This window comes from Mycobacterium sp. DL (assembly GCF_039729195.1).
Taxonomy (GTDB): Bacteria; Actinomycetota; Actinomycetes; order Mycobacteriales; family Mycobacteriaceae; genus Mycobacterium; species Mycobacterium hippocampi_A.
In genome coordinates this window covers 2284154-2397323 of the sequence record NZ_CP155796.1, presented here as the reverse complement: position 1 = coordinate 2397323, position 113170 = coordinate 2284154, and the positions used below count along the sequence as shown (strand labels likewise).

The 113170-nt window shown below is 67.6% G+C and carries 117 protein-coding genes and 1 pseudogene (2 of these 118 cut by a window edge); 44 read left to right on the top strand and 74 right to left on the bottom strand.

Annotated features, from left to right (window positions below):
- Both ABDC78_RS11530 and ABDC78_RS11525 read left to right on the top strand, forming a co-directional pair.
- Positions 1–92 carry the 3' end of a hypothetical protein gene (locus ABDC78_RS11530; RefSeq protein WP_347133435.1) on the top strand. The gene continues 280 nt to the left of window position 1, outside the view, so the window shows 92 of its 372 coding nt (coding positions 281–372); the start codon falls outside the window, past its left edge; it ends in the stop codon at positions 90–92.
- 9 nt (positions 93–101) lie between these two features.
- Positions 102–1002: pseudogene (locus tag ABDC78_RS11525) on the top strand (NAD(P)-dependent oxidoreductase).
- Positions 1003–1024: 22 nt separating this feature from the next.
- On the opposite strand, the gene ABDC78_RS11520 reads toward ABDC78_RS11525, so the two are convergent.
- Positions 1025–1540 (bottom strand): Lrp/AsnC family transcriptional regulator, encoded by a 516-nt coding sequence (locus ABDC78_RS11520; protein ID WP_178362341.1) that lies wholly within the window; start codon positions 1538–1540, stop codon positions 1025–1027.
- A gap of 95 nt (positions 1541–1635) precedes the next feature.
- On the opposite strand from ABDC78_RS11520, the gene ald reads away from it, so the two are divergent.
- Complete coding sequence (ald, locus tag ABDC78_RS11515; RefSeq protein ID WP_178362340.1) at positions 1636–2751, top strand: alanine dehydrogenase; 1116 nt, start codon at positions 1636–1638, stop codon at positions 2749–2751.
- Here ald and ABDC78_RS11510 read toward each other — a convergent pair.
- Together ABDC78_RS11510 and ABDC78_RS11505 are read right to left on the bottom strand one after the other, a co-directional pair.
- A complete protein-coding gene (locus tag ABDC78_RS11510) occupies positions 2748–3737 on the bottom strand; it encodes an IS481 family transposase (protein WP_347133434.1) in 990 nt (329 codons plus the stop codon). The genes ald and ABDC78_RS11510 overlap by 4 nt on opposite strands.
- A 107-nt stretch (positions 3738–3844) precedes the next feature.
- Entirely contained in the window at positions 3845–4231 is a 387-nt protein-coding gene (locus tag ABDC78_RS11505; RefSeq protein WP_178362338.1) for a YchJ family metal-binding protein, read from the bottom strand.
- A gap of 46 nt (positions 4232–4277) precedes the next feature.
- On the opposite strand from ABDC78_RS11505, the gene ABDC78_RS11500 reads away from it, so the two are divergent.
- Complete coding sequence (locus ABDC78_RS11500) at positions 4278–4835, top strand: DUF4334 domain-containing protein (RefSeq protein ID WP_178362337.1); 558 nt, start codon at positions 4278–4280, stop codon at positions 4833–4835.
- Here ABDC78_RS11500 and bla read toward each other — a convergent pair.
- From bla to ABDC78_RS11470, 6 genes are all read right to left on the bottom strand, one after another.
- On the bottom strand, positions 4818–5729 hold the full coding sequence (bla, locus tag ABDC78_RS11495) for a class A beta-lactamase (RefSeq protein ID WP_178362336.1): 912 nt from the start codon (positions 5727–5729) through the stop codon (positions 4818–4820). The two genes, ABDC78_RS11500 and bla, sit on opposite strands and share 18 nt — an antisense overlap.
- An 18-nt stretch (positions 5730–5747) precedes the next feature.
- Positions 5748–7094 (bottom strand): pitrilysin family protein, encoded by a 1347-nt coding sequence (locus tag ABDC78_RS11490; protein ID WP_178362335.1) that lies wholly within the window; start codon positions 7092–7094, stop codon positions 5748–5750.
- The gene (locus ABDC78_RS11485; protein WP_178362334.1) at positions 7072–9345 is read right to left on the bottom strand and encodes a polyribonucleotide nucleotidyltransferase; all 2274 of its coding nucleotides are present in this window, start codon (positions 9343–9345) and stop codon (positions 7072–7074) included. Before ABDC78_RS11485 ends, ABDC78_RS11490 begins: the two co-directional genes overlap by 23 nt.
- A gap of 334 nt (positions 9346–9679) precedes the next feature.
- A complete protein-coding gene (locus ABDC78_RS11480) occupies positions 9680–10171 on the bottom strand; it encodes a hypothetical protein (RefSeq protein ID WP_178362333.1) in 492 nt (163 codons plus the stop codon).
- Between the two features lie 10 nt (positions 10172–10181).
- Positions 10182–10451, bottom strand: a complete 270-nt coding sequence (gene rpsO, locus ABDC78_RS11475; RefSeq protein WP_178362332.1) for a 30S ribosomal protein S15 — start codon at positions 10449–10451, stop codon at positions 10182–10184.
- 166 nt (positions 10452–10617) lie between these two features.
- The gene (locus tag ABDC78_RS11470) at positions 10618–11592 is read right to left on the bottom strand and encodes a bifunctional riboflavin kinase/FAD synthetase (protein ID WP_178362331.1); all 975 of its coding nucleotides are present in this window, start codon (positions 11590–11592) and stop codon (positions 10618–10620) included.
- Positions 11593–11672: 80 nt separating this feature from the next.
- On the opposite strand from ABDC78_RS11470, the gene mntR reads away from it, so the two are divergent.
- Positions 11673–12383 carry a manganese-binding transcriptional regulator MntR gene (mntR, locus tag ABDC78_RS11465; RefSeq protein WP_178362330.1) on the top strand — a complete coding sequence of 237 codons (711 nt, stop codon included), beginning with the start codon at positions 11673–11675 and terminating at the stop codon, positions 12381–12383.
- 12 nt (positions 12384–12395) lie between these two features.
- Positions 12396–12827: an SRPBCC family protein gene (locus ABDC78_RS11460; protein WP_178362329.1), complete on the top strand. Its 432-nt coding sequence runs from the start codon at positions 12396–12398 to the stop codon at positions 12825–12827.
- On the opposite strand, the gene ABDC78_RS11455 is transcribed toward ABDC78_RS11460, so the two are convergent.
- From ABDC78_RS11455 to ABDC78_RS11440, 4 genes are all read right to left on the bottom strand, one after another.
- Positions 12824–13261 (bottom strand): hypothetical protein, encoded by a 438-nt coding sequence (locus ABDC78_RS11455; RefSeq protein WP_178362403.1) that lies wholly within the window; start codon positions 13259–13261, stop codon positions 12824–12826. The genes ABDC78_RS11460 and ABDC78_RS11455 overlap by 4 nt on opposite strands.
- A 140-nt stretch (positions 13262–13401) precedes the next feature.
- A complete protein-coding gene (gene truB / locus ABDC78_RS11450; RefSeq protein WP_178362328.1) occupies positions 13402–14298 on the bottom strand; it encodes a tRNA pseudouridine(55) synthase TruB in 897 nt (298 codons plus the stop codon).
- 35 nt (positions 14299–14333) lie between these two features.
- Positions 14334–15011, bottom strand: coding sequence for a 4'-phosphopantetheinyl transferase (locus ABDC78_RS11445; protein WP_178362327.1), 678 nt, complete (start codon positions 15009–15011; stop codon positions 14334–14336).
- A complete protein-coding gene (locus ABDC78_RS11440; RefSeq protein ID WP_178362326.1) occupies positions 15008–15955 on the bottom strand; it encodes a metallophosphoesterase in 948 nt (315 codons plus the stop codon). The genes ABDC78_RS11445 and ABDC78_RS11440 overlap by 4 nt, the downstream gene beginning before the upstream one ends.
- A 153-nt stretch (positions 15956–16108) precedes the next feature.
- Between ABDC78_RS11440 and ABDC78_RS11435 the strand changes: the two genes are divergently transcribed.
- Both ABDC78_RS11435 and ABDC78_RS11430 read left to right on the top strand, forming a co-directional pair.
- Positions 16109–16693, top strand: a complete 585-nt coding sequence (locus ABDC78_RS11435) for a DUF3558 domain-containing protein (protein WP_178362402.1) — start codon at positions 16109–16111, stop codon at positions 16691–16693.
- A 39-nt stretch (positions 16694–16732) separates the two neighbouring features.
- Positions 16733–18379, top strand: a complete 1647-nt coding sequence (locus ABDC78_RS11430) for a CocE/NonD family hydrolase (protein ID WP_347133433.1) — start codon at positions 16733–16735, stop codon at positions 18377–18379.
- On the opposite strand, the gene ABDC78_RS11425 is transcribed toward ABDC78_RS11430, so the two are convergent.
- Together ABDC78_RS11425 and ABDC78_RS11420 are read right to left on the bottom strand one after the other, a co-directional pair.
- Entirely contained in the window at positions 18368–18928 is a 561-nt protein-coding gene (locus tag ABDC78_RS11425) for a DUF1802 family protein (RefSeq protein WP_178362324.1), read from the bottom strand. The genes ABDC78_RS11430 and ABDC78_RS11425 overlap by 12 nt on opposite strands.
- On the bottom strand, positions 18925–19191 hold the full coding sequence (locus ABDC78_RS11420; protein WP_178362323.1) for a DUF2277 domain-containing protein: 267 nt from the start codon (positions 19189–19191) through the stop codon (positions 18925–18927). The genes ABDC78_RS11425 and ABDC78_RS11420 overlap by 4 nt, the downstream gene beginning before the upstream one ends.
- Positions 19192–19236: 45 nt before the next feature.
- Between ABDC78_RS11420 and ABDC78_RS11415 the strand changes: the two genes are divergently transcribed.
- Positions 19237–20013, top strand: a complete 777-nt coding sequence (locus tag ABDC78_RS11415; protein WP_178362322.1) for an enoyl-CoA hydratase — start codon at positions 19237–19239, stop codon at positions 20011–20013.
- Positions 20014–20016: 3 nt separating this feature from the next.
- Here the strand turns inward: ABDC78_RS11415 and ABDC78_RS11410 are convergent, their stop codons facing one another.
- Together ABDC78_RS11410 and ABDC78_RS11405 are read right to left on the bottom strand one after the other, a co-directional pair.
- Complete coding sequence (locus tag ABDC78_RS11410) at positions 20017–20718, bottom strand: GntR family transcriptional regulator (protein ID WP_178362321.1); 702 nt, start codon at positions 20716–20718, stop codon at positions 20017–20019.
- Complete coding sequence (locus ABDC78_RS11405) at positions 20715–21248, bottom strand: HD family phosphohydrolase (RefSeq protein WP_178362320.1); 534 nt, start codon at positions 21246–21248, stop codon at positions 20715–20717. The genes ABDC78_RS11410 and ABDC78_RS11405 overlap by 4 nt, the downstream gene beginning before the upstream one ends.
- A gap of 108 nt (positions 21249–21356) precedes the next feature.
- Between ABDC78_RS11405 and ABDC78_RS11400 the strand changes: the two genes are divergently transcribed.
- From ABDC78_RS11400 to ABDC78_RS11375, 6 genes are all read left to right on the top strand, one after another.
- Positions 21357–22472: a TIGR03364 family FAD-dependent oxidoreductase gene (locus ABDC78_RS11400; protein ID WP_178362319.1), complete on the top strand. Its 1116-nt coding sequence runs from the start codon at positions 21357–21359 to the stop codon at positions 22470–22472.
- A gap of 189 nt (positions 22473–22661) precedes the next feature.
- Positions 22662–23336 (top strand): phosphonatase-like hydrolase, encoded by a 675-nt coding sequence (locus tag ABDC78_RS11395; RefSeq protein WP_178362401.1) that lies wholly within the window; start codon positions 22662–22664, stop codon positions 23334–23336.
- Between the two features lie 40 nt (positions 23337–23376).
- Positions 23377–24354 (top strand): phosphate/phosphite/phosphonate ABC transporter substrate-binding protein, encoded by a 978-nt coding sequence (locus ABDC78_RS11390; protein ID WP_178362318.1) that lies wholly within the window; start codon positions 23377–23379, stop codon positions 24352–24354.
- Positions 24354–25172, top strand: a complete 819-nt coding sequence (phnC, locus tag ABDC78_RS11385; RefSeq protein WP_178362317.1) for a phosphonate ABC transporter ATP-binding protein — start codon at positions 24354–24356, stop codon at positions 25170–25172. Before ABDC78_RS11390 ends, phnC begins: the two co-directional genes overlap by 1 nt.
- Before the next feature lie 71 nt (positions 25173–25243).
- Positions 25244–26767, top strand: a complete 1524-nt coding sequence (phnE, locus tag ABDC78_RS11380; protein ID WP_178362400.1) for a phosphonate ABC transporter, permease protein PhnE — start codon at positions 25244–25246, stop codon at positions 26765–26767.
- Positions 26743–27756 (top strand): alcohol dehydrogenase catalytic domain-containing protein, encoded by a 1014-nt coding sequence (locus tag ABDC78_RS11375; protein ID WP_178362316.1) that lies wholly within the window; start codon positions 26743–26745, stop codon positions 27754–27756. The genes phnE and ABDC78_RS11375 overlap by 25 nt, the downstream gene beginning before the upstream one ends.
- Positions 27757–27771: 15 nt before the next feature.
- On the opposite strand, the gene ABDC78_RS11370 is transcribed toward ABDC78_RS11375, so the two are convergent.
- The 3 genes from ABDC78_RS11370 to ABDC78_RS11360 are packed head-to-tail and all read right to left on the bottom strand — an operon-like array spanning position 27772 to position 30922.
- A complete protein-coding gene (locus ABDC78_RS11370; RefSeq protein ID WP_178362315.1) occupies positions 27772–28608 on the bottom strand; it encodes a sugar phosphate isomerase/epimerase family protein in 837 nt (278 codons plus the stop codon).
- Positions 28608–29768, bottom strand: a complete 1161-nt coding sequence (locus ABDC78_RS11365; protein ID WP_347133496.1) for a dihydrodipicolinate synthase family protein — start codon at positions 29766–29768, stop codon at positions 28608–28610. The genes ABDC78_RS11370 and ABDC78_RS11365 overlap by 1 nt, the downstream gene beginning before the upstream one ends.
- Before the next feature lie 32 nt (positions 29769–29800).
- Positions 29801–30922: a Gfo/Idh/MocA family oxidoreductase gene (locus ABDC78_RS11360; protein ID WP_256736490.1), complete on the bottom strand. Its 1122-nt coding sequence runs from the start codon at positions 30920–30922 to the stop codon at positions 29801–29803.
- A 290-nt stretch (positions 30923–31212) separates the two neighbouring features.
- Between ABDC78_RS11360 and ABDC78_RS11355 the strand changes: the two genes are divergently transcribed.
- From ABDC78_RS11355 to ABDC78_RS11340, 4 genes are all read left to right on the top strand, one after another.
- Positions 31213–32238 carry a LacI family DNA-binding transcriptional regulator gene (locus ABDC78_RS11355; RefSeq protein ID WP_178362312.1) on the top strand — a complete coding sequence of 342 codons (1026 nt, stop codon included), beginning with the start codon at positions 31213–31215 and terminating at the stop codon, positions 32236–32238.
- Positions 32239–32371: 133 nt separating this feature from the next.
- Positions 32372–33250, top strand: coding sequence for an ABC transporter permease (locus tag ABDC78_RS11350; RefSeq protein ID WP_178362311.1), 879 nt, complete (start codon positions 32372–32374; stop codon positions 33248–33250).
- A 58-nt stretch (positions 33251–33308) separates the two neighbouring features.
- Positions 33309–34340 carry an ABC transporter substrate-binding protein gene (locus ABDC78_RS11345; RefSeq protein ID WP_256736489.1) on the top strand — a complete coding sequence of 344 codons (1032 nt, stop codon included), beginning with the start codon at positions 33309–33311 and terminating at the stop codon, positions 34338–34340.
- Positions 34341–34353: 13 nt separating this feature from the next.
- Positions 34354–35166, top strand: a complete 813-nt coding sequence (locus ABDC78_RS11340) for an ABC transporter ATP-binding protein (RefSeq protein WP_178362309.1) — start codon at positions 34354–34356, stop codon at positions 35164–35166.
- A 15-nt stretch (positions 35167–35181) separates the two neighbouring features.
- On the opposite strand, the gene ABDC78_RS11335 is transcribed toward ABDC78_RS11340, so the two are convergent.
- Positions 35182–35613 carry a MerR family transcriptional regulator gene (locus ABDC78_RS11335; protein WP_178362308.1) on the bottom strand — a complete coding sequence of 144 codons (432 nt, stop codon included), beginning with the start codon at positions 35611–35613 and terminating at the stop codon, positions 35182–35184.
- A 46-nt stretch (positions 35614–35659) separates the two neighbouring features.
- On the opposite strand from ABDC78_RS11335, the gene ABDC78_RS11330 reads away from it, so the two are divergent.
- Positions 35660–36280, top strand: coding sequence for a class I SAM-dependent methyltransferase (locus ABDC78_RS11330; protein ID WP_178362307.1), 621 nt, complete (start codon positions 35660–35662; stop codon positions 36278–36280).
- Between the two features lie 9 nt (positions 36281–36289).
- Positions 36290–36532: a hypothetical protein gene (locus ABDC78_RS11325; protein WP_256736488.1), complete on the top strand. Its 243-nt coding sequence runs from the start codon at positions 36290–36292 to the stop codon at positions 36530–36532.
- Between the two features lies 1 nt (position 36533).
- Here ABDC78_RS11325 and ABDC78_RS11320 read toward each other — a convergent pair whose 3' ends face one another.
- The 7 genes from ABDC78_RS11320 to rimP form a co-directional block, all read right to left on the bottom strand.
- The gene (locus ABDC78_RS11320; RefSeq protein WP_178362306.1) at positions 36534–37856 is read right to left on the bottom strand and encodes an MATE family efflux transporter; all 1323 of its coding nucleotides are present in this window, start codon (positions 37854–37856) and stop codon (positions 36534–36536) included.
- Positions 37857–37873: 17 nt separating this feature from the next.
- Positions 37874–38872 carry a bifunctional oligoribonuclease/PAP phosphatase NrnA gene (locus ABDC78_RS11315; protein ID WP_178362305.1) on the bottom strand — a complete coding sequence of 333 codons (999 nt, stop codon included), beginning with the start codon at positions 38870–38872 and terminating at the stop codon, positions 37874–37876.
- Positions 38847–39344 (bottom strand): 30S ribosome-binding factor RbfA, encoded by a 498-nt coding sequence (gene rbfA, locus ABDC78_RS11310; protein ID WP_178362304.1) that lies wholly within the window; start codon positions 39342–39344, stop codon positions 38847–38849. Before rbfA ends, ABDC78_RS11315 begins: the two co-directional genes overlap by 26 nt.
- Before the next feature lie 12 nt (positions 39345–39356).
- Positions 39357–42122 carry a translation initiation factor IF-2 gene (gene infB, locus ABDC78_RS11305; RefSeq protein ID WP_178362303.1) on the bottom strand — a complete coding sequence of 922 codons (2766 nt, stop codon included), beginning with the start codon at positions 42120–42122 and terminating at the stop codon, positions 39357–39359.
- Between the two features lie 67 nt (positions 42123–42189).
- Positions 42190–42573: a YlxR family protein gene (locus ABDC78_RS11300; protein ID WP_178362399.1), complete on the bottom strand. Its 384-nt coding sequence runs from the start codon at positions 42571–42573 to the stop codon at positions 42190–42192.
- Between the two features lie 70 nt (positions 42574–42643).
- Positions 42644–43699: a transcription termination factor NusA gene (nusA, locus tag ABDC78_RS11295; RefSeq protein ID WP_178362302.1), complete on the bottom strand. Its 1056-nt coding sequence runs from the start codon at positions 43697–43699 to the stop codon at positions 42644–42646.
- A gap of 2 nt (positions 43700–43701) precedes the next feature.
- Positions 43702–44229: a ribosome maturation factor RimP gene (gene rimP, locus ABDC78_RS11290; RefSeq protein ID WP_178362398.1), complete on the bottom strand. Its 528-nt coding sequence runs from the start codon at positions 44227–44229 to the stop codon at positions 43702–43704.
- Positions 44230–44419: 190 nt separating this feature from the next.
- Between rimP and ABDC78_RS11285 the strand changes: the two genes are divergently transcribed.
- The gene (locus ABDC78_RS11285) at positions 44420–44944 is read left to right on the top strand and encodes a hypothetical protein (RefSeq protein ID WP_178362301.1); all 525 of its coding nucleotides are present in this window, start codon (positions 44420–44422) and stop codon (positions 44942–44944) included.
- Positions 44941–45414 (top strand): ferritin-like domain-containing protein, encoded by a 474-nt coding sequence (locus tag ABDC78_RS11280; protein WP_178362300.1) that lies wholly within the window; start codon positions 44941–44943, stop codon positions 45412–45414. Before ABDC78_RS11285 ends, ABDC78_RS11280 begins: the two co-directional genes overlap by 4 nt.
- Positions 45415–45422: 8 nt before the next feature.
- On the opposite strand, the gene ABDC78_RS11275 is transcribed toward ABDC78_RS11280, so the two are convergent.
- The 8 genes from ABDC78_RS11275 to mqo all read right to left on the bottom strand — a co-directional run bounded on the left by ABDC78_RS11275 (position 45423) and on the right by mqo (position 56085).
- The gene (locus tag ABDC78_RS11275) at positions 45423–47165 is read right to left on the bottom strand and encodes a proline--tRNA ligase (protein ID WP_178362299.1); all 1743 of its coding nucleotides are present in this window, start codon (positions 47163–47165) and stop codon (positions 45423–45425) included.
- An 82-nt stretch (positions 47166–47247) separates the two neighbouring features.
- Positions 47248–48855, bottom strand: a complete 1608-nt coding sequence (locus ABDC78_RS11270; RefSeq protein ID WP_178362298.1) for an MFS transporter — start codon at positions 48853–48855, stop codon at positions 47248–47250.
- Between the two features lie 33 nt (positions 48856–48888).
- Positions 48889–50085: a uroporphyrinogen-III C-methyltransferase gene (gene cobA / locus ABDC78_RS11265; protein WP_178362297.1), complete on the bottom strand. Its 1197-nt coding sequence runs from the start codon at positions 50083–50085 to the stop codon at positions 48889–48891.
- Positions 50082–51449 carry a cobyrinate a,c-diamide synthase gene (locus ABDC78_RS11260; RefSeq protein WP_178362296.1) on the bottom strand — a complete coding sequence of 456 codons (1368 nt, stop codon included), beginning with the start codon at positions 51447–51449 and terminating at the stop codon, positions 50082–50084. The genes cobA and ABDC78_RS11260 overlap by 4 nt, the downstream gene beginning before the upstream one ends.
- A 16-nt stretch (positions 51450–51465) precedes the next feature.
- On the bottom strand, positions 51466–52080 hold the full coding sequence (gene cobO, locus ABDC78_RS11255; protein WP_178362295.1) for a cob(I)yrinic acid a,c-diamide adenosyltransferase: 615 nt from the start codon (positions 52078–52080) through the stop codon (positions 51466–51468).
- A gap of 12 nt (positions 52081–52092) precedes the next feature.
- Positions 52093–54006, bottom strand: a complete 1914-nt coding sequence (locus tag ABDC78_RS11250; protein WP_178362397.1) for a VWA domain-containing protein — start codon at positions 54004–54006, stop codon at positions 52093–52095.
- A 74-nt stretch (positions 54007–54080) separates the two neighbouring features.
- Positions 54081–54527: a GNAT family N-acetyltransferase gene (locus ABDC78_RS11245; RefSeq protein ID WP_178362294.1), complete on the bottom strand. Its 447-nt coding sequence runs from the start codon at positions 54525–54527 to the stop codon at positions 54081–54083.
- A gap of 13 nt (positions 54528–54540) precedes the next feature.
- The gene (gene mqo / locus ABDC78_RS11240; protein ID WP_178362293.1) at positions 54541–56085 is read right to left on the bottom strand and encodes a malate dehydrogenase (quinone); all 1545 of its coding nucleotides are present in this window, start codon (positions 56083–56085) and stop codon (positions 54541–54543) included.
- A 160-nt stretch (positions 56086–56245) separates the two neighbouring features.
- On the opposite strand from mqo, the gene ABDC78_RS11235 reads away from it, so the two are divergent.
- On the top strand, positions 56246–57250 hold the full coding sequence (locus ABDC78_RS11235; RefSeq protein ID WP_178362292.1) for an alpha/beta hydrolase: 1005 nt from the start codon (positions 56246–56248) through the stop codon (positions 57248–57250).
- Positions 57243–58655: a mycothione reductase gene (gene mtr / locus ABDC78_RS11230; protein ID WP_178362291.1), complete on the top strand. Its 1413-nt coding sequence runs from the start codon at positions 57243–57245 to the stop codon at positions 58653–58655. Before ABDC78_RS11235 ends, mtr begins: the two co-directional genes overlap by 8 nt.
- Positions 58656–58740: 85 nt before the next feature.
- Here mtr and ABDC78_RS11225 read toward each other — a convergent pair whose 3' ends face one another.
- Both ABDC78_RS11225 and ABDC78_RS11220 read right to left on the bottom strand, forming a co-directional pair.
- Positions 58741–59331 (bottom strand): sigma-70 family RNA polymerase sigma factor, encoded by a 591-nt coding sequence (locus tag ABDC78_RS11225; RefSeq protein WP_178362290.1) that lies wholly within the window; start codon positions 59329–59331, stop codon positions 58741–58743.
- 143 nt (positions 59332–59474) lie between these two features.
- A complete protein-coding gene (locus ABDC78_RS11220) occupies positions 59475–59870 on the bottom strand; it encodes a DoxX family protein (RefSeq protein ID WP_178362289.1) in 396 nt (131 codons plus the stop codon).
- Positions 59871–60178: 308 nt separating this feature from the next.
- On the opposite strand from ABDC78_RS11220, the gene ABDC78_RS11215 reads away from it, so the two are divergent.
- Together ABDC78_RS11215 and ABDC78_RS11210 are read left to right on the top strand one after the other, a co-directional pair.
- Positions 60179–60883 carry a response regulator transcription factor gene (locus ABDC78_RS11215; RefSeq protein WP_218621575.1) on the top strand — a complete coding sequence of 235 codons (705 nt, stop codon included), beginning with the start codon at positions 60179–60181 and terminating at the stop codon, positions 60881–60883.
- The gene (locus tag ABDC78_RS11210) at positions 60880–62394 is read left to right on the top strand and encodes a HAMP domain-containing sensor histidine kinase (RefSeq protein WP_178362287.1); all 1515 of its coding nucleotides are present in this window, start codon (positions 60880–60882) and stop codon (positions 62392–62394) included. Before ABDC78_RS11215 ends, ABDC78_RS11210 begins: the two co-directional genes overlap by 4 nt.
- On the opposite strand, the gene ABDC78_RS11205 is transcribed toward ABDC78_RS11210, so the two are convergent.
- From ABDC78_RS11205 to ABDC78_RS11160, 10 genes are all read right to left on the bottom strand, one after another.
- Positions 62386–63126, bottom strand: a complete 741-nt coding sequence (locus ABDC78_RS11205; protein ID WP_178362286.1) for an ABC transporter ATP-binding protein — start codon at positions 63124–63126, stop codon at positions 62386–62388. The genes ABDC78_RS11210 and ABDC78_RS11205 overlap by 9 nt on opposite strands.
- On the bottom strand, positions 63123–63902 hold the full coding sequence (gene cbiQ / locus ABDC78_RS11200) for a cobalt ECF transporter T component CbiQ (protein ID WP_178362285.1): 780 nt from the start codon (positions 63900–63902) through the stop codon (positions 63123–63125). The genes ABDC78_RS11205 and cbiQ overlap by 4 nt, the downstream gene beginning before the upstream one ends.
- 2 nt (positions 63903–63904) lie before the next feature.
- A complete protein-coding gene (locus ABDC78_RS11195) occupies positions 63905–64273 on the bottom strand; it encodes a PDGLE domain-containing protein (RefSeq protein ID WP_178362284.1) in 369 nt (122 codons plus the stop codon).
- Positions 64270–64974: an energy-coupling factor ABC transporter permease gene (locus ABDC78_RS11190; RefSeq protein WP_178362396.1), complete on the bottom strand. Its 705-nt coding sequence runs from the start codon at positions 64972–64974 to the stop codon at positions 64270–64272. The genes ABDC78_RS11195 and ABDC78_RS11190 overlap by 4 nt, the downstream gene beginning before the upstream one ends.
- 59 nt (positions 64975–65033) lie before the next feature.
- Complete coding sequence (locus ABDC78_RS11185; RefSeq protein WP_178362283.1) at positions 65034–65381, bottom strand: metalloregulator ArsR/SmtB family transcription factor; 348 nt, start codon at positions 65379–65381, stop codon at positions 65034–65036.
- A gap of 64 nt (positions 65382–65445) precedes the next feature.
- A complete protein-coding gene (locus ABDC78_RS11180) occupies positions 65446–66195 on the bottom strand; it encodes a GntR family transcriptional regulator (RefSeq protein ID WP_178362282.1) in 750 nt (249 codons plus the stop codon).
- A gap of 15 nt (positions 66196–66210) precedes the next feature.
- Positions 66211–66987 carry a 3-oxoacyl-ACP reductase gene (locus ABDC78_RS11175; protein ID WP_178362395.1) on the bottom strand — a complete coding sequence of 259 codons (777 nt, stop codon included), beginning with the start codon at positions 66985–66987 and terminating at the stop codon, positions 66211–66213.
- Positions 66984–68360: an aldehyde dehydrogenase family protein gene (locus ABDC78_RS11170; RefSeq protein WP_178362281.1), complete on the bottom strand. Its 1377-nt coding sequence runs from the start codon at positions 68358–68360 to the stop codon at positions 66984–66986. The genes ABDC78_RS11175 and ABDC78_RS11170 overlap by 4 nt, the downstream gene beginning before the upstream one ends.
- Positions 68357–69130: a gamma-glutamyl-gamma-aminobutyrate hydrolase family protein gene (locus tag ABDC78_RS11165; protein ID WP_178362280.1), complete on the bottom strand. Its 774-nt coding sequence runs from the start codon at positions 69128–69130 to the stop codon at positions 68357–68359. Before ABDC78_RS11165 ends, ABDC78_RS11170 begins: the two co-directional genes overlap by 4 nt.
- Positions 69117–70481 carry a glutamine synthetase family protein gene (locus ABDC78_RS11160; RefSeq protein WP_178362279.1) on the bottom strand — a complete coding sequence of 455 codons (1365 nt, stop codon included), beginning with the start codon at positions 70479–70481 and terminating at the stop codon, positions 69117–69119. Before ABDC78_RS11160 ends, ABDC78_RS11165 begins: the two co-directional genes overlap by 14 nt.
- 360 nt (positions 70482–70841) lie before the next feature.
- Between ABDC78_RS11160 and ABDC78_RS11155 the strand changes: the two genes are divergently transcribed.
- Both ABDC78_RS11155 and ngg read left to right on the top strand, forming a co-directional pair.
- The gene (locus ABDC78_RS11155; RefSeq protein ID WP_178362278.1) at positions 70842–72647 is read left to right on the top strand and encodes an N-acetylglutaminylglutamine amidotransferase; all 1806 of its coding nucleotides are present in this window, start codon (positions 70842–70844) and stop codon (positions 72645–72647) included.
- A complete protein-coding gene (gene ngg / locus ABDC78_RS11150; protein ID WP_178362277.1) occupies positions 72644–74437 on the top strand; it encodes an N-acetylglutaminylglutamine synthetase in 1794 nt (597 codons plus the stop codon). The genes ABDC78_RS11155 and ngg overlap by 4 nt, the downstream gene beginning before the upstream one ends.
- Before the next feature lie 5 nt (positions 74438–74442).
- On the opposite strand, the gene ABDC78_RS11145 is transcribed toward ngg, so the two are convergent.
- From ABDC78_RS11145 to map, 3 genes are all read right to left on the bottom strand, one after another.
- The gene (locus ABDC78_RS11145) at positions 74443–75015 is read right to left on the bottom strand and encodes an alpha/beta hydrolase (RefSeq protein ID WP_178362276.1); all 573 of its coding nucleotides are present in this window, start codon (positions 75013–75015) and stop codon (positions 74443–74445) included.
- 63 nt (positions 75016–75078) lie between these two features.
- Positions 75079–75750, bottom strand: coding sequence for a hypothetical protein (locus ABDC78_RS11140; protein ID WP_178362275.1), 672 nt, complete (start codon positions 75748–75750; stop codon positions 75079–75081).
- Between the two features lie 20 nt (positions 75751–75770).
- Positions 75771–76628, bottom strand: coding sequence for a type I methionyl aminopeptidase (gene map / locus ABDC78_RS11135; RefSeq protein WP_178362274.1), 858 nt, complete (start codon positions 76626–76628; stop codon positions 75771–75773).
- 61 nt (positions 76629–76689) lie between these two features.
- Between map and ABDC78_RS11130 the strand changes: the two genes are divergently transcribed.
- Positions 76690–77076: a PaaI family thioesterase gene (locus ABDC78_RS11130; RefSeq protein ID WP_178362273.1), complete on the top strand. Its 387-nt coding sequence runs from the start codon at positions 76690–76692 to the stop codon at positions 77074–77076.
- An 11-nt stretch (positions 77077–77087) separates the two neighbouring features.
- On the opposite strand, the gene ABDC78_RS11125 is transcribed toward ABDC78_RS11130, so the two are convergent.
- On the bottom strand, positions 77088–77690 hold the full coding sequence (locus ABDC78_RS11125; protein WP_178362272.1) for a TetR family transcriptional regulator: 603 nt from the start codon (positions 77688–77690) through the stop codon (positions 77088–77090).
- 82 nt (positions 77691–77772) lie between these two features.
- On the opposite strand from ABDC78_RS11125, the gene ABDC78_RS11120 reads away from it, so the two are divergent.
- Both ABDC78_RS11120 and ABDC78_RS11115 read left to right on the top strand, forming a co-directional pair.
- The gene (locus tag ABDC78_RS11120; RefSeq protein WP_178362394.1) at positions 77773–78804 is read left to right on the top strand and encodes a DUF1214 domain-containing protein; all 1032 of its coding nucleotides are present in this window, start codon (positions 77773–77775) and stop codon (positions 78802–78804) included.
- Entirely contained in the window at positions 78801–79973 is a 1173-nt protein-coding gene (locus tag ABDC78_RS11115; RefSeq protein ID WP_178362271.1) for a sulfotransferase, read from the top strand. Before ABDC78_RS11120 ends, ABDC78_RS11115 begins: the two co-directional genes overlap by 4 nt.
- 7 nt (positions 79974–79980) lie before the next feature.
- Here ABDC78_RS11115 and ABDC78_RS11110 read toward each other — a convergent pair whose 3' ends face one another.
- From ABDC78_RS11110 to dxr, 7 genes are all read right to left on the bottom strand, one after another.
- On the bottom strand, positions 79981–80583 hold the full coding sequence (locus ABDC78_RS11110; RefSeq protein WP_178362270.1) for a DUF1707 domain-containing protein: 603 nt from the start codon (positions 80581–80583) through the stop codon (positions 79981–79983).
- 66 nt (positions 80584–80649) lie between these two features.
- Positions 80650–82464 (bottom strand): penicillin-binding transpeptidase domain-containing protein, encoded by a 1815-nt coding sequence (locus tag ABDC78_RS11105; protein ID WP_178362269.1) that lies wholly within the window; start codon positions 82462–82464, stop codon positions 80650–80652.
- A 114-nt stretch (positions 82465–82578) separates the two neighbouring features.
- Positions 82579–83244 (bottom strand): GNAT family N-acetyltransferase, encoded by a 666-nt coding sequence (locus tag ABDC78_RS11100; protein ID WP_178362268.1) that lies wholly within the window; start codon positions 83242–83244, stop codon positions 82579–82581.
- 27 nt (positions 83245–83271) lie between these two features.
- Positions 83272–84126 (bottom strand): GNAT family N-acetyltransferase, encoded by an 855-nt coding sequence (locus tag ABDC78_RS11095; protein WP_178362267.1) that lies wholly within the window; start codon positions 84124–84126, stop codon positions 83272–83274.
- 58 nt (positions 84127–84184) lie between these two features.
- On the bottom strand, positions 84185–85336 hold the full coding sequence (gene ispG / locus ABDC78_RS11090) for a flavodoxin-dependent (E)-4-hydroxy-3-methylbut-2-enyl-diphosphate synthase (protein WP_347133495.1): 1152 nt from the start codon (positions 85334–85336) through the stop codon (positions 84185–84187).
- 14 nt (positions 85337–85350) lie between these two features.
- On the bottom strand, positions 85351–86592 hold the full coding sequence (locus ABDC78_RS11085; RefSeq protein ID WP_178362265.1) for a M50 family metallopeptidase: 1242 nt from the start codon (positions 86590–86592) through the stop codon (positions 85351–85353).
- 21 nt (positions 86593–86613) lie between these two features.
- Positions 86614–87786, bottom strand: a complete 1173-nt coding sequence (gene dxr / locus ABDC78_RS11080) for a 1-deoxy-D-xylulose-5-phosphate reductoisomerase (protein ID WP_178362264.1) — start codon at positions 87784–87786, stop codon at positions 86614–86616.
- A gap of 185 nt (positions 87787–87971) precedes the next feature.
- Here dxr and ABDC78_RS11075 point away from each other — a divergent pair, with 185 nt between their 5' ends.
- Together ABDC78_RS11075 and ABDC78_RS11070 are read left to right on the top strand one after the other, a co-directional pair.
- Positions 87972–88658, top strand: coding sequence for a fasciclin domain-containing protein (locus ABDC78_RS11075; protein ID WP_178362263.1), 687 nt, complete (start codon positions 87972–87974; stop codon positions 88656–88658).
- Between the two features lie 230 nt (positions 88659–88888).
- Positions 88889–89470 carry a fasciclin domain-containing protein gene (locus tag ABDC78_RS11070; RefSeq protein ID WP_178362262.1) on the top strand — a complete coding sequence of 194 codons (582 nt, stop codon included), beginning with the start codon at positions 88889–88891 and terminating at the stop codon, positions 89468–89470.
- A gap of 30 nt (positions 89471–89500) precedes the next feature.
- On the opposite strand, the gene puuE is transcribed toward ABDC78_RS11070, so the two are convergent.
- Complete coding sequence (puuE, locus tag ABDC78_RS11065) at positions 89501–90421, bottom strand: allantoinase PuuE (RefSeq protein ID WP_178362261.1); 921 nt, start codon at positions 90419–90421, stop codon at positions 89501–89503.
- Between the two features lie 104 nt (positions 90422–90525).
- Here puuE and ABDC78_RS11060 point away from each other — a divergent pair, with 104 nt between their 5' ends.
- Positions 90526–91872 carry a deoxyribodipyrimidine photo-lyase gene (locus ABDC78_RS11060; protein ID WP_178362260.1) on the top strand — a complete coding sequence of 449 codons (1347 nt, stop codon included), beginning with the start codon at positions 90526–90528 and terminating at the stop codon, positions 91870–91872.
- 8 nt (positions 91873–91880) lie between these two features.
- Here ABDC78_RS11060 and ABDC78_RS11055 read toward each other — a convergent pair whose 3' ends face one another.
- Positions 91881–92729, bottom strand: coding sequence for a mycofactocin-coupled SDR family oxidoreductase (locus tag ABDC78_RS11055; RefSeq protein ID WP_178362259.1), 849 nt, complete (start codon positions 92727–92729; stop codon positions 91881–91883).
- A gap of 109 nt (positions 92730–92838) precedes the next feature.
- Here ABDC78_RS11055 and ABDC78_RS11050 point away from each other — a divergent pair, with 109 nt between their 5' ends.
- Entirely contained in the window at positions 92839–93093 is a 255-nt protein-coding gene (locus tag ABDC78_RS11050; protein WP_178362258.1) for a DUF2631 domain-containing protein, read from the top strand.
- Positions 93094–93100: 7 nt separating this feature from the next.
- Here the strand turns inward: ABDC78_RS11050 and ABDC78_RS11045 are convergent, their stop codons facing one another.
- Both ABDC78_RS11045 and ABDC78_RS11040 read right to left on the bottom strand, forming a co-directional pair.
- Positions 93101–93682: a hypothetical protein gene (locus ABDC78_RS11045; protein WP_178362257.1), complete on the bottom strand. Its 582-nt coding sequence runs from the start codon at positions 93680–93682 to the stop codon at positions 93101–93103.
- A 170-nt stretch (positions 93683–93852) separates the two neighbouring features.
- Complete coding sequence (locus ABDC78_RS11040; protein WP_178362393.1) at positions 93853–95295, bottom strand: wax ester/triacylglycerol synthase family O-acyltransferase; 1443 nt, start codon at positions 95293–95295, stop codon at positions 93853–93855.
- A 263-nt stretch (positions 95296–95558) separates the two neighbouring features.
- On the opposite strand from ABDC78_RS11040, the gene ABDC78_RS11035 reads away from it, so the two are divergent.
- Complete coding sequence (locus tag ABDC78_RS11035; protein ID WP_178362256.1) at positions 95559–96242, top strand: DUF427 domain-containing protein; 684 nt, start codon at positions 95559–95561, stop codon at positions 96240–96242.
- A 137-nt stretch (positions 96243–96379) separates the two neighbouring features.
- A complete protein-coding gene (locus tag ABDC78_RS11030) occupies positions 96380–97396 on the top strand; it encodes an NADP-dependent oxidoreductase (RefSeq protein WP_178362255.1) in 1017 nt (338 codons plus the stop codon).
- Between the two features lie 9 nt (positions 97397–97405).
- On the opposite strand, the gene ABDC78_RS11025 is transcribed toward ABDC78_RS11030, so the two are convergent.
- Positions 97406–98326, bottom strand: a complete 921-nt coding sequence (locus tag ABDC78_RS11025) for an LLM class F420-dependent oxidoreductase (RefSeq protein WP_178362254.1) — start codon at positions 98324–98326, stop codon at positions 97406–97408.
- A gap of 120 nt (positions 98327–98446) precedes the next feature.
- Here ABDC78_RS11025 and ABDC78_RS11020 point away from each other — a divergent pair, with 120 nt between their 5' ends.
- Positions 98447–99379 (top strand): LLM class flavin-dependent oxidoreductase, encoded by a 933-nt coding sequence (locus tag ABDC78_RS11020; RefSeq protein WP_178362253.1) that lies wholly within the window; start codon positions 98447–98449, stop codon positions 99377–99379.
- On the opposite strand, the gene ABDC78_RS11015 is transcribed toward ABDC78_RS11020, so the two are convergent.
- Positions 99376–100542, bottom strand: a complete 1167-nt coding sequence (locus tag ABDC78_RS11015) for an acyl-CoA dehydrogenase family protein (RefSeq protein ID WP_178362252.1) — start codon at positions 100540–100542, stop codon at positions 99376–99378. The genes ABDC78_RS11020 and ABDC78_RS11015 overlap by 4 nt on opposite strands.
- A 68-nt stretch (positions 100543–100610) precedes the next feature.
- On the opposite strand from ABDC78_RS11015, the gene ABDC78_RS11010 reads away from it, so the two are divergent.
- Positions 100611–101078, top strand: coding sequence for an SRPBCC family protein (locus ABDC78_RS11010; RefSeq protein WP_178362251.1), 468 nt, complete (start codon positions 100611–100613; stop codon positions 101076–101078).
- Here the strand turns inward: ABDC78_RS11010 and ABDC78_RS11005 are convergent.
- Genes ABDC78_RS11005 through ABDC78_RS10975 form a run of 7 tightly spaced genes read right to left on the bottom strand, consistent with a single transcriptional unit; the run spans position 101075 to position 107986 of the window.
- Positions 101075–102022: an alpha/beta hydrolase gene (locus ABDC78_RS11005; RefSeq protein ID WP_178362250.1), complete on the bottom strand. Its 948-nt coding sequence runs from the start codon at positions 102020–102022 to the stop codon at positions 101075–101077. The two genes, ABDC78_RS11010 and ABDC78_RS11005, sit on opposite strands and share 4 nt — an antisense overlap.
- Positions 102019–103542 (bottom strand): NAD(P)/FAD-dependent oxidoreductase, encoded by a 1524-nt coding sequence (locus tag ABDC78_RS11000; protein WP_178362249.1) that lies wholly within the window; start codon positions 103540–103542, stop codon positions 102019–102021. The genes ABDC78_RS11005 and ABDC78_RS11000 overlap by 4 nt, the downstream gene beginning before the upstream one ends.
- Before the next feature lie 7 nt (positions 103543–103549).
- Positions 103550–104281 (bottom strand): glucose 1-dehydrogenase, encoded by a 732-nt coding sequence (locus ABDC78_RS10995; RefSeq protein WP_178362248.1) that lies wholly within the window; start codon positions 104279–104281, stop codon positions 103550–103552.
- The gene (locus ABDC78_RS10990; protein ID WP_256736503.1) at positions 104281–105075 is read right to left on the bottom strand and encodes an aldolase/citrate lyase family protein; all 795 of its coding nucleotides are present in this window, start codon (positions 105073–105075) and stop codon (positions 104281–104283) included. The genes ABDC78_RS10995 and ABDC78_RS10990 overlap by 1 nt, the downstream gene beginning before the upstream one ends.
- 7 nt (positions 105076–105082) lie before the next feature.
- Positions 105083–106051 (bottom strand): zinc-binding dehydrogenase, encoded by a 969-nt coding sequence (locus tag ABDC78_RS10985; protein ID WP_178362246.1) that lies wholly within the window; start codon positions 106049–106051, stop codon positions 105083–105085.
- A 1-nt stretch (position 106052) separates the two neighbouring features.
- Positions 106053–107273, bottom strand: coding sequence for a cytochrome P450 (locus ABDC78_RS10980; protein ID WP_178362245.1), 1221 nt, complete (start codon positions 107271–107273; stop codon positions 106053–106055).
- Between the two features lie 8 nt (positions 107274–107281).
- Positions 107282–107986: an NIPSNAP family protein gene (locus tag ABDC78_RS10975; RefSeq protein ID WP_178362392.1), complete on the bottom strand. Its 705-nt coding sequence runs from the start codon at positions 107984–107986 to the stop codon at positions 107282–107284.
- A 144-nt stretch (positions 107987–108130) separates the two neighbouring features.
- Here ABDC78_RS10975 and ABDC78_RS10970 point away from each other — a divergent pair, with 144 nt between their 5' ends.
- Positions 108131–108970 (top strand): SMP-30/gluconolactonase/LRE family protein, encoded by an 840-nt coding sequence (locus ABDC78_RS10970; protein WP_178362391.1) that lies wholly within the window; start codon positions 108131–108133, stop codon positions 108968–108970.
- A 9-nt stretch (positions 108971–108979) separates the two neighbouring features.
- Positions 108980–109783, top strand: a complete 804-nt coding sequence (locus tag ABDC78_RS10965) for a thioesterase family protein (protein WP_178362244.1) — start codon at positions 108980–108982, stop codon at positions 109781–109783.
- A gap of 86 nt (positions 109784–109869) precedes the next feature.
- Here ABDC78_RS10965 and ABDC78_RS10960 read toward each other — a convergent pair whose 3' ends face one another.
- A complete protein-coding gene (locus ABDC78_RS10960) occupies positions 109870–110061 on the bottom strand; it encodes a ferredoxin (protein WP_178362243.1) in 192 nt (63 codons plus the stop codon).
- A gap of 126 nt (positions 110062–110187) precedes the next feature.
- Between ABDC78_RS10960 and ABDC78_RS10955 the strand changes: the two genes are divergently transcribed.
- Entirely contained in the window at positions 110188–110787 is a 600-nt protein-coding gene (locus tag ABDC78_RS10955; RefSeq protein ID WP_178362242.1) for a TetR/AcrR family transcriptional regulator, read from the top strand.
- Here the strand turns inward: ABDC78_RS10955 and ABDC78_RS10950 are convergent.
- Positions 110742–111950 carry a CoA transferase gene (locus ABDC78_RS10950; protein WP_178362241.1) on the bottom strand — a complete coding sequence of 403 codons (1209 nt, stop codon included), beginning with the start codon at positions 111948–111950 and terminating at the stop codon, positions 110742–110744. The genes ABDC78_RS10955 and ABDC78_RS10950 overlap by 46 nt on opposite strands.
- Before the next feature lie 148 nt (positions 111951–112098).
- Between ABDC78_RS10950 and ABDC78_RS10945 the strand changes: the two genes are divergently transcribed.
- Positions 112099–113170, top strand: partial view of a phosphotransferase gene (locus tag ABDC78_RS10945; protein ID WP_178362390.1) — the 5' portion only. 14 nt of this gene lie beyond the right edge of the window; only the first 1072 of its 1086 coding nucleotides appear in the window; it begins with the start codon at positions 112099–112101; the stop codon falls past the right edge of the window.

The following is a 113170-nucleotide window of genomic DNA, read 5'->3' as shown; positions in this document are numbered from 1 at the left end:
GCGGTGCGCTGCGCGACGCGCCGACGTTTGTCGACATCCTGCCCGACGACGTGGCTGTGAGCCTGTACAACGTCACGCTGACAGCGGCGTAGAACCGACCCGTGCGCGGCTACAAGATCCTGGTCACCGGCCCGACAGGCCAAGTCGCGACTCCGCTGGCCAAAGCACTCGCGGCCGACAACGAAGTGTGGGGCATCGCCCGCTTCAAAGATGCCTCGGCTCGCGCCGATCTGGAGGCGGCAGGGATTCGTTGCACGACAGTCAATCTGGCCTCTGGCGATTTTTCGGGCATTCCCTCCGACTTCGACTATGTGCTCAATCTGGCGGTGGCCAAGAGTGGCCGCTGGGACAAGGATCTCAGTGCCAACGCAGAATCAGTCGGCCTGCTGATGGCGCATTGCCCTGACGCGAAAGCGTTTCTGCAATGCTCCTCAGCCGCCGTGTACGACCCGCCGGACGACGAGCCCCGCACCGAGGCAACTGCCCTCGGCGACAATCACAAGTCGCTGTTCCCCACCTACTCGATCTCCAAGATCGCCGGCGAAGTGGTGGCACGTTCGATGGCGCGCACCCTCGGCACGCCGACCGTCATCGCACGCCTGAACGTGCCGTACGGCAACTACGGCGGCTGGCCGTTCTATCACATAGAGATGTTGCTGAATGGCGTTCCGATCCCGGTTCCACCCGGAGGGCCGGCGCACTACAACCCGATCCACGAGGACGACATCATCGCGACTCTGCCCAAGCTGCTCGACGCCGCGTCAGTACCAGCCACGACGGTCAACTGGTGTGGGGAACAGGAAGTCAGTCTTCAGGAGTGGGCCTCGCACATCGGTTCGCTGGTCGAGCGGGAGCCGGTCTTCGAGGAAAGTCTCCAGGCGTTGCGCGGCGGGCCCACCGATGCCACCCGGATGCGTGAGCTCACCGGCGGCACCACGGTCGACTGGCGTGACGGGAATCCGACGCATGGTCACGACGTTCCATCCCGAACTGGTTCGCTGACCGACGCGACCGCCGCCTTCGCTCACAACGGCGACGCACCCCGGAGATGCTCGAAGATCAGAGAGGTCTGCGTCCCGGCGACATCCTCGTCGGCGTTCAGATTCTCCACCACGAACGAGCGCAGATCGTCGGTGTCGCGCGCGGCGACGTGCAGGATGAAGTCGTCGGCGCCCGCGAGGAAGTAGACATCCATCACCTGGGGCTTCCGGCGGATCTGCTGGATGAAGTTGCGGATCTTGCTGCGCGCGTTGAACTGCAGGTTGACCGAGATCATCGCCTGCAGGTTCAGGCCGATCGCCGCCGGGTCGATGTCGGCGTGGAATCCACGGATCACCCCGATGTCCTGCAACCTGCGCACCCTCCCGTGACACGTCGACGGCGCGATTCCGACGAGGTCGGCCAATGCGCTGTTGGACATGCGGGCGTCGGCATGCAGAGCGGTCAGAATCCGGCGATCGACGTCGTCCACGGGGCTGGGCCGAACATCCTTCGACGGTCGCGCTTCTCGTCGCCCGTACTCCGGCGATTCTTCAGCCATTTCCACATCGTAGCGAATTGTTGTCGTTATTATTGCGTCCAATCGGGCAGTTCTTCACAATTGAACGCAACCCACCACGATTCTGAGGAGCGATCATGCGTGTCGGCATCCCGACCGAGATCAAGAACAACGAGTACCGCGTCGCCATCACCCCGGCAGGCGTGGCCGAGCTGACCCGCCGCGGTCATGACGTTCTGGTGCAGGCCGGCGCCGGCGCCGGCTCGGCGATCTCCGACAGTGACTTCAAGGCCGCCGGCGCGCAGGTCATCAACACCGCCGACGAAGTGTGGGCCGAGGCCGACCTGCTGCTCAAGGTCAAGGAGCCGATCGAGGCCGAGTACAGCCGGATGCGCAAGGGCCAGACGCTTTTCACCTATCTGCACCTGGCGGCGTCCAAACCCTGCACCGATGCGCTGATGGCCTCGGGAACCACGTCGATCGCCTATGAGACCGTGCAGACCGCTGACGGTGCGCTTCCGCTTCTGGCGCCGATGAGCGAGGTCGCCGGACGCCTCGCCGCACAGGTCGGCGCATACCACCTGATGCGCACCCAGGGCGGTCGCGGTGTGCTGATGGGCGGCGTCCCCGGCGTCGCACCGGCCAAGGTCGTCGTCATCGGCGGCGGAATGGCCGGTGACAACGCGGCCGCCGTCGCGTGGGGCATGGGCGCTCATGTCACCGTGTTCGACCTCAACATCAACATCCTGCGCAAGATCGACGCCGAGTACGGCGGCGCGATCGAGACCCGCTACTCGTCGACGCTCGAACTCGAGGACGCGGTCAAGCAAGCCGACCTGGTGATCGGCGCGGTGCTGGTGCCCGGCGCCAAGGCGCCCAAGCTGGTCACCAATTCGACTGTCGCGCAGATGAAATCGGGTGCGGTGTTGGTCGACATCGCCATCGATCAGGGCGGCTGCTTCGAGGACTCCCGGCCCACCACCCATGACGATCCCACCTTCGCCGTCCACGACACCGTGTTCTACTGCGTTGCCAACATGCCCGGTGCGGTACCGCGGACCTCGACGTTCGCGCTGACCAACGCCACCATGCCGTACGTGCTCAAACTCGCCGACAAGGGCCGGAAGGCCGCCTGCGCTGCCGACGACTCGCTGGCGAAGGGCCTGTCGACACACGAGGGCGCGCTGCTGTCCGAACAGGTGGCCGCCGATCTCGACCTCCCGTTCACCGACCCCGCCGACCTGCTGGCCTAACTGTACTGACCTGAGAGGTTAGATACGCGGCTGGCGGGTGCTTGACCCTTGAGTGAGGTGTGGCCGCGGTGGTGATTGTAGTGATGCACCCAGAGCGGGAACTCGGCGCAACGTTCGGCGTCGCTGGTGTAGAGCCGCACGTAGGCCCATTCATCGGCAAGGGTGCGGTGAAATCGCTCCACCTTGCCGTTGGTCTGCGGTCGATAGGGTCGGGTCCTGCGATGCTTGATGTCGCCGAGCGCATCACGGAACGCGTGCGATCTGTAGCAGGAGCCATTGTCGGTCAACACATTTCGCACAGCGATGCCGTTCTCTAGGAACCAGGCGTTGGCCCGGGTCCAGAACTCTGCGGCGGTTTCTTTGCGTTCATCTGTCAGCATTTCCGAGTAGGCCAGCCGGGAGTGGGCATCAAGGGCGGTGTGCAGAAAGTGATAGCCGCGCACCGGGTTGCGGTACTTGCTGAAGACCCCGCTGCTCTTGTCGGCGTTGGAGTTGCGGTTGCCCGCCGTGCGGCCCAGTTTGCGCCAGCCGCCGCCGGCGGGGATCTTGCCGAGTTTCTTGACATCGACATGCACCAGATCGCCGGGAGCAGCGGACTCCATTCGGCGGATGACACGCCCCGTCGGGCGGTCCAGCCATCGCAATCGCGCGACTCGGTAGCGGCGTAAGACCCGATGCACCGTGGACACGTTGAGGCCCAGCAGATAGGCGATTCGGGCCGGGCCCCACCGGCGCAGCACCCGGACTTTGATGATGCGGCGTTCGGTGCGCGTCGGGGTCTGATTGGGGCTGCGATGGGGCCGTGAGCTGCGGTCAGCCATCCCAGCCGGCCCCTCCTGGCGGTAGCGCTGCGCCCACCGCTGGGCGGTGGTGACCGCGACCTGGAACCGTTCGGCGGCTCGGCGCAGCGACCAGCCGTCCTCAACAATGCAACGAGCCAGGCGCAGGCGACCGGTTTCTGACAGCGGGGCGTTACGGTGGACCACGAAGACCTCCAGAGTGAGTGGTGTGTTCCTAGACAGCTCGCACTTCACTCGGAGGTCTTCTTCATGTCACCACGCCACGCCGTCCCTAACGTCCGTGGTCGGTACACCTAACTGAACAACTCCCCGTCGAGGTAGAACCACCGACGGGCTCTCACAGCGAACCGGGACCGCTCATGGAGCGTCCCGGTTCGTTGGCTGTCGAGGTACCGCGCGCGAAACTCGACCTCGCCCGTCTGGTCGCCGGGCCCGCCCGCGACACAGTCGATGATGTGGAGTCCTGTCCAGATCAGTCCGGCGTCGTCGACGCGGTCCGGGCGGGTGCGGGGATGCCAGGTGCGCCAGAGATAGTCGACGTCCCCGGTCGCAAAGGCGGTGTACCGCGACCGCATGAGTTGCTCCGCGGTCTGGGCTTCCCGGTCCCCGGTGTGCAGCGGCAGACAGCAACGGCCGAAGGGATCACCGCTGCCGCAGGGGCATGGACTGTCTGACCGCACATCCAATAGTGTGCCGGATTTGACAGGTGTCAAGTAGAGTCTGGGCATGCTTTCGCTCACCGACGTCCTTCCTGATGCCCCGACCACGACGGCCGAGGCACTGACGCTGTTCGATTCACTGCCGGCTGTGGACTCCGAATTCATGATCGGCACCTGGCACGGCGCAGAGCTGCCGACCAACCATCCGCTCGACGGCATGCTGGCGGCCAGTGGCTGGTGGGGCAAGGCGTTCGTGGACGCCGAGACCGTGCACCCGCTGCTGTTTCCCACCGGTGACCGCACCGCGTTGTGGCCGCTGAACCCGGCGCTGGCGTTCGGTGGACTCGGTCTGGCCACCAAGATCCCGGCACTGAAGAAGCAGAGCTTTGCGGGCACCATCACCAGGCTCAAGCCCGCGCTTCAGGCGCGTGGGCCCAAAGCTCGGCTGCGCACCACCCGCTACCGCGGCGTTGACACCGCGACGATGGTGTACGACCAGTTGCCGATCAACGACGTGTTCCGACTGCTCGACGACCGGACGGTCCTCGGCGCGATGGACCTGCGCGGGATCAAGGCGCCGTACTTCTTCGTTCTGCAGCGCGACGACTCACTGCAGCTTGTATAGATCGGCGACGGCGAGCGCGGCCAGTTCGCCGATCAGCGCACGCTGGTTCGGCGCATCCGGATCGTCTGCGGCCGTCGTCGTCATGATCGACAGAAGTAACCGCTGCCCGTCGGGCGCGTAGGCGACACCGATGTCGTTTGTCGTTCCGTAATCGCCACTGCCCGTCTTGTCCGCGCTCGTCCACCCTGCGGGCAGTCCAGCGCGCATGCTCGACGTCTCATTGGCCCGCATCCAGCCCTCGAGACGACGGCGGTTCTCGTCACCGAGCGCCCCGCCGGTCAGCAGGTTGCGGTAGCCGACGCCCACTGCGACGGGCGTGGTCGTGTCGCGGGGATCGCCGGGAACAGCAGAGTTCAACTCGGTCTCCCACCGGTCCAGGCGGGACTCCTCATCACCGATGCTGCGCGCAAGATCGGTGATCGCGGGCGGTCCGCCGAGCACCCGGAGCAGAAGGTTCGCCGCGGCGTTGTCACTGACCTGCAACGTCGCCTGGCACAGCTCGGCCAGCGTCATCGTCGCTCCCACCCGTGTCCCGGTCACCGGCGAGTGGGAGATGATGTCGGTCGGCTCGACCCGGACCGCATCGGTCAGCGATAGCTCGCCGCGTTCGGCCCTCTGCAGAATCGCGGCGGCGGCGTAGGTCTTGAAGGTCGAGCACAGGGCGAAACGCTCCTTGGCGCGGTGGGCCAGCCACCGACCGCTCGCCACATCGACCGCCCAGAGACCGACAACCACGTTGTACTGCCGCTCGAGTGCTTCGATCCGCTGGTCGGTCGGCGGCACCGGCGGGTTGGGATCGTCCGGCCCGGCCAGCACGGTGGGATCAGCACATGCCGCCAGCGCAGCGAGTGACAGTCCCCCGACAACAAGGCGCCGTCTGGACAGCGAGGTCACGCAGACGAGGCTAGGCGATCAACCCGCGATCGTCTGCAGCGCCTTCGGCAACGACCGCTTCCCGCGCACCGGCCCGAGGACCGCCGCGCCGAACGGGCGGGAGAGCAGCAGTCGCGCCACGGCGTTGACCTCGTCGAGGGTGACGGCGTCGATGTGGGCCAAGGTATCGGCGATGCTGCGGTGTTCTCCGTAGTTCAGCTCGCTGCGCCCGATGCGGTTCATCCGCGACCCCGAGTCCTCGAGGCCCAGCACCAGCCCGCCGCGCATCGACCCCTTGGCGATTCGGCATTCGTCGGCGGTGATCCCGTCGCGGCCCACATCGGCGAGCACGTCGGTCGTCACCCGAACGACCTCGTCGAACCGCTCGGGCAGACAGCCGGCGTAGATCGAGAGTGCGCCGCTGTCGGCGAACGTGTCCACCGTCGAGTACACCGAGTAGGCAAGCCCGCGCGTCTCCCGAATCTGTTGGAACAGACGCGAACTCAGCCCGCCACCGAGTGCGGTGTTGAGCACCGACAGTGCCCAGCGGTGGTCCCAGTGCCGTCCCGGGGTTCGTACCCCCATCGACAGGTGGGTCTGCTCGGCGTCCCGGCTCACCAGCTGCAGGGTCGGATTGCCCGGCACGCGCCCGGTTCCCTTACGCGGCGCCAGCGGAGACCGGCCGCGCACCAACCGCGCACTGAAGTGCTCGCGCACCAGGCCGACGACTTCGTCGTGGTCGACGTTTCCGGCGACGGCGACGACCATCCGGTCAGGGGTGTAGCGGCGGACGTGGAACGAGTGCAGTTGCGCGCGTGTCATCGTCGAGATCGACTCCACGCTGCCGATCACCGGACGGCCGACCGGGTGGTCGCCGAACATCGCCGACAGGAAGAGGTCGCCGAGCGTGTCCTCCGGGTCGTCGTCGCGCATCGCGATCTCCTCGAGCACGACGTCGCGCTCGATGTCCACGTCGTGCTGTGCGCAGCGCCCGTTCAGCACGACGTCGGCGACCAGATCGACGGCCAGCGCCAGATCCGCGTCGAGGACATGCGCGTAGTAACAGGTGTGCTCCCTGGCGGTGAACGCGTTCAGCTCACCGCCGACGGCGTCGACCGCCTGCGCGATCTGCACCGCAGTGCGCGTCGGCGTCGCCTTGAACAACAGGTGCTCGAGGAAGTGCGCGGCGCCGGCCACGCTACGGCCCTCGTCGCGGGAGCCGACACCGACCCACACCCCGACCGAGGCCGAGTGGACGTGCGGGATGTGCTCGGTGACCACACGCAGGCCACCGGGCAGATCGGTGCGGCGCACCGCGAGGGACGTGTCATCGTTGCGACGTCCCTTCCGCAGCGACCCCGAGCTAGCTGCTGGTGGTCGCGGCATCTACCGACGCGGGCTCGGACTCGGGAGATGATTCGGCTGAGTCACCCTCGGCGACGAGGACCAGCGAGATCTTGCCCCGGTTGTCGATGTCGGCGATCTCGACCCGCAGCTTGTCGCCGACCTTGGCGACGTCCTCCACCTTGTTGACCCGCTTGCCGCGGCCCAGCTTGGAGATGTGCACCAGTCCGTCCCGTCCCGGCAGCAGCGACACGAACGCACCGAAGTCGGTGGTCTTGACCACGGTTCCGAGGAACCGCTCGCCCGTCTTGGGCAGCTGGGGGTTGGCGATCGCGTTGATCTTGTCGATCGCGGCCTGCGCTGCTTCCCCGTTGGAGGCGCCGACGAACACGGTGCCGTCGTCCTCGATGGAGATCGACGCACCGGTCTCCTCGGTGATCGAGTTGATCATCTTGCCCTTGGGCCCGATGACCTCGCCGATCTTGTCGATCGGCACCTTGATCGTGGTGATGCGCGGCGCGTAGGGGCTCATCTCGTCGGGCTCGTCGATCGCCTCGCCCATCACCTCGAGGATGGTGATCCGGGCTTCCTTGGCCTGCGCCAGCGCGCCGGCGAGGACCTGAGACGGGATGCCGTCGAGCTTGGTGTCGAGCTGCAGCGCGGTGACGAAGTCCTTGGTGCCTGCGCACTTGAAGTCCATGTCACCGAAGGCATCCTCGGCGCCCAGGATGTCGGTCAGGGTGACGAAGCGACGCTCGGTCTTTCCGTCCACCTCGACGTCGTCGGACACCAGGCCCATCGCGATACCGGCGACCGGAGCCTTCAGCGGCACCCCGGCGTTGAGCAGCGACATGGTCGAGGCGCACACCGATCCCATCGATGTGGAGCCGTTGGAGCTCAACGCCTCCGACACCTGACGGATCGCGTACGGGAACTCCTCGACGCTCGGCAGCACCGGCATCAGCGCCCGCTCGGCGAGCGCGCCGTGGCCGATCTCGCGCCGCTTGGGCGACCCGACCCGACCGGTCTCACCGGTCGAGTACGGCGGGAAGTTGTAGTGGTGCATGTAGCGCTTGGTCTTCTCCGGCCCCAGCGAGTCGATCTGCTGGGCCAGCTTGACCATGTCGAGGGTGGTGACGCCCAGGATCTGGGTTTCGCCGCGCTCGAACAGCGCACTGCCGTGGGCCCGCGGCACGATGGCCACCTCGGCGGACAGCGCGCGGATGTCGGTGACGCCGCGACCGTCGATGCGGAAGTGGTCGGTGAGGATCCGCTGGCGGACCAGCTTCTTGGTCAGCGACCGGTAGGCCGCGCCGATCTCCTTCTCGCGGCCGGCGTAGGTGTCACCCAGACGCTCGAGCACCTCGACCTTGATCTCATCGGTACGGGAGTTGCGCTCGTCCTTGCCCGCGATGGTCAGCGCCTTGGACAGCTCCTCGGTGGCCACCGAGGACACTGCGTAGAACACGTCGTCCTGGTAGTCGGGGAACACCGGGTAGTCGCGGGTCTCCTTACCCGCGGCGCCCGCCAACTCCTGCTGGGCGGTGCACAGCGCGGCGATGAACGGCTTGGCAGCCTCGAGCCCTTCGGCGACGACGGTCTCGGTGGGAGCGGTGGCACCACCGGCCACCAACTCGATGACCTTGGTGGTCGCCTCGGCCTCCACCATCATGATCGCCACGTCGTCTTTGCCGTCGGCATCCTGGACCTTGCGGCCCGCGACGACCATGTCGAACACGGCGTCCTCGAGCTGTTCGACCGTCGGGAACGCAACCCATTGGCCGTTGATCAGCGCGACCCGCACGCCACCGACCGGGCCGGCGAACGGCAGTCCGGATATCTGGGTGGATGCCGACGCGGCGTTGATGGCCAGCACGTCGTACAGATCCTTGGGGTCAAGGCTCATGACGGTGACCACGACCTGGATCTCGTTGCGCAGACCCGAGACGAAGGTCGGGCGCAACGGCCGGTCGATCAGTCGGCAGGTGAGGATGGCGTCGGTGGACGGGCGGCCCTCACGGCGGAAGAAGGAGCCGGGAATCCGCCCGGCGGCGTACATCCGCTCCTCGACGTCGATCGTGAGCGGGAAGAAGTCGAAGTGATCCTTCGGATTCTTGCTGGCGGTGGTCGCCGACAGCAGCATGGTCTCGTCGTCGAGGTAGGCGACGACGGCGCCGGCGGCCTGCTGGGCCAGCCGACCGGTCTCGAAACGGATGGTGCGGGTGCCGAAGCTCCCGTTGTCGATCACGGCGGTGGATTCGAACACGCCGTCCTCAATTTCAACTACAGACATAGACGTCCGTACGGCCTCTCTGGGTCATCATTCAGCTGTTTCGCGTGATCACTGCGCGCTGAAGGCTGTCGGTTACGGACAACCTCAAGTGTCTCGCGACAGGCCCGGATGCGTCGACGGCCGTCAGTCGAAGCGGCCGGAGTACCTCCGGCAGCCACTACCGAAGACCGCACGATCGGGCGGTGTCAGTCGTGTCACGCGGGAACGGCGCACGCGGTTCTGCGCGGACCGCACCCGGTTGCTCGCGCCATACGGCTGGCGAACGCACCCATCGTACATCCCGCTGTGTGCGTAATCCCTAATCCGGGGCACGTGCCGCGTGGGGGCAGAACCGTCACGCCACGTCTTCCACACACACCGTGAAGTCGCGTTCGTCGTAGGCGTAGCCCAGCCCGCTGGCGCACAGGTCGGCGCTTGCGACGTCGTCCAGTATCTGCGTGGCCCGCTGACGACCGGGTACCGCCGTGTCATCGCACTCGGTCCGCACCGGATCCTCGCCGGTCTCCCGGGCGATGCTCATGCACCCGCCGACCACCCAGTCGATGTCCAGGCACACGGTGGTTCGCGAATCGGAGAACGAACTGCCCATCGAGTAGTAGGAGTCGACGTCGGTCGGGCATTCGTCGGTCTCCTCGACCACGGCGACGACCTTGTAGTTCGACTCGGCCGTGCCGCAGGGCACTTTCCTCGCCTCCGGCCGGTCGGGTGGACCACCTGTTTCCAGGCAGTCGCCCACAACCACGTCGGCGGTGGCCGCCGAACGGCAACCGGCCAATCCCCCCGCTGCGATGATCGCGACCGACGTGATCACGAACAGGGTTCGCATGGGGCCAGGGTCAGCGACGCAGGCCGAGGCGCTCGATCAGCGAGCGGTAGCGCTGGACGTCGACCTGAGCGACGTACTTCAGCAGCCGGCGACGACGGCCGACGAGCAGCAGCAGACCCCGTCGCGAGTGGTGGTCGTGCTTGTGGGTCTTCAGGTGCTCGGTGAGGTCCACGATCCGCTTGGTCAGCAGTGCGACCTGGGCCTCCGGAGAACCGGTATCGGTGTCGTGCAGGCCGTACTGGCCGAGAATGTCTTTTTTCTGTTCGGCGGTGAGCGCCACGAAACAACTCCATCACATCGGTCCGCGATCAGGGCGTCGGAAAAGCTCCACTGGAGCATCCAACGGGCGCGGCCACCGCGAACTGCAGCACGCGCCGTGTCGAGGTGGGAGTTTAGCAGCGCGGCCGGCACCCCGGCGAATCCGCTGAGCTGCCACGAGCTAGGGGTCAGCGCGCGGCCAGGATGGTGCGCGCGCGTTCGGTGTCGGCGCCCATCGCCGTCACCAGGTCGGCCACCGAATCGAATCTCTCCTGACCGCGCAGGCGTGCGACGAAGTCGACCGCCACATGCTGGCCGTACAGATCGGCCGCGGTATCCAGGACGAACGCCTCGACGGTGCGGGTGCGCCCGGAGAAGGTCGGGTTGGTGCCGACGGACACCGCGGCCTGGTAGCGCTCGCCCGGCGTGACGGAACCGACGACGGGTCCGTGCCCGAGGACGGTGAACCAGGCGGCGTAGACACCGTCGGCCGGGATGGCCGAGTACATCGGCGGGGCGACGTTCGCCGTGGGATAGCCGAGCACCTTGCCGCGCCCGTCCCCGCGGACCACCACGCCCTCGACCCGGTGCGCGCGGCCCAGCGCTTCCGCGGCCGCGACCATGTCACCGGCGTCGACACAGGACCGGATGTAGGTCGAGGAGAACGTCACGGTCTCGTCCCGGTGGTGTTCGGCGACCAGCGACAGCGAATCCACCGCGAATCCGAACCGCTCCCCCGCCTTGCGGAGGAGCCCGACGTTGCCGGCGGCCTTCTTGCCGAAAGTGAAGTTCTCCCCGACCACGACCTCGACCACGTGGAGTCGCTCGACCAGCAGCTCATGGACGTAGCGGTCCGGGGTGAGCTTCATGAAGTCCGTGGTGAAGGGCACGACGAGGAAGACGTCGATCCCCATCTCCTCGACCAGCTCCGCGCGCCGCGTCAGAGTGGTCAGCTGAGCCGGGTGACTACCGGGAAAGACGACCTCCATCGGGTGCGGGTCGAAGGTCATCAGAACCGTCGGGACACCGCGCGACCGTCCCGCCTTCACCGCACGACTGATCAGCTCCTGGTGACCTCGGTGGACACCGTCGAACACGCCGATCGTGACGACACATCGGCCCCAGTCGGTGGGGATTTCGTCCTGCCCCCGCCAGCGCTGCACGTCGCTAGCCTACGGCCCGAGTGCAACACCGGCCCAGCAGCACCACCAGATCAGGTGATGATTGCCTAAACTTTGTGCTTGTGAGTCCTGACGACACCCCCCGCGACCTGACGACGGTCGCCCAGGACTACCTGAAAGTGATCTGGACCGCCCAGGAGTGGTCGCACGAGAAGGTCAGCACCAAGCTGCTCGCCGACCGCATCGGCGTCTCGGCCAGCACCGCGTCGGAGTCCATCCGCAAGCTCGCCGATCAGGGCCTTGTCGATCACGAGAAGTACGGCGCGGTCACGCTGACCGACGCGGGACGACGGGCGGCGTTGGCGATGGTCCGCCGGCACCGACTGATGGAGACCTTCCTGGTCAACGAACTCGGCTACGGCTGGGACGAGGTGCACGACGAGGCCGAGGTCCTCGAGCACGCGGTATCCGACCGGATGCTGGACCGGATCGATGCCAAGCTCGGGTATCCGACGCGTGATCCGCACGGTGATCCGATTCCGGCCGCCGACGGTCAGGTCCCGACCCCGCCGGCGCGTCAACTGTCGGTGTGCCAGGACGGCGACGCCGGAACCGTTGCGCGGATCTCCGATGCCGACCCGGAGATGCTGCGATACTTCGACACCGTCGGGATCAGCCTGGACTCCCGACTGCGGGTGGTGGCGCGGCGCGACTTCGCCGGAATGATCTCGGTGGCCGTGCAGAACCCGGGCAACCCGCCTGTCGAGGGGGATGCCGAGACCACTGTCGACCTGGGAAGCCCTGCTGCACAAGCAATCTGGGTCATAGCGTAGGAGGATTCGGTCATGGCGAAACTAGAGCTGTCGCGCACGCTGGCGCTCCCCCCGGAGGAGGCGTGGGCGCACGCCTCGGATCTGACCACGCTGGGCGACTGGATGACGATGCATCAGGGTTGGCGTTCGGACCTGCCGGACAAGTTGGAGGTCGGCGAGAAGGTCGTGGGTGTCGCGGGCGCCAAAGGCATGCGTAACCGGGTGACCTGGACGATCCGCAAGTTCGATCCGCCCTCGGAGATGGAGATCAGCGGCGAAGGCGTGGGCGGCACCCGATACAAGCTCGCGATGAAGGTCGCCTCGGCCGCCGACGGCTGCAAGTTCACCGTGCGCATGGATCTCGGCGGGGCGCCGCTGTTCGGCCCGATCGGGTCCGCGGCGGTCCGCGCGGTCAAGGGCGACATCGAGAAGTCGATCGAGAAGTTCGAAGAGCTCTACACCTAGAAGGTCCAGGTGCCTTCGGGCTGGACGACAAAACCGTGCTCGCCATAGTGGCGATCGGGCGGGTCGGGGGTGTCTGCAGCCCAGGAGTCGGGTTTGCGCGCCAGACACGCCAGGGAGGTGTCGCTGATCACGGCACACTCGACGCCGTTGCCCGCAGCGAACTTCGAACCCGTCGGCAGCAGTAGATACGGGTCGGCGTCAGTGCCGGTGTCGTCCGTCGTCATCAACGTGCCCTCGCGGGTCAGCGACACCCCCACCGAATCGACACCCTGCTGGGTTCCGGGAACCGGCCCGAAGCAGACCACCCCGAGATCGGGGATGAGGCTGTTGCGGCACTGCAGACCCGACGGCGTGCTGAATGCCCAGCCCGAACTGCTCGGGTGCGCACCGAACACCTGGTAGGGACCCGGATCGACAGCCGGGTAGCCGTCCAGGTCCGGGAACGCCTCCGGCAGCGCCGCGGCGGTCGGTACGCCGCTCACCGCCGCGAGTACCCCTGCCACCATTACCGCCGCGCCTGTTCGAGTTCTCCGTGAAATCCGCACGGATGTTCATCGTCGACGCCGCCGGCGTGTTACCCCTGGAGCGTCGCGGGCCGGATCACGACAACGCTTCTGGTACGGGCACCTGCGTCCTCCAGCAGGGCCATCACCCGGCCGTCCGGCGCCGCTGCGGCGTACAGCCCGTCGACACCCGCCGACTGCAACGGCCGGCCGTGGCCGACATCGATCGCCTCGTTCTCGGTGAGGTCGCGGCGCGGAAACGCCTGCAGACACGCCTGGTCCAGCGTGCACGACAGCGCCGGATCATCGGCCAACTGCTCCAGGGTGCGGGCCTGCTCGAGCCCGAACGCCCCGACACGGGTGCGCCGCAGCGCGGTCAGGTGCCCGCCGACACCGAGTGCGGCGCCGACATCCCGGGCGAGGGCGCGGATGTAGGTGCCACTGGTGCAGTCCACGTCGACATCGACGTCGACGACACCGGGAAGGCCGACCTCCCGCCGCACCTCACGCACCTCGAATCGGTCGATCCTGACCCGACGCGGCTTCAATTCGACGGTCTGGCCGTCGCGCACCAGTTGGTAGGCACGCTTGCCGTCGACCTTGATCGCGCTGACCGCCGACGGGATCTGGTCGATCCCGCCACGCAACGGCGCGATCGCCGATTCGAGCTGGCTCTCGGTCACCGCGGCGGCCGAAACCGATTGCAGGACTTCGCCTTCAGCGTCTTCGGTGGACGTCGTCTGCCCCAAACGGATCGTCGCGAAGTAGGACTTGTCGGTGGCCGTCAGCAGCCCGAGGATCTTGGTCGCACGCTCTATCCCGATGACGAGGACACCGGTGGCCATCGGGTCCAGCGTCCCCGCATGCCCGACCTTGCGGGTGCCGAAGAGTCGCCGGCATCGGCCAACCACATCGTGGCTGGTGAGCCCGCCCGGCTTGTCGACGACGACGAGTCCCGGCTCGGTCACCCCTTCCCGGGTCGCTGCGCTCCTGCCCTCCGGGGTCACAGCACGATCGCCGTCAGGGCAATCCCGTTCTGCACCGACCAACGACCCGACAGGGCCGTCAGCGGCGGCCCGGATTCGGCGGAAGGGTCGATCAGGATCTCCGAGGTGAAGGTTCCCCTCTGACCCGAGTCGTCCACGTCGAACACGATGTGGGCGTCCTCGAAGCCCAGCCACCGGTGCGTCAACGGAAACCACGCCTTGTAGGTCGCCTCCTTGGCGCAGAACAACACCCGGTCCCAGTGCACCCCCGAGGGCATGGCCCGCAGTTCGTGCCGTTCGATGGGCAGACTGATCGCGTCGAGCACTCCGTCGGGCAGCACGCCGTGAGGTTCGGCGTCGATGCCGACCGAGCGGACCTCCTCGCGACGACCGACAGCGGCCCCGCGGAAGCCCTCACAATGGGTCAGACTGCCGACGACCCCGGCCGGCCAGCACGGTTCGCCCTTGTCCCCCTTGAGGATCGGCACCGGCTCCAAGCCGAGGTCGACAAGTGCCTGACGCGCGCAGTACCGCACGGTGATGAACTCGTTGCGCCGCTTGGCCACTGACCGGGCGATCAGCGGTTCCTCTTCGGGCAGCGGTGCGAGTTCCTTGGGATCGGAGTACATCTCGGCGGCGGCCAACGCGTTCACCGAGCCGGGCAGCACCCCGGCGAGCAGCGTCGCTGCGATCATGCACGGTCCTTGATCCGCTGCTGCATCGTCTCGGCGTGCTCGCGCATCTCCTGGGTGATCTGGAAATGCCCGCCGAACTCGTTGAGATAGCCCGGCGCGTACTTCGGGTCCGGCAGGATCTGGCGAAGCCATCGATACGGCCTGCGGCGCCGCCATTCCCGCGGATAGCCGACCGACACTTCCTCGAAGCGCACCCCGTCGTACCAGGTGGTGCGTGGGATGTGCAGGTGTCCGTAGACCGAGCAGACGGCGTTGTAGCGGGTGTGCCAGTCCGCGGTGGCGGTGGTCCCGCACCACAGCGCGAACTCCGGATAGAACATCGCGTCGCACGGTTCGCGCACCATCGGGAAGTGGTTCACCTGGACGGTCGGCATCATCCAGTCCAGATCCTCGAGTCGTTTGCGGGTGTAGGCGACCCGGTCGCGGCACCAGGCGTCGCGCGTGGCGTAGGGCTCCGAGGACAGCAGGTACTCGTCGGTGCCGACGATGTTGCGCTCTCGTGCGATCGCCAGGCCCTCAGCCTTGGTGCCCGCCCCCTGCGGCAGGAACGAGTAGTCGTACAGCAGGAACATCGGGACGATGGTCGCCGGACCACCCTCCTCGGTCCAGACCGGGTACGGGTGCTCGGGGGTCACGATGCCCATCTCGTCGCACATGTTGACGAGATAGTCGTAGCGGGCCTTCCCGTGGATCTGCATCGGGTCGCGCTGGGTGGTCCACAGCTCGTGATTGCCCGGGATCCAGATCACTTTCGCGAAACGTTTGCGCAGCACGTCGAGGGCCCACCGGATCTCGTCGGTGCGCTCGGCCACGTCGCCGGCCACGATCAGCCAGTCATCGGGTGAGGCGGGGTGCAGCGACTCGGTCACCGGCTTGTTCCCGGTGTGTCCGGTATGGAGGTCACTGACGGCCCACAACGTCGGACGTCGGTCGTCACTGGTCACAACCCGTCAGCCTACCGGCGCGCCGCGGCACCGCCGTCCCGGCAACTAGAACAGGTTCTAAGTTCCGTCCCGACGGCGCGGCCCGGCCCGCTACACTCCCGGGCAGGGTCGGACCATTCGGCGGTGCCCGCCGCCACGAGATCAGGGGGTGCGATGGTCGCCAAGCTGCGACTGCTCTCAGCGCTGTGTGCGCTGGTCGCCGCAGTTGTGGTGGTCTGGCAAGCAAACCCCGCCGGCCCACTGAACGCCGACCGCATCGAGCTCAGAGCGACCGGCGCCCCACTGCCCGCCGTGTCGACGACCATCAAGTATCCGGTCATCGATCTGGTGGATCCCGATCCGTTCGACCCGTGCCGGGACATCCCGCTCGACGTCGTACAGCGCATCGGGCTGGCAGTCACCCCACCGACGCCGGAGGACAGCCTGCGCTGCAAGTACGACGCGGGCAACTACCAGATGACCGTCGAGGCGTTCGTGTGGCGAACCTACGAGCAGACCCTGCCCGCAGATGCGGTCGAACTCGACATCAACGGTCACCGGGCCGCTCAGTACTGGATCATGAAGCCGACCGACTGGAACAACCGCTGGTGGATCACCTGCATGGTGACGTTCAAGACCAGTTACGGCGTCATCCAGCAGTCGCTGTTCTACTCCCCCATCTACTCCGAGCCCGACCCGGACTGCATGCAGACGAACTTGCAGAAGGCGCACGAGCTGAGCCCGTTCTACGTCTACTGACCTCCGGTCCCCGTCGGCCGGATGCGTAGCCTCGTCAGCGTGACGCTCCAGCAATCCGTCCTGCGCAAGCTCAGCAGTGTGCTCGAGCTGCCACCGTCGACCACCGATTTTGTCGTCGACCGTGGACAGCTGGTGCCGATGCGCGACGGTGTCGACCTGGTCGCCGACCACTACGCGCCCCGGACAACGACGCCGGTGGGCACGCTGCTGGTCCGCGGGCCGTACGGGCGTGGCTGGCCGTTCGCCGCGCTGTTCGGCTCGGTGTACGCCGCGCGCGGCTACCACGTGCTCATCCAGAGCGTGCGCGGCACGTACGGCTCCGGCGGCGAATTCAGCCCGATGGTCCACGAGATCGACGACGGCGCCGACACCGTCGCCTGGCTGCGCGACCAGCCGTGGTTCACCGGCACCTTCGGCACCGTGGGACTGTCGTATCTGGGGTTCACCCAGTGGGCGCTGCTGGCCGATCCCCCGCCGGAGATGAAGGCCGCGGTGATCACCGTCGGACTTCACGACGCCAGCGGGCCACGTTGGGGTGCGGGGTCTTTCGGCCTCAATGACTTCCTGGGCTGGAGTGATCTGGTCGCCAACCAGGAAGACCCGCGGCGGTTGCGGGTGCTGATGCGCCAGGCCCGCGCCCAACGACGGGTCACCGAGGCATCGCTGGGACTACCGCTCGGCGAGTCCAGTCGGACACTGCTCGGGAACGGTGCAGGCTGGTTCGAGTCGTGGCTCGAGCACCCGCAGGCCGACGATCCGTTCTGGGCCAAGGTCAATCTGCGCGACGCGCTGGACCGGGCAGAGATCCCGGTGCTGCTGCTGACCGGCTGGCAGGACCTGTTCGTCGACCAGACCCTCCATCAGTACCACCGGCTGCGCGACCGTGGGGTGACCACCGGCCTCACAGTCGGTCCGTGGACACACAGCCACATGATGACCAAGGCCGCCGCCACCGTGATCCGCGAATCGCTGGACTGGCTCAACACCCATCTGGGCGGCGCGCCCGAGCAGCGATCGGCGCCGGTGCGCATCCACCTCGACGGCCAGGGGTGGCTCGACCTCGCCGACTGGCCGCCCGCGATGCCCGAGCGAGAGCTCTACCTGCAGCCGTCGGGCGGGCTGTCGGACACCGTTCCCTCGTCCGGCAGCGCGACCTCGTCTGACACAGCGACCTTCGTCTACAACCCCGCCGACCCGACACCCACCGTCGGGGGCCGACTGCTGTCCCCGGTGGGCGGCTACCGCGACGACACGTCTCTGGCCCGTCGCGCCGATGTGTTGACGTTCACCGGCGACCCGCTGCCCGCCGACCTCTACGTCGTCGGGACGCCGGCGCTCGAGCTGGAACACTCCTGCGCCAACCCTCACAACGACCTGTTCGTGCGGATCAGTCAGGTCGACGAGCACGGCCGCTCACGCAACGTCAGCGACGGGTACCTCGCCTCGGCGCCTGATTCCGGGACCGTGCGGCTTCACCTCGACGCAGTCGCCCATACGTTTCCGGCGGGTTCCCGCATCCGGGTGGTCATCGCCGGCGGCTCGCACCCCCGGTTCCTGCGCAACCTCGGCACCGGCGAGTCCGCCGCCACCGGGACCAGGCTCGCCACCGCCCGGCACACCGTCCACCTGGGAGCCGCTACCCGGCTGATCCTGCCCGCCGGCGAGCGCCCGCCGTCAACCGACTGATCGGCGTACCTCGGCGGCGACGCCCTCGAGAGTCGCCTGGTCGTGCACCGGTGCGGCCCACTGCGGGTCGACCGGCAGCTGCACCCAACTCGAGCAGCCGCGGTAGTCAGGCGTGCGCGCCAGCCGCACAGGCTCGACCAGCGGAGCCGCCGAGACGACCAGCACCGTCAGCCGATGTCTGGGCCGGAAGTCGAGCCGGTCGGCACGCACCGAGTCCGACGTCCAGATGTGATGCAGCGCAATCGCATCCAGCTGCTCAGGCCTGGTGACCTCGACCGCGGCCACCACCCGCGCACCGGCACGCAGCACGACGTCGTCGGCGGTGCTGTCCCCCGATGCCGAGTCGAGGATGTCGTGATGCTCGGGGCGCACCCGATCGGCGTGGCTGTGGGCGACCGTCGGGAAGAGCAGGAAACGCGATGCGGTCACCTCGAACCGCTTCTCGTGGATACCACCTTTGCGCAGCAGTACGGTCTGCCTGCCGTCGAGCAACGCATGCACGACCGCACCCCACTCCTTGAGCGCAGGCTGGGTCAGCGTCGCGGTCATCGGAGGTTGAGCCGGGCTCGGACCTCCGGGCGACGCAGCGGCGGAACCGTTTTCGGCGGCTGCCGGCGTGGCTGCAGACCGGCGAGCAGCCGCTCGGTGGACGCGGTGACCTCGGCGACCGCGGCTTCGAAGACGTCGACGTTGGCGCCCGAGGGCCTGGTGATCCCGCTGACTTTGCGGACGTACTGACGCGCTGCGGCCTCGATCTCCTCGGATGTGGCCGACGGTTCCAGACCCCGCAGCTCGGTGATGTTTCGGCACATGGTCTCCACGATAGGCCGGAAAACCCGTGCCGATACGGTGAGCGGGTGCCCAACCCTGCCGCCTCTGCGCCCACCGACGTCCTGCTGATCGACACCCGCGACCGGATCCGGACGCTGACCCTGAACCGCCCCGCAGCACGTAACGCGTTGTCGTCGGCGCTGCGCACGCAGTTCTACGCGGCGCTGCGGGAGGCACAGGCCGACGACAGCGTCGACGTCGTCATCGTCACCGGAACCGATCCGGTGTTCTGCGCGGGGCTCGACCTCAAGGAACTGGGTGACACCACCGACCTTCCCGACATCTCCCCCAAGTGGCCGCCGATGACCAAGCCGGTGATCGGGGCCATCAACGGGGCAGCAGTGACCGGCGGACTCGAGATCGCCCTCTACTGCGACATCCTGATCGCCTCCGAGCAGGCCCGCTTCGCCGACACCCACGCCCGCGTCGGGTTGCTGCCCACCTGGGGTCTGTCGGTGCGCCTGCCGCAGAAGGTCGGTGTCGGGATGGCACGCCGGATGAGCATGACCGGTGACTACCTGTCCGCCGAGGACGCACTGCGCACCGGTCTGGTCACCGAAGTGGTTCCGCACGGTGATCTGCTCGGCGTCGCCCGCCGCATCGCCACGTCGATCGTCGGCAACAACCAACGATCGGTGCAGGCGCTGTTGGCCTCCTATCACCGCATCGACGACGCACAGAACAGCGGCGCCCTCTGGCTCGAGGCCGACGCGGCCCGGGAGTGGATGAAGAGCGCCTCCGGTGACGACATCGCCGCCAGCCGCAGTGCGGTCATCGAACGCGGTCGCACCCAGGTGCGCTGATCCTCAGTCCGTCAGCTTGGCTTCGAACGCGACGCGGTCACCGCGATACAGCGCGCGGACCAGTTCAATGGGTTCGTCGTCGGTATCCACGGATCGTCGGTTCAGCAGCAGCATCGGCATCGCGGTGGTCGACTCGAGCAGATCGGCTTCACGCGGCGACGGCAACACGGTTTCGATCCGCTCGGTGGCCGAGCCGAACTGGACACCGGCAGCGCGGATGGCGGCGTACAGCGACGTCTCCGGGTCGAAGGTCTTCCTGAAGTCACCGAAGCGGTGCAAGGGCAGATAGGTGCTCTCCAGGCCGATGCGCTCGCCGTCGGCGAGCAACACGCGCTCCAGATGCATGACCGAACGCTTGGGCGAAATGGCCAGTGCGGCAGCCATTTCCGGGGTAGCCGCAATGTTCTCCCACGTGACCAGGAATCGCCCGGGCTTCCGCCCCATCACAATCGCACCCTCGGTGTAGGACTTCAGCGACAGTGGTTGCGTGAGTTTGGGCCGCGACACGACGGTGCCCCGGCCACGCCGTTCGATACGGCCTTCGACCAGGAGTTCGTGCAGCGCCTGGCGCACGGTCTCGCGGGCCACCCCGAATCGCAGTGCAAGCTCCCGTTCAGGGGGCACGGAGTCGCCCTCGACGAGGCTGGAGAGAATTTCGTCGAGGGCCGTCCGCACCACGTACGGCTTCGGTAACCGGGCTGTCATCGTGGCTGCCGAACATCCCTCGCGAGCACGCGTTCGGCGATGGTGAGCACGTCCCCGATTGTGGCACCCGTCGCCGAGGGATCCTTCGCGGCGTCATCGTAGCGTCGCAACCGAAGTGCGTCCGGCCACCACGGATGCCGGACGAACTCGTCATCGACCCCGGCGCCGCCCTGCCGCACCAACGACAGCACCGACGTCTGCGACAAGCCGTCGCCGTAGCCCGGTTCCGTAGCGACCAGATAGCGCTTTGCCGCCACGTGCGCGCCCGCCAACCACCCCACCCGAATCCCGAACCGGGGTGTCAGCCATTCGCGCGCGATGTGGTCGTGACCCACGACCGCAGATCCATCGACCAGGGGACTGCGCGCGAGGTCGTGCAAGGCAGCGGCAAGCACCAACTCGTCGTCGGCATGGTCGTCGAGCGCGTGGGCGGCGGACTGCAGTGCATGGTCCAGTTCGTCGACGGCCTCTTCATCCCATTGCCCGCGAAGCGATCCCAGTAACGCCGCGGTTTCCTCGATCACAGACATGCGATACAGTATATCCCAATTGGTCTATACCATTTGTTCATCTGCCGTTCGTGTCGACGACACCGGGCGGCACCGTGTCGTCGCAATCGACGAGGAAGGGTGGGCTCGATGCGGGTCATCGTCATCGGAGGCGGAATCCTCGGCACTGCACACGCTTTCGAAGCAGTCAAGCGTGGACATCAGGTCACCCACCTCGAACGCGAGGTCGAGGCACGCGGCGCAACGGTGCGAAACTTCGGATTGGTCTGGGTCTCGGGGCGCGCCGAGCACGAACTGGAAACGAGTCTGCGCTCGCGTGAACTCTGGGAAGATCTCGGCCGGAGGATTCCCGGCATCGGCTTCCGGCCGGCAGGATCGCTGACGTTGCTGCGCACACCCCGCGAGGTCGCGGTCGCCGAGGACGTCGCTGCGCGACCGGATGCCGGGGCCCGGGGTTTCGAACTACTGGAACCCGATCGGGTGCAGGCGCTGAATCCGGCTCTGCGTGGCAAATTCCTCGGGGGGCTTCACTGTTCGCGTGACGCCGCCGTCGAGTCCCGGCAGGCGCTGCCCGCGATACGCACCTACCTCGAGGCGACCGGCCGTTACCGGTTCCTCCCCTCCACCGAAGCCACGTCGATCACCGATCGCACCGTTCGCGACGACCGCGGCAATCGCCACGAGGGAGATGCGATTCTGGTGTGCCCCGGCGCGGCACACGGCGGGCTGACCCGCGAGATCGCCGGCGACCTGCCAGTGCGCAGGGTGCGGCTGCAGATGATGCAGACAGCACCGCTCGACGAACAGCTGACCACCGCGATCGCCGACGGTGACAGCTTCCGCTACTACCCCGCGTTCCAGGGATCGGCGTTGGATGAACTGCGGCACAACGAGCCTCAGCACCTCGTTGCCGGTGAGAACCATATGCAGCTGTTGTGCATGCAGCGGTTGCACGGCGGACTCACCATCGGCGACACCCACGCGTACGAAGAACCGTTCGATTTCGACGTCCACGAGGCGCCGTACGCCTACCTCACCGAGGTCGTCGAAGAATTCCTCGGCCGGCCGCTCCCGCCGGTCGTGCAGCGCTGGGCCGGGGTCTACAGCCAGTGCACCGCCCCGAACCAACTGGTCTGCCGGACGGCGGCGGACGACGGCGTATGGGTGATCACCGGTCCCGGCGGCCGCGGAATGACGCTGGGTCCGGCCCTCGGAGAGCAGACCGCCGACCTCGTCGGACTGTAGCCCCCACACAACCTTCGGCCCCTCAAGGCCGACGTTCGGGTGCACTCATAAATTTGGTATAGACCAAAAGCGCCATCACTTGTTCACTCGCCGTTACCGTCGGGTGCACGCATTGGTCTATACCAAGGCTCAGGGTATTCACATGCCAAGAACCCGAAGCCTCGCCGACGTTCTCAGGACCGGGGCGTGATGACCGCGATCTCGTTGGCCGTCATGGATATGGCCGGCACCACAGTCGCCGACGGCGGCCTGGTCATCCGAGCGTTCGACGAGGCGGCGACTGCGGTCGGCGTGCCCGCCGAAGGCACCGAACGCGAGACGGCCCGTCAGTACGTGCTCGACACCATGGGGCAATCGAAGATCGAGGTGTTCCGCGCACTGTTCTCCGACGAGAATCGCGCCCAGCAGGCCAACACCACGTTCGAGAAGGCCTACGACCAGTACATCGACGGCGGTGTGAAACCGATCCCCGGTGCGGCAGAGGCAATTTCGCAGCTCCAGTCGGCCGGCGTCAAGGTTGCGCTGACGACCGGTTTCAGCCCCGCCACCCAACAGCGAATCCTCGCCGCGCTCGGCTGGGAAACCCTGGCCGATCTGACGCTGGCACCAGGAGACGGCGGCCGCGGTCGACCCTATCCGGACCTGGTTCTCAACGCGTTGATGCGACTCGAGGTCGACGACGTCGCGACTGTGGCCGTTCTCGGCGACACCGGGAGCGACATCCTGTCGGGCCGGCGGGCCGGCGCTTCGCTGGTCGTGGGCTGCCTGACCGGGGCACACGACGAGCCGACCCTGCGCGCCGCAGGTGCCACCCACGTGCTCGACTCCGTCGCCGACTTCCCCCAACTCATCCTGTCCGCCTGACCCGAAAAAGCCGCCGAGCCAACCGAAAAGGACCTGACACATGACCACTCGCCTCCATCGACACGGCCGCACCGCAGCTGCTGCAGTTGCCGGCCTGGCACTCGCGCTGTCCGGATGTTCCGGATCCGACTCCGGCGGAGACTCCGTCAACGAGCAGGGTTTCCCGGCGACCATGACGTTGGCCGCCGTACCCGCAGAAAATTCTGCCGACCTCCAGGCCAGCTACGAGCCGCTCATCAAGCTGTTGGAGAAGGAAACCGGGTCCACCATCGAGTTCGTGCAGGCCTCCGACTACGCCGGTGTGGTCGAAGGCATGATCGCCGATAACGTCGATCTCGCGTTCTTCGGTCCATTCGCCTACGTCGTCGCCGGCCTCAACGGCGCCAAGCTCACCCCGCTGGGCGCGGTCATCGGCGAGAAGGGCGCGGAGCCCGGCTATCAGTCCTACGGCCTGGCCCGCTCGGAGGAAAGCAATATCAACGGCCTGGCCGACTTCGCGGGCAAGAAGGTGTGTTTCGTCGACCCCAGCTCGACATCTGGCTTCCTCTACCCGACCGCCGGACTGATCGAGGCCGGCGTGGTCGAGTCAGGTTCGGAAGCCGACATCTCTGCAGCCATGACGCCGATCTACGCCGGCGGCCACGATGCCTCCGCGTTGTCCATCGCCTCCGGAGACTGCGACGCGGGCTTCGCGTTCGACAGCATGGTGGACAGCACGATGATCGAGAAGGGCGACCTTCAGCCCGGTCAGCTCAAGACGGTGTGGAAGTCGGAGATGATCGCCGGTTCGGTGTTCGCGGCCAACGACTCTCTCGGACCCGAGGCCGTCGAGAAGCTGACCACGCTGTTCACCACCAAGGTCAATGCCGAGGCCCTGGAGGCCGAGGGGTTCTGCGAGAAAGACGGCTGCCTGATCACCGACGAGCGGGCCTGGGGCGTGGTCCCCGCAGCAGACGGCGACTACGACGGCGTCCGCAAGGTGTGTGAGGTCACCGGCTCGGAAAAGTGCAAGGGCTGATGAGCAATCTGCTGCATCCCGAGGTGGCCGGGGATGACGTCGTCATCTCCGCGAGAAACGTCACCAAGAAATTCGGCGACGCCACCGCGCTCGACGATGTGTCTTTGGACGTCCACCGCAGCGAAATGGTCGTGCTGCTCGGCCTTTCGGGGTCCGGCAAGTCCACTTTGCTGAGGTGCCTCAACGGCCTGCACCCGGTGACGTCCGGCACCGTCGAGGTCGGTGGGACGCATGTGCACAACGCCTCGCAAGCGCAACTGAGGGCGTTGCGCCGCAACGTCGGATTCGTGTTCCAGCACTTCAACCTCGTCGGTCGACTCAGCTGCCTGGAGAACGTCCTGATCGGGGGTCTCGGCAAGTTGCGGGTGCCCCGCTACGGCGCGCTGACATACCCGAAGAGCATGCGAGCCCAGGCCTTGGGTCATCTCGATCGCGTCGGGCTGGCCGACTTCGCCGAGCGCCGCGCGGACACGCTCTCCGGCGGACAACAGCAGCGGATCGCGATCGCCCGAACCTTGATGCAGAAGCCCGGCCTGCTGCTCGCCGACGAGCCGGTGGCGTCCCTCGATCCCGAGAATGCCGGTGTCGTCATGGATCTGCTGTTCCGGGTCTGCATCGAGGAGAAACTCACGGTGGTGTGCACGCTGCACCAGGTCGACCTCGCACTGGGGTGGGCGCACCGCCTGGTCGGCCTCCGCGGCGGCCAGAAGGTGCTCGACCGGCCGGCGGTGGGAATGACGCGCGACGACGTCATGGAGATCTACCAGCGCGTCGATCCAGCACTCTCGGAGTCGTCGTCGACTGCCCGCAAGTTGTGAGCACCACGATTGCCGACCGCCCGGTCGAGCCGGAGGAACGGCGGCGCCGCGTCAGGCTCCCCAGCAAGGGCATGCTGCCCGCCCTGACCCTGGCTGCCTTGATCGCCACACTGGTGTCGGCGTGGTACATCGACTTCGCGCCCACCACGCTGATCGACGGTCTCGACGAGGTCGGGCGGCTGCTCGACCGCATGTTCCCGCCGCGCCTGGACGACCCCGGCCGGATCGGAGGACTGGCGGTCGAGACCCTGCTGATGGCGCTACTGGGCACGGTGCTGGCCGCAGTGGCCTCGGTGCCACTGGCTTTCATGGCTGCCCGCAACACCACCCCGCATCCTGCCGTGTATGCGGTCGCGCGGGCGTTCATCACATTCTGTCGCGCAATGCCCGATCTGTTGTTCGCGGTGCTCTTCGTCCGCGCGCTCGGTATCGGCGTGCTCCCAGGCATTCTCGCGCTCGCGCTGCACTCGATCGGAATGCTCGGCAAGTTGTTCGCCGACGCCATCGAGCAGACCGACGCGGGTCCGCGCGAAGCGGTGCGCAGTACCGGGGTGGGGTACTTCCGCGAGATGATCAATGCGGTCATCCCGCAGGTCATTCCGTCATGGATCGGCACATTCATCTACCGCATCGACATCAATCTCCGAATGTCGGTCGTACTCGGGTTCGTCGGCGCCGGCGGTATCGGATTCGCGCTGCAGGATGCGCTTCGCGGGCTGATATATCCACGCGCGCTCGGCATCGTCCTCGTCATCCTCGCACTCATCGTGGCGATGGAGCTGGTCGCCATCGGCGTCAGGAGAACGCTGCTCGTTCCCGCGCAGTCCAACCCGCGCCGTGACCGTGCGGTCCGCTTCATATCCTCCGGCGTGCTCGCCGGTCTCACCGTGGCCGCGTTCATCGTGTTGCAGCTGAACCCGCTGTCGTTGCTGACGTGGGTCGGGCCGTCGGTCGAGGTGTTCACCCGGATGGTCCCGCCGAACTTCGACGCGGTGGGCACTGCGCTGTGGAGCGCGGCAGCCCAAACCGTCGCGATCGGCGTGGTGTCCACCGCGATCGGCATCGTGCTGTCGATCCCGGTCGGCATCCTGGCTGCGCGCAACGTCACCCCCAACGGCACGCTGTACTGGCTGGCGCGCGGATGGATCCTGGCGGTACGCGCGGTACCTGAATTGATCCTGGCCGTGATCTTCGTAGCCGCGCTCGGACTCGGGCCGGTCGCCGGCACGTGTGCGCTCGCGATCGGCTCGGTGGGATTCCTCGCCAAACTGGTCGCCGACTCCGTCGAGGAGATCGATTCCGGACCCATGGAGGCGGTGCGCTCGGTGGGCGGTGGATGGTGGAAGACGTTGTTCTCCGCGGTCATACCGCAGGCCATGCCCGCCATGGTCGGCTCGAGCCTGTACATGTTCGACGTCAACATCCGCACCTCGACGATTCTGGGCATCGTCGGCGCAGGAGGCATCGGCTACCTGCTGTTCGAGTCCATCAGGACCTTGAACTTCGACGTCGCCGGAGCGATCGTGCTCGTGATCTTCGTCGTGGTCTACGCCATCGAGAGGTTGTCAGGGTGGATTCGGTCGCGCCTCGTGTGACCCGGGCAGCGGTGTGGACCGGTGCCGGCATCGACGTCCGGGAGGTCGACATCCCGGAGCTGCTCGACGGAGAACTGCTGGTCCGGATACGACTGGCCACCGTCTGCGGCAGCGATCTGCACACCGTGAGCGGCCGACGAAAAGCACCGTGTCCCTCGGTGCTCGGCCACGAGGCGGTCGGCGACGTCGTCGCGGTCGGGGCCGGCGCCGCGGCGCGGGTGGGTCAGCGCATCGTCTGGTCAGTCACCGTCGGATGCGGACAGTGCGCGCGCTGCCGTTCCGGTCGCACCGCCAAATGCCTGTTCGTGCGCAAGACCGGCCACGAGGGGTTCGACGGTGACTGGCCCCTCTCGGGGGGATACGCCGAGCACATCGTGCTGCCGAAGGGCATCGCGGTGGCCGAGGTGCCCCATGAGTTGACCGATGCCGTTGCCGCACAGGCGGCGTGCGCGACGGCCACGGTGATGGCCACGCTCGACCCGGCGGGAACCCTGGTAGGTCGCCGCGTGCTGATCTGCGGCGCGGGTCTACTCGGCGTCACGGCTGCGGCAGCCTGTGCCGATGCCGGCGCCGAGGTGTCGATCACCGACATCGATCCGCACCGACTCGAGTTGGCACGTCGATTCGGCGGCGTCCCCGACGACGGTGGTCCGGTCGACGTTGCCATCGACTACACCGGCGCCACGTCGGCGGTCGGCAACGCCCTGGCCCGACTCGACGTCGGCGGCGTGCTGATCCTGGCCGGATCCGTCTTGCCGGGCCCCTCACTGGCAGTAGACCCCGAGGCGGTGGTCCGCGGTTGGCTGACCATCACCGGCGTGCACAACTACGAACCACACCACCTCTTCGCCGCGGTTCGGTTCCTGGCACGGACCCGCGACGTCTACCCGTGGGCCTCGATCGTTTCTGAACCGGTCGGCTTGGACGCGATCTCCGATGCGCTCGGTCCGACTCCGTCGGGGGTACTGCGGTCCGCTGTCCGGCCATGACCGCAGTGCGGCTCCTCAGCCCGCCAGCGTCGGCCACACCAGATCGTGGTACCGCTGCTTCATCGTCTCCAGCACGGTGCTGCCGTCGGTGGCCCACACGGCCTCGTTGAAGATCTCCACCTCGACATCGCCGACGTAGCCGGCATCGCGGACCAGCGCGCCGATCGCGGCGAAGTCGATGACGCCGTCGCCCATCATGCCGCGTGACACCAGAGGGTCTGCGGCCATCGGCACGAGCCAGTCGCAGATCTGGAAACTGCTGATCCGGCCCTGAGCGCCTGCAGCGGCGATCGCGCCGGCCAGCGCGGGATCCCACCACACGTGAAAGGTGTCGACGACGACGCCGACGGACCGCGCCGGATGCGGCGCCGCCAGCTCGAGAGCTTGTGTGAGCGTGCAGATCACCGCCCGATCGGCGCAGAACACCGGGTGCAGCGGCTCCAAAGCCAACCGCACGTCACGTTCGGCGGCGTAGGGCACGAGGTCGGCCAGCCGCTGCGCCATCCGGGCACGCGCGCCCACGAGGTCGCGATCGGGGATGCCGCCCATCACCATGACCAGCTCGGGGGCGCCGAGGGTGGCGGCCTCGTCGATGGCCCGTCGGTTGTCATCGACGGCAGCCGGACCATCGTCGACCCCGGTGAGGAATCCGCCCCGACACAACGACGACACCCGCAATCCGTTGTCGCGCAGAATCTTTGCCGACAGCTCGACTCCGGATTCGGCGACGCGGTCACGCCACACACCGATCGCGGGCAGGCCGGCCGCCGCGGTGGCCTCCGCGGCCTGACGCAGGGTCCAGTTCTTCGTGGTCATCGTGTTGAGCGACAACCTGGCGAACGGATTCGACATCAGCCGACTCCGTTGACCGACAGGAACTCTCGCATCCGATGCGCCGCCAGATCCGGATCGGCGAGCAGTCCGGCACGGTCGGCCAGCACAAAGACCTCGCACAGGTGGCTCACGGAGCGTCCCGTGGCCAGTCCGCTGACCATCGTGAAGCCACGCTGGTGGTCGTTGAGCCACGCCAGGAACGCGATGCCGGTCTTGTAGTAGAACGTGGGTGCGGCGAAGATGTGACGGCCCAGCGCCCGGGTGGACTCGAGAATGTTCTGCGCGATGTCCCGGTTGCCGGCATCGAGTTCCTGCAGCGCCGTCGACGCAGCAGGATAGATCGCGGCGAAGATTCCGAGCAGGGCATCGGAGTGACCCTGGTCGTCACCGATGATCAGCTCGGGGTAGTTGAAGTCGTCACCGGTGTACATACGGACGCCGGCGGGCAGCGCCCGTCTCAGTTCGACCTCGTGCCGGGCATCGAGCAGCGACACCTTGACACCGTCCACCTTGTCGGCGTGCTGCTCGATGAGTTTCAGCAATACCCCTGTGGCGCTCTTGATGTCGGTACTCCCCCAATAGCCGCGCAACGCAGGATCGAACATCTCGCCGAGCCAGTGCAGTATCACGGGAGCGTCGGCCTCGGCGAGCAGGCTGCCGTAGACCGACAGATAGTCCGCGGGTGAGGACGCCGCGCCTGCGAGCGCTCTCGATGCCATCAGGATCACCCGGGCACCCGCTGCACGCACCACGTCGATCTGCTCGCGGTAGGCGTCGGTGATGACAGCCAGCCCGCGGGCCCCACCGGGCACGTCGCCGCTTGCGAGCTGATCGGTGCCTGCACCGCAGGCCAGCAGACCGCCCACGGCAGCGGCCTCGCGCCCACTGCGTTCGATCAGCTCACGCGTGGCGGCCCAGTCCAGGCCCATGCCGCGCTGGGCGGTGTCCATCGCGTCGGCCACTCCGAGCCCGTAGGACCAGAGCTCATGGCGGTATGCCATCGTCGTGTCCCAGTCCAGGTCGGCAGGTGCACCGGGAGTGTTGTCCGCCAGGGTCTTCGGCACCACGTGTGCCGCGGCGTAGACGACCCGGGAGGTGATCGGGGCGACGGGCCGACGCCACTGCCCCGGCTCGCCCAGGTGATACCGATCCAGCCCGACACCCGACGGCAACAGCACCGACGCGGTGGTCGCGGGGTCGGTGGTGGCCGTCACAGCACGATCTCCGGGACCTCGAGGCGACGCCCCTGCGCCGAACTCTGCAGGCCGAGTTCGGCCAGTTGCACACCGCGGGCAGCCGACAGCAATCCGAACCGGTGGGGCCGCCCGGCGACGGCGTCGCGCAGGAACTCCTCCCACTGCAGCTTGAAGCCATTGTCGAGGTCCGCGTTCGCCGGCACCTCGAGCCATTGGTCACGGAACGGCTCGGTCACCGGAAGGTCGGGATTCCAGACGGGTTTGGGGGTGTGCGCCCGTTGCTGGGCCACACAGCGCCTCAGTCCGGCGACCGCGGACCCGTGCGTGCCGTCGATCTGGAATTCCACGAGTTCGTCCCGGTATACCCGTACCGCCCAGGAGGAGTTGATCTGAGCGACGATGCCGCCGTCGATCTCGAAGATCCCGTACGCGGCGTCGTCGGCGGTCGCACTGTAGGGTCGGCGGTCCTCGTCCCACCGCGTCGGGATGTGGGTGACAGCACGCGCGGTCACCGCCTGCACCGGCCCCAGGAGACTCTCCATGACGTAGTTCCAGTGGCAGAACATGTCGACGGTGATGCCGCCGCCGTCCTCGGACCGGTAGTTCCAACTCGGCCGCTGGGCGGGTTGGCCGTCGCCTTCGAACACCCAGTAGCCGAACTCGCCACGCATCGACAGGATGCGTCCGAAGAATCCCTCGTCGACCAGCCGCCGAAGCTTGACCAGGCCCGGCAGGTACAGCTTGTCATGCACCACGCCGGCCACCACCCCGGCGTTCTCCGCCATCCGGGCCAGTTCTATTGCCTCCGTGAGGGTTTCTGCGGTCGGCTTCTCGGTGTACACGTGCTTTCCGGCCTTGATCGCCGACGTCAGGGCCTCGACCCGCCGGGACGTCACCTGGGCGTCGAAGTACACATCGATCGTGGGGTCGGCGATCACCGACGCGGCATCGGTGGTCCACTCCGTGACGCCGTGCTGCGCGGCCAGGGCGGCGATCTTGTCGGCGTTGCGGCCGATCAGGATCGGCTCGACGTCGATGCGGGTGCCGTCCTCGAGCAGCAGACCGTCGTCGCGCAGAGGAAGGATCGAGCGCACCAGGTGCTGGCGGTAGCCCATCCGCCCGGTGACGCCGTTCATGGCGATGCGGAGTGTTCTCCGACCGTTTCCAGGGGGCGTCGACGATGATGTCGGTGAAGTCATCAGGAAGCTTCCTTGTCCGTGCACCTCGGCGGATCTCGGCCGCCACCGGCGCGTGCTGTCGATTGACCTGCACCAGTCGCACCTCAGGGGAGAGGAAACGTGGTGTCAGCACTTCGGAATGCGCTTTCCAGCGTAAGCTGTACAGGCGTCACGGTCAACCCGGGCCGCGTCGGCCACCGGTGCGGCCCGCGGCGACAACACGGCGCTCGAGAGCGGGAGCAGCGAACATGGCGGCGGTGACACTCCAGGATGTGGCGGTGCGGGCCGGCGTCTCGCAGGCCACCGCGTCGCGGGTGCTCAACGGATCCAGCAGGATTCCGGGAGAAGGGGTGGCAGACCGCGTCCGCACCGCCGCCAGGGAACTCGGCTACGTGCCGAACGCGCAGGCACAGGCCCTGGCACGAGCATCCACCGGACTCCTCGGCCTGATCGTGCACGACATCGCCGACCCGTACTTCTCGTCGATCGCCCGAGGCGTCCAGGCGGCCGCGAGGACCGCCCGCAAGCAGGTGCTCCTGGCCAGCACCGAACGTGACTACGACATCGAACGGGAGTCGGTGAGCACCTTCATCGCCCACCGCGCCGATGCGATCGTCCTTGCCGGATCCCGCCAGAGTGGGCACCTCGACCGCGATCTGGAAGCCGAGTTCGGCCGCTACCAGGACAACGGCGGGCGGGTCGTGGTCATCGGCCAGCCACTGGCGTTCGGCAGTGCGGTCGAGCCCGAAAACCATTCGGCCTCAGGTGAGTTGGCGAACGCCCTGGTGGCTGCGGGACACACCCAGTTCGCGATCATCGGCGGCCCCGGCAGCATTCGGACGGCAGTGGACCGGCGCAACGGATTCGTTGAGGCGCTGGGACGCTGCGGACTCACCCCGCTGGTCGAGGTGTCGGGTGACTTCACCCGCGACGGCGGGTTCTCCGCCGCGCGACGACTCGCGGCCGCCCTGCAGCTCCATCCCGACGCCGGCGGCCCGCCGACCTGCGTGTTCGCCGTCACCGACGTGATGGCGATCGGCGCCATCGCGGCCTGGCGTGGACTGGGACTCCAGGTGCCCCGGGATGTGTGCATCGCGGGCTTCGACGACATCCCCACGCTGCGTGACCACACCCCGAGCCTGTCCACGGTGGCCCTACCCTTGGAGCAGATCGGCGCCCGGGCGATCGAACTGGCGCTGTGCTCGGACATCGACGGTCTGCGGGAGCGCGTCGCGGGGCAGGTTGTGCTCCGCGACAGCACCAAACTTCCCTGACCAGCCGGTTTGCGGCTCAGGCCGGGAATCGATTGACAGTGTGCGCTGGGTCACGTTATCGTCGGAACCGCTTCGGAAAGCGCATTCCCACTCGGGTCCCATACTCGAGCACTGCAACCAAGGGACATTCCACATGGCGATAACCGCATCGGCGGGCTTGCGCCCCTCCGGGTCGGCCTCCCCGCCGACCACCACCCGACGACGCTCCTGGCGGCCGAGTTTCCCGGTGCGCCGAACCGCGGCCAACCTGTGGCGACCGCTGGCGTTGGTACTCGCGCTCCTCGCCGGATGGTGGGCGGTCACCGAGGCCGAACTGGTGGCGCCCTACATCCTGCCGTCCCCCGCGGACACCTGGCGCGTCACCCAGGAGAACGCCGCCTACCTGGCGCAGAACACCTGGGTGACCGCCTGGGAGACGGTGATCGGGTTCGTCATCGCCGCCATCGTCGGGGTGCTCGTCGCCGTGGTGATGGTCTACTCGGCGAGTCTGGAGAAAACCGTCTACCCACTGATCCTGTTCGCCCAGGTGATCCCGAAGATCGCCATCGCGCCACTGTTCGTCGTGTGGCTGGGGTTCGGACCGTCCCCGAAGATCCTGGTGGCTGTCCTGATGGCCTTCTTCCCGATCGTCATCTCGGGGCTTGCCGGGTTGCGCTCGGTTGACCCCGAAATCCTCGAGCTCACCTCGACGATGGGCGCGAGCAGGTTCAAGACGTTCATGAAGATCCGCTTTCCCGCTTCACTGCCCCAGCTGATGTCGGGGCTGAAGGTGGCAGCCACCCTGGCGGTCACCGGCGCCGTGGTCGGCGAATTCGTCGGCGCCAACGAAGGTCTCGGATACGTCATCCTGCAGGCCAACGGCAACCTCGACACCGCGATGCTGTTCTCCGCGCTGATCATCATGTCGATCCTCGGCATCGTGCTGTTCGCGATCATCGAGATCGCCGAAAGGCTGCTGATCCCGTGGCACGCCTCGCGCCGCACCGTGAATTCCGCTTCCACCGCCGCCTGACCGCGACGCCAACACCGAATCAGGAGTAATAACAATGACTTTGACTCGAGGACGTACCATGGCGGCCATCGCCGCCGCAGCCGCCGCGATGCTGACCATCACCGCCTGCGGGGGCACCAGCACCCCATCGGAGACCACCCCCGCCGCAGACGGCGGAGCCGAAGGTTCGACGACACCGGCGACGCTGATGCTGAACTGGTATCCCTACGGTGAGCACGCCCCGCTGTACTACGGCGTGCAGGAAGGCATCTTCGCCGACCACGGCATCGACTTGACCATCGAACCCGGCCAGGGGTCCACGAGGACCGCTCAGGCGGTCGGCGGTCAGCAGGTCGACTTCGGCTGGTCCGACACCGCGGCGGTGTTGAGCAACATCGACCAGGGCGTCGACATCAAGAGCATCGGGGTCTTCCTGCAGACCACTCCGTCGGCGGTTCAGGTGTTCGCCGACTCCGGGATCGAGGAACCGGCCGATCTGGCGGGCCGCACCATCGCGGTATCCGCCGGAGATGCACCCACCACCACGTTCCCGCTGTTCCTGGCCGACGTCGGCCTGAACCCTGATGAGGTCGGCCAACAGAACCTGGACTCGGCCGGAAAGATGGCGGCCCTGTTGGCCGGCCGGGTGGACGGGCTGATCGGGTTCGCCCACGATCAGGGACCCAACCTCGCCGACAAGAGTGGCCGCGAGATGCGCTACTTCCGCTACTCCGATGCCGGCTTGAACTTCTTCAGCAACGGACTGATCGCGCACAACTCGACGATCGCCGACAACCCGGAACTGGCACAGGCGATGCTGGATGCCACCAGTGAGTCCTACGCCGCGGCCATCGAGAATCCTGAAGCCGCGGTCGCGGCCATGGTCGGCGTCGACCCCCAGACGCCCCCGGAGCATGTGCTGCTCCAGCAGTGGCAGGAGACCATTCCGCTGCTGAGCACTCCGGCCACCACCGGGCAGGCCCCCGGCACGAACGCCGAGGAGGACTGGACTTCCACCATCGCCACGCTCAGCGACGCCGGACTGCTGCAGAGCGCCAAAGACCCTGGCGAGTACTGGGCGTCGTCCTTCGCCCCCAATGCCGGGCAGTAGGGAGAGCCACGATATGACCACCGCATCCATCACCGCGCCGAGGACCACCATGACCTCTGACGCCATCACCATCGAGAACCTGAACGTGACGTTCTCGTCGAAACGTGCCACCGTCACCGCGATCGAGGATGTCGATCTGCGGGTCGCCGACGGCGAGTTCGTGTCGATCGCCGGCCCTTCGGGCTGCGGTAAATCGACGCTGCTCAAGGTCGTCGCCGGCCTGACCGAGTCCACGTCGGGCACGGTTCGGCTGCGCGGCAACAGCGTTGACGGTCCGCAGCGCGAAATCGGCTACGTGTTCCAGCGCGCTGCGCTTCTGGAATGGCGCTCGGTCCGCAAGAACATCCTGCTGCAGGCGGAGATGCGCGGCATGCCGCGTCAGGTCGCCCAGCGCCGATGCGACCAGCTGATCGACATGACCGGCCTCACCGGGTTCGAGAACGCGCTGCCCTATGAGCTTTCCGGCGGTATGCAGCAACGTGTTTCGTTGTGCCGGGCGCTGCTGCACGAACCGAGCGTGCTGCTGATGGACGAGCCGTTCGGGGCTCTCGACGCCTTGACCCGCGAAAAGATGAACGTCGAGTTGCACCGTATCTGGCGCGAAACCGGCACGACGGTGGTTCTGGTGACCCATTCGGTCGCCGAGGCGGTATACCTCGCCAACCGGGTGGTCGTGATGAGTCCGCGGCCGGGTCGAGTCGTCGAGACACTCGACGTCGACCTGCCTGCCGAGCGGGATTACGCCGAGAGCATGGAGCGCCCGGAATTCATCCGGGTCGCCAACCGGGTGCGTGATCTGCTCGGCAGCACGACGGCCGCGGACTGATCGCGCCAGCCCGCGTCATTCGGCCGGAGGGTGCTCGGCGGCAAGCTGTTCCACACTCATCCCATTGAGCAGTCCGTCCAAGGCACCTCTCATGGTGGCGCACTCGCGGGCGGGGTGCTCAGTCGGACAGTGCAACGCGTGTGTGAGGAACTGCTGCGCTGCCCGCGCCTGCGCGATCACCCGGTCCAGTTCGTCGATCTGGTGACGGACTGTGTCGCGCCATTGCTCACTCGGGGCGTCGAGCACGGCAGCCGCGGTGTCCAGTGGCAGCCCCAGCCGATGCACGATCTTGAGAAATGCCAAGCGGCGTAGCTCCTCGATGCCATACATCCGGCGGCCTGACCGCCTCGACCGCGGGCGCACCAACCCACGCTCGTCGTAGTACCGCAACGCCGACGGCGTCATCTGCAGCCGCGATGCGGCTTCGCTGATCGGTATCACGTCCATACCGCCATTTGACTTCAACCCGGCTTGAACGGGCAAGGTCTACTCCATGAGCGATGAATCGTCCCCTATGCCGGTGAACCACCACGGTGACCACCCCGGCTTCGCCGGGATCACCGGCACTCTCTTCGGGCTGGTGTTCCTGCTCACGGGCCGTCGAAATGCCCGACTGGCAGCCGACCTCGCGCAGGTCTCGGCGGCCGACCATGTGGTCGACATCGGCTGCGGCCCCGGCACTGCCGCCAGGGTCGCCGCCCGTCGCGGCGCGCACGTCACCGGCATCGACCCGTCGGCTCCCCTGCTGCGTCTGGCCCGGGCAGTCACGCGCCGACGTACCGCCGTCACGTGGGCCGAGGGCAGTGCCGAGGACCTTCCCCTTGCCGACGGTTCGGCCTCGGTCATCTGGGCGCTGTCGACCGTGCACCACTGGCGCGATGTCGGTACGGGTTTGGCACAGGTTCACCGGGTGCTGGCGCCCGGCGGCCGGTTGCTTGCCGTCGAGCGTCGATCACCGCCGGACGCCACAGGGTTCGCCAGTCACGGCTGGACCGCACAGCAAGCGGAATCCTTTGCAGCGCTGTGCCGTACGGCAGGGCTGGTGGATCTACGGGTCCGCTGCCACGGAGCCGGCCGCGCAGAGGTATGGACGGTGAGTGGCGTCCGACCCTAGGCTCCGACCGTGAACGAGGCGCATCAGTGCTGCGGCGGCGACGAGTGGCGTGCGATGATCCGCGACGTCATCCTGCCGTGGGCCATCGGTGATCATCAACTGGGCGACGACGTCCTCGAGGTGGGCCCCGGGTACGGGGCGACCACGGACGTTCTGAGCAGGACCGTCGCGCAGCTCACGTCGGTGGAGATCAGCGACGTGGAGGTGCGCACCAACCCGTTCGGCTGGGCCGCGGTCGCCCGGAGGAGCTGAGCTACACCGTTCCCGGGACCAGCCAGCGCCCTGAGAGCACCCGCCAACCGACGAACACCAGCCGCAGCACCATGAACATGCTCAGGCCCATCCAGATCCCCAGCAGCCCCCATCCGAACGCCAACGACAACCAGATCATCGGCAGAAATCCGACCAGGGCGCTGACGAGCGTCGCATTGCGCATGAACTTGGCGTCACCGGCACCGAGCAACACCCCGTCGATGGCGAAGACGATTCCGGCTACCGGCAATTGGGCCACCAGGAACCACCAGGGCACACTCATCTCGTCGAGCACCGAACGGTCATCGGTGAAGATTCCGGGCACCACCGAGGCCCCCAACGCGAACAACGCAGCCAGCACGGTGCCGGCCACTGTCGAGAAGATCGTCACCCGCCACGCCACCGATTTCGCGTGCGCCAGCTGGCTCGCTCCGAGCGCGGCGCCGACCAATGATTGTGCCGCGATGGCCAGTGAATCGAGCACCAGCGCAAGGAAACTCCACAGCTGCAGCACGACTTGGTGTGCGGCGACAGCGGCCGCCCCGAACCGGGCCGCGACCGCACCCGCGGAGACGAAGCACGCCTGGAACGCCAGGGTCCGCAGCACCAGGTCGCGGCCCATCACCACCTGCGCGCGCAGGATCGAGGGCTGCAGCCCCAGCGGGACCCTCTCGACGAACAGCGCGCGGAAGAACAACACCGCGGCCAGCCACTGACCGATCATATTGGCGACCGCCGAGCCGGGCAGGCCCAGCCGCGGGGCCCCCAACCAGCCGTAGACCAGCACTGGACACAGCACCGCGGACACTGCGAAACCGACGATGACATAACGGAGCGGCCGCATGGTGTCCTGGACGCCACGCATCCAGCCGTTGCCCGCCGCGGCGACGAGGATCGCCGGTACCGCCAGGCTGGCGATGCGCACCCACGGCAGTGCCGCCTCGGCGATCTCACCGCCGGCGGCGAGGGCGGACACCAGTGGGTCCGCGGTCAGTTGCACAGCGATCACGATGCTGACGCCGATGCCCAACGCCAGCCAGGTGGCTTGCACCCCCTCCCCGACCGCCGCAGCCCGGCGGCCGACCCCGTAGAACCGTGCGGCACGGGCCGTGGTGCCGTAGGACAAGAAGGTCAGCTGAGAGCTCAGCACACCCATGATCAACGCGCCGATCGCCAGACCGGCCAGGCTCAGAGCGCCGAGACGGCCGATGACGGCGAGGTCGAAGAGCAGGTAGAGAGGCTCGGCGGCCAAGACTCCCAGCGCGGGGAACGCCAGCGCGGCGATTCGGCGACTGGTCGCCGGCTGGAGTGTCCCGTCAGCCAAGGCGTTCGTCGACGGAGTCAGCCCAGCGCATCGGCGAGCGCCTGCACCACGTCGTCTGCGTTGCCGACCGCCGAATAGCCGGCGGCGAGGCGGTGGCCGCCGCCGCCGAACTCACTGGCGACCGCCGCGATGTCCAGCGACTTCGAGCGCATCGACACCGACCATTTCCGCGGCTCGATTTCCTTGAACACCGCTGCCACCTCGGCCTGCTGCGTGGTGCGGACGATATCGACGATGCTCTCCACCTCCTCCGGCCGTGCGCCGGACCACTCCTCGTGGTTGACCACGGCGTACACCAGGCCGCGGCCGGCGGCGACGTCGGCGAGCAGCCGAGCCGATCCCAGGACCCGCGACAGCATGGGAAGCCATGCGAACGGGTGGGTGTCCAGCAGGGTGCGGCTGATCGCCGCGTTGTCGACGCCGAGATCGACCAGACGCGCCGCAAGTCGGTGCGCGCGGGCACTCGCCCAACGGAACGAACCGGTGTCGGTGGTCAGACCCGCGTACAGACAGTGCGCGACGTCCGCGTCGATCGGCTTGTCCCAGGCATCCAGGAGGTCGGCGACCAGCATCGTCGTCGAATCCGCGGACGAGTCAACATAGTTCGCGGTGCCGAACAGATTGTTGGAGGCATGGTGGTCGATGACCAACACCGGCCGGCCGGGCGCAGCGCAATCGCCCAACGCGCCCAACCGGTTCATGCTCGGAATGTCCACTGTGACCACCAGGTCGGCGTCACGACGAAGATCCTGCGAGGCCACCAGCAGGTGACCGCCGGGCAGCGACTGCAGTGATTCCGGTAGCTGCGCCGGCTCGGCGAAGCTGACCTCGACGGATTTGCCCGCGCGGTCGAGAACCAACGCCAACGCCAGCCCTGCACCGATGGTGTCGGCATCGGGGAAGACATGACAGACGACGCTGACGGAGTCGGCGTCCGAAAGGAGTGCAGCAGCGGCACGCGCATCGACGCGCGCACCGGTCACCAGTGCGTCAGTCGTCGTCTCTGTTGCGGTCACCAGTGTCCTCAGCGTCCGGCCCCACGTCTGCTGTGTCCTCCGCCCCGGTTACACGGTACGGGTCGGCGTCACCGGCATGCTTGGCGCCTTGGCGAACCCTAGCCAAATCCTCATCTGCCGCCCGCGCACGGGCCAGCAGTTCTTCCATGTGGGCCGAGGTCTCCGGCACCTTGTCGAGGACAAAAGCCAGCGTCGGGGTGAAACGCACACCGGTGGCCGCACCGACCTTGCTCCGCAGCGTGCCCTTGGCCCGCTCCAGCGCCGCCGCGGCCGCCGCGTAGTCGGGTTCCTCCTGCAACGTCTCGCCGCGCACCGTGTAGTACACCGTGGCGTCGTGCAGATCTCCCGTGACCTTCGTGTCCGTGATGGTCACGAAGGCCAGCGGGGGATCCTTGATCTCGAACTCGATCGCCGACGCCACCACCGTGCCGATGCGTTTGGACAGCCTGCGCGCCCGACCGACATCAACCATGGCTGCTGGTCATCACGTGCGTGCTTTTTCGACGAGCTCGTACGCCTCGATGACGTCGCCTTCCTTGATGTCGTTGTAGGTCAGAGTCAGACCGCACTCATACCCTTCGCGGACCTCGGTGGCATCGTCCTTCTCCCGCTTGAGCGACGAGATCGTGACCGTCTCGGCCACCACCACGTTGTCGCGCAACAGGCGGGCCTTGGCGTTTCGCCGCATGATGCCCGAGGTGACGAGGCAACCGGCGATATTGCCGACCTTCGACGACCGGAAGATCGCCCGGATCTCGGCGCGGCCGAGTTCCTTCTCCTCGTAGACCGGCTTGAGCATGCCCTTGAGCGCACTCTGGATCTCGTCGATCGCCTGATAGATCACCGAGTAGTACCGGATGTCGACGCCCTCGCGGTTGGCCAGCTCGGTGGCCTTGCCTTCCGCACGGACGTTGAACCCGATGATGATCGCGTCCGATGCCGACGCCAGGTTGACGTTGGTCTCGGTGACACCGCCGACACCGCGGTCGATGACGCGCAGTTCCACCTCGTCGTCGATCTCGATCCCGTACAGGGCCTCTTCCAGCGCCTCGACGGTGCCGGAGTTGTCGCCCTTGAGGATCAGGTTCAGCTGCGACGTTTCCTTCAGCGCGGCGTCCAGATCGTCCAGGCTGATGCGCTTGCGTGTCTTGGCGGCCAGCGCGTTGCGCTTGCGCGCGCTGCGCCGGTCGGCGATCTGCCGGGCGATGCGGTCCTCGTCGACGACCAGCAGGTTGTCGCCTGCTCCTGGCACCGACGTGAAGCCGATGACCTGCACCGGCCGCGACGGCAGCGCCTCGGTGACGTCCTCGCCGTGCTCGTCGACCATGCGGCGGACACGGCCGTAGGCGTCGCCGGCCACGATCGAGTCGCCGACGCGCAACGTTCCGCGCTGGATCAGCACGGTGGCCACAGGGCCCCGACCGCGGTCCAGATGTGCCTCGATGGCCACACCCTGGGCCTCCATGTCCGGGTTGGCACGCAGGTCCAACGCGGCATCGGCGGTCAGGATCACCGCTTCGAGCAGGGCGTCGATATTGGTGCCCTGCTTGGCGGAGATGTCGACGAACATGGTGTCGCCACCGAAGTCCTCGGCGACGAGGCCGTACTCGGTGAGCTGAGCGCGGATCTTGGACGGATCAGCGCCTTCCTTGTCGATCTTGTTGACCGCCACCACGATCGGCACATCAGCGGCCTGCGCGTGGTTGATGGCCTCGACCGTCTGCGGCATGACACCGTCGTCGGCCGCGACCACGAGGATCGCGATGTCGGTGGCCTTCGCGCCACGGGCACGCATGGCGGTGAACGCCTCGTGACCCGGGGTGTCGATGAAGGTGACAAGCCGCTCGTTGCCGTCCAGCTCGGTGAGAACCTGGTAGGCGCCGATGTGCTGGGTGATGCCACCGGCCTCGCCCTCGCGGACGTTCGCCTGACGAATCGAGTCCAGCAGTCGGGTCTTGCCGTGGTCGACGTGACCCATGACCGTGACGACCGGCGGACGGAACTCCAGATCGTCCTCGCCACCCTCGTCCTCGCCGTAGGTGAGGTCGAAGGACTGCAGCAGTTCGCGGTCCTCGTCTTCGGGCGAGACGACCTGCACGACGTAGTTCATCTCGCCGCCGAGCAGTTCGAGCGTCGAATCGTCGACCGACTGCGTCGCGGTCACCATCTCGCCGAGGTTGAACAACGCCTGCACCAGTGCGGCCGGGTTGGCGTCGATCTTCTCGGCGAAGTCGACCAGCGACGCGCCGCGGGCGAGCCGGATGGTCTCACCGTTGCCGTGTGGCAGCCGCACGCCACCGACGACCGGCGCCTGCATGTTCTCGTACTCGGCGCGTTTGGCGCGCTTCGACTTGCGACCGCGACGGACTGCACCGCCGGGACGACCGAAGGCACCAGCAGCACCGCCGCGCTGGCCGGGACGGCCACCGCCGCCACCGGGACGACCGCGGAAACCGCCGCCGCCTCCGGGCGCACCGCCACCGCCGGGACCACCGGCGCCACCGCCGCGGTAGTTACCGCCACCGCCGCCGCCACCGGGACCACCGGGACGACCACCTGTGCTTGCGCCGGGACGGGCACCGGGACCGGGACGCGGCCCGCCACCGGGGCGCGGCCCGCCGCCGGGACGAGCTCCCTGCGGACGGGGCGGCATGTTGCCGGGTGTGGCGCCGGGACGGGGACCGCCACCGGGCCGTGGACCGCCGGGACCCGCGGGGCTACCGGGGCCGCCACCGGGACGCGGGGCCTGGGGCCGTGGCGCAGGCCGTTCGACGGGCTGTTGGGAAGAGAACGGGTTGTTGCCGACACGCGGGGTCCGCGCGCTCGGACGGGGAGCGCCACCTGGCACCGGACCGGGACGGGGGCCCGGAGTGGGCGCCGGGCCGGGGGTGGCCGGTGGGGCCGGCGACGCAGCGGCGGCAGGCGCCGCAGGCGGCGCCGCGGGAGCGGGCGGAGCTGCAGGTGCGGGCGGAGCAACGGGCTCCTGCGCTGCCGGCGGCGCAGCCGGCTTGGGAGCTGCCGGCTTGGGGGCGGCGGGCTTGGCGGGTGAGCCGTTTCCGCTGCTGGGGACCTTCTCGCCGGTGGACTTGGGTCCCCCGAACGACTCACGAAGACGGCGGGCGACGGGCGCCTCGACCGTTGACGACGCGGATTTGACGAATTCGCCCTGATCATTCAGTCGGGCGAGAACTTCCTTGCTGGTGACACCGAGTTCTTTAGCCAACTCGTGCACGCGGGCCTTACCTGCCACTACATCTCCTGTCTGGGAGGCGACAGCGGTGGTGGGCGCCGCGCCTCGGTTTAGCTATGACGCATGGTCATCGAGACTTCACGGTGTGCTCATGTTCTTCGCTACCTGTCCTGTTGCCGGGCGGGTCGAACGCGTCCACTACCTGGAAACGCTCTTCCACCGCGGTGATGTCCGGGTTACCGGTGATCCGTAACGCTCGGCCGAAGGCCCGCCGGCGAATCGCCGCCCGGAGACACTCGGGGTCGTGATGCAACCAGGCACCCCGCCCCGGGAGCTTTTTCGCTACATCGACGGTCACGGCACTCTGGCCGTTCCCGCCGTCGACAGCGACAACCCGAAGCAATTCGACGGCCAGCTCTCGTTGTCGACATCCGATGCAGGTCCGCACTGGCTCACCCGGGGGTTTGACGGTGCTTCTCTGCGTCCGAGCCGACATCTCGCGCTGGATCACAGCTGAGTCTACCGTCACCGCAGTACCGAAAAGAAAATCGGTGCCGAAAGCGAACGGACTCGGCCGCGGGTCAGCGTTCCCCCACCGCGCCGTGGGCCGCATCCGGTCGGGGCGGTGTGCGCTCCGCGGGCCTGTCGGCTGCCGCATCGTCGCTGCGGATGTCGATGCGCCAGCCCGTCAACCGTGCCGCCAGCCGGGCGTTCTGACCTTCTTTGCCGATGGCCAGGGACAGCTGGAAGTCCGGGACGATCACCCGTGCCGCCCGGGTGCCCTCGTCGATCACCGACACCGACACCACCTTGGCCGGCGACAGTGCGTTGGCCACGAACCGGGCAGGGTCCTCGTCGTAGTCGATGATGTCGATCTTCTCGCCGGACAGCTCGCTCATCACATTGCGCACCCGCTGGCCCATCGGACCGATGCAGGCACCTTTGGCGTTCAGACCCGGCATGCGCGACGTGACGGCGATCTTGGACCGGTGACCGGCCTCCCGGGCCACCGCAACGATGTCGACCGACCCGTCGGCGATCTCGGGGACCTCCAGGGAGAACAATTTGCGCACCAGATTGGGGTGTGTCCGTGACAGCGTGATGAGCGGTTCCCTGGCGCCACGGGACACACCGACGACGTAGCAGCGCAACCGATCTCCGTGCTCGTAGCTTTCGCCGGGCACCTGTTCGGCGGACGGGATGACGCCCTCGGACCCCTTCGTCTCGCTGCCCATGCGGACCACCACCAGACCGCGGGCGTTCGCGCGCGCGTCCCGCTGGATGACACCGGCGACGATGTCTCCCTCCCGGGCCGCGAACTCACCGTAGTTCTTCTCGTTCTCGGCGTCGCGGAGCCGTTGCAGGATCACCTGGCGCGCGGTGGTCGCCGCGATCCGGCCGAAACCCTCAGGGGTGTCGTCCCATTCGTGCAACACATTGCCGTCGGCGTCGGTTTCGCGGGCCATCACCTTCACGACACCGGTTTTGCGGTCGATGTCGATATACGCCTCGGCCTCGTGGCCCTCGGTGTGTCGATACGCCGTCAGCAGTGCCGATTTGATGGTGTCGACGACGACGTCGACGGTGATTCCCTTGTCGGCCTCGATCGCGTGCAGTGCCGCCATGTCGATGTTCACGCTCAGGCCTCCTTTCCTGCTTGGCCGGCCAACTCCAACTCGCGTGGATCTGGCGGCGAGAACTCCACCTGTACAACAGTTTTGACGACGGTGTCGAGGTCGATGTCGCGGACTGCGAACTCGCCGCGGGCACCGGCGCGCAGCACCAGGCGGACCGTGGATCCCGTCGCCTCCCCCAGCCGTCCGGTCAGGGTCTCACCATCGGCGAGCGTCATCTCGACCTTGCGGCCACGGGCCCGGCGGAAGTGTTTGTCGGTCGTCAGCGGGCGCTCGACCCCCGGTGAGGTCACCTCGAGGAGGTAGGCCGCGCTGTCGAGGCCGTCGAGCAGTTCTGAGGCCACCCGGGACAGCCGCGCAACCGAATCGAGGTCCAACCCGTTGTCTCCGTCGGTGACCACCGCGATCCGGGGGGGCCGCGCCGAGGCGTCGATCACCACGTCCTCGATGTCGAATCCGGCACGCGCGAACTCGCCTTCGAGCAGTTCGATCACCTGTCGTTGCGACGGTAATTCCGTAGACCGCTCCGCCACGGCGAGCTCCTCGTCTTGAGTTGTCCGGACCACGGGTCGTGGCGACATCACGCAGAACGTAAGTCGCGGACCCGACACACCACGATACGCCAGCGTCGGCAAGCCAAATAACGAAAACCGGTCCCTGGCGGGGGTCCGACACCGATCTCCACCTCCGCGGCGCCGGCGGCGGCAATGGCAGGATGTTGGCGTGCCGAGCCCTTCGCCGACCCTCAGCCGCCGCCGCATACTCGTCGGGGCGGCAACGTTGGTGATGGTCGGGGCGACGGCGGCGACATCGGTGGCATGTGGCACCGCGGCTCCCCCGCCCGACCTCGACGACCTGACGACCGCGCTGGATCGCGCCCGCGCCGACAGCCGCCTGGCCACCGACGCCGTCGTGGCCGCCCGTGGATCGGCCGCCGATGCACTGACCGACGTCGCCGCCGAGCGCGCGGCGCACGCCGAGGCGCTTTCCGAGGAGATCGTGCGGATGACCGGCCACGCCGCCCCGACCGCTTCCGTGACCACGACCACGACCACGACGACCGAGTCGGCGGCCACAACCGTGCCCACCGTCGACGACGTGATCGGCTCCCTGCGGGCGTCGGCCGACAGCGCCGCGCAGGCCGCGGCCGAGTTGTCCGGCTATCGCGCCGGGCTGCTCGGGTCGATCGCCGCAGCCTGTACGACCGCCTACAGCGTGGCGCTGACCCCGGCCGGTGGTGCCCGGTGACATCCCCCGATCCCGCACCGGAACCGACCCGTCCGAGCGACGCGGCCGACGGCGCATTGTTCGATGCGATCGCCACCGAGCACGCCACCATCTACGGGTACGGCGTCGTCTCCGCGCACTCGGTCCCCGAGGTCAACTACCTCGTGGCCCAGGCGATGGCCGAGCACCGGGCCCGGCGGGAGGCAGCGATCGTGCTGCTCAACGACAGTGGAGCCGCAGAGCCGATACCCGCAGCCGGGTATTCGCTGCCGATGGAGGTCGACACTCCCGCCGATGCGGCCAACCTGGCGGTGACGATGGAGCAGGACGCGGCCACGGCGTGGCGCGCCGTCATCGAGCAGGCGACCGAACCGGGCGTGCGGACATTCGGGGTCACCGCGCTGACCGAATGCGCGATCACCGCAGCGCTCTGGCGCCGCGTCCGCGAGGACACCACGATCACCGTGGCGTTTCCCGGCGGCACCGAATGACCGGCCCGCTAGCGGATAGCCGCGGCGATGTCGGCCGCTGCGGCCTCGATCGGCACATCGCGCTTCTCGCCACTGAACCGATCGCGTAGCTCGACCACACCGTCGGCCCACCCCCGGCCGACCACGACGATCCACGGCACACCGAGCAGTTCGGCGTCCTTGAACTTGATCCCGGGCGAAGACTTCCGGTCGTCGAGCAGTACCTCGAAGCCCTGCACGTCGAGTTGACCGGCGAGCTCGGTGGCCCCGGTGCGCGCGTCGGCGTCCTTGTTGGCGATGACGATGTGCACGTCGAACGGCGACACCGACGACGGCCAGCGCAGCCCGAGCTCGTCGTGATGCTGCTCGGCGATCACCGCCACGAGTCGCGATACGCCGACGCCGTAGGACCCCATCGTCAACCGCACGGGCTTGCCGTCCTCGCCGAGCACGTCGGCGGTGAACGCGTCGGTGTACTTGCGGCCCAGCTGGAAGACGTGGCCGATCTCGATACCACGCGCAGCGACCAGCGGTCCCGAGCCGTCGGGTGAGGGGTCGCCCTCGCGGACTTCGGCGGCCTCGATGGTGCCGTCGGCGGTGAAGTCGCGACCGGCCACCAGCCCGACCACGTGGCGACCCTGCGCGTCAGCTCCGGTGATCCACGACGTGCCGTCGACGATGCGGGGGTCGACCAGATATCGAACCCCGTTGGCGAGCAGGCCCTTCGGGCCGATATAGCCCTTCACCAGGAAGGGATGCTTGGCGAAGTCGGCGTCGTCGAGCATCGCGTACTCCGCCGGCTCGAGGGCGGCACCGAGTCGTTTGTCGTCGACCTCACGGTCGCCCGGAACACCGATCGCGAGCAGTTCCCAGTCGCCACCGGGCAACCGGGTCTTGAGCAACACGTTCTTCAGCGTGTCCGCTGCGGTGACCTGCCTGCCGAGTCCGGCGCCGTTGGCCCATTCGACCAGCGTGGCGATCGTCGGGGTGTTGCCGGTGTCGTACTCGACGGCTTCGGGCAGCCCGTCGAAAGCGATGGATTCCGGCCGCGCTGTGACCACAGCCTCGACGTTGGCCGCGTATCCGGATTCCAGGCAGCGCACGTAGGTGTCCTCGCCGATGTCGCTCTCGGCGAGGAACTCCTCAGACGCGCTGCCGCCCATGGCCCCCGACACCGCGGACACGATGACGTAGCGCACGGCCAGCCGTTCGAAGATCTTCTGATAGGCGTCACGGTGCGCGTAGTAGGCGTTCTTGAGCCCCTCGTCGTCGACGTCGAACGAGTACGAGTCCTTCATCACGAACTCGCGACCCCGCAGGATGCCCGCCCGTGGGCGGGCCTCGTCCCGGTACTTCGTCTGGATCTGGTAGAGCCGCAACGGGAAATCCTTGTACGAGGAGTACTCACCCTTGACCGTCAGGGTGAAGAACTCCTCGTGCGTCGGCCCCAGCATGTAGTCGCTGCCGCGACGGTCCTTGAGCCGGAACACGCCGTCGCCGTATTCGGTCCACCGGTTCGACGTCTCGTAGGGGCCACGCGGCAGCAGCGCGGGGAACAGGATCTCTTGGCCGCCGATGGCGTTCATCTCACTGCGGACGACCGCCTCGACCTTGCGGAGCACCTTCAGGCCCAGCGGCAGCCAGCTGTAGAGACCGGGGCCGATGGGCCGCACGTATCCGGCCCTGATCAACAGTTTGTGGCTGGGCACCTCGGCATCGGCGGGGTCGTCGCGCAGGGTACGCAGGAACAGCTCGGACATACGGGTGATCACAGCCGACAACCTTACTTCTGCGGGTGAATCGGGCGCGCCAGCGCACCGTCACGATCGCCCGACGCGCCGAATCCGAGAGGAGCTAAAGCTCCCCGGCGTCGATGGCGTCCTTGACTTCCTGCGCGTGCGCCACCTGCTCGGCGGTGTAGCCGATGAACAGTGCGGCGCCGCCGACGATGATCGCCACCGCGGCCACCCACAACAGGCCATACGAGTACGCCTGGTCCAGCGCGTGCAACTGTGCTGCGTTCATGTCCTTCACCGGGCCGGTGGTGCCGCCCAGATACAGGGTGCGCGAGGTGATGACGGCCTGGATGACGGCCAGCACGACCGGCCCGCCGAGGCTCTGCAACATCAGGGCGATGGCCGACACGGGCCCGATCTGATCGAACCCGACACCGGCGATCGCCGACACCGTCAGCGGCACCACGATCATTCCGATACCGAAGCCACCGATGGTGATCGGCAGAACGAGGTTCGGGAAGTACGGGATGCCGGCGTCCAGCGTCGAGCCGTAGAGCATCGCCGCGAGTACCAGCACACCACCGGCGATCACCAGGATCCGCGGCGGGAACTTCGACACCAGCGCCGAGGACAGGCCCAGGCCGATTCCGAGCGCGATGACGAACGGGATGAACCCGATACCGGCGCGCAACGCGCTGTACCCGAGGATGTCCTGCACGTACAGGCCGATCGTCACGGTCAGCGTGAACATCACACCGCCGGCGAGGAAGATCGCGGCGAAGGTGGCCACCCGGTTGCGGTCGTGGAACAACTCGAACGGAACAACCGGGTTCTCGGCCGTGCGCTCGACGAAGAGGAACGCCGCAAAGGCGGCCAGCGCCACCACACCGGAGGCGATCGTGACCGTCGACAACCAGCCCTGTTCGGGCCCCATCGAGAAGGCGAACACCGCGGCCGTGCAGCCCAGCGTCGCCAGCAGCGCACCTGCCGCGTCGAGCTTCAGCCGCTCCTTGTTGGTCTCCCGAAGCGTCTTGCGGGCCAGGTAGATCACGAGCAGGCCGATGGGCACGTTCACCAGGAAGGCCAACCGCCACGACACCTCGGTCAGCGCACCACCGGCGACCAGGCCCAGCACCGAGCCGACGCCCGTCATCGCCGCGAAGACAGCTGTGGCCGCGTTGCGGGCCGGCCCCTTCGGGAATGTCGTCGCGATCAGCGCCAGACCCGTGGGTGAGGCGATGGCGGCGCCGACACCCTGCAGGAGCCGGGCGATCACCAGGGTGGCTTCGTCCCAGGCGATGCCGCACAGGATCGAGGCGATGGTGAACAGCGCGACGCCGACGATGAAGGTGCGCTTGCGGCCGATGGTGTCGCCGAGGCGCCCACCCAGCAGCATCAGCCCGCCGAACGTCAGGACATAGGCGGTGATGACCCAGCTGCGGCCGGCGTCGGACAGGTTGAGTTCGTCCTGGATCTTCGGCAGCGCGACGATGGCGATGGTGCTGTCCATCGTCGCCAGCAGCTGCATGCCACCGATGGCGATGACCGCGGCGAAGAAGCGCCGCGAGGGAAGCCAGGCAGGGGTCTTGCCGGATCGCGGCGCAGCAGCACCGGCGGCGGCCGTTCCGGAGGCAGTGGCGGGTTGCGCTCGCTTGGAGCCCCACTTTTTTCTGCCTTCGGCATCACGTTGGATGGCGGCGCGCTCTGCGTCATTGAGAGCCGTCATACCGAGTTACCTTACAGTACTCTTAAGATTCCTTTACCCAGCGAAGCCCGCGACAGCACCGATCACGATGATCGCGGGAGGCCGGATGCCGTCCGACCGGATTCGCTCCGGCGCGTCGGCGAGCGTGGCCCGCAGCGTGCGCTGCGACGACATGGTGCCGTGCTGCACCACCAGAACCGGCGTATCGGCTGGTCGGCCGCCTTTCATCAGAACCTCGGCAAAAAGCTCGATCCGTTCGACCGCCATCAGCAGCACGATCGTGCCGGTCATCGCGGCCAGCGCATCCCAATTCACTAACGATTCCGGATGGTCGGGCGCCACATGGCCGCTGACCACCACGAACTCATGGTTGACCGCCCGATGCGTGACCGGGACACCGGCAAGTGCAGGAACCGCTATGGCACTGGTCACACCGGGCACCACGGTGACCGGAATGCCCGCATCGGCGCACGCGATGATCTCCTCGTAGCCCCGCGCGAACACGAACGGGTCGCCGCCTTTGAGCCGCACCACGAACTTGCCGGCTCGGGCCCTGTCGATGAGCACCTCGTTGATCGCGTCCTGGGCCATCGCGCGGCCGTACGGGATCTTCGCCGCGTCGATCACCTCGACATCCGGCGACAGCTCGGCGAGGAGTTCCTGCGGGGCGAGGCGGTCGGCGACGACGACGTCGGCATGTGCCAGCAGTCGCCGACCGCGCACCGTGATCAGTTCAGCGTCTCCGGGCCCGCCGCCCACCAACGCCACGCCGCCGTGCACCACTCCAGGGGCCTCGGCCGCGATCAGACCCTGCTGCAGGGCCTCGTGGATCGCCGAGCGGATGGCCGCCGACCGGCGGTGCTCGCCGCCTGCCAGCACCCCCACCGCGAGCCCCTCGTACTCGAAGGACGCCGGCGTCACGGCGGTACCTTCGCGCGCCACGTCGGCACGCACGCAGAAGATGTGCCGACGTTCCGCTTCCGCGACGATGGCGGCGTTGACCTCGGGGTCGTCGGTGGCGGCGATCACATACCAGGCGCCTTCGAGATCACCCTCACGAAACTCCCGCATCGTCAACGTGATTCCGTCGATGCCCTCGACAGCAGGGGTGGCAGCGACGGTGATGACGTGCACATCGGCGCCACTGGCGACCAGCAGCGGCAGTCGGCGCTGCGCGACGGTGCCCCCACCCACGACGACGACCTTCTTGCCCGTCAGCTGCAGGCCGACCAGATAGGCGTTCTCGATCACCCGGCGAGCCTAGATGTTGCGGCCGCAGCGACGAAGCGGGCGATCGCCTGCGGGTGCGCGGCCGGATGGGTGTGCAGATATCCGGCGTGGACGCCACCCTGCACGGCGCCGTCGTCGACGATCCCGCCGCCCCAACCCTTGAAGCGCCACGCCGGTTGCGGGTTGTCGGCGAACTGCACCTTGGTGCGGTGGAACTCGTGGCCGACGGACCGGTCACCCAGGGCGTGCAGTGAGGAATCGACAACCGCCACGGCGTCGCGGTAGCCGAGGGTCAGGGAGTCGGAGAACGCCGCCGATCCGGCCAGTACGCCACACATCGGGTGTCCGTCGAGGTCGTCGACCAGATAGATCAGCCCCGCGCACTCGGCGTGCACCGGTGCACCGCTCGCGGCCAGCGCGCCGATCTGTTGGCGCACCAACGCGTTGGCCGACAGGTCGGTACTGAACTGTTCGGGAAACCCTCCCGGCAGCACCAGCGCCGCCGACCCCGGCGGCAACGGATCGTGCAGCGGGTCGAAGTCCACGACGTGCGCGCCGGCGGCCCGCAACAGCTCGCCGTGTTCGGTGTAGCCGAAACTGAACGCCTTGCCCGCGGCCAACGCGACGGTCACCGGTTCGGCGAGTGGTTCGGACTGCCGCGGTGTCCACGGCTCGTCGGCGACATGGCTCGCCGCAGCGGCGACAAGCGCGTCGAGATCGACGTGGCGGGCCACCAACCCGATCATCGCCTCGACCGCGGCGCCGGCCCGGCGGCCGTGCTCCACGGCCGTCACGAGCCCGAGATGCCGCGACGGAACGCTCAACTCGTCGGCGCGGGGTATGGACCCCAGCACCGCCACCCCCGCCTGCGCACACGCCTGACGCAGCACCGCATCGTGGCGTGCGGACCCGACGCGGTTGAGGATCACCCCGGCCAGACGCACGCTGTGGTCGAACGTCGCAAAACCGTGCAGAAGTGCGGCGACGCTGTGGCTCTGACCGCGCGCGTCGACGACCAGCACCACGGGAGCACCCAGCAGCGCGGCGACGTGTGCGGTGGAACCCCGCGCAGCTGCCGAGCCACCCTCTGCGATGCGGCCGTCGAACAGACCCATGACGCCCTCGACGACCGCTATGTCGGCGTCGTCGCTGCCGTGCCGGTACAGCGGACCGATCAGGTCCTCCCCGACGAGCACCGCGTCGAGGTTGCGCCCGGGACGCCCGGCGGCCAACGCGTGGTATCCCGGATCGATGAAGTCCGGTCCGACCTTGAACGGCGCCACCCGGTGGCCGGCACGGCGCAGGGCACCCATCAGACCCGTTGCGACGGTGGTCTTTCCGCTGCCCGACGCCGGCGCGGCGATCACGACGGCCGGGGTGCTCACGACCCGCTCCGCAAGGTCACCACTCGATGCCCTTCTGACCTTTACGGCCGGCGTCCATCGGATGCTTGACCTTCGTCATCTCGGTGACCAGATCGGCGGCCTCCAACAGCGCCGCAGGGGCGTCGCGGCCGGTGATCACCACGTGCTGATTGCCCGGCCGCGAACGCAGCACCTCCACCACCTCGTCGGTGTCCACCCAGCCCCATTTGAGTGGGTAGGTGAACTCGTCGAGCACGTAGAAGTCGTGGCGCTGCTCGGCCAACCGGCGCGTGATCTCGGCCCAGCCGTCGGCCGCCGCGACGGCGTGGTCGACCTCGGTTCCGGCCTTACGCGACCAGGACCAACCCGAGCCCATCTTGTGCCATTCCACAGGTCCGCCGACGCCGCGCTCGTCGTGGACGCGGCCGAGTTCGCTCAACGCGCTCTCCTCCCCGACCCGCCACTTGGCGCTCTTGACGAACTGGAACACCCCGATGTCGAAGCCCTGATTCCAAGCCCGCAGCGCCATCCCGAACGCGGCGGTGGACTTGCCCTTGCCCGGCCCGGTGTGCACGGCCAGCAGCGGGGCGTTACGCCGCGCCCGAGTCGTCAACCCGTCGCGGGGAACTGTCAGCGGTTGTCCCTGAGGCATCGGCCCACCCTCCTACGCCGCGCCGCGGTCGGTCTGCACCTTGACAAGATCGGTCAGGCTGTCGGCTCGCAACTGATCCAGCCGCACCGCCGGCGCGTTCAGGTGCCGGGCCAGATCACTCGCCAGATCCAGTCGGATGTAGGACGTTTCGCAGTCGACGACGACGGCGGCGGCACCTTCGGCGACGAGGCGGGCCGCAGCGATGCGGGTCCGGCCGAGCGGGTCGGGACCACCGGTCGCGCGGCCGTCGGTGAGCACCACCACGAGGCTGCGGCGTGCGCGGTCACGGGCACGCTCCCGCACCACCATGTCGCGGGCGGCCAACAATCCCTGCGCCAGCGGCGTCCTGCCACCGGTGTCGAAGCGGGCCAACCGACTGCTCGCGATGTATACCGACGACGTCGGCGGCAGCAGAACCTGCGCGGCGTCCCGGCGGAAGGTGATCACCGCGACCTTGTCCCTGCGCTGATAGGCGTCGCGCAGCAGCGACAGAGTGGCGCCTCCGACCGCCGACATCCGGTCGCGCGCCGCCATCGAACCCGAGGCGTCCACGACGAAGATCACCAGATTGCCTTCGCGTCCTTCCCGGACTGCGCGCCGGACATCACCGGGACCCGGTCGCACCCTGCCCGCCGCCGCCTGCCGTCCCGCCGCGGCCAGCAGCGTCGCGAACACGTGAACTCCGTGTCCCGCATCGGGTTCGGTGGCTGCGGCGACGACGGTGCCGGTGCGGTTGCGGGCGCGTGATCGCCGGCCCGGCGCACCCTCGCCCACCCCGGGAACGACGAGCGCCTTGGTGCGGAACGCCAACGACGGCGGGGCACTGGACAGCGTCGGAGCAGGCGGGGCGTTCGAGACCGACTTCGCCGGAGACCCGTCAGATCGCGGCGAGCTCGCCGCCTCCGCTGAATCCTGCTGGGGTGCTTGCCCGTTCGCAGACTCCTCGGGGGCCGCTTCGCCACCCCCCGGCGGATCCGGCTCGGGGTCCGGCTCGGGCGGCTCCTCGGCGTCCTGACCCGCCTGGTCCATCGCGTCGTCGAGGCGGTCCGGATCCAGACCGGGATCGTCGAACGGGTCGCGGCGGCGGCGGTGCGGTAGCGCGAGTTCGGCGGCCACCCGGATGTCGTCCTCGTCGACGGTGATCCTTGCTTCCGTCGCTTCGCCCGCCCCGGTTGTTTCGCCCGCCCCGCGCCACGCCGCGTGAGCCACCGCGGTCCTGGCGACCACCAGATCGGCGCGCATCCCGTCGACGTCGAAGGCCGCGCACAGCGCGGCGATACGCCGTAATTCCTTGTCGGGCAACACCACATCGGGCAACAGCGCGCGGGCCCGCGAGATACGTTCAGCCAGTTCGGAATCGGCTGCGGCATACCGCTCTGCGAACTCCTGCGGCGCGGCTTCGTAGGCGAGGCGCGCCCGGATCACCGCCACCCGTACGTCGACGTCCCGCGATGCGGCCACGTCGACGGTCAGCCCGAACCGGTCGAGCAGCTGCGGACGCAGCTCCCCCTCTTCGGGATTCATGGTGCCGATCAGCACGAACCGGGAATCGTGGCTGTGCGAGACACCGTCGCGCTCGATGTGCACCCGGCCCATCGCGGCCGCGTCCAGCAGCACGTCGACCAGGTGGTCGTGCAGCAGATTGACCTCGTCGACGTACAGCACGCCGCGGTGCGCGCGGGCCAGCAGGCCCGGCGAGAACGCGTGTTCACCGTCGCGCAGCACCTTCTGCAGATCGAGCGATCCGACCACACGGTCCTCGGTGGCGCCGATCGGCAGTTCGACCAGCTGGCCGCCGTGGTCACCGGACGCCTCGAACGCCTGGGTCAGCACCTTGGCCAGAGCGCGCACCGCCGTCGACTTCGCGGTGCCCTTCTCGCCGCGGATCAGCACACCCCCGATGTCGGGTCGCACCGCGCACAGCATCAGCGCCAGCCGCAACCGATCGTGGCCCACCACCGCGCTGAACGGGTAGTTCGCGGCGGTGCCGTCGGGGCCGGTCACGGTTTCACCATCGGCACGTGCGGGATTCCGTCATCGAGGAATTCGTCACCGTCGCGCACAAAACCCTGCCTGCCGTACATCTCCTCGAGGTAGGTCTGCGCGTTGATGTGGCACGGGTAGTCACCCACCTCCGCCAGCGCAGCCTGCAGCAGGCGGGCGGTGTGGCCATGGCCGCGGTCGCTGCGTTTGGTGCAGACCCGCCCGATCCGGAAGGCCTTCTGGCCCGCGGGATGCTCCTCCATCAGCCGCAGCGTGGAGATGACGACGCCCTCGGGACTCTCCAGCCAGAAGTGGCGTGTCTCGGCAAGCAGGTCACGGCCGTCCAGTTCGGGGTACGGGGTGGCCTGCTCCACGACAAAGACCTCGACGCGCAACTTGAGCAGTTCGTAGAGCGTCCCGGCATCAAGATCCTTGGCCCAACTGCGCCGCAGCGCCACTGTCATACGGCGGCCGCCGTCACGCGGTTGCCGCGGTCGGTGAGTGTTCGGTGCCGGCCTTCGCAACGTCAGGGACGCCACTGGCCGGGCTGTCGAGCTTGAGCACCTTGGTGCCGTGCGCCCACACCTCCTCGAAAAGACCAGGTTCGTCGGACAGTTTGGTGCCCAGCGACGGCACCATCTCCTTGAGCTTGGGAACCCAACCCTCGTACCGGTCGGCGAAGCACCGCTGCATCACGTCGAACATCGCCGGCACCGCGGTCGACGCCCCGGGGGACGCCCCGAGCAGGCCGGCGATGCTGCCGTCGGCGGCCGACAGCACCGTGGTGCCGAACTCCAGCACCCCTCCCTTGCCCTTGGCCTTCTTGATCACCTGGACACGCTGACCTGCGATGTCGAGCTCCCAGTCGGAATCGACTGCGCTGGGGGCGAATTCACGAAGTGTCTCGACCCGCGCCGCTTCGCTGAGCAACAGTTGGCCGATCAGGTACTTCAGCAGACCGCCTTCTGTCAGACCCACACCCAGCATCGGAATCAGGTTGTCCGGCTTGACCGAGAACGGCAGATCGGTGGCCTTGCCCTGCTTGAGGAACTTCGGCGACCAACCGGCGAACGGGCCGAACAGTAACCAGGACTTCCCGTTGATCACCCGGGTGTCCAGGTGCGGCACCGACATCGGCGGCGCGCCCAGAGGCGGCAGGCCGTACACCTTGGCCTGATGCGCCGCAGTGAGTTCCGGCTTGCCGGTGATCAGCCATTCGCCGCCCACCGGGAAGCCGCCGAAGCCCTTGGCCTCCTTGATGCCCGCCTTCTGCAGCAGCGGAAGCGCGTAGCCGCCCGCGCCGACGAAGACGAACTTGGCGTTGATCTTGCGGGTACCGCCGGTGCGCCGGTTGACGACCTTCGCCGTCCACGTGCTGTCGGAGTTCTGTTTCAGGTCGCGCACCTCGTGGCCGAACAGCGTCGACATCCCGCGCTGCGCGCCGTAACCGATCAACTGTCGCGACAGCGACCCGAAATCGACGTCGGTGCCGTCCTGCGTCCAGTTCAGGGCGACCGGGTCGGAGAAGTCCCGCTTCTGCGCCATCAGCGGCAACCGCCGGGTGAACTCGTCGCGGTCGTCGATGAACTCCATCGTGGCGAACAGCGGATTGCCGACAAGCGCCTCGTAGCGTCTCTTCAGATAGTCGGCGTGGTCCGCGCCGTGGACGAAGCTGACATGCGGGATCGGGTTGAGGAAGTTGCGCACATCGGGCAGCACGCCGTTCTCGACGGCGTACGACCAGAATTGCCGCGACACCTGGAACTGCTCGTTGATGTGCACTGCCTTGGTGATGTCGATCGAGCCGTCCGGCCGCGCCGGGGTGTAGTTCAACTCACACAGTGCCGAGTGTCCGGTGCCCGCGTTGTTCCACGGATCGCTGCTCTCGGCGGCCGCGCCGTCGAGGCGCTCGACCAATGTCATCGACCAACCCGGCTCCACCAGGCGCAGCAGCACACTGAGCGTGGCGCTCATGATGCCTGCGCCTACCAGCAGGACGTCGGTTTTCTCTGGTTCAGACACCTTGTTATTGGTCCTTCGTGGTCGCTGCCCGTGGATCACGGCTTACCAGCGTTCAGGTTATCCCGCCGCGGTGGGTCCCAACCTGCCGACCACTACCCACGTCCTCCTGAACGTACCCACGTCCTCCTGAACGCCGGCGTTCGGCATTAGGGTGGCTGTCGTGTCCGGATGGGAGCCCGATGTGCTGCCTGGCTACTGGCAGCAGACGTTCGCCCTCGGCACCGATCCGGACGGTGAGGGTGAGCTCGTGGCGACCCTGGTCCGACGCGGTTCGCCGGATCCGGAGGCGGACCGCGCGGTGCTGCTGGTGCACGGATTCACCGACTACTTCTTCAACACCGAACTCGCAGATCATCTCGCCGAGCGCGGCTTCCTGGTCTACGCGCTCGACCTGCACAAATGCGGACGGTCCCATCGCGACGGCCAGACTCCGCACTTCACTACAGACCTGGCCCGCTATGACGTCGAACTGGAGCGGGCGATCGATGTCATCGCAGCCGAGTGTGACGCGCGGGTGCTGGTCTACGGTCACTCGGCCGGCGGACTCGTGGTCTCGCTGTGGCTCGACCGGCTGCGGCGTCGTGCCGAGACGGCGCGCAAGGGTGTGTCGGGGCTGATCCTGAACAGCCCGTGGCTGGATCTGCAGGGGCATCCGATTCTGCGGACACCACCCACCTCGGCGGCGCTGTCCGCCCTCGGCCGGCTCCGCAAACTCTCGGTGGTGCGCCGCCCCACCGAAGGCGGCTACGGCAGCACCCTGCACCGCGACTACCACGGCGAGTTCGACTACGACCTGACCTGGAAGCCCGTCGGGGGCTTCCCGGTCACGTTCGGCTGGATCCATGCGATCAGGCGCGGGCAGGCGAGGCTTCACCGCGGACTCGACGTCGGTGTGCCGAACCTGATCCTGCGCTCGGACCGCAGTGTTCGCGAAGTCAGCGACGCCTCCCGGATCGAGGAGATCCACCGCGGTGACGCCGTACTCGACGTCGCGCAGATCGCACGCTGGGCGGGCTGCATCGGCAACCGGACCACGATCGTGCCGATCACCGACGCCAAACACGATGTGTTCCTGTCGGTGCCCGAGTCGCGGGCGGACGCCTACGCCGAGATGGACCGCTGGCTGGACTGGTACTCAACCGACGGAAGCGGGACTCATGGCTGACTTCGACATCGCGATCATCGGCACCGGATCGGGCAACTCGATCCTCGACGAGCGCTACGCCGACAAGCGGGTGGCGATCTGCGAGCAGGGGGTGTTCGGCGGTACCTGCCTCAACGTCGGTTGCCTGCCGACGAAGATGTTCGTCTACGCCGCCGGGGTGGCCCAACAAGTGCGCGAATCAAGCCGTTACGGTGTCGACGCGCACCTCGACGGGGTGCGCTGGACCGACATCGTCTCGAGGGTGTTCGGGCGCATCGATCCGCTCGCGAGCGGCGGGGAACACTACCGACGGTCCTCGCCGAACGTCGAGGTGTTCGCCAGCCACACCCGCTTCGCCGAACCCTCCGCGGGAGGCGGACATCGCCTGCGCACCGACGACGGCGACGAGTTCAGCGCCGATCAGGTTGTCATCGCCGCCGGAGCGAGGGCAACCGTTCCGCCCGCCATCCTCGACTGCGGAGTGGCCTATCACACCAGCGACACGATCATGCGGATCTCGGATCTGCCCGAGCACATCGTGATCGTGGGCGGGGGGTTCGTGGCGGCCGAGTTCGCGCACGTCTTCTCGTCTCTGGGGTCCCGGGTGACGATCGTGCTGCGCGGTTCGACGATGCTGTCCCACTGCGACGACACCATCTGCGAACGCTTCACCGACATCGCTTCCAGGAAGTGGGAGATCCGCAGCAGACGCAACATCGTGCACGGCAGCACAGACGACTCCGGCGTCACCCTCACCCTCGATGACGGTTCGACGGTGCACGCCGACACGCTGCTGGTCGCCACCGGGCGGATTCCCAACGGCGATCTCCTCGACGCACATCACGCCGGCGTCCGGGTCGACGACGGAATGGTCGTCGTCGACGAATTCCAGCGCACCACCGCACACAACGTGTTCGCGCTCGGCGACGTCTGCTCGCCGTACCAACTCAAGCACGTCGCCAACCACGAAGCGCGGGTGGTCAAGCACAACCTTCTCCAGGACTGGGACGACAGTGCCAACCTGATGCCGTCCGATCACCGCCACGTGCCGTGGGCGGTGTTCACCGAACCGCAGATCGCCTGCGTCGGAATGACCGAGAACGAAGCGCGGGCCGCCGGCCACCGCCTCCGCGCCAAGGTGCAGGACTACAGCGACGTCGGGTACGGCTGGGCGATGGAGGACTCCACCGGGTTCGCCAAGCTGATCGTCGACGACGACAGCGGGTTGCTGTTGGGTGCGCACATCATGGGCCACCAGGCGTCGTCGCTCATCCAGCCGATCATCCAGGCGATGGCGTTCGATCTGCCTGCCCAGGACATGGCGCGTGGGCAGTACTGGATCCATCCCGCCCTGCCCGAGGTGATCGAGAACGCGCTGCTGGCGCTGTGCGGCGAACCGCCCTGGCCGCCGCCGCGGCGGCACTGACCCCCGCCGCCGAGACTGTATTCCACGCGGCGAAACTCACGAAAAGCCCTCGCGGAATACAGTTTCGGCGAAGAAACGCTCACGCTCACGCGGCGCGGTCGCGGTCACGCAGATAGCCCCGGTCGGACGCCACGTCCACCAGCAGTAACCGCAGGGCGCGCCGCCCACGGTGCAAGCGGGACATCACGGTTCCCACCGGGATGTCGAGGATGAGCGCAATCTCCCTGTACCGCAACTCTTCCACGTCCGCGTAGTACACCACCAGGCGCTGATCCTCGCGCAGTTGATCGAGTGCGTTCCGGACCTCGTCGTCGCCGAGAGCCTGCAGCGCCGCCAGTTCGGCGGATTGCAGTCCGCTCGACGAATGACCGGCGTGCGCCGCCAGTTGCGCATCGGTGATGTCCTCGGAGAGCGCCTCCGCGGGCCGGCACTGCCTCTTGCGATAGGAGTTGATCCAGGTGTTGGTCATGATCCGCAGCATCCAGGCGCGGATGTTCGTCCCGTCTTCGAACCCTCCGAACGACCGGTAGGCCTTCAACATCGTCTCCTGCACCAGATCCTCGGCATCGAAGGGGTTGCCGACGTAACGCCATGCGACACGGTAGAGCTGATCGAGCATCGGCAGCGCGTCGCGCTCAAAGCGTTGCGCTACCTCATCTTCCATCACGATATTCATCCCAGGAACCTCCAAATCTATTCTCTGACTGATGATTCCACGGTATCGACAGATCGCGCTCCGGCCAGATCTGCATAGGAAACCCAAACATTTGCAGGCGATATGAAAAAGTTGCTCGCACAGCGCTGTTCGGGACCCACCGCTCAGCGCCGCGACACGGTGAGCGCGCCGGGGCCGGTGAAAACGATGAGCAGGAAGACGAAGCAGTACAGCACTGCGGTCTCACCACCGTTGACGATCGGCCAGAAGCCGTCGGGGAAGTGCCGCCAGAAGTAGGCGACCGCCATCATGCCGGACGCGACGAATGCCGCGGGACGGGTGAACAGTCCGACAGCGATGAGGCCGCCGAGCACCACTTCGAGCGCGCCCGCCCACCACATCGGCCAAGCGCCGAGCGCGGCGGGTGAGCCCTGCGGCCATCCGAACAGCTTCGCCGTTCCGTGCATGATGAACAGCAGCGCGACGGCGATCCGGAAGATGCCGAGCGCCATGGACGACTGTGCGTTCAGGCGTGTCTCGAGCACGGTCTCTGTTGACATGTCGTGGTGTGCCTTCCCTGGATTTGAACGTGGCACGGCGCCGCAGCGACTGCGCCACTGCGTGATCGCACATGCATGAACTGGGTGCCGGACCACGGCGGCCGACTCCGACTGCCCATCCTCGCGGATTCAGCGGCCGATTTGGGGCCTCTCATAGACGATTCACATGCGCTCGAGGCGCCGCAGTCCTATGAGATTCGTATGAGCGTGGCGACCGAGCGTGCAGTGGACGTCACAATGGTCTGGTGACGTCTGCACCGGTCGAGGACCAAGGCCCCCGTCGCGCGATTCTGGGCCAACTGCCCCGCATGTACCGCGCCGACGGGTCGCCGATCCGGGTGCTGCTCGTCGACGACGAACGGGCGCTGACCAACCTGGTCCGGATGGCCCTGAAGTACGAGGGCTGGGACATCGACGTCGCCCACGATGCCGCGGAGGCCGTCGCCAAGTACGAGGCCGACCCTCCCGATCTGCTCGTGCTCGACATCATGCTGCCCGACATGGACGGGCTCGGCGTACTGAGGCGGCTCCGGGAGTCGGGCACGTACACGCCGACGCTGTTCCTGACCGCCCGCGATTCGGTAGCGGATCGGGTCACCGGCCTGACCACAGGCGGCGACGACTACATGACCAAACCGTTCTCGCTGGAAGAGCTCGTCGCCCGGCTGCGCGGGCTACTCCGGAGGTCGGCCTATCTGACTCCCGCCGGAGACGAGTCGCTGGTGGTGGGCGACCTCACCCTCGACGCTGCGAGCCACGAGGTGGCACGCGCGGGCGAGCCGATCTCGTTGACGTCCACCGAATTCGAGCTTCTGCGACTGCTGATGCGTAATCAGCGAAAAGCGCTCGAACGCACCGAGATTCTGCGACAGGTGTGGAACTACGACTTCGGTGGACGCTCCAGCATCGTCGATCTGTACGTGTCCTATCTGCGCAAGAAGGTCGACGCGGGCCGCGAACCGATGATCCACACCGTCCGCGGGGTCGGATACATGTTGCGACCGGCGCAATGAAGCGCACCTGGCAGAGCTGGACCCTGCTGCGGCAACTTGTTGTCGGAGTCTCCGCGGTGGTGATGATCGCCCTGGTGACCGTCGGTGTGATGTCGGTGGTGACGCTGCGGGCGTCGGTGCTGGGCATCATCGACTCGCAGCTGTCGGGGGCCGCCGACGGGACCACCAACTCGGTGGCCAAGTACCGTGCCACGCCCGGTCCCGACGGGATGCTGCCTGCGCCGGACGCGATGAAGCCGCTGACCCAGCTCATCGGGCAGGCGCCGGGAAATGTCGTCGCGCTGATCCAGAACGGTGAGGTGGTGGACTCGGCGATCTTCGGCGACGGCGATGCCCGCCCCGCCCCACCGGCGGCGATTGCGGCGATCGCCGAGCGGTCTTGGACCGACCCGCAGCCCCACACCGTGGAACTGCCCGACCTGGGCTGGTACCGGATGGTGGGCCGGCCCGGCGACGGCGACGAGATCCTCGTGACGGCCGTGTCGCGGACGCCCGCGTGGGAGGCGATGATCCGCGAGACGGCGATCGTGTCCGGGATGTCGGCGCTGGCCCTGGTGATCACGGCATTGAGCACCGTGGCCATCGTCCGGTTCGCCCTCCGGCCGCTGCGCCGTGTCGCCGCGACCGCAGCCGAGGTGGCCGCACTTCCGCTGGACCGCGACAACCACGCGATCACCCCGCGGGTGCCCGCCGGTGACAACGATCCCCGGACCGAGGTGGGGCTCGTCGGCGATACCCTCAACCGGTTACTCGACCACGTCGAAGGCGCCCTGGCCGACGTCGCCGCCTCGGACCGGCGGATGCGGCAGTTCATCACCGACGCCAGCCACGAACTGCGCACGCCGTTGGCCGCCATCTCCGGTTATGCAGAGCTGACCCGGCAGGACAGTTCGGTGTTGCCCGAGACCACCGAGTATTCGCTGGCGCGGATCGAGGCCGAAGCACAGCGGATGAGCTCACTGGTCGCCGATCTGCTCCTGCTCGCCCGACTCGACGAAGGACAGGACCTCCAGGCCACCGAGATCGATCTCACCGACCTCGTGGTCGACGCCGTCAACGACGCAGCGGTCTCCGCTCCGTCACACCGCTGGCTGACCGCGGTCCCCGACGGCCCGGTCTGGGTGCGCGGGGACCGGGCGCAGCTGCACCAGACCGTAGCCAACCTGCTGTCCAACGCACGCCTGCACACCCCTGCGGGGACGACGGTGACGGCCGGCATCTCGACCGGAACCGACGACGGCGGTGGCGATTACGTCGAGATGACCGTGGCCGACGACGGACCGGGTATCACGGCGGATCTGCTGCCACACCTGTTCGAGCGTTTCGTGCGCGCCGACAAGTCACGCTCCCGGCAGACCGGCAGTTTCGGACTCGGTCTGTCGATCGCCGCATCGATCGTCGAATCCCACGGCGGCACGATCTCGGCCCGATCCGATTCGGGCAGAACCGCTTTCACCGTCCGCCTGGCCACGATGCGCACCGCCGTCACGGCCGCGCCGACGTCAGCGTGAGCCGACGACAAAGCCCCACGGCAACTCGAGGCGGTGCGCGGCGAGAAGTTCGGTGTTCGACAGCACGTCGCCGATCGGACCGTCGGCGACGATGAGGCCGCCATCCATGACGATCGCGCGGTCACACAGCTGAGCTGCGTACGGCAGGTCGTGGGTGACGATCAGCATCGTCGCGTCGAGCCCCGCCAGGGTCTCGGCCAGTTCCCTGCGGGCGACGGGGTCGAGGTTGGCCGACGGCTCGTCGAGAACGAGCACTTCGGGTTCACACGCCAGAACGGTGGCCAGTGCCGCGCGCCGGCGCTGACCACCCGACATGTGGGCGGGACTGCGCGCGGCCAGGTCGGTCATCGACACGACCTCGAGGGCACGCGCGACACGCGCTTCGAGCTCGGCGCCGCGGACCCCGAAGTTGGCGGGTCCGAAGGCGACGTCCTGGGCGAGGGTCGGCATGAACAGCTGGTCGTCGGGATCCTGGAAGACGACTCCGACCTTGCGCCGGATATCACGAAGGGTCTTGCGCGACAACGCCGTCCCGGTGATCTCGACAGTGCCCTGCGACGCGGTCAGCACACCGTTGAGGTGGAGCATGAGGGTCGTCTTTCCGGCTCCATTGGGGCCGAGCAACGCGACACGCTCCCCTGCGGCGACCTCGAGATCGATACCGCCGAGCGCCGGAAGCCCACCCGGGTAGGAGTAGCTCAGGTTCCGGACACGGATCGCCGGCCGGTTCACCTCAGCACCCACGCGGCGGCTGCGACCATCACCGCGGCCGCCGCAGGCAGCAACACGACCGTCCACTGTCGCGGCGTCGCGGCGGCGACACATCCGGACCCCACCGCCAGCGCGGGAACCCGGCCGTCGAAGCCCCGCGACAGCATCGCCATATACACCCGCTCACCGCGTTCATAGGACCGAAGGAACAGCGCGCCGACACTCTTCGCCGTCGCACCGACCTGATGCAGCATCCGGGGCGAATCACCGCGCGAAACCCGCGCCATCCGCATCCGGCGGGCTTCGGCGGTCAGCACGTCGACATAACGGATCATCAGCGTCAGGACCGAGACGATCATCGCGGGAACCCGGAGCCTGCTCAGCGCGACAGGGAGTTCGCGTGCGGTGGTGGTGGAGGCCAGGGTCAAAGACGCGGCCACACCGAGGGTGCCCTTGATGACGATGCCCCACGCCGCGTACAGGCCTGCCACCGACAACTCCATGCCCGCGACAGTGACCCGCTCACCGCCCTCGGCGAACGGCAGGAGTACCGCGAGCACGATGAACGGCGCCTCGATGAGCATGCGGGGCAGGATCCAGCGCAGCGGGATACGCGCCACCTGCCACAGCACGAGGATGATCAGCGCGTAGAGACCGAAGGGCCAGAACAACTCCCGCGGCGTGGCCACCACGGCGAGGACGAACAGAACCAGGCACACGATCTTGGCCTCCGCGGGTGCCCGATGCAGCGGCGAGTCACCGTCGCGGTACAGCGGATGCGAGTGACCTGCGCCCACCGTCAATCTCTCGTCGGCGACGTGGGTTTCGTGCGGGACCGGGCGATCAGCCAGAAGGCACCGCCGGCGACCACGACCGTGACGACGACGCCGACGATGCCCGCGAGCCCGCCGGTCCCGTCCTGGCCGCCGATCGCGTAGTCGGCTAGCGGCGAGGCCGCGAGGGAATGTTCGTCGGCGTGCTGTGCAATGCATTCACCCCGGAGTTCTTCGCCGGCCGGGGTCTCGATCACCTCGCAGCCCTGCAGCGTCGCCGAGTCCAGACCGTCCGGACTCGAGCTCGCGAAATACGACACACCCCCGGCGATCAGCAGGGTGACCATGGCGAATCCGATCCAGAACCACCATCGGCGTGGCGTCGGCGCCGTCATACCGTGACCTCGGCGCGTGTGTTGGTGCGCAGCAGATACACGAGATCGGGCCGGGCCCGCACCACCGCCATCACGGTCAGTGCGGTGATGATTCCTTCGCCGATCCCGATCAGGACGTGGGTGCCGAACATGTAGGCCGCGACCGTGCCCAGCGACGTCGTCGCCGCTCCCCCGAGCGCATACTCCAGTACGAAACCCATTGCGGCACAAACAGTGCCGATCACCGCGGAGATGAAAGCGATCGTCCCGACAACGGGTACGGGGACATCGGCCCGGCGGCGCCGCGCGAGGCGGTACAAGACCGCCGCGGTCCCGTAGCCGGCGACGACACCGATCACGGACATGTTGGTGATGTTGGTGCCCAACGCCGTCACCCCACCGTCGGCGAACAGAAGTGCCTGGACGATGAGGACGATCGACACACAGAGCGCCCCGGTGTACGGGCCGACGAGGATCGCGGCGAGCGCGCCGCCGAGCAGGTGGCCGCTGACACCGGGAAGGATCGGGAAGTTCACCATCTGCACGGCGAAGACGAAGGCGGCCACGAGTCCGGCGAGTGGCACGGTGCGTTCGTCGAGCTCGGTCCGTGCCTTCGCCACGCACACAGCCATTGCCACCACTGCGATACCGCCGAACAGGAGCGAGATCGGTGCGTTGACGATGCCGTCGCTCATGTGCATCGCGACGTGGTCGACGTTCATCCGCCGAGCGTATTCCGCCATCTGTTCACCTGTCCAGCTGATCAGATGACGGAAGGCGGTCAGTGATGCCCGTGGCGCCCCGCCGGCTCCGAGTGCCGGGCGCCGATCCAGTGCAGCAGGTCGTGCACGATCTCGTCGTCCAACCGGTAGCTGACCGAACGGCCGGTCCGCGTGCTGGTCACCCACCCTTGCGCGCGGAGCACCCGCAGCGCCTGGGACACGGCGTTCTCCGATCGGCCGAGCGCAGCCGCCAGGTCACTGACACAGATTCCGGGCGCGCGGTGCAGGCTCAGCAGGATCTCCAGCCGGTGCGGATCGGACACCAGGTCGAATCGCTGCGCCCATCCCGCCGTATCGACGTCGGACAGCGCCGACGACGCCAACTCGACCACCGACCGATCGTCCACACCGCCAAATGTAGTCCTCAGAGCACTCTGGAGGTCGTACTCGACACGATGGACGATGCCCGGTTCAGTCCAGGAATCCGTGCAGCAGCGAGGCCGAACCCCACACGTGCGCGGTCATCGTCTGTGCCGCGTTGTCCGCGTCGCCGGCCAGGATCGCCATCACGATGGCCTCGTGCTGTTCGTCGGAGTGGGCGATGTTGCGCGCGAGCAGTGGGATCCGATCCAGCAGTTCGTTGAGGCGCATCCGGTTCTGCGCGACCAGCGGCACCAGCGACGGCACTCCGGCGGCCTCGGCGATCGCCAGATGCAACCGCGAGTCCAGGCGCCGGTAGTCCTCGGTGGCGGCGTCGCGCACATCGGCCAGCCGGCTCCACAACGCCTCACGCTCGGTAGCGGTGAGTGTCCGCGCCGCCGCCATCCGCGCGGCACCCACCTCGAGGATCTCCCGCAGGCTCAGCGCGTCGTCGATGTCCGCGCGGGTGAACCTGACCTCGTCGGCACTGGGCGTGGGCAGCGCGTCGGCCAGGAACGTGCCGCCGTAGCGGCCACGGCGCGACACCAGATAGCCCGCGTCGGCCAGCGACTTGATCGCCTCGCGCACCGTGTCCCGGCTGACCCCGAGCCGCGCCGCGAGTTCCCGTTCGGGGGGCAGGGATTCGCCCGGATGCAGCATTCCCAGTCGGATGGTCTGCAGGAGCCGCTCGACGGTGTCCTCGAACGCGTTGAGTGGCCGAACCGGACGCAGCAGGGCGTCGCTGACGTCAGCGCCCTCGGGAAATCTGGCCTTGTCACTGGGGTCCGGTGGGGCTGCCATCTGCGTGGTGGCCCGCTAGAGCGGTGTGACGTAAGCGGAGCTGATCCCGCCGTCGACGAGGAACGACGATCCCGTGATGAACGATGCGTCATCGCTGGCCAGGAATGCCACCGCGGCGGCGAGTTCCTCCGGTTCGGCGAACCGGCCGACAGGCACGTGCACCAACCTGCGGGCGGCCCGCTCGGGATCCTTCGCGAACAACTCCTTGAGCAGAGGCGTGTTGACCGGTCCCGGGCACAGCGCGTTGACGCGGATGCCCTGACGTGCGTACTGCACACCCAGTTCGCGCGACATCGCCAGCACGCCGCCCTTGGAGGCGGTGTAGGAGATCTGCGACGTCGCCGAACCCATCACGGCGACGAACGACGCGGTGTTGACGATCGACCCCTTCTGCTGCGGCACCATGTGCCGCAGTGCGGCCTTGCAGCAGAAGAACACCGACTTCAGGTTGATGTCCTGCACCCGGTCCCATGCGTCGACGCTGGTGTTCTCGATCAGGTCGTCCTCCGGCGGACTGATGCCCGCGTTGTTGAAGGCGATGTCGACACCACCGTGGACCTCGACTGCAGTGTCGAACAGGTGGTCCACCGCAACCTGGTCCGAGACATCGACCTGTACGAAGGTCACGTTGAGGTCGTTCGCGACGCTCTGGCCGGTGGCCGGGTCGACATCCCCGATGACAACGATCGCGCCCTCGGACTGCATCCGCTTCGCGGTCGCCAGACCGATGCCGCTGGCGCCACCGGTGATCACGGCGACCTTGTCCTTCAGTCGCTCGGTCAGATCCATCAGGCACCTTCCTCGTCGGGTTGAACAGCGATGAACACGTTCTTCGTCTCGGTGAACGACAGGGGGGCGTCCGGTCCGAGTTCGCGGCCCAGCCCGGACTGCTTGAAGCCGCCGAACGGCGTGCTGTAACGCACCGACGAGTGCGAGTTCACCGACAGATTGCCGGCTTCCACGGCGCGCGACACCCGCAGCGCCCGAGACACATTGTCGGTCCAGATCGAACCGGACAGTCCGTACACGGTGTCGTTGGCGAGCGCGATGGCATCGGCTTCGTCCTCGAAGGGCAGCACTGTGACCACCGGCCCGAAGATCTCCTCGGTGACGGTGCGGTCGCCGCGCTGCGGAGTCAGCACCGTCGGGGGGAACCAGTATCCGGGACCCGACGGAGCCGAACCCCGGAAGGCGACGGGCGCATCGTCGGGAACGAACTCCGCCACCGAGTCCCAGTGCTTCCGGGACACCAACGGGCCCATTTCGGTCTCACCGGCACGGGGGTCTCCCACCACGACACCCTTGACCGCGGGCTCGAAGAGCTCCATGAATCGGTCATAAACATTGCGCTGCACCAGAATTCGGCTGCGGGCACAGCAGTCCTGCCCGGCGTTGTCGAACACGCCGTACGGCGCGGCGGCAGCGGCGCGCGCCAGGTCGCAGTCGTCGAAGACGATGTTGGCGCTCTTGCCTCCGAGCTCGAGGGTGACCCGTTTGACCTGTGCCGCAGCACCTGCCATCACCCGGGTGCCGACCTCGGTGGATCCGGTGAACACGATCTTGCGGACGTCGGGATGGCTGACGAACCGCTCCCCGACCACCGAACCCCGGCCGGGTAACACGCAGAACAGGTCGGCGGGCAGTCCCGCCTCGACGGCGAGTTCGCCGAGACGGATCGTTGTCAGCGGTGTCCACTCCGCGGGCTTGACCAGCACTGCGTTGCCCGCGGCGAGCGCGGGGGCGAAGCCCCAGGAGGCGATCGTCATCGGGAAGTTCCACGGTGTGATCACCCCGACCACCCCGAGCGGCTCGTTGAAGGTGACGTTCCACCCGCCGGCGACCGGAATCTGTTTGCCGGACAGACGTTCCGGCGTGGCCGAGTAGTACTGGAGGACATCGCGCACGTGGCCGGCCTCCCACCGCGCATTCCCGATCGGATGACCGGAGTTCGCCACTTCCAGTTCCGCCAGTTCTTCTGTGTGCGCATCCACCACGGCCGCGAACGAGCGCAGCGCGGCCGCGCGGTCCGCGGGAGCCTGCCGCGCCCAGCGCCGTTGGGCGACCTTGGCGCGCGCCACCGCGTCGTCGACGCCGGCCTCGTCGGTCTGCTCGACGGTGCGCAGCACCTGCTCGGTCGCCGGATTGATCACTTCACTGACGGTCACAGGCTCACTCTCTCGGTCGCGTAGGCCGTCGCGGCGCCGACCAGCCCCGCAAACAGTCGAAGGTCGTCCAGCCGTTCCTCGGGATGCCACTGCACCGCGATCGCCCAGCTGTGGGGGTACTTCGCGGGATCGATCTCCACCGCTTCGATCACCCCGTCGGCGTCCGACGCGCTGACGATCAGACCGTCGCCGAGGCGGTCGATGGCCTGGTGGTGGTAACACTGGGCGTCGGTGGTCGGCCCGATCAGGCCGGCGACCTTGGTGCCGGACACGGTGCTGATCGACGACGTGGAGAACACCGCGTTGCCCTGCTGGTGGCGGGTGTGCCCGACGACGTCGGGCAGGTGCTGGTGCAGCGTCCCGCCGAGCGCCACGTTGAGCACCTGAGCGCCGCGGCAGATGCCCAGCACCGGGATGCCTCTGCGCAGCGCCCCGCGCAGCAGCATGAACTCGAAGGCGTCTCTGGTGCGGGTGTCCGCGGACGGCTCGTCGGTCGCCGGGTGGCGCCGGCTGCGGTAGGCCGCCGGGTCGACGTCGCGGCCGCCGGTGATGATCAGGCCGTCGAGCCTGTCGAGCACCCGGTCGGCGATGGCCTCGTCTGCGGGCTGCGGGGGCAGCAGCACCGAGATGCCGCCTGCCAGCCCGACGCCCTCGAAGTAGATGGCCGGCAGGAAGCTGGCCCGCACGTCCCACACCCCGGTCTGCGCCTGCTGCAGATACGTGGTCAAACCGACCACGGGACGGACACCCGCGTCGTCACAGCCGCTCAAAACCGCGCACCCTCTCCCAGTCGGTCACCGCCGAGTTGAACGCCTTGAGTTCCACCCGCGCGTAGTTCAGGTAGTGGTCCACGACATCGTCGCCGAACGCCTCGCGCGCGATCTGTGAGTTGTCGAGCAACTCCACCGCTTCGGCCATCGTCGTCGGGAGCCGCTCGGCACCACTGGTGTAGGCGTTGCCCTGCAAGGCATCCGGCAGCTCGAGTCCCTGATCGATACCGTGCAGACCGCCGGCGATCAGAGCCGACACCGCGAGGTACTGGTTGACGTCGCCTCCCGGGGAGCGGCACTCCATCCGCATGCCGTGGCCGTGGCCGACCACCCGCAGTGCACAGGTCCGGTTGTCGATCCCCCATGCGACCGCGGTCGGCGCGAAACTGCCGTCCACATAGCGCTTGTAGGAGTTGATGTTCGGCGCATAGAACAGCGTCATCTCCCGCAGCGTGGCCAGTTGTCCGGCGACGAAACTGCGGAACATCGCCGACATGCCCAGCTCGTCGTCCTCATCGGCGAACACCGCTGAACCGTCATCACCCCGGAACGAGATGTGGATGTGGCAGCTGTTGCCCTCGCGCTCATCGAACTTCGCCATGAACGTCAGGCTCTTGCCGTGCTGGTCGGCGATCTCCTTGGCGCCGTTCTTGTAGATGGTGTGGTTGTCGCAGACGACCAGCGCGTCGTCATAGCGGAAGCCGATCTCCTGCTGGCCGAGGTTGCACTCCCCCTTGACGCCCTCGCAGTACAGCCCCGCACCTTCCATCCCGACCCGGATGTCGCGCAGCAGCGGCTCCATCCGGGTCGAGGCCAGCATGGCGTAGTCGATGTTGTAGTCGGTGGCGGGTTTCAGGCTGCGATAGCCCGCCTTCCAGGCGTCGCGGTAGCTGTCGTCGAACACCATGAACTCGAGCTCGGTTGCCGCGATCGCACCCATGCCGCGCTCGGCGAGCCGGTCGAGCTGAGACCGCAGGATGCTGCGGGGCGCTTGGATCACCGGCTTGCCGTCGGTCCACGACAGATCCGCCATCACCAGCGCGGTGCCGGGCTGCCACGGCAGCAGCCGCAGCGTGGTGAAGTCCGGTGTCATCACCATGTCGCCATAGCCGGTTTCCCAACTGGAGATCTCATAGCCGTCGACGGTGTTCATGTCGACGTCGACCGCCAGCAGGTAGTTGCAGCACTCGGCGCCGTGGTCGGCGACGTCCTCGACGAACAGCCGCGCCGAGATCCGCTTACCGGTCAGCCTGCCCTGCATATCGCAGAACGCGACGATCACGGTGTCGATGTCGCCCGCGGCGACCAGTTGCTCGAGATCGGCTTTTGTCAGCATGCCCCGTGTGCCCATCAGTACCGCCCTGACCTTCCTTGGTGTGCGGCAGCGCCGCGACACCTGTTGCGATCTCGTCGACCTCCGACCATTGGCGTCTGCGTCGCCAGCGGACTTTCTCCCACGCCTATACAAACTGCCATGTTCAAAGGTAGGACACCAGACCATTAGACGATCTGGTGTGTGTCCGCACCACCGGGGCGTCGGTCGGATCGAACCCCGCGACATTCCGGCCGACGGTGTGTGACGAGCCTCTCGCCGCCGACTCCCGACGCGGGTTTGACCTGCTCTGCGTCGGGTATCTGACCCCAGCCGGGTCCCGACGCAGGGCACTCGGTCGGATCGAGGAACCGCCGACACTGGAGTAGGGTCGAACAGGTGTGTGGAGCCACCGGCGAGGTACGCCTCGACGGAAAAACCCCAGATATCAGCGCCGTCGCTGCGATGGCGGAGGTCATGGTCCCGCGTGGACCCGATGCCGCGGGAGTGTGGTCGCAAGGCAGGGTCGCTCTCGGGCACCGGCGCCTGAAGATCATCGATCTGTCAGAGGCCGGAGCACAGCCGATGGTCGACTCCGACCTCGGCTTGTCGATCGCCTGGAACGGCTGCATCTACAACTATCAGCAGCTGCGCGACGAACTCCACGGTCACGGCTATCGCTTCTTCTCCACCAGCGACACCGAGGTGCTGCTCAAGGGCTACCACCACTGGGGTGACCGCTTCGTCGACCACCTCCATGGAATGTTCGCCTTCGCCATCGTCGAACGGGACAGTGGCCGGGTGCTGCTCGGCCGGGACCGGCTGGGCATCAAGCCGCTCTACCTCGCCGAGGATCCAAACCGGATCCGGTTCGCATCCTCGCTGCCCGCACTGTTGGCCGGCGGTGGCATCGACACCCGGATCGATCAGGTGGCGCTGCACCACTACATGACCTTCCATTCGGTGGTACCGCCCCCCCGCACGATCCTGCGCGGCGTCAGCAAGGTGCCACCCGCCTCTCTGGTTGCCATCGAGCCCGACGGGACCCGCACCACCACGACATACTGGGAGCCGGACTTCACCCGTCGCGACGACCGTGCCGACTGGTCGGAAAAGGACTGGGAGGACGCCGTTCTGGAGTCGCTTCGGGTCGCCGTGAAACGGCGGCTGGTGGCCGACGTGCCGGTGGGCTGTCTGCTCTCGGGTGGTGTGGACTCCAGCCTGATCGTCGGTCTGCTCGCAGAAGCAGGACAGCACGGTCTCAAGACCTTCTCGATCGGCTTCGAGTCCGTCGGCGGTGTGAAGGGCGACGAATTCCACTACTCCGACATCATCGCCAAACGCTTCGACACCGACCACCACCAGATCCGCATCGACACCGCCCGGATGTTGCCCGCGCTCGACGGCGCGATCGCCGCGATGAGCGAGCCGATGGTCAGCCACGACTGCGTGGCTTTCTACCTGTTGAGTCAGGAAGTGTCCAAGCACGTCAAGGTCGTGCAATCCGGACAGGGCGCCGACGAGGTGTTCGCCGGCTATCACTGGTACCCGCCGATGGGCGAGCCGGCTGCCGCGTCGGTGGCGGGTTCGCTGGCCAGCTACCGAGCGGCGTTCTTCGATCGGGACCAGTCGGCCTACTCGTCGCTGGTGTCGCCTGCCGTCGCCACCGCTGACGACCCCAGCGAGTTGTTCGTCGCCGAAAACTTCGCCCGTTCCGGCGCGCAGACCGGCGTCGACCGGGCGCTGCGCCTGGACAGCACCGTGATGCTGGTCGACGACCCGGTCAAGCGCGTGGACAACATGACGATGGCGTGGGGACTGGAGGGCCGAGTGCCCTTCCTCGACCACGAGCTGGTTGAACTGGCAGCCACCTGCCCACCGCACCTGAAGACCGCCCACGAAGGCAAGGGTGTGCTCAAACAGGCTGCTCGCCAAGTGGTTCCCGCCGATGTGATCGACCGGCCCAAGGGCTACTTCCCGGTGCCCGCGCTCACCCACCTCGAGGGTCCGTACCTCGATCTGGTCCGCGATGCGCTCTACGCGCCCGAGGCCAAGGAGCGCGGACTGTTCCGGCCCGAGGCCGTGGAGAGGCTGCTCGCCGACCCCAACGGCAAGCTCACGCCACTGCGCGGCAACGAGCTGTGGCAGATCGCGCTCCTCGAACTGTGGCTGCAGCGGCACGGCATCAACGGGCCCGCCGCATGACCGACCCCGTTCCCCGACCGGATCCCGATCAGGATCACCCGGAGGGCATCACCCTCGCCCTCCACGACGCCTCGCCGCCGCACATGGTGGACGCCATGGCCGACGACGTGGTTCTCGAACTCGGTTGGGGCCGACTCATTTTCGGCCAGACCTTCGCCGACCCGGAAAAGCTGGCGGAGGTGCTCCGCCAGGAGGGGCACGGCCGCCGCGACATCTGCATCTACGCGCGCGAACCCCACGTTCTGGTGTCGAAAGCCCCAGCCGAGCTGTTCATCGACCCGAGCCACACCTACCGGCTGCGGTTCGCCGACAGTGACAGCAGCGGACCGGCGCTCAGCGGGTTCAGCGTGCGCACGCTGCAGAGTCGCGAGGACGCCGACGAGATGAACCGCGTATACGTACGCTGCGGCATGGTGCCCGCACCTCTGGATGTCATCTGGGACAACCACTCCCGCCAGCCGTCGGTGGACTACCTCGTCGCCGTGCGAGACGGTGACGGCGCGATCCTGGGCACGGTGACCGGTGTCGACCACGAGGCGCTGTTCTCCGATCCCGAGAACGGCTCGAGTCTGTGGACGCTGGCGGTGGATCCGACGGCGAGCGTCCCGGGGGTGGGCGCGGCACTGACGCGCAAACTCGGCGACATCTACCGGGACCGCGGCCGCGCCTACATGGATCTGTCGGTGGCACACGACAACAACGCCGCGATCGCGCTCTACGAGAAGCTCGGGTTCACCCGGGTGCCGGTGATGGCCGTCAAACGCAAGAACGCGATCAACGAGCCGCTGTTCACCCATCCGCCGGAGACGGTCGACGATCTCAATCCGTATGCGCGGATCATCGCCGACGAGGCCATCCGTCGCGGGATCTGGGTCGAGGTGCTCGACGCCGAAGCCGGTGAGATCCGTCTGTCGCACGGCGGGCGCAGTGTCGTGACCCGGGAATCGTTGTCCGAGTACACTTCTGCGGTCGCGATGAGTCGGTGCGACGACAAGCGCCTGACGCGCCGTCTGGTCTCCGACGCCGGAATCACCGTGCCCAAGGGACGCCTTGCGACATTCGACGACGCCGACCACGAGTTCCTCGCCGAGGTGGGCGACGTCGTCGTCAAACCCACCCGTGGCGAACAGGGCAAAGGGATCACGGTGGGGATCAACACCGCCGAGGAGCTCGACGCAGCGCTGGCCCGGGCGCGTGAGCAACATCCCGAGGTGCTCATCGAGCAGCGAGCCGAGGGGGACGACCTGCGGCTGGTGGTGATCGACGGCAAGGTGGTGGCCGCCGCACTGCGCAGGCCCGCCGAGGTCACCGGCACAGGGCGCCACACGATTCGGGAGCTGATCGACGCGCAGAGCCGCAGGCGCGCCGCCGTCACCGGCGGAGAGTCGCGGATTCCGGTCGATGCGGTCACCGAGGCCACGGTGCGGGAGGCGGGCTGGTCGTTCGACGACGTCCTGCCCGAAGGCGAGCGACTACGCGTACGCCGGACAGCGAACCTGCACCAGGGCGGAACCATCCACGACGTCACCGCCACGGTGCATCCGGACCTGAGGTCGGTGGCCATCGCCGCGGCCACCGCGATCGGCATTCCGGTGACGGGCATCGACCTGCTCGTCCCCGACGTCACCCAGCCGGCATATGCGTTCATCGAAGCCAACGAACGGCCCGGTCTGGCCAATCACGAGCCACAGCCCACCGCGCAGGCGTTCGTGGATTTTCTCTTCCCCGGCCAGCCCGGTCTGCCGCAGGCCTGGACGCCGGACGAGATCGACCGCCCCGAGACGGCCTGACGCCGTCACCAGGTGCTGGTGCGCATCACGATCTCGGCGGCCAGTTGCGCTGTCGAATCAGCCGCGTTCCGTCGGCCCAGAAGCTCGACTACCCGGTAGTCGCCGTAAACGAATCGCTGGCTGGCCCTGGCGACCGCCCGCGCGGCGTTGGTGCTGACCAGCGCTGTGGTATTCAGCTCGACCGGCGGGCAGTTCTCGTCACGGATCACCCCGGCAAGATCGGCGACCTTCGGGTGGCCACGATCGATGACCACCAGCCCGATGAACCGGTCGAGCCGCGTCGCGGCCAACTCCCACGCCAATTCCGCGCCCAGCCGGTCTCCGACCAGCAACGCCCATCGCACGTCGAGTTCGTCGAGAATCCCCACCACCGACTTGGCCGTCAGCCGCGGATCCGCGCCGACGACAATGGTCTTCAGCGAGGCCGTGTGCAGGCGCTCGCACACGGCCGCATACGCGGCGGGCGCCTGGTGCGCCGCGGCCAGCAGCACCACGGCCGATCCCTTGTCGGGTCCGGTCACCTCGACGGGCACGGCGACACCGTCGACGGTGATCGTGGCAGTAGGCGGAGAGGGCACGGGCGTCACGCTACAGGCAGCAGCGGATCCTTCGGGCAGGTTTTCCCGCTCTGGACACGCGGGTCAGACCGCTTCCATACGTTCGGCCTGTTTTCCGGTGATTTCCAAAAAAGTCTGCGGGAGCGTGCCTTTGACGGGTATCGACGGATCCTCGGTGGGGAACGCGATGGCGAAGACCGCCATCGATCCGACGTTCTCGAACGAGAAGTACACACTGTTCTGCTGGCCGCCCAGCGACATCGTCTGCCGATAGACAAGAGCATCCTGGCGCGGAGTCTGCAGCCGCTCGGTGGTCACGGGGATGCCGGGATCCGTTGGCTCGAAGAACGTCTTGTATTCGGCGCAGCGCTCGGCGGTGGCAGCCAACCGCTCGAGATTCAGCGGCCAGGTCAACACCGTGAGAACCATCCGCGCACCGTCGTAGGCGGCCATGTACTCCGCAGCGCTGCCCGCGCCACGCTCAGCGGTGGACGCGATGTCGCGGGTCAACCCGTCGGTGCAGCCCTGAGGCGAGGAGAGCATCGGCGGGGGGCCGCCTGCGCCGTCCTCCTCGCCGGCGTCCCTGACGATGCGCTCGTACCGGACGCCCGGCGGGAAATCGGCGGCGGTGAGCATCGCCCGCTCCAACTTGGCGCCGGGCCACACCGCGGCACCGCTGACCAGGTGTGAACAACCCGCGAGTAGCACCGTGATCAACGTCGCCGCGGCAGCCGTCGTCACCTGCCGCCCGGTCATCTCTTCAGGCTACTCACGCGTCACAACTGGGTGAGGATCTCCGCGCCGGAATCAGTCACCACCAGGGTGTGCTCGAACTGCGCCGTCCACTTCTTGTCCTTGGTGGCCACTGTCCAGTCGTCGTCCCACATCTCGTAGTCCAGGGTCCCCAGGTTGATCATCGGCTCGATGGTGAACGTCATTCCCGGTTCGAGCACGGTCTCGACCGCCGGCTGGTCGTAGTGCAGCACCACCAGCCCGTTGTGGAACGTGGTGCCGATGCCGTGGCCGGTGAAGTCCCGAACCACGTTGTAGCCGAACCGATTTGCGTACGCCTCGATGACCCGGCCGACGATGGAGAGCGCCCTGCCCGGTTTGACCGCCTTGATCGCGCGCATGGTGGCCTCATGGGTGCGTTCGACGAGGAGGCGGTGTTCCTCGGAGACATCGCCGGCCAGGAAGGTCGCGTTGGTGTCGCCGTGGACGCCGTCGATGTAGGCGGTCACATCGATGTTGACGATGTCGCCGTCCTCCACCACCGTCGAGTCAGGAATTCCGTGGCAGATGATCTCGTTCAGCGACGTGCAGCACGACTTCGGAAAGCCCCTGTAGCCCAGGGTCGATGGATACGCACCGTGGTCCACCATGTAGTCGTGGGCGACCCGGTCGAGTGCGTCGGTGGTCACCCCCGGGCGGACGGCCCTGCCTGCTTCGGCGAGAGCGCCGGCAGCGATCCGCCCCGCCACCCGCATCTTCTCGATCACTTCCGGCGTCTGCACCCACGGTTCGGAACCCTCTCGCGCGGTCGGCCGTCCCACATATTCGGGACGAGCGATCGACTTGGGCACCGGCAGCGTCGGTGACACCACACCGGGACGAAGGGCGGTCCGTACTGACATGACGCCAGACTATCGGGAGAATGGAACTCTCGTATGTGGAGAATGGTGCTAGCGTTCCGGCATGCAGGTCACCCCGGGACGTTTGTTCAGCCAACTGGACTTCCGAGATGTCGAGGAGTCCGACGAGCGCCTGGTCCTCGAGCTGGACAACCGCCCCGACCTGGTCAACAGACGCGGCGCGCTGCAGGGCGGGTTGGTGGCGACGCTCATCGACATCGCTGCGGGCCGGCTGGCCGACCGGCACGTCGGCCCCGGCCAGGATGTCACGACCGCCGACATGACGATCCACTTCCTCGCGCCGATCCTCGAAGGGCCGGCGCGCGCCGAGGCCACCGTCGTCCGTGCGGGTCGGCGGCTGTCGGTGATCGCGGTGGACGTCACCGACGCGGCTCGCGGCAGGCTTGCCGCCCGAGCCACGCTCAGCTTCGCCGTCCTCGAGCCGCGCTGAGCCTATGGGCGTCAGTCGACACTGAGGGCTGCGAGCGCACTGCGCACCCGCGCCGGCAGCGATCCCCCGTGCCTCAGCCAGTCGTCGAGGGCGATCCGGATCGAGGCCATCGTCAGCGCCCCGAGCAGTCGCGGCCGCGGATCGTCGGGCACCAGATCAGCGAACCGGGGTGTGACCAGATCGGCGATCACGGCCTCGTACCTGAGGTAGATCTGCAGCGTCCAGGCGCTGAACACCGGTGACGAGCGCGTCAACATCGCCAGGTCGCGAACCTGCCCGCTGATCGCATCGAATCCGTCGCCGAGATCCTCGAATGCCATGACCACCGCCTGGGCGGCCGGTAGCCCCGGCGGCTGTGCGGCGATCGCCGCCGTGATCCGATCCAGCCAGTGGGCGGTCATCCCGTCGGCGACCGCGTCCTCCTTGGCACTGAAGTAGCGGAAGAACGTGGCACGACCGACTTCGGCGGCGGCGGCGATCTGCTCGACGGTCACACCGGCCAGACCGTGGTCGGAGACGGTCTGCGCGGCGGCGGCCGCGATCCGCGCCCGGGTCGCACGTTGCCTGCGGACGGTCCAGCTCTCCGTCGATTTTCCACCTGAGACGCCGTCCATGATGAGACTATGTCTCATTGTGGACGCGAAGAGCAATCAATACGCACCGGCGGCGCTGGAGTCCTGGAGGTTCGTCCAGCAGATGCTCGCGGACCTCACCACCGCGGTCGCCGAGGAGGCGACCAGCGAACGCGAGTTGCTCGAGGGTCTTCGCGTGCTGTCGAAGGTGAGCGCGCTGTGCACCGAACTCTCGGTCGAGGCGGACCCGCACCGCCCGCACTTCTTCGACATGAGCACAGACACCAGGATGATCGGCGGCCCCAATCCCGACGGCCGCTATCTGCTCGCCATGATTCGTGGTGACCGTACCTACCGCATCACCGGGACGCGCGGCAGCAGCGCATATCTCGGGTTCCAGGTGCTCGCGGGCACCGGCCTGACACCGCGGCGGATGGCCGGCTACCTCAGCGACACCGAACTCGACTGTGAAGCCGGCGCATTCGAGATCGTGCTGTCACCGTCCGAACCACCGCCCGATGTCCTGGGTGACGCGCAATGGGTACGGATCCCGACCGACGCCTCGGCGATCGTGGTGCGCGAGTACATCGGCGACAGCCGCGACGAAGAACCCGCGTCGATGGCCGTCGAATGCCTGGACGGCGCAGAGCTGCAACCGATCTCCGACGCGGCGGCGGCCGAGGCGTTCACCGCGATGGCGTGGACCATCGTCAAGCTCGCCACCCTGCACCGCACCGTGAAGCCCGAACTGCTGACCCAGCCCAACACCCTGGTGACGGCCGCGGCTGCCGAACTCGGGGCCGCGGACACCACCCCCGACAACCTGTACATGATGGGCACCTTCTCGCTGGCCGACGACGAATCACTAATACTCGAATTCGCCCCGCCCGAGACGCGTTACTGGAACATCACCCTGGAGAACATCTGGCACGAGTGCCTCGAACCACGCCACCGGCACAGCTCGGTCACCAACAGGGGGGTCGAGCCGGACGACGACGGGAATGTCCGGATCGCCATCGGCGCCAACGATTTCGGTCACGGGCATTGGCTGGACACCGGTGGCCGGCAGCGTGGGTTCGTCATCCTGCGGTGGCTCGACAAACCCGATGCTCCGACGGTGCGCGCCGCGGTGCGACGCGGCGGAGCGACCGCGTGATCACCGGACGACTCGATCCCGACCGACTCGTCGAGCAGGCGTGCCAGACCGCGGGCAGTGACGACTTCGGCGACGACGACACCTGGCGCGAGGGGTTGAACCGGTTGTGCGACGGTCTGGTTCACGAGGCGAGACTCAACGACCTCGGGGTCGAGATCGCCGCCATGGACGTCGTCCGGGCGTTGACCGGCCGACTCCAGATCGTCCGGTGGCGCACGCAGAATCCCGATGTCGGCACCCGACCCGTGTGCCGGCCCATCTTCATCGTGGGTCAGCCGCGGACCGGCACCACGATCCTGTTCGACCTGCTGTCCCAGGATCCCGCCCTGCGCCCACCGCTGACGTGGGAGGTCGACAACCCCCACCCGTTACCGCGGCCCGAAACCTACGGCACCGACCCGCGGATCGCCGAGACGCAAGCCGCACTGGAGGTGTCGGAGCAGATCGTGCCGGGCCTGCTGGCCCACCACCCGATGGGCGCTCTGGTCGGGCAGGAGTGTGTGCGCATCACCGCGGCGCAGTTCTGCAGCATGATCTTCTCGGTGCAGTACCGGCTGCCCGGTTACTACCGGTGGCTGCTGTACGAGGCCGACCATGGACCGGCCTACCGATATCACCGAATGTTCCTGCAGCACTTGCAGTCCGCAGTCGCAGGCCAATGGCTGCTCAAGTCCCCCGCGCATCTGTGGCAGCTCGACAAGCTGGTGGCCGAATACCCCGACGCGCTGATCGTGCAGACCCATCGTGACCCGCTCAACGTCATCTCGTCGGTCAGCGCCCTGACCCATCACCTGCGCAGGCTTGCCTCCGACGACTCCTCGATCACCGACTGTGCAGCGCAGTCCTGCGAGGAGATCATCGTCGGGCTGGAACGGGGCATGACGCTGCGCGACTCGGGCGCCCTGGCGGGACAGAAGGTGATCGACGTGCAGTTCGCCGACTTCATGCGCGATCCGCTGGCGACTGTCGCCGGCCTGTACCGCGAACTCGGCCGCGACCTCGAACCCGGTGCCGAGATGCGGATGCGGCAGTACCTGGAGGACCATCCCGGCGATCGCGGTGGCAACAGATACCGATGGGCCGACACCGGCCTGGATGCCGACAAGGTGCGTGAACAGGTGCGCGGGTACCAGCAGCGCTACGGCGTGCCCGACGAGCCGATCAGGTAGAAGGCCGCTACGTCGAGCGAAGCGGGCGGCCCAACCGCCACGATTTGCGGGGACCGCGGATGTCCACCGAGCCGCCCACCACCTTGCCGGTGAGGATGACGTGCGGGTTGCCCTCGGCGGGGGCGTCTCTGCGGTGGTCGTGTGCGCTGCCCACATTGACCTCGACGTCGTCGATGGAGGCACTGGCACCATCGGGCAGCCGCAGCTCCAGGCCACCGAATTTCATGTCGAGTTCGATGACGATGATCGGTCCCGCGAACCGCGCGCGGGTCAGGTCGAGGTCGACCGACCCCATGCGTCGGTGCAGCGCCAGCCGGCTGGGCACCACCCACTCGCCTTGCCGCTTCAAGGATCCGAACACTCCCCGCAACTCGACGCGGTCCGCCGCCGACGTCACGATCGCACCCGGGCCGGGCAGGTCGCCCACAAGCGTGTCGAGGTCGGAGCGCAGCCGCGCCCTCGACACCATCGCCGAACGTTCCTCGAACTCCCCGATGTCGATCAGCCCGAGTGCGACGGCGTTGTGCAGCCGCCGCAGCGTGCCGTTGCGGTCGGCATCGGAGATCCTCATCTCGACCGCGTCGGAGTGGGCATGGTTGATATCGGTCATGGCGCCCTCCACGGTACCGCCGTCAACTGCAACAACCGGAAGAACCCGGTGTGATTCCGACGATTCTCAGCCGAGGTAGTCCGGCGGCAATTCGTCGAGCATCCCCTTGAGCATCCGCACGGCGTACTCCGAACTGCCGCCGCCGACGATCAGTGCCGAAAAGGCCATGTCGCCACGGTATCCGGTGAACCACGAGTGCGACCCGCCCACGAATTCGGCCTCACCGGTCTTACCGCGCACATCCCCCGCGCCCTGCAGGTCCTCGGCGGTGCCGTTGGTGACGACCAGCCGCATCATCGGCCGCAGACTGTCCACCACCTCGGGCGAGATGGGCGCGCCCTCACCGGTGATCTCGGTGTCGCGACCCTCGATCAAGTGCGGAACCGGGGTCCGGCCGGCAGCGACGGTCGCGGCGGCCATCGCCATGCCGAAGGGGCTGACCAGGACCTTGCCCTGGCCGAACCCGTCCTCGGTGCGTTCGGTCAGATTCACCGTCGGCGGCACCGATCCGCTGACGGTGTCGATGCCCTCGATGTTGTAGTCCGGGCCGATCCCGTACTGCGCAGCGGCCTGGGTGAGGCCACGGGGCGGCATCCTGCTGGCGAGCTCGGCGAAGGTGGTATTGCACGAGCTGGCGAACGCCCGCGACATCGGCACGGTCCCGAGATCGAAACCGCCGTAGTTGGGCACCGTCCGGTGGCCGATGTCCATCCGCCCCGGGCATCCGAGAAGCGTGTTGGGCGTGGCCATGTCACGTTCGATGGCCGCACCGGCGGTCACGATCTTGAACGTCGACCCGGGCGGGAACAGGCCCATCGTGGCGATCGGCCCCTCCCGGTCGGCAGACGCGTTCTGCGCGACGGCCATGATCTCACCGGTGGAGGGTTTGATGACCACGATCATGGCCTGCTTGCCGGTCGTGTCGACGGCATTCTGGGCGGCGTTCTGCACCGAGCGGTCCAGGCTGATGGTCACCGACGGCGCGGGGTCACCGGCCACCTCATGCAGCACATCGACGTCGACGCCGTTCTGGTTGACGGTCACCACGCGCCACCCCGCGGTGCCGTCGAGTTCGTCGGAGACGGCCGTCTTGACCTGGTTGACCAGAGCGGGCGCGAACGTGTCGTCGGTGGGCACCATCTCGGGCTGGGGCGTGATCACCACACCCGGCAGCGCTCCGATGGCCCCTGCCACCGCGTCGTGGTCGACCTGCCGCAACGTGATCAGGCTCAACGGGCTCTTCTTCGAGCTGGCCAGTTCGGCGAGCCGTTGCGGATCCAGCGTGTTGTCGAAACGGTGCAGGGCACCGACGACCGCCCGCGCGGTGGGCATCAGTTCGACTCCGGCAGCCCGGGCATCCAGGGCGAAGTGGTACCGGTATCCGGGCACCAGAACATCAGTGCCGCCGCGTTCGTTGACCGAGGCCCGGCGGGGCGCCTCGGCGCGAAGGGCGAGCGTCTGGTTCTCCCCCAGCCTGGGGTGCACACCGGTGGCGCTCCACCGGACCTCCCAGTTCCCCTCGTCTCGGACCATGTTGAGCTGTCCGTCGTAGGTCCATGTGCGGTCCTTGGGCAGATGCCAGGTGTAGCGGTAGGTGACGCTTCCGGTGTCCTCGGCGAACTTGGTGCTCAGGATCTGCGCGTCCAGTCGGGTCGCCTGCAGCCCTGCCCACACCTCGTTGAGCGCCGCCCTCGCGGCCTCCGGTCGGTCGCTCAGTTCGGCGGCCGTCGACGTGTCACCGACCGCCAGCGCGGCGAAGAACTCCTCGGCCGCGGGTTCGGGGCCGTTGGGCCGGGGTGTGCAGGCCGCGAGCGCGACGACCAACGCCGCCACCATCGCCAGGCCCGTTGCGCGTGATACTGATGAGAACAGAGTTGCCATTGAGGCTGATGTTACGAACTCGAGACCTCATTGCCGCGGAGGCGCACCGTCGGACGCGCCGAGATCCGACTCATGCGGTCGACGTTGCTCAACGCGGCCTGCCAAATTCGGCCCTCAGCCGTCGGCGGCGGGCGCACGCACCACCAGTGGCACCGCCGGGAAGTACGCGGCCATCTCCGAACGGGACGTGCGTAGCGCCGCGGTGCCGTAGCCGTGCTTGCGATGCTCGGGGTGGATCCAGATTCGGACGTCGACCTCGCCGTCGCACAGTTCGCCGAACACCATGCCGACTTTGGCCGTGCCGACCTCGGCCACCAGCCACACTGCTTCCTCGGCCGCGACCCGGGCGATGGCATCACGGATCTCGTCGCCGAGATCCCCCGCCGGCGTTGGGGTTCCGTCACCCGCCGAGCGCACATCGTGGGTACGCGCGGCGAAGATGTCCCGGTCGACATCGCCGGCGAAGGGTCGCAACATCAACCTGCGCGCGGACCGACCGGCCTGTTCGGTGGACGTGAAGGACAGGTCCCGACTGCTGAGGTTCTCCAATTCGGCGGCGATCCGGCGCCGCGACACCTTGGTGAGCCGGTCGAACGACAACCTCAGAACGGCTTCGGCCGCCGCAGGCGAGGTGTCGAGCAGATCGCCGAGGGCTTCGATCGCCGCGTCGTAGTCATCGGACGCGACCACCACGTCGAGCACCTCGTGCCGACGTTCGAGTGCCCGGACGAGCGCGCCGGCGATCGCCCGGCGTTCCACCGTGATGTCCTGCTCGGTCATGGAGTGAAGAGTATTCGGCCCCGGAGTTCAGTCCAGCAATACGGTGGCGAACGACCCGACCTCACTGAACCCGATCCGGGCGTAGGTCGCCCGCGCGACGGCGTTGAAGCTGTTGACATACAGGCTCGCGATGCGACCGCTGCCCACGATTGCGGCCGACAAGGCTGCGGTCCCGGCGGTCCCGATGCCGCGCCCCCGCCAGTCCGGATGCACCCACACGCCCTGGATCTGGCCCACGGCAGGTGACTGCGAGCCGACCTCCGCCTTGAACACGACCTGCCCGCGTTCGAACCGGGCCCATGCCCGGCCGGCGGCGATCAGCCCGGCGACTCGGCGCCGGTAGCCCCGGCCGCCGTCCCCGGTGCGCGGGTCGATGCCGACCTCGCCGATGAACATGTCGATGGCCGCCACGAGATAGGCGTCGAGTTCCTCGATCCGGACCGGCCGGACCGCCGGGTCGATCGCAGACACCGGTGGACCGTTCAGCGCCATCAGCGGCTGGTGTGCGCGGACATCGCGGGCCGGACCCCAGACGTGTTCGAGGCGCTGCCACATCGGCAGAACCAACTCGGCACGGCCGACGAGCGACGAGCATCGGCGCGCCTGACTCATGGCCTTGTCGGCGAACGCATTCAGATCGCTCAGCCCGCCCCGCAACGGGATCAGGTTCGCCCCGGCGTAACACAGTGATTCGCTGGCGCGGCGTCGCGTCCACAGTTCGCCACCGATCCCCGACGGCTCGATGCCGTGCTCGGCGACGCGGGAGGCAACCATGCACGACGCGACAGGATCGTCGTCGAGCACCCGGCGAACCGCGACGATGTCGCGCACCACCGACACCCTTCGCTCGTCAACGAGGCGAAAAAGCGGAGGAGCCGACATCTGGACTCTTTCTGCGACATACCTTGAGCAGCAAGCCCCGCGACGACGGGGCCGGACCTCAGCTTACGGTCACAACGGGTGAACCGCTGCCATCATCTGCGCCGCGTTCTTCGGCGATTCGCAGAGCCTCCTCGATCAAGGTCTCGACGATGAGCGCTTCGGGCACGGTCTTGATGACCTCACCCTTGACGAAGATCTGCCCCTTGCCGTTACCCGAGGCGACGCCGAGGTCGGCTTCGCGGGCTTCACCCGGCCCGTTGACGACGCAGCCCATCACCGCGACCCGCAGTGGGATCTCCATCCCCTCGAGCCCGGCGCTCACCTCGTTGGCCAGCGTGTAGACGTCGACCTGGGCACGTCCGCACGACGGACACGACACGATCTCCAGCCCGCGCGGCCTCAGATTCAGCGACTCGAGGATCTGGTTGCCGACCTTGATCTCCTCGACCGGCGGGGCCGACAGCGAGACCCGGATCGTGTCACCGATGCCCTTGGACAGCAGTGCCCCGAACGCGACGGCGGACTTGATGGTGCCCTGGAAGGCCGGCCCGGCCTCGGTGACCCCGAGGTGCAGCGGGTAGTCGCACTGCGCGGCGAGTTGCTCGTAGGCAGCCACCATGATGACCGGGTCGTTGTGCTTGACGCTGATCTTGATGTCGCCGAAGCCGTGTTCCTCGAACAGCGAGGCCTCCCACAGCGCCGACTCGACAAGCGCCTCCGGGGTGGCCTTGCCGTACTTCTTCATCAACCGAGGGTCCAACGAACCGGCATTGACACCGATGCGGATCGGGATTCCGGCTGCTCCGGCGGCCTTCGCGACCTCCTTGACCCGGCCGTCGAACTCCTTGATGTTGCCCGGGTTGACGCGGACCGCGGCACAGCCGGCGTCGATCGCGGCAAAAATGTACTTGGGCTGGAAGTGGATATCGGCGATGACCGGGATGTTGGCCTTCTTGGCGATCGCCGGCAGCGCGTCGGCGTCCTCCTGACGCGGGCAGGCCACGCGCACGATGTCGCAGCCCGACGCAGTCAGTTCCGCGATCTGCTGCAGGGTTGCGTTGATGTCGTGGGTCTTGGTGGTGCACATCGACTGCACCGCGATCGGATGGTCGCTGCCGACCCCGACATCCTTGACCATGAGCTGGCGGGTCTTGCGGCGCGGGGAAAGCGTGGGCGCCGGTGGTGCGGGCATCCCCAGCCCGATGGACATCGTCATGGATTCTCCTACTGGAAGAGTCTGATGGGGTTGACCAGGTCCGCGGTGACGGTCAACAACATGTAGCCGGCCACCAACACCAGCACGACGTAGGTCGCGGGCATCAGCTTGAGGTAGTCGACCGGGGCGGCGGCGACCCTGCCGCGCGCCGACCGGATCAGGTTGCGCAGCTTTTCGTACACGGCGATCGCGATGTGACCGCCGTCGAACGGCAGCAGCGGAAGCAGGTTGATGGCGCCGAGCACGAAGTTCAGCTGTGCGAGGAAGAACCAGAACGCCACCCACAAGCCGGCGTCGACGGTGTCGCCACCGATGATGCTGGCGCCGACGACGCTGATCGGGGTCTCGGGGTCGCGCTCGCCACCACCGATGGAGTTCACCAGCGCGCCGATCTTGGTGGGTATCTTGGCCAGCGCCTTGCCCAGCTCCACTGCGAGGTCGCCGGTGAAGGCGATGGTCCCCGGTACTGCGGAGAGAGGGTTGTACTGGGTCGGCCCGAAGTAGGCGCCGGTCACGCCGATGGTGCCGACAGCGGTGGAGACCGGCTCGGCCGCCCCGTCGTCACCGGCGACAAAGCGCTGACTCGGGGTGACGTCGACCAGCGTGGTGAACTCACGGGTCTGACCGGCCTCGTCACGCTGCACCGTGAACGTCGTCGGCCCGTCCAGCGGGCGCACGGCCGTGACCATCTCGTCGAAGGACGACACCGGGGTGTCACCGACCTTGACGACGACGTCGCCGGCCTGGATGCCGGCCGCCGCCGCCGGGCTGGAGGCGATGCAGTCACCCAGATTGCCCTGTGTGACTTCGGATTTCACGCACGACGTCTCGCCCACCATCGCGTTGGTGGGCGGGTGCAGGTTGGGCAGACCCCAGATGACCGCGATCCCGTAGATCAACACCAGACCGATGACGAAGTTCATGGCAGGTCCTGCGGCGAGCACGGCAACCCGCTTCCAGGTCTTCTGCCGGTACATGGCGTACGGACGCTCGTCCGGCGTGAGTTCCTCGACCGAGGTCATACCGGCGATGTCGCAGAAACCACCCAGCGGGACCGCCTTGACGCCGTACTCGGTCTCCCCCAGCTTGTTGGGCCTGCGCGTGGACCACAGCGTCGGGCCGAAACCCACGAAGTATCGGCGGACCTTCATGCCGGTCGCCCTCGCGACCCACATGTGGCCGCACTCGTGCAGCGCAACCGACAGCAAAATGGCGAGTGCGAAGAGCACGATGCCGATCGTGAACATCATGTTGTGGCGGATCCCTGTCTGCTACCGGTTACTACCTGCGGGTTCGCGCTCGACCGCACGCCGGGCCCGGTCACGGGCCCAATCCTGCGCGTCGAGCACGTCCTCCACGGTAGCTGGTTCCGACGACCACTGGTCGGCAGCGCGCAGCACGTCGGAAATGGTTCTCACGATCGCAGGGAACGGGATGCGTCCTCGGAGGAAGGCTTCTGCCGCCTCTTCGTTGGCGGCGTTGTAGACCGCTGTGAGGCATCCGCCGCCGCGACCGGCTTCGCGGGCCAGGTCGACCGCCGGGAAGACCGCGCTGTCCAGCGGTTCGAACTCCCAGGTCGAGGCCGTCGTGAAATCGCATGCCGACGCGGCGCCGGCGACCCGGGAGGGCCAGCCCAGCGCCAGCGCGATCGGCAGTTTCATGTCGGGCGGGCTGGCCTGGGCAAGCGTCGAGCCATCGGTGAAGGTCACCATCGAGTGCACGATCGACTGCGGGTGCACCACCACCTCGATCCGGTCGTAATCGATCCCGAACAGCAGGTGGGTCTCGATCAGCTCGAGGCCCTTGTTGACCAGCGACGCCGAGTTCAAGGTGTTCATCGGCCCCATCGACCAGGTGGGATGCGCGCCCGCCTGCTCGGGGGTGACGTCCTCGAGCTGCGCCGAGGTCCAGCCCCGGAACGGCCCTCCCGAGGCGGTCAGAACCAACGCGGCCACTTCATCGGCGGCACCACCCCGCAGGCACTGCGCGAGCGCCGAGTGCTCGGAGTCGACGGGCACGATCTGACCGGGCGCCGCCGCCTTGAGCACCAGCGGACCACCCGCGACCAGGGACTCCTTGTTGGCCAGCGCCAGCCGCGCACCGCTGGTCAGGGCAGCCAGTGTCGGCTTGAGGCCCAGCGCGCCGACGAGGGCGTTGAGCACGACGTCCGCCTCGGTGTCCTCGACGAGCCGGGTGACAGCCTCGGGCCCCGAGTGGGCGACGTCGCCGATCGCCGCGGCGGCGACGGGATCGGCGACGGCGATGTTGGTCACCCCGGTCTGCTGGCGCTGTCGCGCGAGCAGATCGGGATTGCCCCCGCCGGCCGCGAGCCCGACCACCTCGAAACGGTCCGGGTTCTCGGCGATCACCTCGAGCGCCTGGGTACCGATGGATCCCGTACTACCCAGGATGAGGACACGAAGCCGTCCGTCGGATGCGGTCACCGGACCATTGTGCCGCTCGCAGCAGGCGTCCTGCGGGTAAGCCCGAACACCGGTGGGACGGCCCTCGTTTTATTACGTGAATGTGACGTAGCACTCTCAGACCGATCCTTTGTGGCCACAGCTGGGAATCACCTGTGTCAGCTCAGGACGGGCGACCATGTCCGTTCATGAAGGGATAGGAAAACATGAAGGTAATTCACCGGAAGTCAGCTGCGGTTGCGGGTCTTGCCGCATTCGCCATCTTCGGCGCGGCGGCATGTTCGAGCGAGGAAGCCGAGAGCAACGTGTCCTCGGCCACCTCTGCGGCCGAGTCGGCCGTCGACTCCGCGACCGGCACCGAGGAGACCCCCACGACCACCGCGATGGCCGATCCCGCCGCCAATCTGGTCGGCTCCGGATGCGCGGCCTATGCCGAGCAGGTTCCGGAAGGCCCCGGTTCGGTGGCAGGTATGGCCATGGATCCGGTGACCGTCGCGGCGTCGAACAACCCGATGCTCGCCACGCTGACCCAGGCGCTCTCGGGCCAGCTCAACCCGGACGTGAACCTCGTCGACACGCTCAACGGCAGCGAGTTCACCGTCTTCGCACCGACCGATGATGCGTTCGCCAAGATCGACCCGGCGACTCTCGAGACCCTGAAGACCGACTCGGAGCTGCTGACCAGCATCCTGACCTACCACGTGGTCCCCGGTCAGGCTGCACCCGACGCCGTCGCCGGTGAGCATGCCACGGTGCAGGGCGCGAACCTGAACGTCACAGGTGCGGGCAATGACCTCATGGTCAACGACGCCGGACTGGTGTGCGGTGGCGTGCAGACTGCCAACGCAACCGTGTACATGATCGACACGGTGCTGATGCCCCCGGCCGCATAAGCACGCCGACCAACCAGCACAGCTAACCAGAATCCCCCGGTACGCCTTCGGCGTTCGGGGGATTCTGTGTGTCCAAATGCTTTGCAATCAACGTGATCCCGCAAAAGTGCCGACAAATTTCAGGCCGGCCACCCATCCGTTCCGCAACCCGCGTCGAATACCGGAGGTAACGATTCGGTACAACACAGTGGCCGCCTTGACGGTCGATGGAACGAAGGGAACTCGAGGACATGACGGTAAACGGAAAAGCATTGGCGGGAACTGGATTCGCAGTGGCTGCGGCGATCGGCCTGTCGTTGGGATCGGCGCCGATGGCCGGTGCTCAGCCGGCCGGCCCGGGTTGTGCGGCCTACGTGCAGCAGGTCCCGATGGGTCCGGGTTCGGTGGAGTCCATGGCGATGGAACCGGTTGCGGTTGCCGCGTCCAACAACCCGCTGTTGACCACCCTGACCGCAGCCGTCTCCGGACAGCTCAACCCAGAGGTGAACCTGGTCGACACCCTCAACGGCGCCGAGTTCACGGTGTTCGCGCCGACCGACGAGGCGTTCGCCAAGATCGACCCCGCAACCATCGAGACGCTCAAGACCGACTCCGAGTTGCTGACCAACATCCTGACCTACCATGTGGTTCCGGGACAGGCCGATCCGATGCAGGTCATCGGGACCCATCCGACGGTGCAGGGCGCCGAGCTGACCGTCACCGGTGAGCCCAACCACCTCATGGTCAACAACGCCTCCGTGGTCTGCGGTGGCGTGCAGACCGCCAACGCCAAGGTCTACCTCATCGACACGGTGCTGATGCCTCCGGCGTAACGCCGAAGCACGAACGTCGAGGGGCGCGGGTCACGGCGCTGGGAAGTGCTCGATCCAGTGACGTGCGATGTCGATACGGCGGGTGATCCAGACCCGTTCGTGAGACTGCACGTGGTCGAGAAACCTCTCCAGCGCCGCGATGCGGGCGGGCCGACCCACCAGTCGGCAGTGCAGCCCGATCGAGAGCATCTTGGGCGCTCCGGCCGCCCCCTCGGCGTACAGCACGTCGAAAGCGTCGCGCAGATGGGCGAAGAACTGTTCGCCGGTGGGAAAACCGCCCGCGATCGCGAAGCGCATGTCGTTGGTGTCCAAGGTGTACGGGACGACCAGGTGGTTCGTCCCGTCCACCGCGGTCCAGTACGGCAGATCGTCGGCGTAGGAGTCCGAGTCGTAGACGAAGCCGCCGTGTTCGACCACGAGCCGACGTGTCTGCGGCGAATCGCGCCCGGTGTACCAGCCGAGCGGGGCTTCGCCCGTCACCTCGGTCATCATTTCCACGGCCTCGAGCAGGTGTGCGCGCTCGACCTCGGGTTCGACGAGTTGATAGCTGATCCAGCGCAGGCCGTGGCAGGCGATCTCGTCGCCGCGCTCCCGGAATGCCGACACGGCCTCGGGATTGCGCGCCAGCGCCAGCGCCACCCCGAAGACCGTCAGCGGCAACCCGCGTCGGTCGAAGGCCCGAAGCACCCTCCACAACCCGGCCCGCGAGCCGTATTCGTACAGCGACTCCATGCTCAGGTGGCGGTTCGGAAATGGTTGAGCGGCAACAATTTCGGACAGGAACGTCTCTGACGCCGAGTCCCCGTGCAGCACGTTGCTCTCCGCACCCTCCTCGTAGTTCAGCACGAACTGGACCGCGATCACGGCGTCGTCGGGCCACTGCGGGTGGGGCGGGTGAGGGCCGTAGCCGATCATGTCCCGCGGATAGCTGCCGGCCGGCCCCAGAGTCATCCAGGCATTCTGGCAGGCGCGCAGCGCCTCCGTCGGCCCGCGTGTTGATCCGATTTCCCCGGTCCTTGGTTTCTTTATCGGAAATTGCGGGCAGCATCAATGCCATGCCTGCACTCCTGTGGTTCCGTCGCGATCTGCGATTGTCCGACCTGCCCGCCCTGCTCGCCGCCGCCGACGTCGATGGAGACGTGCTGGCCTGCTACGTGCTGGACCCCCGCTTGAAGGCCTCGGCCGGACCCCGCAGATTGCAGTACCTCTACGACGCGCTCCGCGACCTGCACGACGCTCTCGACGGGCGACTGCTGATCACCGGCGGCGACCCGAAGAGCCGGATCCCGTTGCTGGCCAACGCCGTCGACGCCACGTCGGTGCACGTGTCCGAGGACTTCACCCCGTTCGGACAGCGCCGGGATCAGCAGGTGCGCGACGCACTCGGCGACATCGAGATGGTGGCGACCGGGTCGCCGTACCTGGTGTCGCCGGGCCGGGTCACCAAGGACGACGGCACGCCCTACAAGGTGTTCACCCCGTACTTCGCGTCCTGGCGCAAACACGGCTGGCGTGCCCCCGCCGAGTCCGGGGCCCGCTCCGCGACCTGGATGGAGCCGGCGGAGGTTTCCGGAAAGACCCACATCGTCGACATCCCCGATCCCGGGGTCGAGCTGGAACTGCCGGCCGGTGAGCAGGCCGCCCGGCGGCAGTGGGAGGAGTTCACCGGCTCCGGACTCGCGGGGTACTCCGACGATCGCAACCGCCCGGATCTCGACGGCACCAGCAGGATGTCGGCGCACCTGAAGTTCGGCACCATCCACCCGCGCACCATGGCCGCCGATCTGGGCCAGGGCAAGGGTGCGCAGGCGTACCTGCGGGAGTTGGCGTTCCGCGACTTCTACGCCTCGGTGGTCAACGAGTGGCCTGACAGCGTGTGGTGGAACTGGAACAAGTCCTTCGATCGCATCGAGGTCGACGAGGGCAGCGACGCGGAGCAGGCGTTCGAGGCGTGGAAGGCCGGCAGAACGGGCTTTCCGATCGTCGACGCCGGCATGCGTCAGCTGGCCGAGACCGGGTTCATGCACAACCGGGTCCGGATGATCGTGGCGTCGTTCCTGGTCAAGGACCTGCACCTGCCGTGGCAGTGGGGCGCCCGCTGGTTCCTGGAGCAACTGGTCGACGGCGACATGGCCAACAACCAGCACGGGTGGCAGTGGGCCGCGGGATGCGGCACCGACGCGGCGCCGTACTTCCGTGTGTTCAACCCGACCACCCAGGGTTCGAAGTTCGATCCCTCAGGCGACTACGTGCGTCGCTACGTCTCCGAGCTGGCCGATCTGGATGCCGCGGTGGACGTGCACAAGCTCAATGGCAACCGGCCGGACGGCTACCCCGAACCCATCGTCGACCATGCCCAGGAACGGCAGGAGGCCCTTCGCCGGTACGGCGCCCTGAGCTGAGCGTCGGACTACTTGAGCATCAGCCCGGCGTCCACCGGCAGCGCCACCCCGGTCAGGTGCCGGCCGGCCGGTCCGCAGAGGTAGACCATCGTCTCGCTGACGTCACCGGGCTCCATCATCGGGATCGTCAGCAGTGGTCGCTGCGACTCACCGAACGACGGGTGCTCGGCGACGAAACCGGCCATGGCCTCATTGAGGACCATGGGCGTGGCGACGCCGCCGGGGTGTACCGAGTTGACCCGGATGTTCCTGCTCGCCAGCGACGTCGCGAAGTGCCGCATCAGGCCGACGACGCCGTGCTTGGCGGCGGTGTAGCCGGCCGCCCCGTGGCTCATGCTGTCGAAATCGGTGCTGACGGACTTGAACCCGGCCGCCGAGCTGGTGATGACGATGGCTCCGCCCTCGGGATTGTGCAGCATCGCCGGAAGGGCGGCGTCGATGGTGAAGTAGACGCCGTTGAGCATCACGCCGATGGCGTCGGTGAACGCGGTGATGTCGCGGCCCTGCGCACCGGCTGCGGGCAGAATGCCCGCGTTGGCGAGCACAAAATCGAGACGCCCGAACTCCTCGACCCCACGGGCGACCACTTCGGCCAACCGGTCACGATCGCGGACGTCGCCGCGCTCGGCCAGGATCCGCCGACCGGTCTTCTCCACCAGGCGCACCGTCTCCTCGAGGTCCTCCGGTGTCGCCATGGGGTACGCGACACTGTCGAGTTGATCGCACAGATCGAAGGCGATGACGTCGGCGCCTTCCTCGGCGAACCGAATGGCATGTGCGCGCCCCTGCCCGCGGGCGGCTCCGGTGACGAAGACGACCTTGTCCGTGAAGATCCCGGGCGCGTGTTGTGATGCCATGATCGGCGAGCCTACTGCGCCTTCACTGCGCAACCCGCGACTCTACGTCCGGCGGTAGTAGACCTGTGTCAGAATTACCCGACAAGCCGCCCGATCATGAGGAGCAGCCGTGGCAAACACCGAGGTGGAACGTCATACCGGCGTCGACGTCGAGGACGTGCCGTCCGCAGAGTGGGGCTGGTCCAAGGAGAATCCCCGCATCATTCAGATCGGTGGCCTGATGGGGGCCGCGTTTCTGCTGCTGATGCTGCACGGCAATCACACGGGCCGCGTCGAGGACTGGTTCCTCATCGGCTTCGCGGCACTGGTCCTGGGCGTGGTCGCCCGTAGCTGGTACGTGGGCCGCAACAGCGCCACCAGGTAGCTCCGGCTCAGACCGAATGCAGCCGGCGGCCGCCCCGTTCGTGTAGCCGGAACAGCACCTCATCGGGTGCCACTCCACCGGCGCTGACCTCGTTGCGGCCGGTCGCAACGAGTGCGTGCCGCTTGAATGCCCTCGCCGCCACGCTCAGCGGGTGGGCAGCAGGTTCGAGACGGTCTCCGAAGCCCCCGGATGCTAGGCGTCCCCAGACGATGACCTCGGTCAACCCTTCGGCCACCACGCGCGCCACGTCGTCTCGGACCAGCACGTCATCGGTCAGCATGTCGGCACCGACCGCGATCGCTGCCGCCCCCGAAAGCCCGCGAAGCACCGCTGTGACGTCGGTGTCGAGTTCCTGCGCGGCGACTCCGAGCACCGCCAGCGGACGCATATCGCAGGGGCGGGCCAGCAGCACGCTGACATCCCAGCCCGCGCGGGCCCGGTCGCAGAGGAATCCGCCGACGGATTCGACGACATCGCTCACGCCGGTCCCGAGCACGACGAGCCGATAACGATGCAGGCCACCCTCGGCAGCGGAGTCACCGTCGGAGCGCCACCGCGGCGCGGCCACGCCCGACCCATCGCGATTCATCAACGCATCAAGCCACCCTTCGGCGCCGCCGGTGTCGCGCCTCAGACAGCGTGACACTTCTTCGGAGATCTGTAAAGAGCGCGCATCGCCGGGGCCGAGCGGCCGCCGCCGCGGGATGCACCGAATGCGCCTCCGAAGCAACGGTTTCCGCAGGATGTCACGGGCAACTCTCAGTGGCGGAGATGATTCGCAGGGGCCAACGGCAACGCTGTCGTGATGGGAGTGAGCGCCTCGGACAGACCCGCCGCCCCGCGGATCGTGACGAAAGACTCGATCATCGCGTCGGTGACCTCGTGCGGATCGTCGAGCGTGCGATCGTCGGTGAGCACCGAGATGGAGAGTTGATCGACGTAACTCCACACGGTGATGTTCATTCCGCTGCCGGCGACGATCGGCCCGACCGAGTAGATCTCGTCGACCGTCGCACCCTCGATGACGCCCCGCTGCCGGGGTCCCGGCACATTCGAGATCGTCAGGTTCATCACGCTGGCTGATTCGACGCGCCGTGCCTGCGTCCGGAAGATCCCCGGCGTCACCGCCGGCGGCAGGTACGACAACCAGGACGGGATCAGGGTCGGCCCGAGGAGCTGATGGTTCTCCTTCGCGATCGACGTTGCCATCGCCGTGAGCCTGACCCGTTCGAGTGGGTCGTCGACATGGACGGGCAATGACGGTGTCATGTAGGTGAATTCGTTGCCGGTCAGCCGCTGCGGCGAGGTGTTGACGCTCACCGGCACGCCGGCGATCAACGGGAAGTCGGCCTTGTTGTCGTAGCGCAACAGAAGCTGTCGCAGGGCACCCGCGGCAGTCGCGAGCACGATGTCGTTGAGGGTGACGCCGAGATGCTTGGCTGTCTCCTTGACGTCGGCCAGCGCCAACGGCGCGGTCGCAAAACGCCGTCCGGGGGTGACGACGTGGTTGATGAACGTCGCGGGCGGGGCGAAATTACGCGCCAGGTCGGGGTTTCGCCCGCGCTCCCTGGCCTTCCTGCGGACCCGTGCGACGCCGGTGGCGGTCTCGTTCATCAGCCGCGGCAGCCGCCGAATCAAGCGCACGTGATCGCGCCCGGCGGCCTTGAGGAGACTGGCAGGCGTTCGCGTTGCGGCATCGGGGGCAGCGAGCGCACCGCTCACCTGGGGCTCGTGCGGCTGGAGCGCCATGGCCAGCTGATTGGCCGAGGCGACTCCATCGGCCAGCACGTGGTGCACCTTGTGGATGATCGCGATGCGGTTGTCCGCCAAGCCTTCCGCGATGTACATCTCCCACAGCGGATAGCGCCTGTCCAACGGCGTACCGGCGATCTCGCCGATCAGCTGGTCGAGTTCTCGGCGCCCGCCGGGAGCGGCGACCCGCGCTCTGCGGAGGTGGTAGTCGAGATCGATCTCGGCGTTCTGCACCCACATCGGATGGTGGAACTTCAGCGGGATGTCGATGAGTTGATAACGCAGCGGCGCCAGCGCGTGCAACCGCGCTCCGGCAACCGCACGGAAGAGGTCGAAGTCGTAGCCCTCGACCTCGGAGACGTCGAGCACACCGATCTTGAGGGTGTGCATGTGGATCTCCGGCGTCTCGCTGTACAGCATCATCGCGTCCACGCCGTTGAGCCGCTTCACCTTCACCCCGTTCGCTTCGACCCACCGTCGCACCCCCAGGCGGAGGCCGTGATCCTGGTACCCATTCCACAGGGGTTTGGCGCCGCAGAGGGTGTCTTCGCCCAAACTGACACCGCGTGTTGCCACAATCGCGACCGCCATCGTCGGACGCCCGCCGCAGGGCGCATGACATCTGGGTCAGAGTTTGTAACGTCGTGCATTCAGAGTTTGTAAAGTCACGGTATGAGGATGGACAGCACCGGCGTCACCGCCGGGAGTTCCCGATGAGCCTGGTCGCCGGAAGCGGTCCGCTCAGCCGCGACCGCGCGGGCCGGCTCACCCCGCCGATCGGTGACGACCTGGTCTACATCGAGCCGCATCCGCGGCGCATACAGGCGATCCGGGACGGCCACGCGGTGATCGACACCGAACGCGCGCTGCTCGTGCATCGCCGGGGCCACCCGTTGAGCTTTGCGTTCGCCGCTGACGAGATCGGTGGTCTGTCGGCGACGCCGGTGCCCGAAGCTCCCGGTTACGTGGTGGTGCCGTGGACGGATGCCGACGTCTGGCTCGAAGAGGGTCGGCGACTGGTGCACTACCCACCCAACCCCTACCACCGGGTGGACTGTCGTCCGACGACCCGGAATCTGCGCGTCGACGTGGCGGACACCACGCTGGTCGACACCGTCGACACGGTGATCCTGTTCGAGACTGCGCTGCCGCCCCGGCTCTACGTCGACCCGGCCCTGGTGCGGACCGCTCTGCTACGGCGGTCGCCGACAACCAGCTACTGCAACTACAAGGGGTATGCGACCTATTGGAGCGTGATCGTGCCCGACGCCGTCGTCGAGGACGCGGCGTGGAGTTACGACGAGCCGCTGCCCGAGAGCCTGCCGATCAGGGGCATGCTGAGCTTCGACGAGACCAAGCTCGACGTGCGCGCCGAGCTGCCGCAGCCCCGCCCCTGACCCGACCTTGCGCCGGAATTGCGTTCCAGCAGCGGAAATGTGGGTCGAGGCCTGCCGGAATGCAATTCCGGCCGCGACCGACCGGGAGTTGCCCGAAGCGGGTCCGGTGGCGCCTCGCCTTCGGTAGGTTCACCCGGGTGCCGACGACGAACCGCCAGATCCTGTTGCGCCGCCGCCCAAAGGGTTTGGTTGCGCCCGGGGACACCGAGTTGGTGACAGGCACCGCCCCCGAGCCCGCCGAGGGTGAAGCCCTGGTGCGCACCACCTATGTGGGGCTGGACGCCGCGGTCAGGACGTGGTTGGACGACCAGCCGAGCTACCTGCCACCGGTGCAGCTGGGCGAGTGCATCCGGGCGGCAGGTATCGGTGAGGTCGTGGCGTCGCGATGTGACGCCTACGCCGTCGGTGATGTCGTGACCACCTTGACGGGATTCCAGGAGTACACGATCGTGCGCGACGACCTGTTCACCACGCCGGTGCCGGGCCCCGGCGACCAAGTGGATCAGCGTGCCGTCATGTCGGTGTACGGACCCACCGGCGCCACCGCGTACTTCGGCATGAGCGGGGTCGGCCGACCGCAGCCGGGCGAGACCGTGGTGGTGTCGGCCGCCGCGGGCGCCACGGGGTCGATCGCCGGGCAGATCGCCAAGATCGCGGGCGCCCGCGTGGTGGGCATCGCCGGTGGGCCGCACAAGTGCCGAGCGGTGGTGCAGGACTTCGGGTTCGATGCGTGCATCGACTACCGACAGGACGGGCTGCCGGCGGCTCTGAAAAAGGAATGTCCGCGCGGGATCGACGTCTACTTCGACAATGTCGGGGGCCCCATTCTCGATGCCGTGCTCGGTCGACTGGCCCACAAGGCGCGGGTGGTGCTCTGCGGTGTCATCTCCAGCTACCTCACCGGCGAGCATCCCGGGCCGGCGAACTACGTGAACCTGCTGGCCAAGACCGCGACGATGCAGGGTTTCAACGCCCTGGACGAATGGGGCCGCTTCGACGAGGCCTTCGCCGCCCTGCGGCAGTGGGACGACGAGGGGCTGCTGGTGCACCGCGAGCACATCTTCGAGGGCATCGAGTCGTGTGTCGACGCGCTCAACGGTCTGTTCACCGGGGCCAACATCGGCAAGACGCTGGTCCGGGTCGGTGGCGCCTGACCCCGCTACCTATCGCTGCGAGATGACCGCGGTGCCGAACTCCTCGATCGCGTCGAGCGTGTGCGCCAGGCTGTCGCCGGGCACCGATACCTGTACCCACGTCACCCCGACCTTCTCGAGATCGGCTACCCCGGCGAGGAACGCGTCGGCGTCGAAGTCGTCGTCGCCCGGACTGCCACCGGCCTCGTTGGTGAAGGTGACGTCGACACCTGCGGGGTCACGACCGACGGCCTCGAGGCGGCGGTGCAGATCGTCGATTCCGGCGGCGAGGCGCTCGACCGAGTCGAGAGTTGCGGTGCGGGCCGTCTGCGCGAGTGCCGCAGGCGCCCGGAACGGACACCAACCCTGGCCGTGGGTCGCCACCCGCGCACGGGCCGCCGACGTGTTGCCGCCGATCCAGATCGGCGGGTGGGGGGTGCTGATCGGCTTCGGGTGGGCGGTGATGCCCTTGGCGCTGAAGTGCTGCCCCTCGAAAGACACGTCCTCGGTGGTCCAGATCTTTCTGATGGTCTGAAGGGACTCCTCGAACAGCGAGGCCCGGTCGTCAAAATCCACACCGAGCGCGGCGAACTCGCGCTTGAGGTACCCCACACCGACCGCCAGCGTGAACCGGCCGCCCGACACCAGGTCCAGCGTCGCGCCTGCCTTCGCCACCACAAAAGGGTTGCGGTACGGCAGCACCACGATGTTCGGGATGAGCCGCATCGTCGTGGTGTGAGCTGCTGCGAATCCCATTGCGACGAAAGGGTCGAGCGCATCGTGCCCGCCGGCCTCCAGCCACCGCTGCGAGGGCGCGGGGTGGTCGGTGAACCCGAAACCGCCGAAACCCGCAGCCTCGGCGGCGGCGGCCACCCGCGCGATGCCAGACCCGGTCACGAGTTCCGGGTTGTAGGGGTGGCTGTGCATCGGATGGGTGATGGCGAACTGCATGCTCAGCTCTCCTCGACTCGGCGCGGACCAGAACTTTCTTCTCCAATACTGAGAATGTCGTTACCATGCAGGCGAGACAAAGTACAGCGATACCCGCGCCAGGAAAGTGAAGCGACCGCCATGAGCAGGCCCGAGATCGGCGTGTATCTGCCCCAGATGGGCTTCTCGTTCGACGACATGCTGCACCGCACCCGGCGCTGTGAGGACCTCGGGATCGACTCGCTGTGGCTCTACGACCACCTCTACGGACCGGGAATGCCGGACTACCCGTCCATGGAGGCATGGACACTGGCCACTGCCCTGCTTGCCCGCACCGAGCGGATCCGGATCGGACACATGGTGCTGTGCAACCAGTTTCGCCATCCGGTCACGCTGGCCAAGATGGCGACCACGCTGGACCAGATATCGCGGGGTCGCCTCGCGCTGGGGATCGGAAGCGGTTCGATCGACGACGAGCACCACCGTGCCGGATTGGAATGGGGCACCTTCGCCGAGCGGTCGGCACGTCTGGGCGAGACGCTGGAGATCCTGCACCAGGCCTTCTCAGGTGAGCGGATCAATTTCTCCGGCAAGCACTTCACCGTCTCGGACATGCCGATCAAGCCCGGTCCGGTCCAGACGCCCGGTCCGCCGATCGTGGTCGGCGGGGTCGGCGAGAAGTTCACCCTGCCACTGGTGGCTCGCTACGCCGACGTGTGGAACGTACCGACCTACGCGCTGGGCGACATCGGGCACAAGATCTCGGTGCTGCGGTCGATCTGCGAGGACATCGGTCGTGATCCACAGACCATCGTGCTCTCGATCGAGGCGGTGATGGCACTGGCACCGGATGACGCATCGCTGCCGAAGGTGCGCAGTCTCGCTGAAAAGCGTTTCGGCGTAGCGGGCTTCGGTCTGCACGAGGCGGGCTTGATCGGCACCCCACCCGCAGTGGTCGACCGCCTCGGTGAGCTCATCGCGATGGGGTTCGGTCAGATCGTGCTGTTCACCCACGACCGCTGTTCCGACGAGACGCTGGAGGTGCTGTCATCGGAGGTGATCGCCCGGCTCTAGCTGCGGCGGTCGGCGGGCGGTGCGTACTGGGGCCGGCCCAGACCGAGCGCATGCTGGGCGATCATGTTGCGGAACACCTCGAGCGTGCCTCCGTAGACACCGGTGGGTGACGCCAGCCGGAACACGTACTCCGCTCCCCCGTCGCCGGCAGCACCGCCGGTCCCCGTCGGAAGGCTCGACGCGGCGCCGAGGATGTCCATCAGATCGGGCGTGACGTCGCGAAGGGTCTGGGCGATCGCCACGCGGCCGAACATCCCCGGGGTGCTCAGAGCGACCTCCGTCCGAGCGATGCTGCGGCCCAACCGGTATCCGACGGAACCCTCGGAGATGTCGGCCTCACCGGCGATCGTGTCGATCGCTTCGGCGAGCAGCAGAGCGTGCTCGGTCATCACCGCGATCTTGTGCAGGCCGCTGTCGTCGAGTTCCACCGTGCCGTGTTCGGCGTTGAGCGCCTCGCGGAGCACCGCCCAGCCGCCGTTGACGGGGCCGACCCGGTACCTGTCGTCGATCCGGACATCGCTGTAGAAGGTGATGTTGGTGCGGTCGCCGTCGACGGTGCGGATGGGCTGGATCTCCACTCCCGGCGCATCGAGAGGGACCAGGAACATGGTCAGGCTCTGATGCTTGGCAGCCGCGGGGTCGGTGTTGGTGATCAGGAAGACGTACTGCGCATGGTGGGCGTTGGACGTGAACATCTTGGAGCCATTGACAACCCAGCCCGCTCCATCGCGCACCGCGCGGGTCTTGCAGGTCGCCACGTCGGAGCCGCCTTCCGGCTCGGTGTAGCCCAGACACAGCCGGTGGTGCCCGCTCAGGACCTTGCCGAGTACCTCCTCCTTGAGTTCGGCCGACCCGAACCGGTCCACCGCGGTGGCGACCATCGACGTGGTGCCCCAGTGGAACCACGGTGCGTGCACGCGACCGATCTCGAGTTCCCAGATCCGGCGACGGACCGCAGTGAAGCCTCCGGCAGCCTCGGGCAGCCAGTCGCGTTCGAGGTATCCGGCCGCCCCGAGCGCCAGATGGAGGCCTTCGTCGAAGTTGTCCCCGGTGACGCGGTCGCGGCGGATGACGTCGTCGGTCACCACCGAGGCGAGAAACGAGCGCAGCTCCGCCTGGAACTCCCGATCCCCGTCGGACAGCTCTACCTCGGAGAAGTCCATGCCCAGCAGCGTGACATTACGGCGATATTTTGTAAAGCTGTGCTGGACCAGATGGAAGGGCGGACACCGTGGGGATCGTGACGACGACGTCGGAGACGGCATTCACCCGATCTCCCGAGGAGATCTACGACTTCGTGACCAACCCGGCCAATTGGCCGAAGACCTACCCGGGTAGCGCGCACGTCGGCAAGGTGCCCGAGAAGCTGCCGCTCACGGTGGGTGACACCTGGACCGAGAACGGTCCCGACGGCACGCGTGTCTTCACCTGGCACCTCGCGATCGCGATGCGCCCGAAGCTGTGGATGTTCAACTCCGTCGGCAATCTCGGCCACGATGCCGACGGCACCGGCGGCATGCCGGGTCGGATCACCGTGCAATACAAGTTCACCCGTCCCGGCGAGGGCATCACCTTGTTCAGCCGCACCATGACCGTCGAGGCCTTCAAGGACTCACCGCTACCGGATGGCTTCTTCCGCACGGTCAACCCGGCCCACATCGACGCCTACCATCAGGCTGTCGCCCGAGAGTTGGCTTAGCGCAGCAGGGCCCGCCGCAGCGCCGCACCCTGGATCTCGAAGAGCTGCGTGCTGGTCGCCCAGTCGGGCACCAGAGAATCGAACCCGTGACAGGTGCCGGGGAACACGTGCAGCTCGGTGGTGACCCCGGCCCACATCAGCCGCAGCGCATAGTCGATCGCCTCGTCGCGGAGCGGATCGAGTTCCGAGCAGGTGATCAGCGCACTGGGCAGAGAGGTCAGGTCGTCCGCACGCGCAGGGGCCGCGTCTGCGGTCGCCCGGGTGTCTGCCAGATAGTGACGCCACATCCAGTCCACCGCGGGACCGTCGAATCCGGGGGTGGTGGTGAACTCGTCCTTCGACGGTGACGGCCGGTTGTCGAGCACGGGCTGGTGCAACAGCTGGAACACGACCGTCGGCGCCATTCCGGCGGCAGCGCGCTGGGCCAGCCGGGCAGCGAGGGCGGCCCCCGCGCTGCTTCCGGCCACTGCCAGAGCATCGGAATCGATGCCCAGGGCCGCAGCACTGCCTGCCGCCCACTCGAGGACGGCGATCGCATCATCCAACGCTGCCGGGAACGGATCCTCCGGCGCCAGGCGGTAATTCACCGACAGCACGGTGCACCGGCCGCGACGGGCAAGCTCGATGCACTGGCGGTGGTCGGTGTCGAGGTTTCCGAGCACAAACGCACCTGCGTGGCAGTAGACGACCGCAGGGGCCGGCGGCGGGCCGCCGCGGTAGATCCGCACGGTGACGACCCTGCCCGCCTCGACTGCGACATCACGCTGTTCGATCTCGACACCCACGGTGTCTGCGGTGGCGGCCGTCTCCGCGCGCCGCTGGTTGAGCGAATCACGCACGGCGCCCAGCACTGCCGGCGCCAGGTCGGTGCGCGCCGTGGCGAGGGGACGCAGCACCGGGTCGAGTCGGTCGGCGATGTCGCGCGCCGCAGGACGTTCCGTCATCGCCGATCCTCCGTGTCGTGAGCGCCGACCCGGAGGCCCGACCGGGTGCGCGAGTGCCCTCGGGTGTCGGAGAAGGCGTAGTCCCCGGGCCGGAACCGCCGGGTGAGTCTCCAGAAATCGCGGGCGCTGCGTGGCCACTGTGTGACGACCCTGCCGTTGGCGGCTCGGAAGTAATTGCTGCACCGTGTCAACCACACGGTTCCCTGCATCCACGCGTCGACCCGGGTGATGAACTGCGCCATCACCTCCGAGCGGACCTCGATATAGGTTTCGTCCCTGCGCCGCATGTACGTCAGCGCCCGCACGATATAGCGGGCCTGCGCCTCGAGCATGAAGATGACGCTGTTGGAACCGACGTTGGTGTTGGGCCCGTAGAGCATGAAGAAGTTGGGGTATCCCGGGACGGACATCCCCAGGTAGGCGAACGCGCCGTCGCGCCAGGTGTCGCTCAGCGCCGCGGCGTCGACACCGCGCACGTCGATCTGCCCCAGGTAATCCGCCGCAGCGTAACCCGTCGCGCACAGCACGATGTCCACGTCGAGTTCGGTCCCGTCCTCGGTCACCAGCGACCGGGCCCGCAGTGCGCGCGCCGGGCTGGACACCACCTCGACGTGCGACTGGTTCAGCGCTTTCAGATAGTCGGTGGCAAAAACCAGGCGCTTGCAACCGAACGGGTGCTCAGGGGTGAGCCTGCGCCGCAGATCCTCATCGGTGATGGCGGCTTCCAACGCGCGCAGCGCAACACCCTTGAACTCCTGGGTCTTGTCACTGCCGTCTTCGATGACGGAGATGTTCGACTCGCTGCGCAGCCACAGCCTGGTGCGATAGATCTTCTTGGCCAGCGGGACGTGCGCGAAGAGCCACTTCTCGCGCGCGGTGTAGGCCCGATCCGGTTTGGGGAGCACCCACGTGGGCGACCTCTGGACGGAGTACACCTTTGCGGCCCGCTTCGCGACCTCGGGAACCAGTTGTGCCGCAGTCGAACCCGTTCCGAGAACCGCCACCCTCGCGTCGGTCAGGTCCACCGAATGATCCCAGCGCGCCGTGTGCATGACCGTTCCGGTGAACGGCTGCTCTTCGGAGAGGTCGGGCATCACCGGCTTGGTGAACAGCCCGATCGCCGACACCACGATGTCGAATTCGTGCTCGTCGCCGCCTGCGGTGACCAACCGCCATGTCCTGGTTGCCGATTCCCATCTGGCCGAGACGATCTCGGTGTTCAGCATCAGGTTCGGGTGAAGCCGGTAGCGGTGTGCGCATCGTTCGAAGTACTCGAGGATCTCCTGCTGCCCGGACCACAGCCTCGACCAGTGCGGGTTGAGATCAAAGGAGTAGGAGTACAGGTGTGACTTCACATCGCAGGCCAGACCCGGGTAGGTGTTGATCCGCCAGGTACCACCGATGCCGTCCTCGCGGTCGAAGACCGTGAAGTCGTGGAAACCTGCTTTGCGCAGGAAGATTGCGAGGGCCAGACCGCCGGGGCCGGCGCCGATGATTCCCACGGAGAGCGTCTTGGTCATGGGGTTTTCATCCGATCTGCAGAGACTGCCCACCGTCGACGACGAGCTCCGATCCGGTGATGAACGCTGCATGTTCGGAAACCAGGAACGCCACCGCGTCCGCGATCTCGACGGGCTTGCCGATGCGGCCCATCATCGCGTTTGCGGACAGGCGCGCTTGGGTGGCCTCGTCGAGCATCGGCGTCGCGACCGCACCGGGGAACACGGAGTTGACCCTGATGCCCACGGACGCGAGTTCGGCCGCGGCGACCTGGGTGAGCCCCCGAAGAGCCCACTTCGACGACCCGTAGGCACCGTGGTTGGGGAACGGCCGGATCGCCCCGGTGCTGCAGGTGTTCACGATGGCTGCGCCCTCGGACTCTCGCAGATGCGGTAGCACAGCCTGGATTCCGAGGAACGGCCCGAGGCAGTTGACCCGCCAGCATTCCTCGAACCCCGCCGCCGTCTCGTCGGCCAGTGCAGCACGATGCAGCACGCCGGCATTGTTGACCAGAGTGGTGAGCCCACCGAATCGGTCGACGGCGGTCCGGACCGCCGCTGCCCACTGGTCGACCGAGGTCACATCCAGTGCCACGGCGGTCACCCGGTCGGCACCCAGCGACGCAACGGTGCCGGCCAACTCCTCGGCGAGCAGGTCGCACGCCGCGACGCGGAAGCCGTCCTCGATCAGCCGGGCCGCGATGGCTGCGCCCTGACCGCGGGCTGCGCCCGTCACCAGTGCCACCCGGTCGCCGGCCATCAGTAGGTCCCCCGTCGGTTCTCGGCTTGCTCGCGTCTGTCTGATGTCCCGAGTGCCTCGGCCAGGTGGGCTGCCGCCCCGCGGCGCAGCGCCTGCGACTCCGATGCCAGGGTGATCATCCGAAATCCTTTCTGCACTGCGATGTGTCCGAACGCGCCGGTACCGGCGTGCACCCCGCTGATCAGCCCCGCCGCGGTGGCGGTGTGATGGATGTGCGCCATCGCGTCGCCGACTTCCTGGTGTGTCCAGGCGTCTGCAGGCCCATGCCCCATGGAGATGGCCAGGTCCGCAGGGCCGACGTAGACGCCGGTCACCCCCTCGACGGCGCAGATCTTGTCGATCGCGCCGACCGCCCGCGCCGTCTCGACCATCACGAACACCGATGCCCGCGCTTCGAGTGCGGCGAGGTCGGTCCCCATGCTCGCTCGCAGCGGCCCGAAGCTACGCACGCCCCGCGGGGTGTATCGGGTCGCCGCAACTGCGGCGGCTGCCTGCGCGGCGGATTCGACCATGGCGATGACGACACCGTCGGCGCCCGCGTCGAGCACCCTGCCGATCGGAGCGGCGTCGGCGCCGGGCAGGCGTACCAGCGTGGCGATCGGGAGGTGTTCGAGCCTGCGCAGCATCAGAGCGACGTCGGCGTCGGTGAGATACCCGTGCTGGACGTCGAATCCGACGTAGTCGTAGCCGGCCTGGGCGAACTCCTCGGGCCCGAGAACCGTCGGTCCCACCACCCAGCCGCCCCACACCTGCGCCGTGGTGGCGAGGAGGTCCTGCAGTCTGCTCACCGTCAGTCGCCTCTCAGGACACGATCGCGATCTTGATGCGACCGGGAACCGGCCGGCAGGCCAACTCGAACGCCGCTTGCACCTCATCGGCGACGAAGGTGTGGGTCACGTAGCGGTCGAGGAGACCCGGGTGCGTCCTCGCGAACTCGTCGGCCCGCTCGAGGACCCGCCGACGATCCAGCGTCACACCGGCTTTCAGTGTCAGGTTGTTGCGCAGCATCGTGCGCATGCTGATCGGATAGCAGTCATCGTCGGGCACCCCGAAGTAGAAGACGGTGCCGCCGGGCGCACACGCCTCCACCGCGTGCGACAGCGTCGCGACCTGGTGACCCACTGCTTCGATCACGACGTCGGGCCTGTCATCCGGAGCCAGTCCACTCACCCAGCGATCGCTGGTTGCGCGCACCACACGGTCCACCCCGAACGCCGCGCCTGCGTCGGCACGGTCAACCGGGTCGACCCCGGTGACGTGGGTGGCTCCGGCGGCCTTGACGACGTAGGAGAACAGCAGACCGATGGATCCCTGACCGAGCACCGCGACGCGGCGGCCGGCGAGTTCGGGCAGTTGCTCCACGGCATAGAGCACACACGCCAACGGTTGCAAGGCCGCGGCGTGCGCGGGGCTCAGCGACGGATCGTAGGACGCCAGGCCGTCACCGTCGGCGACAACCTGCTCCATCAGCCCGTCGAAGCCCGACGCCCAGCCGACGACGCGGTCGCCCTGCCGATGTGCGGGATGACGGCTGGCCATCACTTCGCCGACGATCTCGTGGATCGGGAAGCCGTCCTTCTCGGCGGCGCAGGCGCCGGTGTCGCCGGGCAATCGCCCTTTGGATCCCCGAAATCCCGGCAGATCGCTCCCGCAGACCCCCGCGGCGAGAAACCGCAACAGCACTCGTCCGTCGTCCAATGCTGCCGGTGAGCACTGTGGCACTTCGGTTTTCTCGAACGTGAACGGCGCGATCAGCCGGTGGGACCACACCTCACACCTCCACCGGGATCGTGTTCCATCCCCATTGGAAGCTCGACGGCGGCCGCAGCGCCGCCTCGGTGTCGACCCGGAATTCGGCTACCCGATCGAGCCATTCGGTCACCATGATCGTGATCTCCAGGCGCGCGAGGTGGCTTCCCAGGCAGAAATGCTGGCCGCGGCCGAAAGCGAGCAGGCGCTCGATCGGGCGGTTCCAGACGAATTCGTCCGGGTCGGGGTACTCCCGCTCGTCCCGGTTGGCGGAGCCGAGCAGGGAGATGATGCGCTGACCCGGCTCGATCGTGGTGCCGTGCAGCGAGTATGGCCTGCGCAGCGTCCGGGCGAACCACTGTGCGGGTGCGCAGAAGCGGATCATCTCTTCGCGCGCGACCGTCACGTTGGTGTCCAGGTCCGCGCGGACCTCGGCGAGTTGACCGGGCCGAGTGCACAGTTCCCAGAGCCCGTGCGCGACGATCTTCGGAACGGTTTCGGTGCCGCCGATGAAGACGCCTAGCAATTGCACCGCGGCCTCCACATCGCTGAGCGCCGACCCGTCGGGAAGTCGGTAGGCCAGCAGGTTGTCCACCATCGGCAGGTCAGCGCCGGACCCCGACCTTCTGCGCTGCACCACCGGCACCAGGTACTCCAGATAACCCGGGCGGGCATTGGCCACCTCGACGCCGCTACCCGGTTGTGCGAGGCTGCCCGCGTTGACGGTGGCGAGCACATCGGCGGCGAGATCGGTGGGCAACCCGACGAGTTCGCAGACGATCGACGCCGCCACCATTCCGCCGTAGTCCTGGGTCAGGTCGAACCTGCCGCGCGGCAGTAGTTCGTCGAGTCGCTCGTTGGCCAGGGTACGAATCCGCGCGGCCAGCTTCGAGACGTTCCTGGGACGGAACGGCGCTGCGGTGCAGCGACGCACGTCGTCGTACACCGGCGCGTCGAAGTTCGCATGGAACGGCAGCGGGTGGATCGGCGGATCGGGAACCGGCCCGTCGTTGTGCTCGGCAAGCACGGCCGCGGAGGGCAGCGTTCCTTCTGAGGCGACGAACGTTCCGTCGTTGATCTCCAACACGTTCCAGATGTCGGAGAATCGTGACAGTGCATAGGTGTCCCACTGCTCGAGGTAGTACACCGGGTGCTGGTCGCGCAGCACGCGGTAGAAGGGCAGCGGGTCGGCCATCACGGCCGGGTCGAAGGGGTCGTAGAGGAACTGCTGTGTCGCAGGCATATCCGCGCTCACTGTAGCGGGGACGGCGGCAGCGCGGCGAGGATCGAGTCCTCCCAACCGTCGCGCAGGGCGGGCGCAACACTCATCCAGGTGACGATCTCCGCGGGCGGGCTGTCCTTCCACGACGGGTAGTGGTTCTCGAAGCAGTCCCAACCGCCTTCGAGGGCCCAGTAGTGGATCACCTCGTTGAATCGGAAGGTGGTGATGAACGAACCGAGCCAGCGCTTGCCGGTGGATTCCGACCAGGGCACGTAGAGGCGTTCGAGTTCACGGATGTAGTCGTCCTGGCGGCCTGGCTTGGTCTGCATGACCTCCTGGATCACCAGCTCGGCTTTGAAGTCCGCGTCTCGCAGTTGGGCCAGTGTCCTGTTGCTGCGCCCTGCATACATGATCCGGCCTTCTCCACGAGCTCCGTTGTCGCGCAGAAACATCGCCCACTGCGCGGCGTGGTCGCGGTGGCTGCCACCGGCAGCTTGAGCGCGCCCGATGCGGGCGTAGTCGGCGAATGCGTCGATCTCCCAGATGACGGTGACCTGCGGCCAGTGCCCGTTGAACGGGGTCGTCTCCCACATCGCGAACAGTCTGGCGCCCAGTTCGCTCATCATCGGCTCGTAGACGCCACTGAACTCGGAGAGGAACTGCTCGCCGCGCACCGATCCGAGGTCGATCGTTTCGTGCAGGTAGAGCAGGGTGTGGCTGTGGTACTTCTTCATGTTCACGATCGCCGGTTCCCGTCACCGGTGGAGACACCGACGCTGCAGGTGGTTGACAGTGACACCCAGCGAGCGTGACACTTGTCGCGTGTTTTGTAAAGTCACTTGTTGCTCCGTTCCGAAGCTCGGCGGGGTCCCCGGATGATGACGCTCACCTCGCTGGCCGAAGGCTTCTGCTTCGGCGAGGGGCCCCGTTGGTTCGAAGGGCTGGTGTGGTTCTCCGACATGCTCGGTGAGGCCGTCCACACCGTGACCCTCAGCGGTGAGATGAGCACGCTGCCGTTGACCGGACACGCGCCGTCCGGCCTGGGATTTCGACCCGACGGGACCCTGCTGATCGTGTCCACCGAGCGCAGGCAGGTGCTCGGCTACGACGGGGAGACGGTCGCCCTGGTGGCCGATCTGTCCGGGCTGACATCCGCCCCTCTCGGCGATATGGTGGTCGACCGGCACGGCTGCGCCTACGTCGGTTCGCAGGCACGGTCGGGCGGGGTGATCGTGCGGATCGATCCGGACCGCGACGTCGACCGTCGCGCCACCGTGGTCGCCGGCGATCTCGATTTTCCCAACGGGATGGTGATCACCCCCGACGGCCGGACGCTGATCGTGGCCGAGTCCACCGGCCGGAGGTTGACTGCGTTCACCATCGCCACCGATGGATCCCTAAGCAACAGAACGGTTTTCGCCGATCGACTCAGCGGTCCACCGGACGGGATCTGCCTCGACGACGGCGGCGGCGTGTGGGCGGCGATGACACTGGCCCACCGGTTCGAGCGGATCGTGCACGACGGCGGCGTGGGTACCGTGACCGACCGGATCGACGTCGGCGACCGGATCGCCATCGCCTGCGCGCTCGGCGGCCCGGAGGGAAATCTGCTGTTCCTGGTGACCTCCACCGAGGCCTACCCCGAACGTCTGATCGGGACACGACTGTCCCGATTGGACGCCACCGTCGTCGACATCCCGGTCACCGGACAGCGCTGAGAGGTCGAGATGTCCGATTCCTACTACGAGTTGATCGACGACAACCCTCTGGGGCAACGATTCGCCGCGACGGACTTCGTCCGCAGCACCTGGTCTGCCGCCATCCAGCACGCCGCTCCGGTGTCAGCTCTGCTGGTGCGTGGACTGCAACGCTGCGAGCCCCGCCCGGACACCCGGCTGAGCCGGGTGCTGATCGACCTGCTGGGCCCGGTGCCCGCCGAGGGCGATCTGTGGGTGCGCACCCAGCGGGAGCGGTCGGGTCGCCAGATCGAACTCGTCAGCGCCGAGATGCTGGCGCTGGGCCCTGACGGCGAGCCGCGACCGGTGGCGCGTGCCAGCGGGTGGCGGCTGCAGACTCTCGACACGACAGCCGTCGTGCATGCCCCCGCTCCGCCGTTGCGCCCGGTGAGTGATGCGGTCAGCCGGGACATGAAGAAGGACTGGGACCGGAACTACGTGCACAGCCTGGATTGGCGCTGGCTCACGACTCCGATGGGCGAAGGCCCCGGCGAGTCGTGGATCAAGCCGGTCGTCGATCTGGTCAAGGGTGAGTCGATGACACCGTTGGAGCGGTTGTTCGCCGTGGCCGACGATGCGAACGGGATCGGCACCAAGCTCGACATCCGTCGATGGACGTTTCTGAACACCGATCTGGTGGTCCACGTCCACCGGGTGCCCGGCGGTGAGTGGATCGGCATCCGCGCCGAAACCAACTACGGACCCGACGGGATCGGGACGACGATCGGGACGCTGTTCGACGAGCAGGGTCCCGTCGGCGCGATCCAGCAGTCGGTTCTGGTCCGCCCCCGCTGAGTTGCGGCACAGCCCGCGGAATAGCATTCCGGGCTGCGCTCGAGCTATTCCGAGCAGCCGGGAATGCTATTCCGCGGCAGGCACGCTCAGTCGTGGAGCGTCAGCGCCGCCGCCGGGCATTGAGTGACAGCTCGCTGCATCTGGTCGCGGTCGGATTCGGGCCGCTCCGCGTCATGGATCACCACCGTGCCGTCGTCCTGCACCTCGAACACCTCGTCGGCGATGGATTCGCAGATGCCGTGCCCGGTGCACTTGGCGAGATCGACTCCGACCCTCATCGCCGCTCCTGAGGACTTGTCACCGGATGTGGGCACCGTCGCCGCCGAAACCCAGAGGCGGGCGGGAAGTTCGAGCAGTCACAGAAATAGCGTGACACTTGGACAATAATTTGTAAAGCTGTCACCATGCGGCCACCGTCGACGGGCGAATCCCCCGGGCAACCCGACGGGGTCGGGCCGGACACCTCGACCCGTGAGCGGATTCTGGCGGCCACCGCAGAAGTGCTGGGCCGCAACGGTACGACGAAGCTGTCGTTGTCCGAGGTGGCGCAGCAGGCCGGGGTCTCCCGGCCCACGCTGTACCGCTATTTCACCGACAAACGGGAACTGCTCGACGCCTTCGTCGTCTGGGAGAGGCGCTTCTACGAGCGCGCCATCGCCCAGGCGACCGCCACCCTGCCCGCCTGCGAAAAGCTTGATGCCGCACTGCAGGTCATCGTCGAGCAGCAGCTGTCCTATCCGGGCCTGCGAATGGTCGATGTCGAGCCCGATCAGGTCATCAGACGCATGGCGCGGGTGCTGCCGTTGATGCGGGACCGCCTGGAGCGGTTGTGCACCGGACCCGATGCCGCTCTGTCGGCCGCGACCGCAGTTCGAGTGGCCATCTCACAGTATCTGGTGCGCAGCGACGACAGCGATGACTTCCTGGCCCAACTGCGCCATGCCGCCCGCGTGAGACATCATGCACCGGCGCCGGTGTGGGACGGCGAGATCGCCGACCGCTGAGCCAGTTCGGCGAGCACGGCCTCGGTGTGCTCACCGAGTTCAGGCGCACAGGAACGAACCTCCCACGGCGTGCCGGAGAAGTCCGCGGGTGAGGCCACCATCGGCACGCTGGACTCGGCATCGGGCACGTACACCACCCCACCGGCAGCGTGGAACTGCTCATCGGCCACCACGTCCTCCATCGAATTGATGGGCGCCCAGAACAGATCCGGCTGAGCGGCAAAGGCTTCGGCCCACCGGTCCAGTGGCCTGGTGGCGAAGATCGTGTCGAGTTCGCCGATCAACTCCACCGCGTTGGCGGCACGAGCGCGAGCGGTCGCGAACCGCTCGTCGGCCATCCAGCCGAGACGCTGCACGGCAGCGCACAACGCGGGCCAGTGGCGATCACCCTGCAGGCCGACGAGCCAGAACCGGCGGCCGTCCCCGGCGGTGTAGTTGTTCATGCAGGGGTTGCCCATCGACTCACGCCGACCGATGGAGATCGAGTGGCCGGTGAGCAGAAACGTGTTGAGGTCGAAGCTCACCGTGTATGCGCCCTGTCGGTACAGCGACGTCGACACCAACTGCCCCACCCCGGTACGCCCCCGCGCGACCAGTGCCGCACACACCGCGCCGGCCAATGTCATGCCGGCCATGTGGTCACCCATTCCGCCGCGCTGGAACGGCGGCGAGTCGCCCGGCCGGGTCAGCAGGTGCGCCAGGCCCGCGCGCGCCCAGAACGCTGCGACGTCGTAGGCGGCCCGGTCCGCATCCGGCCCTGTGGTCCCGTATGCGGTGATCAGCCCGTAGATCAGCCGCGGGTTGCCGGTGGCCACCGCTTCGAAGTCCAGACCGATGCGCCGCAGCGCCCCCACCCGGATATTGGTCAGGAAAACGTCTGCGCCACTGATCAATTCCCGCGCCCGGGCCTGCCCGTCATCGGTCGACAGGTCGAGCACGACGCTGCGCTTGCCGCGGTTGTCCATCTCGAACGGCGGGCTCACGTGGTGCCGGTCCTGCGGGCTGATGCCCAGCATCCGGCCGAACATCCGTGCGGGATCCCCGCCGGGAGGTTCGATCTTGACCACCTCGGCACCCCAGTCCGCGAGGATGCCGCCGGCCGCGGGACCCGCCACCCACACCCCGAGTTCGACGACTGTGATGCCCTCCAACGGTCCCGCCATGTAGCTTCCTTATCCGCGGCCCTTACAACGGGCCGCACTCTTGTAAGCCTGATGGGGCTACAGGTCCAGCCTAGGGAGGCCAGCGGTGCCCGTCCTCGAAAATCGGATCGCTCCCGCCGTGGGCCTTGCCGCACACCTGAGCCGCGGCATGGGGCGGATCGCCACCGACGCTGTGGCCGGGCGGTTGCGGCCGATGCCGCGCACCGTCGCCGACCTCGACGTCCGCGCGATGTCGAAGCTCATCGGGCGCACCGTCACGTCGGTGAGAGTGCTCGGCGGAGACGCAGGCACCTCCTCGCGCGCTCGTCTCGCGCTCACCGGCACGGATGTCCCGGCCTCCGTGTTCGTCAAGATGGCAGCCGAGACCGTCGCCACCCGGCTGATGGGTGAGCTCGGCAATCTGGCCGCGACCGAGACACGCTTCTACCGGCAACTCGCCCCGGAACTGACCGGGCTGCCGCGCAGCTACGGTTCCCAGTTCGATCCATGGACGGGCAGGTTCGTGCTCGTCCTAGAAGACTTAGCGGATCGTTCCGTATCAGAATGCGAGTTCCCCGACACGCTCCACCCGATCGACACCGACCGGGCGGCGCAGGTGGTGGAGCTTCTGGCCCGGCTGCACGCGACGTTCTGGGGCCGCCTCCCCGCCCGCGCCGGGACCGGCCCCCTGGGCTGGCTCTATGCCGCGTCGGACGACAGCGCGTCGCTTCTGACCGGCCCGCTGTTGAAGACATCGTCGAAACGGCTCGCCGAACACACCGATCTACCGCTGGAGCGCGGCCGCTTCATCGACGACAACTACCGTGCGGTCGCGTCGGTGATCGATCGTCCGCCACACACCGTCATGCACGGCGACGCCCACCCGGGCAACCTGTACTTCCGCGACGGGCACGCCGGGCTGTTGGACTGGCAGGCGGTGCGCCGGGGTCATCCGAGCCGGGAGTTGGCTTACACGCTGGTCACCAGCATGGCCACCGACGACCGGCAGGCGTCCCAGCGCGATCTGCTCGACGTCTACCGGCACGCGCTGGCCGCCGGGGGCGGGCCGCTTCTGGACAGCGACGAGCTGTGGGATCGCTATCGCCAGGGTGCGCTGTACCCCTACGTCGCGGCGCTGATCACGGCGGGGATGGGCGGTATGCAGGCCGAGGACATCGCGATGAAAGGGGTGCAGCGCAGCCTCAGTGCGCTGGGAGATCTCGACACGGTCGCGCTCCTGG

Excerpts from the sequence above, each read along its gene's own strand:
- ABDC78_RS11500 (WP_178362337.1), top strand. The coding sequence starts at position 4,278 with ATGCTTTCGCTCACCGACGTCCTTCCTGATGCCCCGACCACGACGGCC.
- ABDC78_RS11445 (WP_178362327.1), bottom strand. The coding sequence starts at position 15,011 with ATGATCGCAGCGACGCTGCTCGCCGGGGTGCTGCCCGGCTCGGTGAAC.
- ABDC78_RS11060 (WP_178362260.1), top strand. The coding sequence starts at position 90,526 with ATGCCTGCACTCCTGTGGTTCCGTCGCGATCTGCGATTGTCCGACCTG.
- ABDC78_RS11225 (WP_178362290.1), bottom strand. The coding sequence starts at position 59,331 with ATGAATATCGTGATGGAAGATGAGGTAGCGCAACGCTTTGAGCGCGAC.
- ABDC78_RS11520 (WP_178362341.1), bottom strand. The coding sequence starts at position 1,540 with ATGGCTGAAGAATCGCCGGAGTACGGGCGACGAGAAGCGCGACCGTCG.
- ABDC78_RS11250 (WP_178362397.1), bottom strand. The coding sequence starts at position 54,006 with ATGCTGTGCGCGGTGCGACCCGACATCGGGGGTGTGCTGATCCGCGGC.
- map (WP_178362274.1), bottom strand. The coding sequence starts at position 76,628 with ATGTCAGTACGGACCGCCCTTCGTCCCGGTGTGGTGTCACCGACGCTG.
- ABDC78_RS11335 (WP_178362308.1), bottom strand. The coding sequence starts at position 35,613 with ATGGACGTGATACCGATCAGCGAAGCCGCATCGCGGCTGCAGATGACG.
- ABDC78_RS11100 (WP_178362268.1), bottom strand. The coding sequence starts at position 83,244 with ATGACCGAGCAGGACATCACGGTGGAACGCCGGGCGATCGCCGGCGCG.
- ABDC78_RS11075 (WP_178362263.1), top strand. The coding sequence starts at position 87,972 with ATGAAGGTAATTCACCGGAAGTCAGCTGCGGTTGCGGGTCTTGCCGCA.
- ABDC78_RS11210 (WP_178362287.1), top strand. The coding sequence starts at position 60,880 with ATGAAGCGCACCTGGCAGAGCTGGACCCTGCTGCGGCAACTTGTTGTC.
- ABDC78_RS11490 (WP_178362335.1), bottom strand. The coding sequence starts at position 7,094 with ATGCCGCGACCACCAGCAGCTAGCTCGGGGTCGCTGCGGAAGGGACGT.
- ABDC78_RS11435 (WP_178362402.1), top strand. The coding sequence starts at position 16,109 with ATGGTCGCCAAGCTGCGACTGCTCTCAGCGCTGTGTGCGCTGGTCGCC.
- ngg (WP_178362277.1), top strand. The coding sequence starts at position 72,644 with ATGACCGACCCCGTTCCCCGACCGGATCCCGATCAGGATCACCCGGAG.
- ABDC78_RS11105 (WP_178362269.1), bottom strand. The coding sequence starts at position 82,464 with ATGGCAACTCTGTTCTCATCAGTATCACGCGCAACGGGCCTGGCGATG.
- ABDC78_RS11195 (WP_178362284.1), bottom strand. The coding sequence starts at position 64,273 with ATGACGGCGCCGACGCCACGCCGATGGTGGTTCTGGATCGGATTCGCC.
- ABDC78_RS10965 (WP_178362244.1), top strand. The coding sequence starts at position 108,980 with ATGTCCGATTCCTACTACGAGTTGATCGACGACAACCCTCTGGGGCAA.
- puuE (WP_178362261.1), bottom strand. The coding sequence starts at position 90,421 with ATGACTCTGGGGCCGGCCGGCAGCTATCCGCGGGACATGATCGGCTAC.
- ABDC78_RS11350 (WP_178362311.1), top strand. The coding sequence starts at position 32,372 with ATGGCGATAACCGCATCGGCGGGCTTGCGCCCCTCCGGGTCGGCCTCC.
- ABDC78_RS11180 (WP_178362282.1), bottom strand. The coding sequence starts at position 66,195 with ATGGCAGCCCCACCGGACCCCAGTGACAAGGCCAGATTTCCCGAGGGC.
- cobO (WP_178362295.1), bottom strand. The coding sequence starts at position 52,080 with ATGCCTCAGGGACAACCGCTGACAGTTCCCCGCGACGGGTTGACGACT.
- ABDC78_RS11245 (WP_178362294.1), bottom strand. The coding sequence starts at position 54,527 with ATGACAGTGGCGCTGCGGCGCAGTTGGGCCAAGGATCTTGATGCCGGG.
- ABDC78_RS11005 (WP_178362250.1), bottom strand. The coding sequence starts at position 102,022 with ATGACGGAACGTCCTGCGGCGCGCGACATCGCCGACCGACTCGACCCG.
- ispG (WP_347133495.1), bottom strand. The coding sequence starts at position 85,336 with ATGTCCATCGGGCTGGGGATGCCCGCACCACCGGCGCCCACGCTTTCC.
- ABDC78_RS11120 (WP_178362394.1), top strand. The coding sequence starts at position 77,773 with ATGCTCGCGGACCTCACCACCGCGGTCGCCGAGGAGGCGACCAGCGAA.
- ABDC78_RS10975 (WP_178362392.1), bottom strand. The coding sequence starts at position 107,986 with ATGAAGAAGTACCACAGCCACACCCTGCTCTACCTGCACGAAACGATC.
- mtr (WP_178362291.1), top strand. The coding sequence starts at position 57,243 with ATGGCTGACTTCGACATCGCGATCATCGGCACCGGATCGGGCAACTCG.
- ABDC78_RS11330 (WP_178362307.1), top strand. The coding sequence starts at position 35,660 with ATGAGCGATGAATCGTCCCCTATGCCGGTGAACCACCACGGTGACCAC.
- ABDC78_RS11025 (WP_178362254.1), bottom strand. The coding sequence starts at position 98,326 with ATGCAGTTCGCCATCACCCATCCGATGCACAGCCACCCCTACAACCCG.
- ABDC78_RS11345 (WP_256736489.1), top strand. The coding sequence starts at position 33,309 with ATGGCGGCCATCGCCGCCGCAGCCGCCGCGATGCTGACCATCACCGCC.
- ABDC78_RS11480 (WP_178362333.1), bottom strand. The coding sequence starts at position 10,171 with ATGCGAACCCTGTTCGTGATCACGTCGGTCGCGATCATCGCAGCGGGG.
- ABDC78_RS11000 (WP_178362249.1), bottom strand. The coding sequence starts at position 103,542 with ATGACCAAGACGCTCTCCGTGGGAATCATCGGCGCCGGCCCCGGCGGT.
- ABDC78_RS11190 (WP_178362396.1), bottom strand. The coding sequence starts at position 64,974 with ATGAACGTCGACCACGTCGCGATGCACATGAGCGACGGCATCGTCAAC.
- ABDC78_RS11035 (WP_178362256.1), top strand. The coding sequence starts at position 95,559 with ATGAGCCTGGTCGCCGGAAGCGGTCCGCTCAGCCGCGACCGCGCGGGC.
- ABDC78_RS11015 (WP_178362252.1), bottom strand. The coding sequence starts at position 100,542 with ATGGACTTCTCCGAGGTAGAGCTGTCCGACGGGGATCGGGAGTTCCAG.
- ABDC78_RS10955 (WP_178362242.1), top strand. The coding sequence starts at position 110,188 with ATGCGGCCACCGTCGACGGGCGAATCCCCCGGGCAACCCGACGGGGTC.
- ABDC78_RS11410 (WP_178362321.1), bottom strand. The coding sequence starts at position 20,718 with ATGACAGCCCGGTTACCGAAGCCGTACGTGGTGCGGACGGCCCTCGAC.
- ABDC78_RS11485 (WP_178362334.1), bottom strand. The coding sequence starts at position 9,345 with ATGTCTGTAGTTGAAATTGAGGACGGCGTGTTCGAATCCACCGCCGTG.
- ABDC78_RS10960 (WP_178362243.1), bottom strand. The coding sequence starts at position 110,061 with ATGAGGGTCGGAGTCGATCTCGCCAAGTGCACCGGGCACGGCATCTGC.
- ABDC78_RS11125 (WP_178362272.1), bottom strand. The coding sequence starts at position 77,690 with ATGGACGGCGTCTCAGGTGGAAAATCGACGGAGAGCTGGACCGTCCGC.
- ABDC78_RS10970 (WP_178362391.1), top strand. The coding sequence starts at position 108,131 with ATGACGCTCACCTCGCTGGCCGAAGGCTTCTGCTTCGGCGAGGGGCCC.
- ABDC78_RS11420 (WP_178362323.1), bottom strand. The coding sequence starts at position 19,191 with ATGTGCCGAAACATCACCGAGCTGCGGGGTCTGGAACCGTCGGCCACA.
- ald (WP_178362340.1), top strand. The coding sequence starts at position 1,636 with ATGCGTGTCGGCATCCCGACCGAGATCAAGAACAACGAGTACCGCGTC.
- ABDC78_RS11425 (WP_178362324.1), bottom strand. The coding sequence starts at position 18,928 with ATGACCGCGACGCTGACCCAGCCTGCGCTCAAGGAGTGGGGTGCGGTC.
- rbfA (WP_178362304.1), bottom strand. The coding sequence starts at position 39,344 with ATGGTTGATGTCGGTCGGGCGCGCAGGCTGTCCAAACGCATCGGCACG.
- ABDC78_RS10995 (WP_178362248.1), bottom strand. The coding sequence starts at position 104,281 with ATGGCCGGCGACCGGGTGGCACTGGTGACGGGCGCAGCCCGCGGTCAG.
- phnE (WP_178362400.1), top strand. The coding sequence starts at position 25,244 with ATGCTGCCCGCCCTGACCCTGGCTGCCTTGATCGCCACACTGGTGTCG.
- ABDC78_RS11020 (WP_178362253.1), top strand. The coding sequence starts at position 98,447 with ATGAGCAGGCCCGAGATCGGCGTGTATCTGCCCCAGATGGGCTTCTCG.
- ABDC78_RS11045 (WP_178362257.1), bottom strand. The coding sequence starts at position 93,682 with ATGAATCGCGATGGGTCGGGCGTGGCCGCGCCGCGGTGGCGCTCCGAC.
- ABDC78_RS10950 (WP_178362241.1), bottom strand. The coding sequence starts at position 111,950 with ATGGCGGGACCGTTGGAGGGCATCACAGTCGTCGAACTCGGGGTGTGG.
- ABDC78_RS11340 (WP_178362309.1), top strand. The coding sequence starts at position 34,354 with ATGACCACCGCATCCATCACCGCGCCGAGGACCACCATGACCTCTGAC.
- ABDC78_RS11460 (WP_178362329.1), top strand. The coding sequence starts at position 12,396 with ATGGCGAAACTAGAGCTGTCGCGCACGCTGGCGCTCCCCCCGGAGGAG.
- ABDC78_RS11055 (WP_178362259.1), bottom strand. The coding sequence starts at position 92,729 with ATGGCATCACAACACGCGCCCGGGATCTTCACGGACAAGGTCGTCTTC.
- ABDC78_RS11130 (WP_178362273.1), top strand. The coding sequence starts at position 76,690 with ATGCAGGTCACCCCGGGACGTTTGTTCAGCCAACTGGACTTCCGAGAT.
- ABDC78_RS11270 (WP_178362298.1), bottom strand. The coding sequence starts at position 48,855 with ATGACGGCTCTCAATGACGCAGAGCGCGCCGCCATCCAACGTGATGCC.
- ABDC78_RS11370 (WP_178362315.1), bottom strand. The coding sequence starts at position 28,608 with ATGTCGAATCCGTTCGCCAGGTTGTCGCTCAACACGATGACCACGAAG.
- ABDC78_RS11085 (WP_178362265.1), bottom strand. The coding sequence starts at position 86,592 with ATGATGTTCACGATCGGCATCGTGCTCTTCGCACTCGCCATTTTGCTG.
- ABDC78_RS10980 (WP_178362245.1), bottom strand. The coding sequence starts at position 107,273 with ATGCCTGCGACACAGCAGTTCCTCTACGACCCCTTCGACCCGGCCGTG.
- ABDC78_RS11395 (WP_178362401.1), top strand. The coding sequence starts at position 22,662 with ATGACCGCGATCTCGTTGGCCGTCATGGATATGGCCGGCACCACAGTC.
- ABDC78_RS11160 (WP_178362279.1), bottom strand. The coding sequence starts at position 70,481 with ATGGGCACACGGGGCATGCTGACAAAAGCCGATCTCGAGCAACTGGTC.
- ABDC78_RS11400 (WP_178362319.1), top strand. The coding sequence starts at position 21,357 with ATGCGGGTCATCGTCATCGGAGGCGGAATCCTCGGCACTGCACACGCT.
- ABDC78_RS11070 (WP_178362262.1), top strand. The coding sequence starts at position 88,889 with ATGACGGTAAACGGAAAAGCATTGGCGGGAACTGGATTCGCAGTGGCT.
- ABDC78_RS11405 (WP_178362320.1), bottom strand. The coding sequence starts at position 21,248 with ATGTCTGTGATCGAGGAAACCGCGGCGTTACTGGGATCGCTTCGCGGG.
- ABDC78_RS11215 (WP_218621575.1), top strand. The coding sequence starts at position 60,179 with ATGTACCGCGCCGACGGGTCGCCGATCCGGGTGCTGCTCGTCGACGAC.
- ABDC78_RS11360 (WP_256736490.1), bottom strand. The coding sequence starts at position 30,922 with ATGAACGGCGTCACCGGGCGGATGGGCTACCGCCAGCACCTGGTGCGC.
- ABDC78_RS11140 (WP_178362275.1), bottom strand. The coding sequence starts at position 75,750 with ATGACCGGGCGGCAGGTGACGACGGCTGCCGCGGCGACGTTGATCACG.
- ABDC78_RS11390 (WP_178362318.1), top strand. The coding sequence starts at position 23,377 with ATGACCACTCGCCTCCATCGACACGGCCGCACCGCAGCTGCTGCAGTT.
- ABDC78_RS11355 (WP_178362312.1), top strand. The coding sequence starts at position 31,213 with ATGGCGGCGGTGACACTCCAGGATGTGGCGGTGCGGGCCGGCGTCTCG.
- ABDC78_RS11110 (WP_178362270.1), bottom strand. The coding sequence starts at position 80,583 with ATGACCGATATCAACCATGCCCACTCCGACGCGGTCGAGATGAGGATC.
- phnC (WP_178362317.1), top strand. The coding sequence starts at position 24,354 with ATGAGCAATCTGCTGCATCCCGAGGTGGCCGGGGATGACGTCGTCATC.
- ABDC78_RS11220 (WP_178362289.1), bottom strand. The coding sequence starts at position 59,870 with ATGTCAACAGAGACCGTGCTCGAGACACGCCTGAACGCACAGTCGTCC.
- ABDC78_RS11095 (WP_178362267.1), bottom strand. The coding sequence starts at position 84,126 with ATGTCGGCTCCTCCGCTTTTTCGCCTCGTTGACGAGCGAAGGGTGTCG.